A 115,343-nucleotide genomic window follows, 5' to 3' on the forward strand; every position below is an offset into this window, starting at 1 on the left:
GCATCGTAATAACCGGCCGACAGCGCATAGGTGCCGATCATGATGCGGCGTTTGACTTCATCACCAAAGCCCTCGCCGCGTGAGCGGGTGTAGAGATCCATCAGATCTTTGGGATCGTCAGCACGGTGACCGAACCGCACGCCATCCATGCGTGACAGGTTGGAAGAACATTCTGCCGGTGCCACCACATAATAAGTCGGCACCGCCAGGTGAGAGTTGGGCAGGGTGATTTCTTTCAGGGTAGCGCCCAGCGACTCATACGTCTTGATGGCGTTTTGCACGGTTTCAGCCACGCGCGAGTCCAGACCCTCGCCGAAATACTCTTTGGGGAGGCCGATGGTCAGGCCTTCCAGAGAGTCATTCAGTGTTGCTGTGTAGTCGGGCACTTCGCGATCGACGCTGGTGGAGTCACGCGGGTCAAAACCCGACATCACATTCATCAGCCAGGCGGCATCTTCAGCGCTGTTGGCCATGGGGCCAGCCTGATCCAGGCTGGAGGCGAAAGCAATCATGCCATAACGGGAAATACGGCCATAAGTGGGCTTGAGGCCGGTCAGATTACATAATGATGCCGGCTGACGAATGGAGCCGCCGGTATCAGTTCCTGTGGCAATCGGGGCCAGCCGGGCAGCCATCGCTGAAGCTGAACCACCGGATGAACCACCTGGTACGCGGTCAGTGTCCCAGGGGTTTTTCACCGGGCCGTAAAAACTGGTCTCATTGGAAGAGCCCATGGCGAACTCGTCCATATTGGTCTTACCCAGGGTGACCATGCCGGCAGCGTCGATTTTTTCCACCACGGTGGCATCGTAGGGTGAAATAAACTTGTCCAGCATCTTGGAGCCACAGCTGGTGCGAACACCCTTGGTGCAGAAAATGTCTTTGTGAGCCAGCGGGATACCGGTCAGCGGACCGGCGTTGTTTGCGGCCAGCAGTTTGTCTGCGGCTCTGGCCTGTTCCAGTGCCCGTTCATCGGTCACGCTAATAAAGGCATTGAGGTTGCCATTATGCTGATTGATACGGTCCAGGTAATGCTGGGTCAGTTCAACACTGCTGATTTCGCCGTTTTGCAGGGCTGTCGAGAGTTCTGGGAGTGATTTGTTATGCATGAATGAGCCTGTAACGCGGGTTATTCGATGACTTGAGGAACCAGATAGACACCGGCTTCAGTCTTGGGAGCAATAGCCTGAAAGGCTTCACGCTGATCAACTTCGGTCACGCTGTCGGGGCGCAGTCTCTGATGCGCATCAAGCGGGTGAGCCATGGGCGTGATGTTCTGGGTGTCGACCGCACTCATTTGTTCGACCAGATTGAGGATATTGTTCAGATCCCGTGCATAATCCGGGATGTCATTTTCCTGTATTGACAGGCGCGCCAGATGCGCAATTTTCTCTACGTCGCTCTTATCTAAACTCATCGACAGTTCCAAATGTTTAAGTATTTAACAAAGTCAGAATTCTAAACGAATAGTTGCTTGCCCAACAGCCTAAAGCGTTGCTAAAGTATTCATTTTGCCCTTTCAGGTGTGGTTTCTTCAATGTTTGAACGTTTACGTGGAGTCTTCTCCAACGATCTGTCGATCGATCTGGGAACAGCGAATACGCTGATTTATGTGCGCGGTGCTGGCATCGTGCTCGACGAGCCGTCAGTGGTGGCGATTCGTCAGGATAAAGGACCCGGTGGTCCCCGTTCGATTGCAGCAGTGGGTGTGGAAGCAAAGCGTATGCTGGGCCGGACACCAGGCAATATTACAGCGATCAGACCATTGAAAGACGGCGTTATTGCTGACTTCACCGTTACCGAAAAAATGCTTCAACACTTCATTCGTAAAGTGCATGAAGGGCGTTTTCTCAAGCCCAGCCCCCGGGTACTGGTCTGTGTGCCTTGTGGTTCCACCCAAGTGGAACGCCGTGCCATTCGTGAATCAGCGGCCGGTGCCGGTGCCCGTGATGTGTTCCTGATCGAAGAGCCGATGGCAGCGGCGATTGGTGCGGGTATGCCGGTCGATGAGGCCAGCGGTTCAATGGTGCTGGATATTGGTGGCGGTACCACCGAAGTGGCAGTGATTTCACTCAACGGTATTGTTTACTCTGCCTCGGTACGTATCGGCGGTGATCTGTTTGATGAGGCCATCGTCAACTATGTTCGTCGTAACTACGGTACCCTGATTGGTGAGTCCACCGCCGAGAAAATCAAGAAAGAAATTGGCTCGGCTTATCCCGGTAATGAAGTCAAGGAAATGGAAGTGCGCGGCCGTAACCTGGCTGAAGGCGTGCCCCGCAGCTTTACCCTCAACAGTAATGAAATCCTGGAAGCGCTGCAGGATCCCCTGTCAGGCATCGTGGCAGCAGTGAAAACCGCTTTGGAACAAACGCCGCCGGAACTGGGCGCCGACGTGGCTGAACGCGGTATCGTGCTGACCGGTGGTGGCGCATTGTTGCGGGATCTGGATCGCCTGTTGATTGAAGAAACCGGGCTGCCGGCGATTATCGCTGAGGATCCACTGACCTGTGTCGCCCGTGGCGGTGGCCGGGCGCTGGAAATGATCGACGAAAAAGGGACAGACGTTTTCACTTTCGAATAATCTGAATTGGCATTAACAGCAAGACCTTTGCGAGTGCCGGGCATTTGCAAGGGTCTTTTAGTTTTGGAACAGCGTTATTAAACCGTTATTTACTCACAATCCATCGATCAATACCCGCATGCTGCTGGCTGTGCTGGCCTCACTGGCGGTGTTTTTCCTGGATTCACGACTGGATTATTTCAAGCCGGTGCGTTCGGTCCTGTCCACCGTGGTCTATCCGCTGCAGGCGACGGCCTCAATGCCCAGTAATTTTGTTGACTGGGTGGGGGAGTTTTTCCAGGATCGCGAGCAGTTGCGTGAGCAAATTACTGTACTCAATGCCAGTAATAAACTGCAAAGCCTCAGGCTGCAGAAAATGCAGGCGCTGGAACGCGAAAACATGCGGCTGCGTGAACTGCTGGGCTCGTCTTTCCGACTGCAGGAGCGAGTACAGGTGGCAGAATTGCTGACCGTCGATCTGGATCCCTTCTCACAACAGGTCATTATCGATAAAGGTGAAAACTTTGGTGTCTATGTCGGCCAGCCCGTTCTGGATGCTCATGGCGTGATGGGACAGGTCACCGAAACCTCTTATCTGTCGAGCCGGGTGGTGTTACTCACTGATCCCAGTCACAGCATTCCGGTTCAGATTAATCGCAATGGCCTGCGAGCAGTAGTGACCGGCCGTGGTCTGGGAGAAACCTTGAAGATGGACTTCCTGCCGCATAATGCCGATGTGCGCGCCGGTGATCAGCTGGTGACCTCCGGATTGGGCGGGCGTTTTCCGGTTGGCTATCCGGTAGGCAAAGTGGTGTCAGTGGAATTTCCCCAGGGTAAAGCCTTTGCCGATATCAAGGTGGCGCCGGCTGCGAATCTCTCAACCAGTCGCGAACTGATGCTGGTTTTGCCGGGTGAAAAAATCAGAACTGAACCCACGGTAGACACGCCGGCGGCATCCGAAGCCACCGCTACGGTCAGCCCCGCTGCTTCTGAAGCCAGCTCAACCTTAAGTGATAGCAACGGCGAGGACAATGCCGGGGAGCCTGCCGATGGCAATGAGTGATATCCCCCGCAACGGCTTTATGATTGTACTGACCATCATTGCAGCGATGTTGCTGATGATGGTGCCCTTGCCGGAAGCAGCACGTTTTTTCCGGCCTGAATGGGTGGTGTTAACGCTGATGTACTGGGCGATGGCCTTGCCACACCGGGTAAGTATTGGCGTCGGCTGGCTCAGCGGTCTGATTATGGATGTGATGATGGGCGGCACATTGGGCGTGATGGCTTTCAGTTATGCCTTCGCCGTATATCTGATCGCACGTTTCCACCTGCAATTAAGGCAATATCCCTTATGGCAGCAGGCATTGACCATTTTTTCGGTGGTGTTGCTGGTGCATTTTGTCTCGGTGATGGCAGGCAGACCAGAGATGAGCTGGGTTGTGTGGATGCCAGTGGTGACAAGTACCCTGATGTGGCCGGTGATTTACCCGCTGTTGCGTAAAATCAGACGTACGTTCCAGGTCAGCTGAGTCTTTTTATGGCTTCCCGCTTTACGCTGAAAGATCATTTCCGTGAGAGCCGGCTGGTGAACGGCAGGCTGTTGTTTGCCGCCTTGCTGTCGGTGATTGTGTTCAGCGTGGTGATCGTCAGGCTGGTGGTGTTGCAGGTGTTTGAATACGAACACTTCGATTCGCTGTCGGACCGCAACCGGGTCGATATCGAGCCGCTGCCACCACAACGTGGGCTGATCTATGACCGTAATGGCGTGATGCTGGCGGAGAACATTCCCACGTTCAGTCTGGAAATGGTGCCGGAAAAAGTCAAAGATATGGACTACACCATTGATGCGCTGACTGAGTTAATGGCGCTGACTGATGAGGACGTGGCTGAGTTTCGTGATCGGCTCAAGCGCCATCGTCGTTTTCAGCAGGTGGTCATTCGCCAGCGCCTGACCGAAGCTGAAGTCGCTCGCTTTTCTGCTAACCGTCATCGTTTCCCAGGTGTGGATATTGAGGGGCGTTTGATCCGTCATTATCCCCAGGCCAACTTGTTTTCCCATGCTGTCGGCTATGTTGGCCGCATCAATGAGCGGGAAATGCAGATCATTGATCAGCAGAATTACAAAGGCACACTGCAGATTGGTAAAACCGGGGTAGAAAAATATTATGAAGATCAATTGCACGGTACAGTTGGTTACCGTCAGGTGGAAACCAATGTGCAGGGGCGGATCGTCAGGGAGTTGATGTCGGAACCCTCACACTCCGGCGACGATTTGTTATTGAATCTGGATATCAACCTGCAGCGTGCTGCTGCCGAGTCACTGACCGACTTCAATGGCTCGGTGGTGGCAATGGACCCCCGTAATGGTGGCGTACTGGCCCTGGTCAGCAAACCTGATTTTGATCCTAATCTGTTTGTTTCAGGGATCAGCAGTAAGGATTATTCTGCGCTCAGAGACTCACCCGAGAGGCCATTGTATGATCGTGCGCTGCGTGGCAGTTACCCGCCGGGATCAACACTTAAGCCGTTTGTAGCGCTGGCTGGGCTGGAATTGGGCGTGGTGACAGAACAATCCAGGGTCTATGATCCGGGCTGGTATTCATTGCCGGGACATCAGCATCGTTACCGTTGCTGGAAAAGCCACGGTCATGGCTGGGTGAACATGAAAGATGCCGTGGCCCAATCCTGTGATACCTACTTTTATGATTTAGCCCATACCCTGGGCATTGATCGTCTGCACCAGTTCCTGGATTTGTTCGGCTTTGGTCATCGAACGGGTATTGATATTCCCAGTGAAAGTGCGGGATTGTCCCCATCCAGGGAATGGAAGCGTGCCAGCCGCAATCAGGCCTGGTTTCCGGGGGAAACCCTGATCTCGGGTATCGGTCAGGGCTTTAACCAGACCACACCGCTGCAATTGGCGCATGCGACATCCACGCTGGCAATGCGCGGGGTGATGCAGGAACCCCGCGTGGTGCGAGCCAGCCGCAAAGCCGGGATGAGTGAAATGCAGCTTCGCAATACCGAGCGCGTCAACAGTCTGCCCATGCAAGACAGCCAGCACTGGGAAGCGGTGATAGACTCCATGGTTGAGGTCGTACATGGTCAACGAGGCACGGCCCGGCACATTGGCGAGGACATGCCTATTAATATCGCCGGCAAGACCGGTACTGCGCAGGTATTTGGTATTGCCCAGGATGAGGAGTATGACGCAGAAACCCTGGAACGCAAGCTCCATGACCACGCTTTATTTATTGCTTTTGCCCCCGCGGATAAACCCGAGTTCGTAGTGGCCGTGGTGGTAGAAAATGGTGGCAGTGGCAGTAAGATGGCAGCGCCGATTGCCCGCAAATTGATTATTGAACATTTCGGACTGGAATTGGATGAACCACAGCCTGATCAATGACAGACAACAGCGACCTAGCTGGCAACCGAGCCGCTTTGTCGAATGGCTGCATATTGACGCCATGCTGATGCTGGGGCTTTTGCTGTTGCTGGGCGTGGGGCTGATGATGCTGTTCAGTGCCGGTGGTCAGGATATGGGGCTGATCTACCGGCAACTGGTCCGTCTGGGCGTTGCGATTGGGGTGATGCTGCTGGTGGCGCAGATCCACCCGGACCGCATGCGAGACAGTGCCTACTGGTTATATGGACTGGGCCTGATGCTGCTGGTCGCGGTGCTGTTTTTCGGACACGAAGGCAAGGGCGCGCAGCGCTGGCTGGATTTGGGCTTTTTCCGTTTTCAGCCCTCGGAAATCATGAAGCTGGCGGTCCCCATCCTGGTGGCGGCATTTCTGGCTGAGCGGCCCTTACCGCCATCAGTGTGGCGCCTGATTGTGGGGTTGTTACTGATAGGCCTGCCGGCCTTTCTGATTGCCAAGCAGCCTGATTTGGGGACGGCGATTCTGATAGCCAGTTCCGGGCTTATCGTTATTTTCCTGGCGGGTATTCGTTGGAAGGTGATTTTTGCTTTTCTGGGGAGCTGCGCGGCGGCAGCGCCGGTGTTATGGTATTTCATGCACGACTACCAGCGGCGGCGGGTGCTGACCTTCCTCAATCCGGAAACCGATCCACTGGGCGCGGGTTATCATATTATCCAGTCAAAAATCGCCATCGGCTCGGGCGGACTTTTTGGTCAGGGCTGGTTGCGGGGCACTCAATCCCATCTGGAGTTTCTGCCGGAACGCTCGACGGATTTCATCTTTGCCGTGATCGCCGAAGAGTTCGGTCTGGCCGGTGCTGTCTTGTTGCTGTGTCTGTATCTTTTGATTGCCGGTCGCGGCCTGTTTATTGCCAGCCAGGCACAAAGCAGTTTTTCGCGTCTGCTGGCCGGCAGTATTTCCATTACTTTTCTTGTCTACGTGTTCGTTAACGTTGGAATGGTCACCGGTCTTTTACCTGTCGTCGGTGTACCTTTGCCACTGGTCAGCTATGGCGGCACCTCAATGGTGACCTTGCTGGCCGGCTTCGGTATCCTGATGTCAATTCATACCCATCGGAGGATGATGTCGCCGTGAAAAAAGTTGTGCTGAGTAGTGCCCTGTTGTGGCTGGCTTCAATGCCCGCTGTTGCTAACCCTGACTTACCCGAGCTGCCAAAGTTCATTGATAAAATGGTGACCGAACATGGTTTCGATCAGGCTGAGCTGGAACAGGTATTTGCTGATGTTGAGGTCAAAGACAGCATCCTCAAGGCGATATCCAGGCCGGCTGAGAAAAGTAAGCCCTGGCATGAGTACCGCGATATTTTTCTGACAGGTTCGCGTATTGAAGGCGGCGTCGAATTCTGGGAGCAGCACAAAGAGGCGCTGTCACAGGCAGAACAGACTTATGGTGTGCCTGCTGAATATATCGTGGCCATTCTCGGTGTCGAAACCCGCTATGGCGGCAATGTTGGTGGCTTTCGCGTGATCGATGCCTTATCAACGCTGGCTTTTCGCTACCCGCCGCGCAGCCCGTTTTTCACCAGTGAGCTGGAGCATTTCCTGATCCTGACCCGTGAAGAGCAGATGTCGCAACTGGATCCGGTTGGTTCTTATGCCGGTGCCATGGGATTGGGACAGTTTATGCCCAGTAGCTATCGGGCCTACGCCGTGGATTTTGATAAAGACGGTCAGCGCGATATTTGGACCAACCCCACCGATGCCATTGGCAGTATCGCCAATTACCTGGCCGTGCATGGCTGGCAGCCAGGCGAGTCGGTGGTGCACCGCACTCAGCTTGACAAAGCCTTGCCTGATGACATCAGCGGTAAAGATCTGAAACCAGCATTCAGTCGCGAACAGCTAGCTGTAGCCGGCTTTTCGCTGGATCAACTGCCGGCTGGAAAAGATAAGTTATCGGTGATTGCGCTGACCCAGAAAGAGGGTGAAGAATACTGGCTGGGTCGACAGAACTTTTATGCCATTACCCGCTATAATCACAGCCGAATGTATGCCATGGCCGTTTATCAACTGGCGCAGGCAATCCGTGAACAATTTGGTGAGTTGTAATGAAAATGGCGCAATATCTACGTGGTGTAGGGCTGGCCACAGCCTTTCTGCTGCTTATCTCCTGTGGCGGGGTGACTGAAAAAGACAGCGCCCCGGACAGGGTGCCGGATGTCAGCCAGATTCCGGATGCGGTGCCTAAAGTGGAGCCACGTAGTAAGTACGGCAATCCCAGTCAGTACGAGGTATTCGGCAAAAATTACTACACCATGAACAGCGCAGAAGGGTACCAGAAAAAGGGTATTGCCTCCTGGTATGGCACCAAGTTTCATGGCCGCCGGACTTCCAGCGGTGAAATCTATGATATGTATGCGATGACCGCCGCGCATAAGACGCTGCCACTTCCGACTTATGTCGAAGTGACCAACCTGGAAAACGGCCGTACCGTGGTGGTCAAGGTCAACGACCGAGGCCCGTTTCATGATAACCGCCTGATTGATTTATCCTATAGTGCAGCAACTAAGCTGGGCATCGTCGACAAAGGCACCGGTATGGTTGAGGTCAGGGCTATCACGCCGGGTAAATTGCAAAAAACGGCCACCAGACCACCCAGCGAGGCGGTGACACCGCCGGGAAAGTCCGTCGGCTCAGCCGCGATGTTTTTGCAGGTCGGGGCATTTAGCAGCCGCCATCGCGCTGAGCAGGTCAAAAGTCGCTTGCAGCAGGATATCGCTGGTACTGTGTTTATCGAAACCTTACCCCAACAACAGGGCACCCTGTATCGGGTACGGATCGGTCCGCTGGCCAGTGTCAGCGATGGTGACAGCCTTGCTGCCAGGCTCGCGGGACTGGGGTTTCGCGACAGCCATATCGTCATTGATTAAATATTCATCCTGAGAGTTCAACATGCTGAAACACACCCAAGTTGTTTTATTTCTAATGCTGCTGATGTCCTTTGTCAGCGTCCAGGCGGGGGGCGTCATTGCGCCGAAACCGTCGGCGCCCAATGTGGCAGCAAAGTCACATATCCTGATTGATTATGACAGCGGCCGGGTACTGGCTTCAGATAACCCGGATCAGAGACTGCCACCGGCCAGTATTACCAAGTTGATGACGTCCTATGTGGTTTCGCATGAACTGCACTCGGGTAATATCGCGCTGGATGATGAGGTGCTGATCAGCGAGAAAGCCTGGCGCATGATCGGCTCGCGCAGCTTCTTAAAAGTGGACACCAAAGTCTCGGTGGAAGCCTTGCTTCGCGGCATGATTGTGCAGTCTGGTAATGACGCCGCTGTGGCACTGGCAGAACATATTGCCGGTAGCGAAGAAGTGTTTGCGCAGATGATGAACCAGTATGCCCAGCAACTGGGCATGGTTGATACCAATTACATGAACTCCACCGGGCTGCCCGATCCCGAGCATTACACCACGGCAAGGGATATTGCGACCCTGTCGGCGGCGCTGATCCGTGATTTTCCCGCCCACTACGAGTGGTACAAAGAGAAAGAATACACCTACAACAATATTACCCAGCACAACCGCAACAAGCTGTTGTGGCGTGATAACAGTGTCGATGGCCTGAAAACCGGCCACACCGAAGAAGCTGGTTTTTGTCTGGCAGCCTCGGCGCAGCGGGGCGATATGCGCCTGATCTCCGTGGTACTGGGCACCCGCAGTGAAAATGCCCGTGCTCAGGAAACCCAGAAACTGTTCAACTATGGTTTTCGTTTCTTTGAGACCCATCAACTGTATCAGGCCAATGCCAATATTACTGACAGCAAAGTCTGGAAAGGCGCACAGGATCAGGTCTCTCTGGGCCTGGCCCAGAGCCTGGCGGTCACGGTACCGCGTGGTCAGTACGATGAACTGAGTGCCAATACCAATATCCAGCAGCCAGTGATTGCACCGATTGAAGTTGGTGCCGAGCTGGGTGAAGTGGAAATTCGCCTGGGCGAGGAAGTGGTTGCCAGACAAACCCTGGTTGCCCTGACAGCAGTGGAAGAGGGTAGCTGGTGGCGCCGTCTGATTGATGAAATTCTGCTCTGGATCTGGGGCTAAGCAGTGGCAACCGTATTTCTTAACGGCGAGTATCTCCCCGCCGAACAGGCCCGTGTTTCTGTGCTGGATCGGGGCTTTTTGCTGGGCGACGGCGTCTATGAAGTGATCCCGGTCTATAACGGCCTGCCTTTCAGACTGACGCCGCATCTAAACCGTCTGCAGCGCAGCCTGGATGGCGTGCGCATGGCCAATCCACATAGCATCGAAGGCTGGCAAAAAATTATCGAACGACTGGTCGCCGACAACGGCGGCGGCGATCAATCCGTGTATCTGCAGGTAACACGGGGTGTGGCGCCGCGTGACCATGTGTTTCCCGAAGGTGTGTCGCCCACGGCTTTTGTGATGAGCAATCCGCTTAAGGCTGTGCCTGAATCATTTAAAACAGCCGGTATCAAGGCGATTACCGTCGATGATATCCGCTGGGCCCAGTGTGATATCAAGGCTATTACCCTGTTGCCAAACAGTTTGCTGCGACAAAAAGCGCAGGATGTCGGCGCTCAGGAGTCGCTGTTAATCCGCGACGGCTATATGACCGAAGGCTCGGCCAGTAACAGCTACGCCGTTATTGATGGTGTGATTTTTACAGCGCCCAAAGATGAAAAGGTATTGCCGGGCATCACCCGCGATCTGGTACTGGAACTGGCGCAGTCAGCTGGCATCGCTTATCGTGAACAAGCAGTCTCATTGGCAGAGTTACAACAGGCCGATGAAATCTGGATCAGCAGTTCCACCCGCGAGTTACTGCCGGTCACCATGCTTGACGACAAGCCAGTCGGCAGCGGCAAACCCGGTCCGGTCTGGCAGCAGGTCGACAGGCTCTACCAGCGCTACAAGCAGGAGGGCAAGGTATGAGCGAACAGGATAAAGATCAGGACACGCTGCTGGAATTCCCCTGTGACTTTCCCATTAAAGCGATGGGCGAAACCAGTGATGATTTCGACCAGCTGGTGGTGGAAATCCTGCGCCGTCATGTTGATGATATTGCCGAAGGCGCCATCAGCCAGCGTCAAAGCTCCGGTGGTAAATTTACCTCTATCACCGTGACCATCCGCGCCACCAGTAAAGCACAACTTGATGCGATTTATCAGGATCTGAGCAGCCATCACCGCATTAAGTTTGCGCTCTAGCCTCCAATGAAAATCAGAGATTTAGGCCTGTCCGACTACCAGCCGGTGGTGGAGGCCATGCGTCAATTTACTCTGGACCGTGATAGCGACACCGAGGACGAAATCTGGTTGCTGGAACACCAGCCGGTGTTCACCCAGGGCGCTAACGGCCAGGCCGAGCATGTGCTCAATATCCACGATATTCCACTGGTGGAAACCGACCGTGGCGGCCAGGTGACCTATCACGGCCCCGGCCAGCTGATTGCCTACACCTTGATTGATTTGCGCCGCATCAAGTCCGGTGTCAGACAGATGGTCAGTCATCTGGAACAGACCGTTATCAGTATGCTCGCAGCCCATGATATTGAGGCCTGTGCCCGACGCGATGCGCCCGGTGTTTACGTCAATGATCGCAAGATTGCATCGCTGGGATTAAGGGTTAAGCGCGGTGCCTGTTATCATGGTGTCAGTTTCAACATTGATATGGACCTGACGCCATTCAGTTATATCAACCCCTGTGGTTATCCTGGCATGGAGGTTATCGACCTCGCATCGCTGGGTATTGAAATGGATATGGCCGAAGCCAAACAACAATTTGTGTCTGCATTTAAAGCGCAGACAGCGGATAAAAATTTATGACAGATACAGCAGACGGCAGACGCGATGTGCGCGCCCTCAAGGGCGAATCCAAAGTCGCGCGGATACCGATCAAAATAGAACCCAGCCAGCCTAAACGTAAACCGGAGTGGATCCGCGCCAAGTCGCACGGCCACCCGCGTGTGCAGCACATCAAAGATATGCTGCGTGAGCATAATCTGCACAGCGTTTGTGAAGAAGCGGCCTGCCCCAACTTGGGCGAGTGCTTTGCCCATGGCACGGCGACTTTCCTGATCATGGGCAATATCTGCACCCGCCGCTGCCCGTTCTGTGATGTGGCGCATGGCCGACCCGATCCGCTGGATCAGAATGAGCCGCAGCATCTGGCCAAGACCATTGCCGCCATGCAGCTCAAACACGTGGTGATTACCTCGGTGGATCGCGATGATCTGCGCGATGGTGGCGCGGGTCACTTTGTCGAATGCATTAACGAAGTGCGCCGCCAGTCGCCGCAAACCGATATCGAAGTACTGGTGCCGGATTTTCGTGGTCGCATGGATGTGGCGCTGGAGATTCTTACCCAGAGCCCGCCGGATATCTTCAATCACAACCTGGAAACGGTGCCGCGCCTCTATAAGGCAGCGCGACCCGGCTCGGATTATCAATGGTCCCTCAATCTGATTAAACGCTTCCAGGCTCTGCATCCGGAAGTACCGAGCAAGTCAGGCCTGATGCTGGGTCTGGGCGAGACCATCGATGAGGTCAAACAGGTGATGCAGGATTTACGCGATCATGGCTGTCGTATGCTCACCCTGGGCCAGTACCTGCAACCCAGCCGCCATCACCTGCCGGTGGATCGTTTTGTGACCCCTGAAGAGTTTGAAGAACTGGGCGCTGCCGGCAAAGCAATGGGTTTTGATCACGTGGCCAGCGGCCCCATGGTACGCTCGTCTTATCACGCTGACTTACAGGCACAGGGCGAAAGCGTGTCCTGATCACAGGAGGTAACATGGCAATTAACCGACGAAGGCTGATGCAAACGGCTGTTGCTGCCGGTTCTGCCGTCATGTTTCCTCAACTCAGCCTGAAAGCCAAGTCAGGCAAAAGAAAGCAACGGGTCGTCGTGGTCGGTGGTGGCTTTGCCGGGGCTACGGCAGCCAAATACCTTAAAATGTGGGCGCCGGAGCTTGATGTGGTCATGGTCGAGAAAAACGACCGCTTTGTATCCTGCCCGCAGAGTAACCTGGTGCTGAGCGGTCATCGCAGCCTGCAGCAACTGACTCATGATTATCAGTCATTATCGGCACAGCATGATGTAAAGACCGTGCAGGCGACGGTGACGGCGATTGATACCGACAACAAACGGGTCAGGCTCAGCGATAACAGCGACATCGCTTATGATCGCCTGATTCTGGCTCCGGGCATTGATTTCAGCTACGAAACCTTGCCGATGCTGACGCCGCAGGTGGTCGCAGAGCAGATCCCGCATGCCTGGAAAGCCGGACCGCAAACCCAGTTACTGGCCGACCAACTCAAAGCGATGCGACCCGGCGGCATTGTAGTGATGACGATACCGGCAGCGCCGTTTCGCTGTCCCCCCGGTCCTTATGAGCGGGCCTGCCAGATTGCCTTATTTCTCAAGCAACACAACCCCACTGGGAAGTTGATTATTCTTGATGCCAATGGCGGCATTGTTTCCAAAGCGGCCCTGTTTCAGGGCGCCTGGGAAAGCCACTATCCGGGACTGATTGATTATTACCCGAGCAATGCGCTGGAATCTGTGGATGTTGCCAGTTTGTCGGTGGAAAGCCTGTTCGATAGCTTCAAAGCCGATGTGCTTAATGTTATTCCGCCACAGAAGGCCGGTAAAGTCGCTGAACTGGCCGGGGTGATCAATGTGGACAGACGCTGGTGCGCAGTGGATTTTCGCAGTTATGAATCCACAGCTGTTAAAGACGTGCATGTGATTGGCGATGCTGTGGCGTCCAATATGCCCAAGTCCGGCCATATCGCCAATTCACAGGCCAAAGTCTGTGCTGCCGCCGTGATTGACCTGCTTAAACACCGTGAAATCGAGGCTAGCCCCAAGTTCGGTAATACCTGCTACAGCTTTGTTGATGCTGACAAAGCCGGTCATGTGGCAGCGGTGTTTGCCTTCGATGAGCAAGCCGGACAGATGACCGCGATGCCGGGCGGCGGGGTCTCGGCTTCGGCCAGCGAGCAGGAGGGGCGTTTTGCCGATGCCTGGGCGCATAATCTCTGGTCCGATATGCTGCGCTAAGTCAGCCCGCTGACCAAGCTGAAAAGACGGTCGGCACTGTCAATGCAGACAGTTTACAACTGACTGAAAATCAAGGCTTAACCATATCCGGGATGTCGCTGCATCGCCAATGCAGTATAATTCCTGACTTTCTGAATGTATCTCCACCATCAAGTTATTTATGAGGTTGTAGATGAGTGATTTTTTACCCGGCCTGGAAGGGGTCCCCGCAACAAAGTCAGCCATTTCAAATATTGATGGTGAGAAAGGCATACTAAGTTATCGCGGTTACCCGCTGGAAACCCTGGCTGAAAACAGCAGCTTTGAGGAAACGACACTGCTGTTGCTGAATGGTGAGTTGCCCAACCAGAAAGCGCTGGATGTGTTCAAACAGGAACTGCGCCAGAACTACCGCATCAAGTACCACATCCGTGAAATGATGCGCCACTTCCCGCATACCGGCCATCCCATGGATATGCTGCAGACCGCGGTCTCCAGCCTGGGCATGTTCTATCCCGGTACTGAATGCCTGACCGACGCGGCCAGCTGTGAAGACCTCGATTACGTGCGCAACATGACGGTCAATATCATTGCACAAATGGCGCCGCTGGTGGCGATGTGGGAGCATATCCGCAACGGCTGGGATCCGATTGAACCACGTTCTGACCTCTCAGTCGCGGAAAACCTGCTTTACATGTTTACCGGTAATGAACCGGATCCATTGATGGCCAAAATCATGGACGTGTGCCTGATTCTGCACGCCGAACATACCCTCAATGCCTCGACCTTTGCCGCACTGGTAGCCGGCTCCACTCTGGCGACGCCATACAGCGTGATTTCTGCAGCCATTGGCACACTGTCAGGCCCCTTACATGGTGGTGCCAACCAGCGCGTGGTGGGCATGCTGCAGGAAATCGGTTCGGCCAGCAAGGTGGAAGCCTGGGTCGACAGCAAGCTCAAAAACAAAGAAGTCATCTGGGGCATGGGTCACCGCGAATATAAAGTCAAAGATCCACGCGCCACCATCCTGCACAAATTGGTAGAAGAACTGGTCAACCAGCGTGGCGGTCATCTGGACGATATGTTCGATACCGCGCTTAAACTGGAAGAAGTCTGTGCTGACCGCCTGGGTCACAAGGGCGTCTATCCCAATGTCGATTTCTACTCGGGCATTCTCTACAGTGAAATGGGCATTCCCGAAGATGAGTTCACCGCCTTGTTTGCCGTTGCCCGCAGTGCCGGCTGGCTGGCGCACTGGCGTGAACAAATTGCCAATAACCGTATTTACCGTCCTACCCAGATTTATGTGGGCAGTGAAATGCGTGAATACGTGCCGATGTCGGAGCGCGGCTGAGGCGCATTAGCCGCTGTTGTGCCGGAGAGATCCTTCGGCAGGCTCAGGATGACGGCTTACTGAAACGCCCGACCATGTCATGCCGACCGCAGTGGAGGCATCTGGATTCGGAAAGATCCTTCGGCAAGCTCAGGATGACAGGGCGTTGAGAAGCCAAGATGTGTCATACCGACCGTAGTGGAGGCATCTGGGGTCGGAAAGATCCTTCGACAGGCTCAGGATGACGGGGGATGCGACTGAGTGATGGCTTATGACCGGCTATTTTCTCAGCGAATCAAGGTTTTACTGGGCTCACCCTGAATCTCCCGGACCAGCCGGGGCACGAGGTAACCAGGCAACTCAGCCCGGATAGCTTCAATCAAATCAATTGCCCGGCTTTCTTCCACATCAAAATGTTGGGCGCCGGCCACCTTGTCCAGCAGATGCAGGTAGTAGGGCAGTACATTCACCTCGCTGAGCCGCTCGCTCAAATCCACCAGGGCTTGCTTGCTATCATTAACCCCTTTTAGCAACACTGCCTGATTCAGTAACTGACAGCCGGCCTGCTGCAGCTGGTACAGTGCGGTGGCCGTCTCAGCGTCAATCTCATTGGCATGATTGGCATGAATCACCATGACCACTTTCAGTTTGCAATTGGCAATCCAGTCAAGCAGCGCGTTATCAACACGCTCGGGCAGAACCAGCGGCAAGCGGGTATGGATTCGTAAGCGCCTGAGATGGGGCAGTGTCTCCAGCTCAGACACCATCGTCGCCAGTTTTTTATCACTCAGTGACAGCGGATCGCCGCCACTCAGAATGACTTCGTTGATACTGGTATCCGCTTTCAGTTGCGTCAGCGTCTGCTGCCACTGACTGGCCAGCGGGTTACTGTCCGCATAGGGGAAATGGCGGCGGAAACAGTATCGGCAATGAATGGCACAGGCCCCCGTCGTGACCAGTAAGGCTCGACCCTGGTATTTCTGCAGCATGCCGGGAGAGGTGACAGCAAACTGATCGCCCACTGGATCACTGGCATAGCCTTCTGCATCAAAGCTTTCGTCAATCAGGGGAAACACCTGGCGTAGCAGAGGATCTTGCGGGTCACCATAGCGCATCTTATTGATGTAGCTCTGTGGCACGCGCAGGGGAAACTGGCGGATCTTGTCTTTGCTGATCGCCGGCAAGGCATTACTCAGCCCCAGTTGTGCCAGCAATACATCGGCATCGGAGACGGCCTGTGACAGTGCCGTTTGCCAGCCTTGTTTTTCCTTTAAGGGCGGGGATTGCGGTATCATAGTCTCTTTTATTCTCAAGCAGACGAAAGATCGTCCCCCAAAAGAGGTTAAGATGGCAAGTTATAGTACCAATGAGTTCAAGTCTGGTCTTAAATTCATGTTGGATGGTGATCCATGCAGCATCATCGAGAATGAATTCGTTAAACCCGGTAAGGGTCAGGCTTTCAACCGCGTTAAATTCCGTAACCTGAAAACCGGTCGTGTTAACGAACGGACTTTCAAATCCGGTGACAGCGTGGAAGGGGCTGACGTGCTTGAAATCGAACTGGAATATTCCTATAACGACAGCGAATTCTGGCATTTCATGGATCCCAATACCTTCGAACAGTATGCGGCTGATGAAAATGCGATTGCTGAAGCCAAGGACTGGCTCAAGGAACAATACTCTTACCTGGTTACGCTGTGGGACGGTGCACCACTGCTGGTTCAGCCACCCAACTTCGTCAACCTGGCTGTGACCGAAACCGATCCCGGCGTGCGTGGTGATACCTCCAGTGGCGGTGGCAAGCCGGCGACTTTGGAAACTGGTGCCGTGGTGCGTGTGCCGCTGTTTATTGAAGTCGGTGAAGTACTGAAAGTCGATACCCGCACCGCAACCTATGTCGAGCGCGCCAAGGATTAATCCCCTAAGCAGCCCGCATGAGCCGGAAGATGTCGGCAGATAACTGGCAACCTACAGCGACTATCGACACTTTGAAACGGCGGGCTCAGCTTCTGGCTGATGTCCGCCGTTTTTTTGCTGCGCGCCAAGTACTGGAGGTCGAAACCCCGGTTTTGTCGCAGGCTGCCCCCACAGCCACCTATCTCGACAGCTTCGAAGCTCAATACCTGCCACCCGGCAGTGAGCCTCAGAGCTATTACCTGCAAACGTCGCCTGAATTTCCGATGAAACGGCTACTGGCTGCCGGTAGTGGCGATATTTACCAGATTGCCCGGGTGTTTCGTAACGGCGAGCTTGGGCGTTTGCATAATCCCGAGTTCACCATGCTGGAGTGGTATCGGCCAGCGCTTGATTATCATGGCCTGATGGATGAAGTTGATGCGCTGCTGCAAGAAGTCGCGGGTCTGCCAGCAGCACTGAAATTCAGCTATCAAACGCTGTTTGAGCAATACCTGAAGCTGGATCCTTTGCAGGCAGAGGAGGACTCGTTGAAGCAGACGGCACTGGCATCCATTAAAGGTCTGCCGGACGACTGGCAAAGCGATCGCGATGGCTGGCTGGAAATGCTGATGAGCGAGGTGATAGAGCCGGCGCTGGCCAAGTTGAAGCAGCCCGTCATTGTGTATGATTTTCCGGCTTCACAGGCGCAACTTGCCCGGATTATGCAGAAAGAGTCTGGTGTCAGCGTGGCAGCGCGGTTTGAAGTCTTTGCCGGTGGCCTGGAACTGGCAAATGGCTATGATGAATGCCTGGATGCCGCCGAGTTAGAGCAACGCTTTGAGGCAGATAACAGGCAAAGACAACAACAGGGTAAAAGCGTGATGCCACTGGATGTTAGACTGCTGGCCGCGATTGAACACGGTTTACCACCTTGTACAGGGGTGGCAATCGGGCTGGACCGGCTCATGCTTTTGATCACAGGACTGAATCAACTTGAGGCGGTTCAAAGCTTTGGTTTTGAGCGCAGTTGAGTAATAATTAAACTGTGAAACACCTCACGGAATGACAGTCGCAGCAGGGAAGCCGGATATAAGGATGCTGATGACAATGCGCAATAAAACTGGCCTGGTTGAACCGGATAACGACGTTTATAAAACCCTGCTTGAATCAACTCGTGCCATTCCCTGGAAAATTGACTGGCAAACCCTTGAGTTCAGCTATATTGGCCCGCAGATCGAGGATTTACTGGGCTGGACCCCGGAAAGCTGGCAATCCGTCAACGACTGGGCCGAGCGTATGCACCCTGATGATCAGGCGTGGGTGGTCGACTTTTGTGTGTCTCAGTCAAAGGCCGGGTCTGATCATGAAGCCGATTACCGCGCTTTGACCCGTGATGGAAACTACGTTTGGATCCGTGATGTGGTGCATGTGGTCAGGGATGACAACGGTGAAGTTGAGGCTCTGGTCGGCTTCATGTTTGATATCAGCGAGCGTAAGGAAACTGAGCAGAAATTGCTGGATCTGCAAAAAGAACTGGAAGCTTTGTCTTATCAGGATGGTCTGACTGCAGTGCCCAACCGCCGTATGCTGGACAGTGTGCTGGAGCAGGAATGGTTAAAAGCGCGTCATAACCAGCAGCCATTGTCAGTACTGCTCATTGATATCGACTTTTTCAAGCAGTACAACGATTTATATGGTCACATTCAGGGCGATGACTGTCTAAAACAGGTCGCCGAAGTCCTGTCCGGAGCGGCTACCCGCTCGCGAGATTTCTTTGCCCGCTATGGCGGCGAAGAGTTTGTGATGGTGTTGCCGGAAACCGGAGCTGATGCGGCGATGAAGGTAGCGCAGCGCTGTCAACGCCGTATTCTGGCTGCGCAGATTCCGCATCAGCAGTCATCGGCGTCGCAGTTGCTGACTATCAGCATTGGCAGCGGCAGCATTGTACCCACACAGCAGGATCAGCTCAGAGATTTTATTGAACAGGTTGATCAAGCACTTTACCAGGCCAAACAGGCGGGAAGGAACCGGGTTCAGGCAGGCTAAAGCAAGGCTTGCCTGCCTGTTGTCAGAAAACTAACAGTATGCACAGGAAATGATTTTGCCTGTCGCATCCAGTAACATCGTGATTAAGCCATCACCCAGAGCCAAGCCAACAGATACCAATTTATGAAACTTTCTTTAGCACAGCCCAACGCCAGCCACTATGATGCTTTGTCTACCTGGATCAGTGATGCAGAGGCCTGCGTCCACTGGGCCGGGCCGGGCATCGACTATCCATTTTCCGGTGAGGCATTGCCGCAGCTGTTGCAAAAACAAGACAGCAAAAGCTTTTCGCTGACCGATGCCGAAGAGGGACTGATGGGCTTTGGTCAATACTGGCCAGGCAAGCCGGGCACGGTGCACCTGGGCCGGATTATTATCAATCCACTCTACCGTGGTCAGGGACTGGGCAAAGCTTTATTGCAGTTGCTGATTGCCGAGGCCAGCCATCGCCATCAGCCAGAGACAATTACCCTGAACGTGCTGCGCGATAATCCGCGGGCGACGTTCCTGTATCGCAAGATGGGCTTTGTCCCTCATGAAGATCATTCAACAGCGGACATGATCTTTATGCAACTGGATGCCGACTAGCCGGATTGCTATGCCTTCATGCCCCGGCAACAGCTTCATGCACTGATTTGATTGTCAGGCCGGTGCTGGCCAAGCTCAGCTTTGCATCAGCTCCGGTAGCCACAGGCTGATTTGCGGGAAAGCGATCATCAGGCCCAGCACCAGGATTTGCACCACCACGAAGGGTACGATGCCTTTGTAGATTGATTGCAGCTTGAGCGTTGGCGGGGCACTGGCTTTGAGATAAAACAGTGAGAAGCCGAACGGTGGTGTCAGGAACGAGGTCTGCAGGTTGAGCGCAATCAGCAGTGCAAACCACAAAGGATCCAGCCCCATATGAATGGCCACCGGGGCAATCACCGGTACGACGATAAAACAGATCTCGATAAAGTCGAGGAAAAAGCCGAGCAGGAAAATCAGCAACATGCTGAGGATCAGAAAGGTCCATTTGCCACCGGGCAGACTGCTGAAAATATCCAGAATCAAGCGGTCACCGCCCATGCCCACAAACACCAGACCAAAAGCAGTGGCACCGATGAAAATAATAAAGACCATGCTGGTCAGGCGGGTGGTTTTCTGCATCGCATCGCGCAGGTTATCCAGGTTTAGGCGCTGGTGAATAGCTGCCAGGACCATGGCGCCCAGCGCGCCAACAGCGGCAGACTCTGTAGGCGAAGCGAAGCCGAAGAAAATTGAACCCAGCACGGCGATAATCAGAAATAGCGGCGGTACCAGACTTTTCATGACAGCCAGCGCCAGATGACTGTCGAACTCTTCATCACCGTTCATGGCCGGTGCCAGTTCCGGTTTGCGCCAGGCGACCCAGAGAATGTAGAGAATATAGCCGCTAATCAGTAAAAAACCGGGCACGGTGGCGGCAACAAACAGTTCACCCACCGGTACCCCGATCACATCACCCAGCAGAATTAGAATAATGCTGGGCGGAATGATCTGACCCAATGTACCGGAAGCAGCAATAGTGCCACTGGCCAGAGACGGGGCATAGCCACGTTTTAGCATGCAGGGCAGGGCGATGACTGCCATGGTGACCACGGAAGCGCCAACCACGCCGGTGGTCGCGGCCAGCAAAGCGCCCACGACCACAACGGAGATAGCGAGACCGCCGCGCAGTTTGCCAAACAGACGACCCATGGTGTCGAGCAGTTCTTCAGCTATGCCCGACTTTTCCAGTAAGACCCCCATAAACACGAATAAGGGCACCGCCAGCAGTGTGAAATTGGTCATGATGCCCCAGATCCGTAGTGGTAGCAGATTGAAGAAATCCAGACCCAGAAAAATACTGCCAAAAGCAAAGGCAATTGCACCCAGGGTAAAAGCCACCGGAAAGCCTGCCAGCAACAGCAGGAACAACACGGCGAACATAGCCAGCGCCCAGTATTCCATCAGCGGCGCTCCTTATTACGCAGAACATTGATTTGTTTAAGCAAGTCGGACAATCCCTGCAGCATAATCATCACAAAAGCCAGTAAAATCGCCCCTTTCAGAATAAAGCGGTAGGGCAGACCACCGGGATCGGGCGAGCCTTCCATGTAATAAAAGGCGTTTTCAACAAAGGGCCAGCTGGTGACCAGGATCAGAATGCAAAATGGAAACAGGAATAACAGCGTGCCCGCGATGTTGATCCAGGCCCGACCACGGTCACTGACAAAACGACTGAGATAGAGAATATCCACCCGCACATGCTCATCATGCTTCTGGGTGTAGGCCCCGCCCAGCAGAAATACTAGGGCAAACAGATGCCATTCCAGTTCCTGCAAAGCGACCGAGCCCTGCTGGAACACATAGCGCATGGTGACGTCGTAGCTGATAAGCAGCACCATGCCCAGCACCAGCCAGGAGACAGCCCGCCCGGTGGTTTCGGTGAATTTGTCGATGCCCGTAATCAGGCTCTTCGCTGTCAGTTTCATTTTTAATTCATCGGAGTCGATTACAATCGAACAAGTGTCCCATAAACTGGCGTTGAGCTCTAGGTTATCAATTAGTGATAAAGTAATGGGTGGACTGAAATAGGGAGAAATATCATGGAACAAGAAGCCGTTAAGAAAAATATCAGTAATAAAAACCAGTGGTTGCGAATCCTGTACATGGTTTTGTTTGCCGTGATTCTTTACCTGGTGATGATGCTGGTCACGGTGGTGGTCATCGTGCAACTGCTGTTTTCCCTGTTTACCGGTAAACCCAACCAGGATATTGCCGATTTTGCTGCCGACCTTTCTCAGTATGTTTACCGCATTGTTGCCTTTCTGACCTATACCGAAAACCGGCGTCCGTTCCCCTTTAACAACTGGGATGAGGACGATGATAGCGATGACGAAGCTGATTATGCCCGTTCGGTAGAGGAAATGGGCGATGCGGGCCAGCCGGAAGGTGACCGGCCTAACAAGCCCGATAATCAATAACCTAATATAAGGACAGACCAAAGATGCTGATGGTGATTTCACCAGCCAAAACACTGGATTTTGATACCCCACCAGTTACTCAACAACACAGCCAGCCACGCTTTCTGGATGACTCAGCGAAGCTGATCAAACAGCTACGCAAATTGAGCAGTGCCGATATTGCCAGCCTGATGAAACTCAGCGATAAACTGGCTGGCCTCAATGTGGCCCGCTATGAGTCCTGGCAGACGCCTTTCGATCTGGATAATGCCAAGCAAGCGGTGCTGGCATTCAAGGGGGATGTCTACACCGGACTTGAGGCCGAGACGCTGACCAAAGCCGGTTTTGACTATGCTCAGCAGCATCTGCGTATTCTGTCCGGGCTCTATGGCGTTCTGAAACCACTGGATCTGATCCAGCCTTACCGACTGGAAATGGGCACCAAACTGGACAATCCGGCAGGCAAGGATTTGTATGCTTTCTGGGGCAGCAAGCTGCGTGAATCACTGGAGCAGGAACTGGAGGATGAGGTGTTGATCAACCTGGCCTCCAATGAGTATTTCAAAGCGATTGAAGCGAAAAAAATCAAAGCACGCATTATTACCCCGGTATTCAAGGACTGGAAGAATGGCCAGTACAAAATGATTAGCTTTTATGCCAAAAAGGCCAGAGGCCTGATGAGTCGCTACATCATTGATAAGAAACTCAAAGATGCCGAGAAAATCAAACAGTTTGACTACGATGGCTATCGTTTCAACGAGGCTATGTCTGAAGGTGATAACTGGGTTTTCACCCGGGATCAGCAATAAAGAGTATTGAGCTTTATGCGTTCAGGGAAGGACAACATTATTGTATTGACCTGGCTGCTGGGTCTTTGGCTGTTGATGAGTTCAGCGGCTGCTATCTCTGAGCCACGGCTGTCACTGACTGCTGAAGAGCAGCAATGGCTGAACTCGGTGGATGAGATTCGCCTGTGCAGTGATCCGGACTGGATGCCCTATGAAGGCATTAATGAACAGGGCCAGCACACCGGCATTATGTCCGACTTTCATCTATTGTGGTCACAAATGCTGGACAAACCGGTAGTGCTTCAAGTGACTGAAAGCTGGCAGCAGTCACTGCGCTTTATGCAGGATAAAAAGTGTGATGTTCTGTCCAGCGCCCAGGAACTACCCAGCCGCAGGCATTACCTGCGCGTCACCGAGCCTTTTATTGATTATCCCTTCGCGGTGGCGACACAACCGGATCAGCCGTTTATCATTAACCTGTCGCCGCTGATGACGGAGCAGTTTGCCATGGTTCGCGGGTATGCCGCTGTCGATATCATTCGTCAACGCTACCCCGAGATTCAACTTACACTCGTTGATTCGGCGCAACAGGGACTGAAACTGGTGGAAACAGGCAAGCTCTATGGCTTTATTGATACCGTGCCCAGTATCAACTACCAGACTTTGAAGCATGGTATTTCCCACATCACTATCAGTGGCGTGCTGGAAGATCAGTACAAAATGGCAGTGGGCATTCATAAAGATTTGCCGCAGCTTTTGTCGATATACAACAAGGCGATTGACGCCACCCAGGCCGTAGAACAACAGCGGATTCTTAACAACTGGTTGTCACTGAGCTTTGAGTACCAGTTTAATTACACCCTGATGTGGCAGATCCTGGCTGGGGTTATCGCGTTATTGGGGCTGTTCTTCTATCACTACTACACCGTTAACCGGCATAACCGTGAATTACAGCAGGTTAACCGGCAACTGCAGCACATCTCACACAGTGATCATCTCACCGGCCTGCCCAATCGCTATTATCTGCACCAGGCCTTTGAAACCGAGCTCAGTCGTTACCAACGCTATCAGCACGGTTTTTCTCTTTTGATCATCGATATCGACCATTTCAAAACGGTCAACGACCACTTCGGTCACGTGGTGGGTGATGAGATTATCAGGCAAATGGCCGGCCTGTTCAGCGAGCATATCCGCGACAACGATGTGGTCGGTCGCTGGGGTGGGGAAGAGTTTCTGATTTTGTGCCCTGATACAAACTTGCAGGGTGCTCGCACACTGGCCGAGCACCTGCGGGAACGGATTGCTCAGACCCACTTCGGGATTGATAACATGACAGTGACAGCCAGTTTTGGTGTGACTGACTACCGGGATGGAGAAATGATTAAAGACTGTATCCGCCGCGCTGATCAGGCGCTCTATCAGGCGAAACATAATGGACGCAATCAGACCGTAGTGTTCTGAAATAGCAGAATAATGAAACGATTGTTCTTTGCGCTATGGCCTGATACAGACATTCGCAGTGAGATTGATGCACTTAACCAGTCCATCGAGCAGCCGGGCCGCAAACTGGTCCCGGAAAATCTGCACATCACGTTGGTGTTTCTGGGCAATGTCAGCGATGAAATCGCAGAGGCCTTGCAACAACAGGCCGCTTTTATCAGTGCGCGTCCCTTCAGTCTCACTTTTGATGAAATCGATTACTGGCGGCGGCCGAGAGTGTTATGTATGACTTGCCAGCGCCAGCCAAAACCGCTTTACCAATTGGTTAATGCCTTAACCCGAATGGTGGAAGCTTTTCCGGTCAGGCTCGACAAACGCGCTTTCCGTGCTCACATCACCCTGATGCGTAAAGCTAAAAGCCGGCCCCGGTGTGATTTTGAACCCATTGCTATTGATGCTGACAACTTTGTGCTGGTGCAGTCCGTATCAACCGAAAATGGGGTGCGTTATGACGTGCTGGCGCGCTGGCCATTGACAGCAAAGGCCTAGGCCATTTGCTTCAGCGCTGAAGGCTCTGCTTCCCAGGTAGGCGAGACCGTGAACCAATAGGCCTGCTTGACGCCCAGCAGCCGATACAAACCTTCCGGCAGATCTTTGCGGATAGTATCGACATCAGGCTGCACATAGGCATAGCTCATTACACCGTGGATGTAGTGATACATAAGCCTAGCCTGTTGCTGCATATCGCCGCTGCGTTCAAGGTAATCACCGGCATCCAGTGCCTTGATCAGCGCCAGGTTATAGGTAATCGCCATCTGTGACAGATGCTGCAGCGCTTCGATGACTTGTTCATCATCGGTACCGATCTGAGCGCCGGCATTAAAAAACGGGCAGCCCCGCACTCGTTCATCACTGAGTTTGGATTTGAACAGGAACTGGATCAGATTTTCCAGTTGCTCAAGCGGGCTGTTGACGGGAGAAAAGATGGCATCGAGGTCCTGCTTAACCACTTGCCAGTAATAGGCCGTGGCCTCGCAGAAGAGGTTCGCTTTTGATTCAAAGTGATGATAAAACGCCCCCTTGGTGACGCCCGCCTGCTTGCAGATTTCATTCACGCCAACCACGCTGTAGTTGCTTTGCCAGATCAGCGCCAGTGCTGTCTCCAGCAGTTTTTCTCTTGTTTCGTTGACAGACATCTTTTCAGGGTATTGATTAAAACGTGACCAGTATAAATACCATCCGGTTTGTAAGGCAAGAAAAATGTCAGCGTTGTGACAGCTTTAAATATTGACTTGGTATGCCTGCAGACTTATAGACTAGCGTTGAAATCCATTGCAGTTATTGGCTATCTTATTCATATCGGGTTTAGATAATGAGTCACTGTATCAGTGACTTGACGATCATACCGATCGGTATGTATCCTATGGGTCTGCATTTCTGCAGTAACCATTCTCAGGGAAGTTCAGCGCTGCCACCAATGCAGCCGGAGATCATGCATGTCAAAGTCATCGTCCAAACAGAAACAAAGCGGATTTAAATGGATCCTGTTGCTGCTGGTGTGCGCGGTAGCGGCGTTCTTTTATATTAATCAGGCCAGCAGCGAGCAGAGTGAAGATCAGCAGGGCGCTGCCAGTCCGCCGCCGCCCGTCGCTGAGGTGACAGAAGTCAAGCCGCAACAAGTGCGGATTTGGACGCATTTCTCGGGCCGTCTGACTGCCGTGGACAGGGCCGAAATCAAACCCCTGGTGGGCGGTGAGCTGCAAAAAGTCGGTTTTGAAGATGGTCAGCAGGTGGAAAAAGGCGACCTGCTGTTCGTGATTGACCCACGTCCGTACCAGGCTGCCGTCAAGCAGGCCGAAGCGCAATTGGCGTCAGCCCGATCCCGAGCCCGTCTGGCTGAGGATGAACTGGCACGAAGTGAGCGGTTGGTGAAGAAAAAACTGGTTTCCGAGTCTATTTATGACGCCGCTAAAAGCGAATCTCAAATGGCGGCTGCAGCGATTGACGAAGCCAGCAGTGCTTTAGCTAAAGCCAAGTTGAATCTTGATTACTGCTATATCCGTGCGCCATTTAATGGGCAGATCAGCCGTGCTGAACTCACTGTGGGCAATATTATCGAAACCTCGCCCAATGCACCGGTTCTGACCACACTGGTCGCCAATGATCGCCTCTACGCCGAGTTTGATGTTGATGAACAGACTTACATTAAATCCGTGCGTCGCAGTCAGGGGGAGCAGGCCATGCCGGTGACAATGACACTGGCGGCCGATGACAGTGTCACTTACCAGGGCAACATTCATTCTTTCGATAACCAGCTTGATACCTCCAGCGGGACGATCCGTGCCCGTGCCATATTTGATAATACCGATGGGGCTTTGACGCCCGGTATGTATGCCAATGTCAGTTTAGGTGCAGCGGAAGAAAAATCCGTGATGCTGGTACCGGAACGGGCAGTGGGCACCAACCAGGACAAGAAGTTTGTGTTTGTGGTGAACGAGGAAGACATCGCCACTTACCGCGAAATCAAACTGGGCGCCCATCACCAGGGCAGCCGGATCGTGGAGTCTGGCCTAAATGGTGGTGAGCGCGTCATTGTTAATGGCCTGTCTCATATTCGTCCTGATACCCAGGTCACAGCCAAACCCATGGAAACCAGCGAGCAGATCGCCGGAGCAGAATAAAACCCAAGCTGCCTGGCAGCGTGTGAACGAAGGAACGCAATGAACATTTCCAAGTTTTTTGTGGACAGACCGATCTTTGCCGGCGTGTTGTCCATGCTGATTTTTATTGCCGGTCTGATCTCGATGTTCAAACTGCCTATTTCGGAATACCCCGAGGTGGCGCCGCCTTCCGTGGTGGTCAATGCTTCCTTCCCCGGTGCCAACCCCAAGGTCATTGCTGATACCGTCGCCAGGCCGCTGGAAGAACAGCTCAGCGGTGTAGAGAACATGCTGTATATGTTTTCCCAGGCGACGTCCGACGGCCGGATGACACTGACGGTGACCTTCAAGATCGGCACTGACCCTGACCTGGCGCAGCAAATGGTGCAGAACCGGGTCACACAAGCCACTCCGAGACTCCCCGAGATCACTCGCCAAACCGGCGTGACAGTGGTCAAGAGTGCACCCGATCTCACGATGGTGGTGCATTTGATCTCGCCCGATAAAAGCTATGACGAACTGTATCTGCGTAACTATGCATTGATGCACGTTAAAGACGAACTGGCCAAAGTCGAAGGGGTGGGGCAGGTTCGTCTGTTTGGCTCCGGTGACTATGCGATGCGGGTCTGGCTTAATCCGGAGAAGGTCGCCGAACGTGGGCTGACCGCCACCGATGTGGTCGCCGCTATTCGTGAGCAAAATGTGCAGGTTGCGGCCGGGGTGATCGGCGGTGCGCCGATGACCGATCCGGTGGATCTGCAACTGCCGATTAATGCCAAGGGCCGGCTGGAATCACCGGAAGAGTTTGGCAATATCATTATCCGCGCCGGTAGTGAGGGGCAGATCACCCGGCTCAAGGATGTGGCCAGGGTGGAACTGGAGGCTGCCGAGCACAGTTTGAACTCCATGCTCAACAATCAGCCAGCGGTGGCGATTCCTATCTTCCAGTCACCTGGTGCCAACGCCATTCAGATCTCTGACAATGTCCGTGCCATCATGGCTGACCTCAAACAGCGCTTTCCGCAGGGCGTGGATTATGAGGTCGTGTACGACCCCACGGTCTTTGTAAAGGAATCCATCAACGCGGTCATCAAAACCCTGCTGGAAGCGCTGGCGCTGGTGGTCATCGTGGTGGTGGTATTCCTGCAGACTTGGCGTGCTTCACTGATTCCCCTGCTGGCAGTGCCGGTATCGATTATCGGTACTTTTGCGCTGATGCACGTGTTTGGTTTTTCCATCAATACCCTGTCCTTATTCGGACTGGTTTTGTCGATAGGTATCGTGGTCGATGACGCGATCGTGGTGGTGGAAAACGTCGAGCGTAATATCGAGTCCGGTCTGTCACCGCTGGAAGCCAGTTACCAGGCCATGCGTGAGGTCAGTGGGCCGATTATTGCCATCTCGCTGACGTTGGTCGCGGTGTTTGTGCCGATTGCCTTTGTCAGTGGTCTGACCGGCCAGTTCTACCAGCAGTTTGCTTTAACCATTGCCATTTCCACCGTGATCTCGGCAATTAACTCGCTGACCCTGAGTCCGGCCTTATCAGCGCTGCTGCTTCGCAGTCATGATGCCCCCAAGGATCGACTGACCAGGATGATGGACTTTCTATTCGGCTGGTTCTTCCGCTGGTTTAACCGCAGCTTTAAAAACGCCTCGCATGCTTATTCCGGTTCAGTGACCGGGCTGCTTCGGCATAAAACCATTTCGGTGGTGATTTATGCCGTGCTGCTGGGCTTTACCGTCTATGGGCTTAATGCTTTGCCTAAGGGCTTTGTACCGGCGCAGGATAAGCAGTACCTGATCAGCTTTGCTCAACTGCCGGATGGTGCCTCATTGGCCCGTACTGAAGAGGTGATTCGCGAAATGGGCGAGATTGCACTGGCAGAACCCGGCGTAGCGAATGCCGTGCAGTTCCCAGGGCTGTCGGTTAATGGATTCACCAATAGTCCCAGTGCCGGTATCGTGTTTGTGCCACTGGATTCCTTCGAGGATCGTACCGATCCCAATCTCTCTGCCGGGGCGATAGCCGGTCGGTTGCAGGCTAGGTTTGCGCAGATAGAAGAAGCTTTTATCGCCATCTTCCCGCCGCCACCGGTTCGGGGGCTGGGCACTACCGGCGGTTTCAAACTGCAGATCGAAGATCGCGCCGATATGGGCTATGAAAGCCTGGCCCAGGTCGTCGATCAGACCGTGGCTGAGGCCCGTCAGAGTCCGGCTTTGACCAACGTCTATTCCAACTACAAGATCAATGTGCCGCAGCTCTATGCCGATCTGGACCGGACCAAGGCCAAGCAACTGGGGCTTAACGTCAAGGAAATCTTCGACACCATGCAGATTTACCTGGGCTCGCTGTATATCAATGACTTTAACCAGTTTGGCCGCACCTACCAGGTGATTGCCCAGGCCGATTCGCAGTACCGCAACAGCCCGGCTGATGCGCTCAATCTGAAAGTACGTAACAGCCAGGGTGAAATGGTGCCGCTGGGCAGCGTCATTGAAATGCAGGAAAGCTACGGTCCCGAGAGCGCTGCGCACTACAATGGTTATCTGGCTGCTGACTTGAACGGTAATGCTGCACCGGGTTATTCCAGTGGTCAGGCCCAGGATGCGATCAGTGAGATCCTAGAAGACACGCTGCCGCCGGGTATGGCTTTTGAATGGACCGATCTGACCTATCAGCAGGTGCTGAGTGGCAACACGGCAATGTATATCTTCCCGCTTTGTCTGCTTTTAGTGTTCCTGGTGCTGGCGGCGCAGTATGAGAGTCTGATCCTGCCGCTGGTGGTGATTACCATTGTGCCCTTATCAATCCTGGCCGCGGTATTCGGGGTCTGGGTGACCGATGGTGACAGTAATATCTTCACTCAGATAAGTTTCTTTGTGCTGGCCGGGCTGGCCAGTAAGAACGCCATCCTGATTGTTGAGTTTGCCCGTGAGCTGGAAATGAACGGCATGCAGACCGTCAAAGCGGCGATCAAGGCCAGTCGCATGCGTTTACGCCCCATCCTGATGACCTCGTTTGCCTTCATTATGGGCGTAGTGCCGATGGTACTCTCTACCGGTGCCGGGTCTGAAATGCGTAACGATATCGGTGTGACGGTCTTTTCCGGTATGCTGGGGGTGACCTTCTTCGGCTTGTTCTTCACCCCGATTTTCTATGTGCTGCTACGCAAGCTGGAAGGCCGCCGCCGTTATCATGGTCAGATAGCAGGCTAGGCTAGCGTCGGGCAGTGATAGATTGCCCGTCGCTGGTGGTCAGCAGCAGTGCGCCGCGCGGCGTGAAGTCGAGGCGTTTGATATCGCGTAACAAAGTCAGGAACAGCTCTTCCTGCTTCATCAACGCGGGGGCGCAGGCTTTGCGGGTGGTAATGGCGCCGTCAATATCCAGCCCCTCTCTGAACTCATAGGTGGTGGTGTACTGATTGCAGGAGGCCTGACCTGACAAGCGGCCCTTGTCATCAAACTTGAGGGTCACACGTGAGAAGTCGATCATGCCGCGGTTGTTGATGTCTTCGACCACCCACTCTTCACCGGTCAGCAGGGCATCACTGTCACCTCCACAGCCCCTGAGATGTTTATCATCGAAATGGATTTCCACATGCTGGGGGTAGGGCTTGCCCGACATGCTGTCGCGGCACAGGCTGTGTAATACATTGACCTTGAGCAGACGCTCATTGGCCTTGGAGTGCAAAACAAAACCACTGTGGGTCAGGTCAAGCTGTGGATTGGGCATCACCAGCCTCTGCCGGCCATAATTCCAGTTGAGCACTACTTCATTGACCTCTGCCGACAGGGCCCAGCCGGGTTCATTGCCATGAGCACTGAATGGGAAAAGCGCGAGGATGTTCTTACTGACCCGTGTGCATTGCGGCCAATCAAACGAGGCCATGGTCAGCATTGCCCGTTCGCCTTTATGCCAGAACACTACCTGACTATCAGCAGACTGATATTTGGCACCGGAAGCGGCTGATACCTGTTGCAGATGAAAAATGTCATCATCCAGATGAAGCTGCATTTTTTCCTTATCCAGCCGGGTTTTCACTGTTTTACTGCCACAGACAAACAGCCCGGTGTGATTCACCATCTCGCTGTCAAAAGCCTGGATAAGGTTAACATCGCCCAGCTCCAGCTCAGGCATGTCTCGGTTGATACTGTAGAGCTCGTCAGCAGTCCACAATCCACCTTCCGGGGTTTGCAGGAGAATGCGCAATGCATAGGGGGTATCGGCACGAATCTGGTCTCTGAAAACCCGCAACTCAAAGGGCAGGGGACGTTGCTGTTTGTTTAAAACGATGGTTTTTTCAGCAATGATCGCCTTGGTTTCTGGCAGGGCAGCGAGGTTTTCCAAGCGCAGAGTGAGGGTATTGCCATTGCTGGCAGGGAGTTTTGACGCCGCCGTTGCCTGACCACTAATCACTAGAGCGGTCTGCGCTTCTGCTTCAGACTGCGGTGAGTCACAGCCTGTCATCAACGCTAGTGCGAACAGATTCAACCAAACAGCAAACTTTCTCACAGAGGTCATGCCGGCAACCCTTCTTTAATTCATCCTTGTGACTGCTAATTTAGCAGTTATTGCTGTGGCTGTTGTGAATCCAGTTCACTGATTTTTGCCAGGAGCGAGCTGAGTGGCATCGGTTTGGAGAAGAAATACCCCTGAAAGCGATGGCAGTCCATGTCTTGAAGAATGTCGACGTGTTGCTGTGTTTCCACGCCTTCGGCAATGACCTTGAGTTCCAGAATTTCGCCGATTGAGATGATATTCCTGACCATTTTGCGCGCCGTGACATCATGAATCAGAGAGTCGACAAAGCTCTTATCAATTTTGAGTTCGTCAATCGGTAGCTGTCTCAACAGACTGAGCGAGGAGAAGCCGGTACCGAAGTCATCCAGTGAAATGATAGTGCCGCTCTCTCTGAGCTGGTCAATTTTGGGCCGGATCAAATCCAGATCTTCAACAAAAACATTTTCTGTCAGCTCCAGCACATACTGAATGTTGTCAGTCGAAGTCAGGCGACTGAGATCATTGAATTGCTCTACAAAATCCTCCTGCATGAATTGTGTGGCAGAAATGTTAATAGCCAGATCAATGGAGCTGCTCAGTTTGTCATTAATATGTTTCGCGTCAGCAAAAATCAGTGACATCAAGTGTCTGCCCAGACGTGGCATCAGACCTGAAGACTCGGCAACGCGGATAAATTTATCAGGAGGAACAAAACCCAGTGCCGGGTTTTCCCATCTGACCAGCGCTTCAAGGCCTGACAAGCTGCCGTCAGCACTGACCTGTGGTTGATAGAACATCACGAACTGTTCGCTGCCGATAGCTTGTTTCAGCTCCTGTTCAATCGTCAGTTTCTCGTGATAGAGCTGATAGATGGCTTCGTCATAAACTAAAAACTGATTTTTTTGCTTTTTAGCCTCGAACATAGCAATCTGCGCTGCTTTGATGGTTTCGCTCAGGTTAGCTCCCTGGTCAGGGTAGCGGGCAACACCAATACTGGCAGTCAGCAGGATACTGGCTTCATTTCTTGCGTAAGGCCTGGAGAGCTCAGCGAGTAATTCTTCTGCCATTTGCGTCATGCTTTGCGTGCCATTATCGGGTTTGCGAATGACGAACTCGTCACCACTGGTGTGAAAAACACAGTCGGTGTCCGGACAGAAAGTTCTGAGCCGGTGCGCCATTTCAACCAGGACTTCATCACCGAAAGCATTGCCATAAGCGTCATTGGCAGATTTGAAGTTATCCAGATCGACATAAAAAACGGCACAAGCGGCACCATCTTCATTCCAGTTTTTCAGCGAGAGCATTTTCAGCTTGGTGAGATTAGGCAGACTGGTCAGATCATCATGAAAGCTTTTGAATTCGAGCTCATTGAGGCGTTGTTTTTCTGTGTTAAGAAGACGCCGGAATAACCAGTAAATGGTTGCCATGAAGAAGAAAAATGCCAGCAGGTAAACCCAGAAAATATTGAAAAATTCTGAATAGATGGCTGACTTGGGTTTTTGTGAGACCACCCACAGAGAAAATTCAGGCAGATATTTCAAACTCATTATTTGCGCTTCATCGAAGCGATTGTTCAGCTCGAAATCATAAATGCCACTACTATGCATCAGGTCTGCTTTATCAAAGCCTTGTGTGGCTAGCATTTCCAGCGCGTTCTCGTAGACCTTCCGGGAAATGGGCATATCGTAGACATTGGGGCGGCGCAAAAGGTAGTTGGCTGAAACATACTGAGGATAGAGATCGGCTTCTCTGACCAGAAACAGGATATCGTCATCAGCGTTAACACCACTGCCCTCGAGAAAGGAATTAGCACCGGTAATTTTCAGGCCTGCTGTCATCACTGCAACGATTTCGCCACCGTCATCGCGCAGTGATTTACGGATGGGTAATACCCATTCTTCGAGGGCTGGCATGTAATAACTGCGGCCCAGCGTCATTTTGTGGGTATTGAGGGTAAGAGCAAAACTATCCGCTGTTTGAGGGTACGTTCTCAAATTAGGCAGCATGGAGAGGTTTTTCATGTCACTGGTGATCAGAAACTCACCAGTGGTATTGGTCAGTCCAAAGCCAGCCAGTGCCGGATTGTTGTCCATGAGCTGTGCCATGATGGCCCGGCTTTTTTGGGTATCTTTGTAGTTGTCATCATCGAGGAGGTGAATGCCAATCAGATCCAACTGATTTTCCTGGGCATTCAGTGATGATTTAGTTGATGTTGAAACGAGGGTGATGGCATGGCGATGCTTTTCAACTGCATCCTGGTAGATATTTTCCCAAGTGAGCGCGGACACGAAGTAGAGAATCACCGCGCCCGCCAGCAGCAAAACACAAAACGAGGTCCATATGTTTTTTTTGAGGAAGTCAGCCTGGCTTCCCGCCAACTCATAACTTAAAAACATCTGTATTTAGCAGTCCTTTTCAGTTTAGGTTGGCGTAGTGAAAAGTCAGACCAACTAGTTCTACATCGTTATCACACCTTGAATTGATTCACCAGCGTTTGCAGGTCGTTAGCAAGCTGAGCAAGTGACTGGCTGGTTTCAGTCGTTTGTGAGGTGCTGGAAGCATTTTCCTCGGCGATACCGGCAATCTGGTTGATGTTACGATTGATATCTTCAGCCACCGCCGACTGTTCTTCTGCCGCACTGGCAATATGGGTGTTCATATCCCGGATTGTCATGACCCGTTCCGAGATCACAGTCAGAGAATTACCTGCCGATTCGGCCTGGGTCACACTCTCTGATGCCTGGTCTTTACCCGACATCATGCCCTCAACACATTTATTGGCACCGCTTTGCAGACGTTCAATAATGGTTTTGATTTCTTCGGTCGATTGCTGACTTCTTTGGGCGAGAGTACGGACTTCATCCGCTACCACCGCAAAGCCCCGACCAGACTCACCGGCACGCGCCGCTTCAATGGCCGCGTTCAGGGCCAGCAGGTTGGTCTGTTCAGCAATTTCCTGGATCACGGTCAACACGGTGCCGATATTGTCACTCTCCACTTGCAGGTCACGAATGGACTGGGCGTTTTCCTCAACCAGACTGGCCAGTTGTTTAATACCCTGAACACTCATCGATACCACTTGTTTACCCTGCTCAGTCTCTTCGTCCGCTTCACGTGACGCGGTGGCTGCATCAGCCGCACTTCGAGCCACTTCCTGAACGGTAGCGGTCATCTCGTTCATCGCTGTGGCAACTTGTTCACTGCTGCTTTGCTGGCTCATGACCCCTTGGCTGGTCTGGCCGGTGATGACAGACAACTCTTCCGCTGCCGCACTGACAGTTTGTGCCGATGTGATCACTTCATTGATGAGCTTCTGAAAGGATTCAGTCATGGCATTGTAGGCTTTTGCCATGTGACCAATCTCATCGTCTGAATCAACGCTGGCACGAATACTTAAATCGCGCTGTTTGTTGGCCTCTATCATGGTGTCGTAAAGCGAAGACACGGAACGGCTGATACCGCGACCCAGCATCAGAATAAAGCCGACAATCACGATTGAGAGCACCACCGATAACACGATGGCCATAATTTCAATCCTCAAAACCTGTTTGGGAATAATGGCCTGAATATTATTCTGCATATCCGCCAATACGGTCTCTGACTGATGAATGGTCGCCCGCATTTCAGCGCGCTTGCCTTCACTGGAATCAAAGCCCAGCGCCTGCACACCACTCACCAGCGCCATAAAATCTTTTTCGTAGGCTGATAAAGCATTTCGCACAGCACTTTTCTGAGCAGGAGAGATAAAACTACTGTTCAAGCCGTCACGGAAAGCATCGACATTGCCCTGAAAACGGTCGACATATTTCATATCCAGACGCAACATGAAATCTTTTTCGTTCCGACGCAGGGTCAGCATGTCTTTTAATAGCGCGTCAGAAGCTTCCTGCTCCAGGATAGCTTCAACTTCGTGCACGGATTTCCTCAAGGATCCGTAAAGGCCACTCTCAGAATCCAGGCCAATCCGGGTTTGAAGTTCTACCAACTCATTAAATGTCCGCTGGTATTCGTTAATAACATCAATTAACTGCTGGTTCAGCTTTTGTTCTTCGGGCAGATCATTCAGCTGCGTTTCCAGCGCAAGCAGGTGAGCCAGCATACCCTGAACGTTTTCATTAAATTGATCCTGGTACTTGAGATCCAGACGCGCCATAAAATCCTTTTCATTGCGGCGCAGGGTCAGCATATCCACTTCCGCTTGGTAGGTTTGTATGGCGATTTTTTCCAGATTCTCGACTTTTTTGATACCCACACTCTGAACAACGAGCAGGATAAAAAGTGAAATACCCACCAGAATGGCAAGGAGTAAAAGTTTTTTCTTGATGGTTATATTGTTGAGCATGGCACAGACCTTACGCACTGAATTCTCTGTTTATATCGGCTACATTTCAGTAAAGCTTAGGGCTTTTTGTATGACAGAATTGTTACAGTCACCAGAGGAAAGCAGGGTTGAGGGTAAAAATCATTTAAAAGCCGTCTACCAACAGGCTTTAACCATCACTCATATGAGGGTGGATGCCAGGTTTTTACCAGGCCGACTGAGCTTAGAGGGCACTGCAGATTCCCTCGCCCAGAGCAGACAACAGAATTTAGCGAGTCATAACGCCCGACTCAAGCGCCGGCTTAGAGCCACCGAGTGTCGGAGAGTCGGTTATTATGCTGCCAATTGTTAAGGTTTTGCTATCAGATACGAGCCTGCTCCAACCATCAAACTACCCGCCGTAACCTTAAGTGCTCGTTCTGCTCTAGGGTTTCTTACAGATGACACAAGGCCCCTTGCGAAATAGGCATAACCCAGTTTGACACCGCCCACAGCGACTATTGTTATCACCGCAATGTGTACTATATCTAATGCCCCGATAGTGGCCAGATCAACAAAAGCAGGGAACAAACTCGCGTAGAAGAATATAGCTTTTACATCACCGAGGGTGAGGAACAACCCAGAGAAAAAGCTTGATGATAAATTCGATACTGACCGTTCAGAATTCTCCAACTGTAATGAAGCGCTTGATCTCATCAGGCTTACACCAAACCAGATAAGATATCCGCCCGCCAAATATCTCAGGATCAAAAAAAAGTTGCCTAACACTTCCGCCAGTGCGGCCATTCCTAAAACAGCTAGAAACACGAAGACAAGATCACCTAATACAATTCCCGCCGCAGCAGCACTCCCGTTCGCGAATCCGGCAGAGGTGGCGCGAACAACGACCAAAGCCACACTAGTGCTGGGAACTAGTGCCAAAGCTGCCATCGCTGCAAACAGACCTATTATTTCGACGAGACTCATGTTGATTCTTGGGTTTAACGACTAAGCTAAGGGGAGGCTCTAGCCAGAACCAGCGAGTGAATCGAGCGACTTTAGCGCCTTGTTAGGCATTGGTGTTTGGAGTGCTCAAAATGGAAATGGCAGATTCGAGATTTTCAGTGTTAGTTAACTCCCATTCGCGGATAGTAAGAAGTGCTTTTGCTGCTGCTTCAAGATGCGCAATGCTAGCTGGAGTTGTTACTAGGCTAAAGCCATTTCTACCTTTGATATTGCTCTTTACGCGAACCCACTTCCCTGGAAACTCGACAGCCCAAACCGAATGTACAATACGATTTCTAAACTCTTCGGCTGTATTTAAAGCTTTTTTTATTAGCTTTATTTCAACACCATATTCGTGCGTTTTCTTTCTAGGATATAGCTCAGCCATTAGATCAACTTTTTGGCGAAAGCTCATGGCCGATGAAATTATGTGCCTGTCTTCTAGCACTCTAAGTGAGAGTACACTGGTCAATGCCTCGGCAAGCCACAATTCAACTTGCTGGAAATTGACAACAATGTGTCCAATTGCAGCGAAAAGCTGATCCTGTTCTGCTGCGGTCAAGCGCTGTGTTTCAACTTCGTCTGATGTGCTCATAGATGCCTAACAGGATGTTAATGAAGCCATTGGCCTCATAATAATTATTAGCGTGAAAAGATCATAACTTTGAGAGAAGAAAGAGCATGACTCTAATTGATTGAAATTATTTGCTTTTTTCCGGGAAGATTCAGGCGCTTTCATTAATCGTGAATGATTCACGATTAATTTTTCAGAAAAGCCAGTGGCTGGCACTGCTGAATAAGAGTTAGTGGTGGCGTTGGCTTCCATGCTTGATAACCTCGGCTTTTACAGGCCTTTGAATTGGTTGAGCTGACTCAATTTTGGCAATCGATTCAATATTTCATAATGGCTTGTGGTGTGCAAGTGTTTGAGGGGGCTTTGTCGTTTTGCCTCTGTGGGAAGATAGCGACGGGTAGTTTTCATTCTAATCTGGTTTTGGGTGGTTAGTTCTGGGCCTGGATTGCTTCGTCGTGCCTCCTCGCAATGACATTGTGGGGAGTTGCTTTCATGCGGGGTGATAACAGCCTTGTATAACAGGGTTAGTAGAGTGTTTCTTCGCTGTTAATGTAGTCTTTCTTTAACAACGCTATTTGGTTTATTGCAGTTCGATCATCTGTTGCTTGGGGACTTTATCCAGCTCCCAGTGATTTAAGCCCCATGTCCAGAGATCGGGCAAAGATTCTTTCCGCAGGTATTTGGGTGGCGCCATCCCCAGAAACTGCATGGCTTGCCAGAGCATTTCGACGGCATTGTCGGCGGTGATCGGTTCGGCGTGGGTTTGTTTGCTGAGTTTGTCACCATCGGCGGTACCGGCCAGGGGCACATGCGCATAGCTGGGAGTGGCCAGTTTGAGACTGAATTGCAGCAGGATCTGACGGCTGGTGGAGTTAAGTAGGTCGGCACCTCTGACCACGTGGGTGATTCCTTGTTCGGCATCATCAACAACCACGGCCAGTTGATAGGCAAACAGGCCATCTGCGCGTTTGAGCACAAAGTCGCCAATATCTCTTTGGATGCGGTGATCAAACATGCCCTGAATTTCATCTTTAAATACCAGGTGGGCGACATCGGTTTTAAAGCGCCAGGCGCGGGTTTTGCGTTCGCGGCTCAGACCATGACGGCAAAGGCCCGGATAGACCGGTCCTTCCAGACCGGCATGGGCAATATCAGCCACTTCGCGGCGGCTGCAGTTGCAGGGATACACGAGGTCTTTCTCGATAAGGGTATCCAGGGTGGCCTGATAGGCTTCATCGCGTTGGCTTTGATAGAGCACCGGGCCATCCCATTCAAAGCCGTAGGCTTCGAGGGTACGTAGAATATCATCGGCTGCGCCGGGGACTTCGCGGGGTTTATCAAGGTCTTCCATGCGTATTAACCACTGGCCATGATGGCAACGGGCATCAAGGTAACTGGCCACCGCAGCAATCAAAGACCCGAAATGCAAAGGTCCGGTGGGAGAGGGCGCAAAACGGCCGACATAGGGGCGTGGATTCATGAATTGCCCGGCTTGTTCTGCTCGGCTGGCGCCACCGGGCTGAAGCGGTACTGATCCAGTTCAGCCTGATAAAGCTGGGACTGATTGCCCCCTGATTGCTTGGCCCGGTAGAGGGCCTGATCGGCCTGACGGAAGGCGGTTTGTTCACTGAGCTGGGATTCACTGCAATAGAGCGGACTGATCCCGGCACTGAGACTGGCCCTGAACTCGTCGCTTTCGCAGTCGAAGTGGGTATCGAACAACAACTGTCTGATCCGATCGACTTTTTCCAGTGCTTTGTCGGCGGCACTGGCCTGGAACAGGATCATGAACTCGTCGCCGCCCTGACGGATGCAGACATCTTCGGCGCGTGAGATTTTTTGCATCAGGTTGGCCAATGCTTTCAGCACGGCATCGCCTTTTTCATGGCCATGCTGATCGTTGATGTTTTTGAAGTCATCCAGATCCAGCAGCGCCAGGAATACGGGTTTACCGTTATGGACAAACGCGCTGTATAAAGCATCGGCGGCAGTCTGGATCACGCGTCGGTTACTGAGCCCGGTCAGTGCATCCTGATGTACCAGTTTTAATACCCGTTGCCGGTCCACTTCCCAGTGCTGCAGTTTATCGCCCAAAGCCATCAGCAGCATAAACGCCTCAATCACAGCCCCGGCCTGTGCATAAAACAGTGACTCCATGCCCCAGGGCAGCAAGCTGGTGGTGGCGGCCAATACGCTTAAAGTCAGGCCACAGCCGTAAACCACCCAGGCCATGGCATACCAGCGCGCGTAACGCAGGCCGGCTCGGTACGCCATCAGGCCCAGCACACTCAGCAATATCAGGCTGACAATGGACAGCATGGCGATATAAAGCACGCTGGTATAAAGCCCGGCAAAGCGCAGTCCTATCGCGGCTAACATTAGCACTGGCAGCCATTTGAACACTCTGTCCAACCTGGGAAATTGCAGGCGGGTCAGTAAAAACTGGCGTGAAAATACAAAGGCACTGGCGGCGACCAGCAGATAGATAATATGGAAGCCCTCGTTGTGCCAGAACACCGATGTTGGCCACAGGAACTGGTAGGCAAAGCCGTTGAGTAGCGCCCACATCAGGGTGCTACTGAGCAAGAAGAAGCTGTATAAAAGGTAACTCCACTGCCGTAGTAACAAGGCACCGATGAAGGAGATTAAAATCAGGATCAGCATGGCCCCGTAGAACAGGCCGTATAACAAATATTCACGATCCTGCTGGGCGGCAAACGCCTCGGCCTCACTGAGCTTGAAGTTAAGCGTAACGCTGTCGGGCTTGTCGAAATAGAGCTTGAGATAGAGCGTGGTGCTACCAGCAGCGACAGTGCGGTGTGCAAAGGCCAGGTTACGGTAATCTACTGGCCGTTGATGGTAGGGCGCCCGATCCGACAGGAACTGCTGGTCAATGGCGTCCTGATTGTCCTGCCAGTAAATCTCGATGTTGTCGATATAACTGGTTTCGTGATGTAAGACCCAGTCTACCGGCAGCGGTGAAGGGTTTTCGAGTTTGAGCCGCAGCCAAAATGCCTGGTCGGAGATGCCACGGTTGCTGTCTTTATCTGTCAGGGGCTGAAATTGTTCGATGGGCAGAGAGGTCAGGTCACTGTCTTTATCGCTGACCAGGAATTCGACCGGTGCACGCAGCAATTGCTGATCCAGCTTTTCAATATTGATAGCGGGCGGTGACACCAGTCTCTCCGCCTGCGCCAGCGGCGACAGACAGAGACACAACAGGGTGAATATAATCCGGCTCAAACTAGACTGCATGCGTGGTGCTTCTCTATAGGACCTCTTTAGTTTGCCAGACTCAGCCGGTTTGGTTAATTGGCAGTGGCGCCACTGTCAATTGTGATATTCACCAGCTTGCTGGCAATCTCAGGGTTGCCGTTGGACATCATAAGTACCAGGAAGTCACTGAACTTGAGCCCCTCGGGTTTGACCGAACTGACGGTGATATCAAGGCTGGGGTCGTCTGAGGTCAGGAATTGTTGCAGATGCGCCATCAATTCTTTTTCCAGCGGACTGACTTGACGCGTTTGCTCCTGCATGGACTGTTGCATGGCGGTCAGTAAGGTTTGTTTGAGGTTCTCGACAGTCGGCTCCAGCCCCTGGGCCTGCATTGTGGCAATCATCTCCGGGTCGGCTGCAGCGGTCTGATACAACTTGTCCATCAGCCCGCGATCACGATAGGCGAGTTGCAGGCGGGTCAGGCCGGCGTTGCTGAATAACTGCTTCATCATCTCGGCCTGACGTTGCTGCACGGCTTCGGCATCAAGTTGATCCAGAGGCTGATCGAGTTTCGGCAGGTTAACGATCTGCAGGGCAATATCCGAATCCAGCATGGTTTCAGAGCGATAGTGGCTGAAGGCATCAAGCGTTGAAGCGGTCGTGTCATAGTCATAACCCATTTCTGCATCGTAATGCAGGTAGAGGGTGTTATCGCGGATATCAAAGTTGTCCTCAATGAGTTTGAGTGACATCGCATCGGCTTCGGCCAGCATGGCGCTGATGGAATTGACGCGCATTTCCACATCATCCATCGCAATGCGAAGGTTGGTGGGGATTTGCTGCTGATTTTTCTCCAGACCGGTGATGGTGATGGTCTTTATGGAAAAGTCGGGCTGATCCGGCTCTGCAGCGATATAGCTGACCTGTTCCAGCGTGATGTCGTTACTGATTAACGACATCCGGGCATCGGCGTAATCGAACTGCCCCTGACCGGACTCGGCCAGTTGCTGGCGGGCCTGTTCCAGGGTGTCGCTGAGCTGACGGTCGGTCTGGTAATCAGCGTAGGCATAGGCGCCGGCAGAGGCGACCAGCAGGCCGGTAACAATCCATTTTATTGACATGATTCTTCCTTATTGTTGAGTTGCATTTTAAATATCAAAGTGGGCCACCAGAGGCGCATGATCGGAGAGTCGATTCCAGGACGAGTGGGGTGGCCGTTCACATAACACCGGCTCCATGCCCCGATAGTAAATCCGATCCATCTTCAGCACCGGCATCCATGAAGGCCAGGTCCGGGCATAGCGGTTATGCAGCGTCCGGTAAGCTTCTTTCAGTTCCAGGTGCTGGGACAGACGCTTTTCTGCCTGACCGGCCCAGTCGTTAAAGTCACCGGCAACAATCAGCGGCGCATCATGGGGCACATGTTCGTCGATACGTTCACACAAAGTCACGAATTGGCGGCGACGTTCAATCCCGATCAAACCCAGATGGATACAGATAATATGCAGCGTGTCATTGCGCCAGGGCAAGCGGATTTCGCCATGCAGCAGACTGCGGCTGGCCCAGGTAAAGGGTGACACGTTGATGTTTTCCCAACTAACCAGCGGGTACTTGCTTAGTATGGCATTACCGTGGTGGCCGACGCTGTAAACCGCATTTTTGGCATAGGCATAATGCGGCCAGACATCCTGAGCCAGAAACTCGAAGTGGGGTTCATCCGGCCACTGATGCTGGGTCAGACCATGTTCGCTGTGTTCACCCTGGATCTCCTGCAGCAGCATGATGTCGGCATTGGTTTCCATCAGGGCATCGCGCATCGGGTGCAGCGTGAATTGACGTCGGCTGGTGTTAAAGCCCTTGTGCAGGTTGTAGGTCAGAATGCGCAGCTGGTTTGAGGGCATGAAAAATGATGTCCGGTCTCGGTCGGCCAGTGAAGCTGGAAGATACGTCCCTATTATGGTGAGAAGGTGACAAAAATCCAAGTAACACAAAATCTGTCAGCGAGTCTTGATTTTGTTTCAGCCAGTCCCCATTTGCTTTGCATATCCAACCAACAGCCAAATGGAGGCATTATTTCAATGGGCGTTGATGCACATAAGGAAACGCTGGGTTTCCAGACTGAAGTCAAACAGTTATTGAATCTGATGATTCATTCCTTGTATTCCAACAAGGAAATCTTTCTGCGCGAACTGGTCTCTAACGCGGCCGATGCTGCTGACAAGTTGCGCTTTGAAGCTTTGTCAGACGATGCACTCTATGAAGACGAAGCCGATCTGAATATCCGCGTCGCTTTTGATGCCGAGGCCAACACGGTCACCATCAGCGATAACGGTATCGGCATGACCCGCGAGGAAGTCATCGACAACATCGGTACTATCGCCCGCAGTGGCACCCGCAAGTTCTTCGACAGCCTGACCGGCGACCAAAGCAAAGACTCGCAGTTGATCGGCCAGTTCGGTGTGGGTTTCTACTCGGCCTTTATCGTGGCCGATAAAGTCACGCTGAGATCGCGTCGTGCCGGTCTGGGCGCAGAACACGGTGTGCAGTGGGAGTCTGGCGGTGAAGGTGAATTCACCATTGAAACCATCGAAAAACCGCAGCGCGGTACCGAAATCACCCTGCACCTGCGTGAAGGCGAGGAAGAGTTCGCCAATGGCTGGCGTCTGCGCAACATCATCAGCAAGTACTCGGACCACATTAACCTGCCGATCCTGATGGCCAAAGAGCCGGTGCCGAACGAAGATGGCGAGATTGATGAAGCTGATCAGGGCGACGAGACCGTCAACAAGGCCACCGCGCTGTGGACCCTGTCCAAGAACGATATTTCCGACGAGGAATACAAAGAGTTTTACAAGCAGATCGCTCATGACTTCCAGGACCCGATGACCTGGAGCCATAACAAGGTTGAGGGTAATACCGAGTACACCTCACTGCTCTATATTCCGTCAAAAGCGCCGTTTGATCTGTGGGACCGTGACCGCATGCACGGTATCAAGCTGTATGTGAAACGTGTCTTTATCATGGAAGACAGCGACCAGCTGATGCCACGTTACCTGCGCTTTATCCGTGGCGTGATCGACACCAACGATCTGCCGTTGAACGTGTCACGTGAAATTCTGCAAAGCAGCAAGACTATCGACTCAATCCGCGCCGCTTCAGTCAAGAAAGTACTGAGCGAACTGAGCAAAATGGCCAAGAACGAGCCGGAACAATATGCCGAATTCTGGAAAGAGTTTGGTCAGGTGATCAAGGAAGGTCCGGGCGAAGACTTTGCCAATAAAGATACCCTGGCAAAACTGCTGCGCTTTGCCACCACCGAATCCGGCAGTGCTGAGCAGACCGTGTCGCTGCAGGATTATGTCGAGCGGATGAAAGACAAGCAGGACAAGATTTTTTACATCACCGCCGAAAACTATGCCGCGGCGAAAAACAGTCCGCACCTGGAAGTGTTCCGCAAGAAAGGCATCGAAGTCCTGCTGCTCACCGACCGCGTTGACGAGTGGCTGGTGAACTCGCTGACCGAATTTGACGGCAAGCACCTGCAATCCGTCGCCAAAGGTGATCTGGATCTGGGTGATCTGGAAGATGAAGAAGAGAAAAAAGCCCAGGAAGAAACCGATAAAAACTTCGAAGATCTGGTGGAACGGGTTAAGAAAAACCTCGAAGACAAGGTTAAGGACGTGCGCATTACCCATCGTCTGACTGATTCACCGGCTTGTCTGGTTGCTGACCATTACGATATGAGCCAGAACCTGGAACGTATGCTCAAAGCCGCTGGTCAGGATGTCGCTGGCAGCAAGCCGATCCTGGAACTGAACCCGGATCATCCGATGGTCGCCAAACTCAAAGATGAGTCTGACGACGAGCGTTTCGGTGACTGGACCTCCATTATCTTCGACCAGGCCTTGCTGGCAGAAGGCGGTCAGCTGGAAGATCCGGCGACTTACGTCAAACGCATTAACGAGATCTTGCTCAAGATCGCTTAAGTCTCCGGGCTTGGATGCGATAGAATGGGCCGGACATTGTTGTCCGGCCTTTTTTATTGCCCGGTCATTTTTATCCAGTGGGTTTTGATTGTGAGTTCAGATTTACTACAACGTTTTCTTTTCGATAACGCCGCCATCCGCGGTGAGTGGGTCAGCCTGCAGGAAAGCTGGCAGGAAGTGCTTAACCGCCGTGACTATCCGGCACCAATCCGCCGCGCCTTGGGCGAGATGATGGGGGCTGCTGCCTTGCTCACAGCCACGGTCAAAATCGATGGACGACTGGTGCTGCAGATCCGTTCGCAAGGGCCGGTCAGTCTGATGATGGTGGAGTGCACCAGTGATAATACCCTGCGCGCTTTTGCCCAGTGGGACGGCGAGTTGCCGGAGCAGGCGGGGCTCAGCAGCCTGACCGGTGAAGGCACGCTGGCGATTACCATTGAAGTGGCCGGCGCTAAGAATCCTTATCAGGGCGTGGTGAACGTGCAGGGCGACTCGATTGCTGAAACCCTAGAAAGTTACTTTGAACGTTCCGAGCAACTGGCGACCCGCATCTGGCTCTGTGCCAACGATCACAATGTCTCAGGCCTGTTTCTGCAACAACTGCCCAGCGATGAAGAAGGCAAGGAAAAGGCGGAAGAGGACTGGTCACGGATCAGCCAGCTGGCGGCCACCATTACCGATGAGGAGTTACTGACCCTGGAAGTGGAAACGCTTCTGCACCGTCTGTTTCACGAAGAAGAAGTCCGCTTGTTTGATCCCACAGCACTGGCCTTTGCCTGTACCTGCTCGCGAGAGCGGGTCGCCGAGACGATCAGCATGCTGGGGCAGGAAGAAGCCGAGGATATCATCGACGCCGAGGGTGGCATTGAGGTTGCCTGTGAGTTCTGCAACGAACATTACCACTTCGATAAGGTTGATGTGGCCGAAATATTCACTGATAACATTGCCAGCGAAGGTGACCCCGGCACCCTTCACTGAGCATGAAGGGCTAATGCGTCACTGAATATAATCGGCTGACAGGCTCAGCGGTTCCAGGGCATTTTTCTCAGTAACAGGGCCAGTCCGCACCAGCCTGTCAGGCCCGACAGCAACATACCTGCACCCAGTAAAGCCAGGACGGGCAGAGCCAGTGACATATCCATATAGCTGAGCAAACTCAATATCAGCACGGCCACACCAAAAACAATTTGCACCTGCCGCATTATCGGTAGGGTCGATGCGTTTTTGTCAGTCCCAATCACCTCAAAACCGGCGGCTTTCCAGCTATTGATGCCGCCATCAAGATTGCTGATGTTATCCAGCTTGTTGAGTTCAGCGGCAATCTGACAGGCCATCTCGCCGCGCGCCCCTTTCTGGCACTGAAATATCACCGTCTTGTTACCCTCCGCCTGCCAATGCCGAAGCGTGTCTTTCAGTCTGTCGAGCGGTATGGAACGGGCATGTTGAATGTGTTCCCGGGCAAATTCATCAGGTTCGCGGACGTCTATCAATATGGCCTGGTGGCGTTCAAGTAAGGTCTGGGCCTCACCGGGTGTGAGCGTTTTCATTTGTCTGTTCCTTAAAAGTCAGTGCTGTTGTCGGGCTGGCAGAAACTGCGATACATCACTTCCATAATTTCCAGTACTGCCGGGTGAGCAATGCGATAAAAAAGCACGCGATGTTCTCTGCGAAAATCCACCAGGCCCTCATCCTTGAGTTTTTTCAGGTGTTGCGACATTGATGTCTGGGCGATTTGAGTTGCCTCTATCAGTTCCGTGACACTTTTTTCGCCTTCACTGAGCTGGCACAAAATCACCAGGCGGTGAGGACTGGCAAGTCCTTTCAAAAAATCCGCTGCCTCAGTGGCTTTGCGCTGAATAATTTCTGATTCCATCATTTGGCCTGTTGACATATTTTAAATAAATAATATCATAAAAATGTAAATCAACAAAACGGAATACAAAAATGTCAAAAAATTATGTCGAGATGACAACGCAGATTGCAGCCCAGGCCGGTGAAATTAAAAAGCGGGTGCCGGATGCAATGAGTGGTTTTTACAGCATGTCCCGTGCCGCGACGGCAGATGGCGCGCTGGATAAAAAAACCAAAGAATTGTTAGCGCTGGCAATGGGGATTGTTCAACGCTGTGATGGTTGTATCGGTTTCCATGTGAAGGCACTGGTGAGTCTCGGCATGACAAAAGACGAGTTGGCAGAGGTGCTGGCGATGGCAGTGTACATGGGCGGCGGCCCCGCGCTGATGTACGCGGCCGATGCCATGACTGCCTATGAACAGTTCACGGCATAAAGCCGCTTTCAGCCTGGCTCAGTCCAGTGACCAGTCTTTTCTGACCCAGTGGCAGGTATAACCATTGGGATAGTGCTGCAGATAATCCTGATGTTCGGGTTCGGCTTCATAGAACGGACCGGCTTTGACGACCTCGGTCACGACAGGGCCGGGTAATTTGCCACTCGCATCAAACGCTTTAATGACTTCTGAGGCTATCTGGGCCTGCTCCTCATCCAAGCAGAAAATCGCCGAGCGGTAGCTGTCACCAATGTCATTACCCTGGCGGTTTTTGGTGGTGGGATCATGCATGGTGAAGAAGAATTCCAGCAGCTTTTTATAAGAGGTCTGCTGTGGATCAAAGATGATCTCAATCGCTTCGGCATGGCCGGTGGTGCCGGTTTTGACATCACTGTAGCTGACATCCGGCACGTGGCCGCCGGTAAAGCCGACCCGGGTGCGTAAAACGCCCGGTTGGTGGCGAAACAGCTCTTCCATACCCCAGTAACAGCCCCCGGCCAGGATGGCGGTCTGTTCGTCGCTGGCCTTTTTCTGCTCGAATAAAGGCAGGTACTCGCCATAGCCTTCATGCTCCAGCTGATCTTTGGGGATAAAGCGCAGGCTGGCCGAGTTGATACAATAACGCATACCGCCGCGGTCTGTAGGGCCATCAGGGAAAACATGCCCCAGGTGAGAGTCGCCATGGCGCGAGCGGACTTCCACCCGCTGCATGCCCAGACTGCCATCTTCATGGCTGGTGACATTGTCAGGTTCAATGGCCTGGGTGAAACTGGGCCAGCCGGTGCCGGAGTCAAACTTATCAGTCGACGAAAACAGTGGTTCGCCCGAGACCACATCCACATAAAGTCCGGACGCTTTGTTATCCCAGAAGGCATTGTTGAAAGGCGGTTCAGTCCCGCATTGCTGGGTAACCTGGTACTGCATATCATCCAGTTGCTGGATGGCGTTTTCATCTTTTTTAAAGGGTTGCTTCATAGCGATTTCCGACTTCGTTATAAGAGATACAATATTGATGCCTGAACAGGCCAAATGTTTCACTGTAGAATGCATCTGACCGCAAACATTTCATCAAACAGGGACTGAAGCGCACATGCTCAAGGTGGTGTACAGCAACAACACGGCATATCTGGCCGATTATCTGGCCCAGGTGCAGCGCGCTGAACCCTTATCACCTTTCCAGTCTGACACAATTATTGTTCAGAGTAATGAGCTGTCACGCTGGCTGTCCCTGCTGCTGGCAACCCGGCATGGTATCGCTGCCAATCTCGAGTTTCCGTTTCCCTCGGCCTATATCTGGCAATTGTTTCATGCGCTGTGGCCCGATGTGCCGCTGCAGTCACCCTATGCTAAAACGGCCACCAGCTGGCGGATTTATTCCTTGTTACCCGAATGTCTGGACGAGGCTGGTTTTGCACCGGTAGCAGCGTATCTCGGTGATGACAATGATGATCTCAAGCGCTACCAACTGGCTGAGCGACTGGCTGATACCTTTGACCAGTATCTGATGTACCGGCCTGACTGGATAGCCGACTGGGAGCAGGGCCGGGCAAGCAGTTGGCAGGGCAAACTCTGGCAGCGACTGACCCGGGATGATCCCGAGCCCAAACACCGCGCCCATCTGTTGCAGAAAATGCACACCCTGTTGAAAGCGTCCGATACGCCGCCACCGGGCCTGCCAGAACGCATCAGCATTTTCGGTATTTCCGCCTTACCACCGGTCTACCTGCAGACTTTTGAACTGCTGTCGCGTTTTGTGGATATCACTATTTATTACCTGTCACCCAGTGAACATTACTGGGGCGACCTGCGTGATGCCCGCCAGCTGCAACGCGATCAAATTGAGCTCAATCTGGATGACCAGGATGTCGAGCCGGGGCATCCGCTGCTGGCCAGCCTGGGCAAGCAGGGCATGGAGTTTTTCCGCCAGTTGCAGGACACCGAACATGATGCCGAGACCTGCTTTGTCGAGCCCGAGACCGGCACCATGCTGGCTGATATTCAGCATGATATGTTTTCCCTGAGCCTGCCCGATAAGACGCCGGTGAAAGAAGACGATAACTCGATCAGCATCCAGGTCTGTCACAGCCCGATGCGTGAGATTGAAATTCTCCACGATCAATTGCTGGCCCTGTTTGAGCAAGATCCCGACTTATCACCGACTCAGATCGTGGTGATGACCCCGGATATTGATATCTACGCGCCATGGATAGAAGCCGTGTTCGGCGCCAGTGGTGACAACCCGACTATTCCGTTCAGCATTGCCGATAGCAGCGGTCAGCAGGAAAGCCAGTTGCTCAACAGCTTTTATAGCCTGCTGCAACTGCCACAGTCCCGGTTTGAACTGGAATCGGTGCTGGCATTGCTGGAATGTCCGCCCTTGCAGGCCCGCTTCAATCTGGATGATGCGGCGCTGGCCTGGGTGCGCGACTGGTGCCGGCAGACCCGTACCCGCTGGGGACTGGATGAATCCGATAAAACGGCATTGGATTTGGCGCCCAGTGATGCCAATACCTGGCGCGCCGGACTGGATCGCTTGTTACTGGGCTTTGCCATGCCGCTCAATGAACCGGGTGAGCCCTGGCGTTTGTTTGATCAGCAACTGGCCATGGATGGCATCAGTGGTGAGCGGGCACGTATTGTCGCCAACCTTTGTGCGTTTATTGATGCGCTTGATCATTGGCGTCAGCTGTTTAAACGTCGTCTGACCCTGTCGCAGTGGCAGACCGAATTGAACCTGTGTCTGGATGCCTTTTTCCGCACTGACGGACTCGAAGACAGTGAGGCAGATACCGAGATAACTGGCATACGCCAGCAACTGGAGCGGCTGGTGGAAAGCGCCGAGCATGCGGCTTTTGAGCAGGAGGTGGGTATTGAGCTGGTGTTGAGCTGGCTGCAGTCCCACCTCGATGCGGCCGATCACAGTCACCGTTTTATGGGGCATGGTGTGACCTTCTGCGGCATGGTGCCGATGCGCAGTATTCCGTTTAACGTGGTGTGTCTGATTGGCATGAATGATGAAGTCTTCCCGCGCCGCCAGCCTTCGCTCAGTTTTGATTTACTGGCCAAAGATTACCGCGAAGGCGACCGTTCGCGTCGCGATGATGATCGCTACCTGTTCCTGGAAGCTTTACTGTCTGCCACGCAAACGCTCTATCTCAGCTATGTGGGCGCCAGTATCAATGATAACAGTGATATTCCGCCTTCCGTGTTGATCAGTGATCTGGAAGACTTGCTGGAGGCCCGTTTTCAGTCGGCAAGCGGCGGCTCCATCATTGAACAGATTAAAACCCGGCATCCCTTGCAGCCATTCAGCCAGCGTTATTTTGATGGTCAGGATCCCAAACTTTTCAGCTTCAATGCCGGCCAGTGTCCGGAGCAGACAACAGTTGAGCCTCAAGACTGGTTTGACAACCCGTTGCCCGAAGCCGACGCCAGTTGGCGGGAACTGACCGCTTCGCAACTGGCGCAATTTTTCGCCCATCCTGCCCGCTTCCTGTTGCGCGAGCGGTTGCGCGTCAGGCTGGAACTGGAAGAAGAGGAACTGGAAAGCCGCGAACCGTTTGCGCTGGACGGGCTCGAAAGCTGGCAATTACGCCAGGAGCTGCTGCAGGCGCGGCTCAGTCAATTTAGTGACGAGGGCATGAAACCACTGATCGAAGCCACCGGCATGTTGCCTCAGGGCCATCTGGGGGATGCCTGGTATCAGCAGGAATCAGCCCAGGTTGATGAGTTTATGCAAAAGCTGGCGCCCAATCTGCCGATGGGGGAACAGATAGATGTGCCCGTCGCTTTGCAGGTGGATAACTTTTATCTAAACGGTCAGTTACATGATGTCAGTGAACAGGGACTGCTTCGCTACCGGCTGGCGAAAAAGAAAGGCAAGGATCTGATTTCATCCTGGATTGATCACCTGTTGCTGAATATTCTCAGGCCGCAGGGCGTCACGCTGGAAACCCGACTGGTACTGCAGGACGCGGAAATCGTGTTTTTACCGGTGACCGGACCTACCCAGATCCTGTCTGATTTGCTCAAGCTCTACTGGCAGGGCTGCCATCAACCGCTGAAATTTTTCGATAAAACCAGTTTTGCTTTTGCCGCAGCCAGTCTCGGTGATAAACCGGAAAAAGCCTTTGAAAACGCGTCCAAAGCCTGGGCTCCCCAAGGTCAGTTTGTGATGGCCGAGCAGGACGATCCCTATTACCAGCTGCTTTATCCGCAAGCGCCGGTGGACAAGGAAATGGGCGAAATCGCCATGCAGGTTTATCACCCGATTCACCAGCATCTTGAAGGAGGCAAACTGTGAAACAGTTCGATGCCGATAAGGTGCTGCTGCAGGGCACCAACCTGATAGAGGCCAGTGCCGGTACCGGTAAAACCTATACGCTGGCCGAGTTGTACTGCCGGCTGGTGGTGGAGAAACAACTGGAAGTCAGCCAGATCCTGGTGGTGACCTATACCCGTGCCGCGACGGAGGAACTGCGTGGCCGTCTGCGCCAGCGTCTCGTTAATGAAAGGCAGAATTTATCTACCACAGACGATGCTGATCCGGCAGCATTAAAACGACTGAAGCTGGCCATCCAGAGCTTTGATGAAGCGGCTATTTTTACGATTCATGGTTTCTGTCAGCGGGCGCTGCAGGACTTCGCTTTTGAAAGCGGTCATTTCTTCGATATGGAAATGGTCAGCGATGAGGAAGACATCAAGCAGGCCGTGGTGGATGATTTCTGGCGCAAACAGGTCAATGCCGTGGATCCGGCCTTTGCCGAGTATTTACTGCATAAGAAACAGACACCGGACACGCTGCTCAGGGCGGTCGGCCATCTGCCCGGCAAACCCTACCTGAGGTACCTGGCCTTGCCGGAGAATGATCCGCATCTGGCCAGACAGCGGGCTGACTCGGACTTTGCCTCGCTCAAGCAATGCTGGCAAAACTACAATGCAGAAGTCATTGATATCATCACCGACAGCACCTTGCTCAACGGCAATAAATACCGCAAGAGTTCGGTGCAGAAGTGGCTGCATGAACTGGATCAGTTGTTAGCCGATTCGACAACACCGGTTGCCGTGTTCAAAGACCTGGATCGCTTTACCCGGCCCAGGCTGGAAGATGCGCTGAAAAAAGACAAAACCCTGCCTGATCACCCTTTCTGGGACCATGCCCAGCGGTTTCTTGAATCACATCAGAACCTGACCGCCAGCCGTGAACGCCAACTGCAGCAATTGCATAAAGATCTGGCGGCTTATCTTTGTGAAGAACTGCCACGTCGCAAGTTGCAGAGCAAAAAGCAGGCTTTTGACGACCTGCTGCTGAACTTGCAACAGGCCTTGCATGGAGAGCAGGGCAATAAGTTAGCCGCGCAAATCCGGCAACAGTTTCAGGCAGCGTTGATCGACGAATTTCAGGATACCGATCCGGTTCAGTACGACTGTTTTAACCAGATCTTCAGTGGCAGTGAGAATCCGGTGTTTTTCGTCGGTGACCCCAAGCAGGCGATTTACAGCTTTCGCGGCGCCGATATTTTCACTTATCTCAACGCCAAGGCGGCGGCAGAGCAAGAGTTCAACCTGGATACCAACCGACGTTCACATCCTTTGCTGGTTGAAGCCACCAATGCCCTGTTTGAGCGCAGGGACAACCCGTTTATTTACCAGGCTATTCCGTTTCAGCCGGTCAAAGCCTGGCGTGAAAACAAGCCCGCGCTGACCGTCTCCGGTAAAGCGCCGATGCCGTTGACCTTTACCTGGCTGGATGATGACGGTGATGTTATTAACAAAGGCGAAATGGAAAGCCTGGCAGCCAGCAGCACCGCCAGCCAGATTGCCTTGTTGATCCAACAGGCCGGGCAGGGCGAAGTAATGCTCACCGAAAAAGAGGGCGCGCAGCGTCAACTAAACGGTGGTGATGTGGCGGTGTTGGTACGCAGTCACAGTCAGGCCTCAGCCGTGCAGCAGGCGTTGCGCCAGCGTGGCATTAACAGCGTCCAGCAATCCCGTGACAATGTCTTTGACGCTGCCGAAGCGGTAATGCTGGAACGGGTATTAATGGCCGTCGCCAATCCCGGTAATGACAGCCTGATTGCTACGGCCCTGGCGACCCCGTTTTTTGCTCTCAATGCCTTGCAGATTTTTGAGTTGCAGCAGGACGATAACCAGTGGCTGGAACAGGTCGACCAGTTCATGATGTGGCACGAACAATGGCGCAGCGCCGGTTTCATTGTCATGCTGCGCGCCATGCTGCAAAGCCTGAACGTGCAGCGGCGCCTGCTGCAAAAGTCTGATGGTGAACGACAACTCACCAATCTGATGCACTTGGCTGAGTTGATTCAGGCTTATGCCAGCCGTCGGAACAGTACGATCGAGGCCATCATGGCCTGGTTTGCAGCCCAGCGCCAGTCGGCTGCCGCCACACCTGATGCGGCACAAATCCGGCTGGAAAGCGATGAGCAACTGGTGAAAGTCATCACCATCCACACCAGTAAAGGCCTGGAATATCCGGTAGTGTTCTGTCCGTTCCTCTGGCATCAGGGCAAGCCACGACAGCAACCGGCGGTCATGACTTTTCACCGGCCGGATGATAACCAGGCTTGTGCTGCCTTTGGCGAGCCCGGTTTTTCCGAAGCCGCGCCTATTGCCGAGCAGGAACAACAGGCAGAAGATCTGCGTTTGCTCTATGTTGCCCTGACCCGCGCCCGTGAGCGCTGCGTGATTCTCTGGGGTGCGGCCAAGGAGTCACAGAAAACGGCTTTGTTCAGCTTGCTCCATGGAGACTCGGAAAAACCCGATGCCGGGCGTATGTACCAGGATCTTAAAGATCTTGCTGCCCAATACCCGGACAGCATCAGTGTCGAGAATGGCGCTGATTTACCGGCACCGATGCCAGCAGAGGTAACAGATAATAAGCGTGATCTGGCCGCGCGCCCATTCAACGCCAGTATTGATACGCCCTGGCAGATTGGCAGCTTTAGCGGACTGAGCCGGGGCCACAGTATCGAAAGACCGGATTATGATGCCGATACGGTCAGCCTCGACTGGCCACAGCACCGGGAGGCCAGCACGGATCGCTTTGGCTTCCCACGCGGTGCCAATGCCGGTACCTGTCTGCACAGCCTTTTCGAACACTGGGACTTTGTTGATACCGGCAGTCACTGGCAGCAACTGGTGCACAAAACGCTGAACCAGTTCGGCATTGATACCCACTGGGCACCGGTGGTGGAACACTGGCTGGTGGATGTGGTGAACACGCCATTGACCGCCACGGGCAACTTGAGCCTGAGCCAGATTAAGCCGACACAGAGACTGGATGAAATGGCCTTTTATTTCCCGGTATCAGCCTTAACGGTCAGTCGTCTTAAAAACGCGCTGACGCCTTTTTCAGGGGAAATGCCGGTGCTGGAGCGTATTATTCCGCAACTGAATTTCCATGCCCTGAGCGGTTTTATGAAAGGTTTTATCGATCTCGTGTTTGAACACGAAGGCCGCTTTTATATAGCTGACTACAAATCCAACTGGCTGGGGGATAAATCCTCGGACTATAACAAGCAGTCGATGACCGATGCCATGGTGATGCACAGCTATCCCTTGCAATATCTGCTCTACAGTCTGGCGCTGCATCGCTACCTGAAAACCCGGCTGCCGGATTATGATCCGGATAGCCATTTCGGCGGGGTGTATTACCTGTTTATCCGTGGCATGCAGCCCGCCTGGGAGCAGGCCGGCGTCTATTTTGACCGACCTGGCAGCGATTTACTGGACGCCCTGGATCAATGCATGCAGGAGTCAGATCATGACTGAGTCACTGAACCTACTGCGCCAGCATGGTTTCAGCGAACTGGCCTGCCAGTTTGCCCGCTTTATCGAGCGCAAAGAACATCACCAACATCCGGTAGTCAGCCTGACAGCCGGTTTATTGACTGAAGCCATGGCACAGGGGCATGTCTGTCTGAATCTCAGACATTTGCCAGACACGCTGCATCAGCTGACAGACCTCATTCCAGACAGCGCTGATAGCTGGCAGCAACAACTGCGTGAGGGTCGCTCGGTGGGCCATCCCGGTGATTACACACCGCTGATTCTGACCAATGAGGGGTTGCTGTATTTATACCGTTACTGGCTGGATGAGCGTGATGTGGCGCAGGCTATCCGCCAGCGTCTGCAGGCCGTTGACGAGCTTAACCTGATTCAGCTCAATAATGACCTGGCCGGATGGCACAACCCCATAGCCGGTATCGACTGGCAGAAAGTTGCCGTGGCGATAGCCTTAAGCCGCCGTCTGGCCGTGATCTCCGGCGGCCCCGGCACCGGTAAAACCACCATTGTGCTTAAAATACTGCAATGCCTGGAAAGCCAATACGCCGATAACGTTAATCTGGAACAGCATGGTGGGGACAGGCTGCGTATCGGCCTGGCTGCGCCCACCGGTAAAGCCGCTGCCAGGTTGCAGCAATCCATCAGCCGTGAGCAGAACCGGGAAGTGAAAACCCTGCACCGCTTACTCGGCATTACTGAACACAATGATCAGGGCCGCTTTAATGCCGAGCGACCTTTGCCGCTGGATGTGCTGATTATCGACGAAGCCTCGATGATTGATATCAGCCTGATGGCTAAATTGATGCGGGCGATGCCGGAAAAGGCCAGGTTGATCCTGCTGGGCGATAGCCAGCAACTGGCCTCGGTTGAATCTGGTGCGGTGTTGGCTAACCTGAGCGAAGGTCAGCAGGGCCATTTTTCCGATGACTTTATTGAGCAATTCCCCGTGCTGGAACTCGACCCCCTGTCATTGCGAACAAACGTGAAGCAATCCAGCCCCCAAGCGCAAGAAAGCGAGGAAATCTCTATATCGGAACAAAGCTCAACACAAGCCGTGCTCACCGACAGCTTTGTGCGCCTTCAGCACAGTTACCGCTTTGCCAAAGACAGCCTGATCGGACAACTGGCGAATACCGTGAACCTGGGCCAGTCCGATGCCGCGATTAACTTGTTGCAGTCACAGCCTGACTCTACCTGGCTGCTGCCCGATGAGAGCAGTCTGCTCAATACGTTGGCAAGCGGTTACCAGGGTTTTATTGAAGCGGTAGAAAAGCGCCAATCAGCCCAACAGATTATCGAAGCGTTTGACCAGTTCCGGGTGCTGGCAGCACTCAAACAGGGGCCACAGTCAGTCACGGCAGTCAACCGGATGATGAGCCGCTATCTGGCACAGCGCGGCTGGCGCACCACCCAGACCTATTACACCGGTCGCCCGATCATGATTACCCAGAATGACTATCGCCAGCAGCTGTTTAACGGTGATATCGGTGTGATCCTCAGAGATGAACAGGGCCAGCTCAAAGCCTGCTTTTATTTTGGCGAGGGCCTGCGCTGGGTCGGCCTTAACCGCCTGCCCAGTCACGAAACCGTGTTCGCCATGACCGTGCATAAAAGCCAGGGCTCCGAGTTCGATGCCATCAGCATTTTACTGCCCGATGAAATCAGCCCGATTCTGAACCGGGAGTTACTCTACACCGCGATTACCCGAGCCAGGAAAAACCTCAGTCTTTTGGCGACAGAACAAGTTCTGAGACACACCATTCACAGCCGTCATCAGCGGGAGAGTGGGTTGCAGCAACATCTCCACTCTTTTCCTGAAATTTAACCAAAGCAATTTGGTGCGCTGAGTATGGTGAACAAAAAGTATAAGAACGAACTCAGCCCATGGCAGGCTTAGTCGACGGTCTGCGGTAGATATGCATAAAGCGATGGTCATACCGTCAGTCGTGTTGCAGCACCGACAATACAATGTGGCCCAACCATTTCTCTGAGGCATTCATTTCGCTGTCATCGTTTGGCAAGAGCGCCGTTCATTCACTTTTCGCTGCTTTGGTTTTTATGTTTATGCCCAGTCTCACGCGTCAGCGTCTCTCGCAACAATGATGCGTGATGGACGGAAATGCCAGAACAACGAGGTTGCCAGGATAAATGTCAGCCACTCGGTCAGCGGCATCGCGATCAAGAACAGCGGCGAGGCCAGCATGCTGCTGAGCAGAAACAACAGGCCAACGGGCAAAACCAGCCCACGGGACATCGCAATCAGCATCGACGGTTTGGGTTTTTGCATCGCTGTCAGGTAGATAGACAGAATCACGTTGACGCCGTTAATCAGAAATAATGGCCAGACCAGGCCGATAAACTGCGAAGACAAGTCACGAGTGGCAGCCGAGGTCTCATCCAGAAACAGGCTGGTCAGCCATTGCGGTGAGAACAGCAGCATCAAAGTCAGACCCAGGCTGATTAAAAGCACCATGGCGATGCCGGTGAACACAAACTGCAGAATACGCTGGGCATTGCCCGCACCGTGGTTATGGCTGACCAGCAGATGCAGGGCATCAGCAATGCCGTAATAAAGCATCAGGCTGACGAAAATCAGGTAGTTGATGACGGCAAAGGCGGCAATGCCATCGACGTCCATCTGGGTTACCAGCAGCCAGTTCAACACCAGAATCACTACACCGCCGGAGATTTCATTGATGCATTCCGATAGCCCGTTAACACTGATGTGTTTGAATTCAGCCCATTGCCGAGGCCAGGACCAGTGTAATTGGCGCTGAGAGCGGGCGAAGAAACTCATCAGGATCACCAGTTGCAGGCCCTGCGCAATGGCCGTGGCCCAGGCCGCGCCTACCAGTCCCCAGTCCAGCACGATGATAAACCAGGCATCCAGCAGGATATTCAGCAAAGCACCGGTGACCAAAGCCGTTGTCGCCAGTCGCTGACCATGATCCTGGCGCACGAAGTAGTACAGCACCATGGTAAAAATCTGCACCACCAAAACGGCGCTGAGGATATGGAAATAGGGCATAATCAAGGGCACCAGACTGTCCGGTGTGCCCAGCAAGCCCAGGATCTGTTGGTCCAGCCACCATGCCAGCAGCATAAAAAACAGACCCACGACCAGCACCGCTACCAGACATTTACTCAGCACGGCGGAGGCCGCTTCTTTCATTCCCTGCCCCAGAAAGTGCCCGCAGCGCACGGCACCGCCGATGGCAATCATTAAAGCCAGGCCGAAAATCAGCGTCAGGTAGGGCAGCAGCAGGTTGATGGCAGCCAGCCCGTCACTGCTGACAAAGTGGCCGACAAACATGCCATCGACAATGCTGGCGGTAGTAATAGCCAGCAGTCCCAGGATCGATGGCAGGGCAAAACGCAGGAAGGTGCTGATAACCGGACCTGTCAGGATCGGATTATCTAGGGTTTGTTCGGACATGTTCATAGTGCCTGAGATTGGCTAAAAGCCCAAAATGCTAATGATGCTTATTTTACTGAGCAAGCTGCTTACCTCTGTGACAGCAGCAGGCCATAGACAGAAGATCGTGTTAGCGCGGTTAAGTGCGTATAATACCTGCTCATTTGCTGAAGCTGCGACGTGATAGCCAATCTGTGCTTCGCTGCCGATACCAATTGCTTCCAGAAACCGGACGCACCGGTCAGCGCCCTGCGTTGCTAATCACCATAAAAAATGTAACTGAATGAATAATATACGTAACTTTTCTATCATCGCGCATATCGACCACGGCAAGTCCACCATCGCCGACCGTTTTATCCAGGTATGCGGCGGTCTGAGCGACCGTGAAATGCAACAACAAGTGCTGGATTCGATGGATCTTGAGCGGGAGCGGGGGATTACCATCAAGGCACAGACCGTGTCGCTGGAATACAAAGCCCGCAACGGTGAAACCTATCTGCTTAACTTTATCGACACGCCCGGCCACGTTGACTTCTCTTATGAAGTCTCGCGCTCTCTGGCAGCCTGTGAAGGTGCCTTGCTGGTGGTGGATGCCGCCCAGGGCGTGGAAGCACAGAGTGTGGCCAACTGCTACACGGCCATTGATCTGGGGCTGGAAGTACTGCCGGTACTGAATAAAATCGACCTGCCTTCGGCTGATCCTGACCGAGTGGCACAGGAAGTTGAGGATATTATCGGCGTTGATGCGATGGAAGCGGTGCGCTGTAGCGCCAAAACTGGTCTCGGTATCGAGGATGTTTTGGAAGAACTGGTCGCCAAAGTGCCCGCCCCCAGTGGTAATCCCGATGCGCCTTTGAAAGCGCTGATTATCGACTCCTGGTTCGACAGCTATGTCGGTGTTATCTCGCTGGTGCGTATTGTTGATGGCTCGCTGAGCACCAAGGATAAAATCAAGGTGATGTCGACCGGCCAGGAATATCAGGTTGATGAAGTCGGCACCTTTACGCCCAAACGCGCCCCCTGTAAAACACTGGACTGCGGTGATGTCGGTTACGTGATTTCTGGGGTCAAGAACATTGATGGCGCGCCGGTCGGCGATACATTGACCCTCGCTCATCATGGCGCCGACACCATGCTGCCTGGCTTTAAGGAGATCACACCGCAGGTTTATGCCGGTATTTTCCCGGTCAGCAGTGATGATTACGAAAACTTCCGTGAGGCACTGGCCAAACTGCGTCTGAATGACGCCTCGCTGTTTTATGAGCCGGAAACCTCACAGGCGCTGGGCTTTGGTTTCCGCTGTGGTTTCCTGGGCCTCTTGCATATGGAAATCATCCAGGAACGACTGGAGCGGGAATATGATCTGGATTTGATCACGACCGCACCCACGGTGGTTTTTGAAGTGGTCAAGCGCAGCGGCGAACTGATCAAGGTCGAAAACCCAGCCTCTCTGCCTGATGTCGGCAGTATCGATGAAATCCGCGAACCCATTGTGGTGGCCGATATTCTGGTGCCGCAGGAACACCTGGGTGCAGTGATTACCCTGTGTGCGGAAAAGCGTGGTGTACAGAAAACCATGCAGTACATGGGTAAGCAGGTTTCTCTGACTTATGAACTGCCGATGAATGAAGTGGTCATTGATTTCTTCGACCGCATCAAGTCAGTCAGCCGCGGTTATGCCTCGCTGGATTATCACTTTGTGCGTTTCCAGCCCGCTGATCTGGTCAAACTCGATATTCTGATCAATGGTGAACGGGTCGATGCGCTGTCGCTGATCGTGCATAAAGAGAGCAGTGTCAGCCGTGGCCGTCTGCTGGTGGAAAAGATGAAAGAGTTGATTCCACGGCAGATGTTTGATGTGGCGATTCAGGCAGCGATTGGCGGCCATATTATTGCCCGTTCCACGGTTAAGGCGATGCGTAAAAACGTGCTGGCGAAATGTTACGGCGGTGACGTGTCGCGTAAGCGCAAGTTGCTTGAGAAACAAAAGGCGGGTAAAAAACGGATGAAATCCGTGGGCAAGGTGGATGTGCCCCAGGAAGCCTTCCTGGCAGTATTACAGCTGTCCAAGAATTCATAGAAGGAGCGAAACTAGGTGACTTTTCCGGCGTTAATGGTGTTACTGGTGGCCGTGACCGGCCTGATATGGCTGATCGACAGGCTTTTCTGGTACCCGAAAAGGAACAAGGATGAAGATGAGCCGGTGGTGGTCGAGTACGCCCGCTCCTTTTTCCCCATCATTCTGCTGGTGCTGGTGATCCGTTCTTTTATTGCCGAGCCGTTTCGCATTCCGTCATCATCAATGGTGCCCACGCTGCACATCGGTGACTTCATTCTGGTCAACAAATTCTCCTACGGTGTGCGTTTGCCGGTATTGCATACCAAGCTGTTCAACACCGGTGAGCCTGAGCGCGGTGATGTCGCTGTGTTCCGTTTCCCCAAAAAAGCGGAAGACAAAGACAAGCCGGATGTGGATTACATCAAGCGCGTGGTAGGCCTGCCGGGTGACCGGATAGGCTATTTCAACAAAACGATCTATATTAATGGTGAGCCGGTCGGTCAGGAAAAGTTTGAGCCTGAAGATATGATCCTGCCGGCTTACACCGAACAGCGCTTCGAACATATGGGCGAAAACGGCCATATGATTTGGGTAGATACCGACAAACGGCCGCTGGAAGGCGAAATGGTAGTGCCGGAAGGCCATTATTTTATGATGGGTGATAACCGCGACAACAGTAACGACAGCCGTTACTGGGGCACGGTACCTGATGACAATCTGGTGGGTAAAGCGTTTCTGATCTGGATGAGTTGGGACTGGGATAACGGTGGTATTATCTGGAACCGTATCGGCCAGTCTATTGATTAAGGGGATAATCATGAAAAATCAACGCGGAATGACTTTGATTGGCTGGGTGATTGTGCTCGCCCTGATTGGCTTTTTTGCCACGCTGGCAATGCGACTGGTGCCGATGTACCAGGAGTATTACGGCGTGTTGCAGATCATGAATGACATGGAAATCGAACTCAGAAACAACAACCTGAGCAAAGGTGAAGTAGAAAAGCTGCTGATGAGACGCTTCAACATCGGTTACATCAGCAGTGTTGAAAAGGATGATATCGAGATTCTGCGTGGTAAAAACTCAGCTTATATCACCAAAATCATTATTGATTACGAAGTCAGAAAGCCGTTTATGGCGCATATTGACTTGGTTGGTAGCTTCAGAAAAGAAATAGATACAGAGCCACAGACAAGATGATCACTCAGCGGCAAAAAGCCCTGTGCAAGCAGTTAGACATTACCTTTATCGACACCGGCCTGTTACAGCAGGCATTAACCCATCGCAGCGCCGATCCCAAAAATAACGAACGTCTGGAATACCTGGGTGATGCCATTCTCAGCTTTGTGATTGCCGAGGAACTGTTCAACCGCTTTCCCCAGGTCAAGGAAGGCAAGCTGAGTCGTTTGCGTGCTTCCCTGGTGAAAGGGGAAACGCTGGCCGAAATTGCCCGCGAGCTGAAAATCGGTGAAGTGCTGATCCTGGGGCCGGGTGAACTGAAAAGCGGCGGCTTTCGCCGTGAATCAATCCTGGCCGATGCGGTGGAAGCCATTATTGGCAGTCTGTACCTGGACCAAGGGCTGGAGCCGGTCAAAGCGCTGATCCTTCGCCTGTTTCTGGAAAGGCTCGATAGCATTGATGTGACCGAGACGGTCAAAGACCCCAAAACCCGCCTGCAGGAACTGCTGCAAAGTCGCAAACAGCCCTTGCCGATTTACAGCGTCAAGGAAATCAAAACCGATAAAAAACAGCCGGTTTTTGAGGCCTCCTGCCAGGTTTCTCTGCTGAATAAAGTCGTGCTGGCGCAGGGCAGCAGCCACCGTAAAGCTGAAAAGAAAGCTGCCGAGCGTGCCTTGACCATGATTGAAGAAACCTTATGAACGAAACTGCATTCCGCTCCGGCTATGTCGCCATCATCGGCCGTCCCAATGTCGGCAAATCGACGCTGATCAACCGCGTTCTGGGGCAGAAGCTGTGCATCACCTCGCGGCGACCACAAACCACCCGCCACCGGATTCTCGGTATCAAAACCACGGAGCAGGGCCAGTTTATTTACGTCGATACGCCGGGGCTGCACAGCGATAACAAAAAGGCGATGAACCGCTACATGAACCGCGCGGCCTCCTCGTCGATAGAAGATGTCGATGTCATTCTGTTTGTGGTGGAAGGGCTGAAGTGGACTGATGAGGACAAAAAAGTCCTAAAGCGCTTGCAGGAAGACGCCAGAGCGCCGGTGATCCTGGTGCTCAACAAAGCCGACAAACTTAGTGACAAGGGCGCCTTACTACCGCAGATCCAGGAATTGTCATCGCAGTACGAGTTTGCTGCCGTAGTGCCGATCTCGGCACGTAAAGGCATGAATACCGATGTACTGGAGCAGGAAATCGCCAAGCTGATGCCGACAGGCGAGATGATTTTTGATGAAGATCAACTCACTGACCGCAGCTCGCGCTTTCTTGCTGCTGAAATCGTGCGCGAAAAACTGTTCCGCTACTTGGGTAAGGAGCTACCTTATTCCATTACCGTTGAAGTAGAGCTGTTTGAGGAAGAAGACGGCATGTTCCGTATCAGTGCCGTGGTCTATGTCGAGCGTAGTGGTCAGAAGTCCATCGTCATTGGCAAAAAAGGCGAACAACTCAAACGCATCGGCCAGGATGCCCGCGAAGAGATGGAACAGTTATTCGGTTGCAAGGTCTTTCTACAAGTCTGGGTTAAGGTTCGCGAAGGCTGGTCGGATAATGAACGCATGCTCAAAAACCTCGGTTACAAAGACGATCTCTGATAGTCAACTGCTGTGGAACTGACCGCCGCTTTTGTTTTACACCACCGGCCTTATCGCGAAACCAGTCTGCTGGTGGATGTACTGAGTCGTGATTATGGTCGGGTCAGCCTCGTAGCCCGTGGCCAGCGTCAATCGAAAAAACGTAAACAGTCGGTGATGCAGCCGTTTCAGCCATTGTGGCTGAATTGGTTTGGCTATGGTGAACTGGTCACGCTGCAGCAGGTGGAAGCCGCTGAAGCCGGCTATCGGCTGCTGGGCAATGCCAGTCTCTGTGGTCTGTATCTGAATGAACTGCTGGTTAAACTGCTGCCTTTGCATGAAGCAGAACCGGAACTGTTTGATAGCTATCGCCAGACACTGCGGGCGCTGCAGGGCCAGGATGATCCGCAACTGATATTGCGCTTGTTTGAAAAACAACTGCTGGCGCAACTGGGCTATGGCCTGCAACTGGATGTGGATGCCGGCAGCGGTCAGCCGCTGAATGATGCGCTGAATTATCGTTATCAGCCTGACAGCGGCCCATACCAGGCGGATGCTGAGGCGACGATGACCATTTCCGGCCGTAGCCTGCGCCACCTCCGTGAAGAGCAGGGCTTTGATGAACAGAGTCTGAAGCAGATTAAAACCCTGATGCGGACAGTGATAAATTATTATCTGGGGGGCCGGCCTTTGCACAGCCGTCAATTGTTTGCCGGTCTTAACCAGTACAAACCAAAAAGTTAACGGGAGACTCATGTCCATTTACCTTGGTGTTAATATCGACCATATCGCCACTTTGAGACAGGCGCGCGGTACACGTTATCCGGACCCGATCCAGGCCGCGATCGAAGCCGAACAGGCCGGGGCTGACAGCATCACCTTGCATCTGCGTGAAGATCGTCGTCATATCCAGGAACGTGATGTGGCGATGCTGGCCGATATTCTGCAAACCAAGATGAACCTGGAAATGGCAGTCACCGAGGAAATGCTGACGATGGCGGAAAAATACCGGCCTGCCGATGCCTGCCTGGTGCCGGAAAAGCGCGAGGAACTGACCACCGAAGGCGGGTTGGAAGTGGCTGGTCAACTAGATAAAATCAAACAGGCCTGTCAGCGACTGGCGGCGGCCAATGTCCGGGTTTCATTGTTTATTGACCCGGAAATCAGCCAGATAGAAGCCGCGCTGGCTTGCGGCGCACCGGTGGTGGAATTGCATACCGGGCGCTATGCCGATGCCGAAACCGACGAACAGGCAGCGCGTGAGCTGGCGATCATTACCGAAGCCGCCGAACAGGCGCATGCCCGCGGTTTGCAGGTGAATGCCGGCCACGGCCTGCATTATCACAACACCCAGGCTATCGCTGCCATCCCGCAGTTGGTAGAGCTGAATATCGGCCATGCTATTGTCGCGCGCTCGGTATTCAGTGGTTTCCAGGCGGCGGTGAAAGACATGAAACAGCTGATGCAGGAAGCCCGTCGCGGATGATTTTTGGTATCGGCACTGATTTGGTTCATATCCCGCGCATGCAAAGCCTGCTGGATAAGCATGGTGATCGTATTGCAGAGCGGATCCTGAGTGAAGGCGAGTTTGCCGAGTTTAAGCTGCAAATCAAACCGGCAGCATTTCTGGCCAAGCGCTTTGCCGCCAAGGAAGCGGCTGCCAAGGCTTTGGGCACCGGTTTCCGTGACGGGCTGAGCCTGCGCCATATCGTGGTCAAAAACAATCAGCTGGGTAAGCCGGAATTAAGCTTTGAAGCGGTCGGTCAGAATTTATTAGAGACACTGAATATCGACCGCTGCCTGCTCAGTCTCAGCGATGATCAGGACTATGCCAGTGCCTACGTGATATTGGAATCTGCCTGATGAAGCCTGACGCCGTTAAAGCCTATCCCACTATCGAAAACTGCATCGGTAATACACCGCTGGTGCGGCTGCAGCGGCTGCCGGGGGAAACCAGCAATACCATTCTGGTCAAGCTGGAAGGTGATAATCCGGCGGGTTCAGTGAAAGACAGACCGGTAGCGAGCATGATCCGCAAAGCCCAGCAACGTGGCGATATCAAAGCCGGCGATACGCTGATTGAGGCGACCAGTGGTAATACCGGCATTGCGCTGGCGATGGTGGCGGCGATTCTCGGTTACCGGATGATTCTGATCATGCCGGAAAACAGCAGTGCTGAACGCCGAGCCACCATGCGTGCCTATGGCGCCGAAATTATTCTGACTGATGGCATGGAGTCGGCACGTGACCGGGCACTGGAGATGCAACAGCAGGGCAAAGGCAAAGTATTAAACCAGTTTGCCAACTTTGATAATCCGCTGGCCCATTATGAAGGCACCGGCCCTGAAATCTGGCGGGACACGGACGGACACATCACCCACTTTGTCAGTTCAATGGGCACCACCGGCACCATCATGGGGGTGTCGCGCTATCTCAAAGAGCAAAACCCGGATGTGCAGATTGTCGGTGTGCAGCCAACTGAGGGCGCCAGTATTCCGGGTATCCGCCGCTGGCCGGAGGCTTATCTGCCATCGATTTTCGAGCCACAGCGGGTGGATATGACTCTGGATGTCACCCAGAAGGAAGCCGAAGAAACCATGCGTCTTCTGGCTAGCCGTGAAGGCATTTTTGCCGGCGTTTCCTCAGGTGGTGCGTTGGCCGCGGCATTACGCCTGTCACAGCAGGTAGAAAATGCGGTGATCGTCAGCATCGTCTGTGATCGCGGTGATCGTTACCTGTCGACCGGGGTTTTCCCAGCCTGAGGGCCCGACTATGGCAAGGATAGCCACGGGCGCCCTGGTTTGTCTGATACTGCTGTGGCTGACACCCGCCCAGGCCATAGACAAAATTCACATTCAGTCAGACAACTGGCTCTATCAGGGCTTTGCCGCTGGCCAGTTTGAACTGGGCGTCAGTCTGACAGCATCTGGCTTGCAACTGGATGCCACTGCCCGGCAATTAGATTTGCCCGCCCCCTGGGGCCAACTGGAACAGGTTCATCTTCACTGCGATGAACTACGCCTGGCAGCCGCGACCTGGCAATGTGACAAAGGCCAACTACAGTTTACGCATCCCCGGCTGGGGCCGCAGCAACTTGGCTTTGCCGGTCAGGCCAATGCTGACAGGCAGCAATATCAACTTGAGCTTACCGGACTCAAGCTCGCACAGGGGCAGATGCAACTTAAAGCTGACTATCAGGCAGAGGCCTGGACCGTCGACTTAACAGCTCGTGACACTGTTTTGGCAGCATTGAATCAATGGCTGCCTCTTTTCCTGAGTGAATCACAGCGTGCCTTACTGGCTGAATGGGACTACCAGGGCAAGGTGTCGTTGAATGCCAACGTCTCTGGCAGAGCTTCGCAGCTCGCTGAGCTGACTTTGGACTGGCAACTGGATGCGCTCAGCTTCAGCAACCAGAGCGCCACCCAAATTGCTGAAGATCTGTCCGTAACAGGACAGCTTGATGCCCGCATGAAGCAAAACCAATGGCAATGGCAGGCCAATCTCAAAAGCGATAGCGGTCAGGCTTACAGCGAGCCGATATTTCTGGATTTAATGCAGCATCCTGTGTCGCTGTCAGGCAAAGGCGAGATCTCAGCCGACTTTGATGCACTGAGAGTGGTTGAGCTGCAGTTTGATCAGCAGTCGGTGTTATCGGGCAATCTGAGTCTGAACTGGCAGCAGGGCGGCTTGACCGACTTCAAACTGGCAAGCGAAGCGATTGATTTAAGCAAGCTTTACCCGGTCTGGCTGCAACCCTTTGCCCTGGGCACGGCGGCCGCAAAAATGCAGCTTGAGGGGCAGGCTGCAGTGAACATTGACTGGCAGCAGGGTGATTACCAGTTACAACTGGCGGTGGATGAGCTGTCGCTTAAAGACGAGACAGAGAAGTTCAGCCTGCAAAACCTCAATGGCAAATTGGCCTGGACTAACACCGACAATGCCATGTCCAGCAAGCTGAACTGGTCCCGGGCAAAACTTTATGCGTTGGATCTGGGGGCGGCGGGCATTGCTGCTGAGAGTCGCAATAACGGTCTGACATTGACTGAGGGCCTGGACCTGCCGGTGCTGGACGGTTCGCTGCAGGTCAATGCCTTTGAGCTGCAGCGAAAAGCGGATGGGCATGTCGACTGGCAGTTTGATGGTCTGCTGACGCCGATTTCAATGGAGAGCCTCAGTGCGGCGCTGGAGTGGCCGCCATTACACGGCAAACTGTCGGGCATCATTCCCAGGGTCAGTTACAGCGGTCAACAGCTGACCATCGATGGGGCTTTGCAGATGAAGATCTTTGATGGCACCACGGTGATTCGTGATCTGCGTTTGACCTCACCGCTGGGTAGATTGCCACAGCTTTATGCCAATATTGATATCAGCGACCTGGATCTGGGGCTGTTAACCCGGACTTTTGATTTTGGCTTGATCAGCGGCCGCCTTGAGGGCTATGTGCATGGGCTGCGATTATCCAATTGGCGGCCGGTGCAGTTTGATGCCCGCCTGCAGACGCCTGAGGACAATCCGGGTAAAAGACGCATCAGTCAGAGAGCTGTCGATAACCTGACTGAAATTGGCGGTGGTGCCAGCGGTATGCTGTCACGCAGTTTTCTGGGTTTTTTTGAGGACTTTTCCTACCAGAAACTGGGCCTTGCCTGCCGTCTGCAAAATGAGATGTGTCTGATGTCCGGCGTTGGCGAAGCAGAACAGGGCTATTATATTGTCAAAGGAGGAGGTGGTCTGCCGCCCTGGATCAATGTAATCGGCTATACTCAACGCGTTGACTGGGCGGATCTGATTGCCAGGTTATTGGCGGTGCGTGACAGTTCAGGGCCGGTGATTGAATAAAAGGAGACAACAATGAAGTTATTAAAATGGCTGACAGGTTCGGTATCAGGGTTGATGCTGGTGTCCTGCGTGACGATTAATATTTATTTCCCGGCAGCGGCCGCGGAAAAAGCCGCCGACCGGATTATCGAGGATGTCTGGGGGCCGGAAACACAGCCACAATCAGACCCTGAAGCCACGCCCGAGCCACAGGAGTCTTCCGCCTCACCGTCAGCTTCAGGTCTGGCGCTGCAGGTGCTGGACTGGCTGGTGCCACAGGCTGCAGCCGCCGAGGCCAACATTAATATCAACTCGCCGGCCATTAATGCACTGAAATCGGCCATGAAGTCACGTCATAACCAGCTTGAAGCCTTCTATAACAGTGGCGCGGTGGGGCTGACTGATGACGGTCTGATTACCGTGCGTGATGCCAAGGCGATTGGCCTGAAAGACCGCAACAAGGTGAATGGACTGGTGGCGGAGGAAAACAAGGATCGTAAAGCGCTTTATGCCGAAATCGCCCGCGCCAATGGTCATCCCGAATGGGAAAATGATATCCGTGATACCTTTGCCAAACGCTGGATCAGCAACGCGGCCAAGGGCTGGTGGTATCAGCAGGGCGGCAGCTGGAAACAAAAATAAGCCCGTCTTTCATTTATAATATTGAAGTCCAGTGGCGCTTTTGCGTCACTGGACTTTTTCGTTTCAGAGTTTAAGAGCACAACATGGCAAGACGCAGGCGCAGACAGAAGCTGCCACCGGAACCGGTGAGAGCAACAATCGAATCTTTATCTCACGATGGCCGGGGCATTGCCCGGATTGACGGCAAAACCGTCTTTGTTGACGGCGCGCTGGCCGGTGAAGAGGTTTCCTTCCAGTACTCGCGCCTGCATAAAAGCTATGATGAAGGTCGCACTACGCAAGTCCATCAATCTGCCGCAGACCGGGTCGATCCTAAATGTCAGCACTTTGGCGTCTGCGGTGGCTGCAGCCTGATGCATATGGCGCCAGAGGCCCAGCTTGCCCATAAGCAGGCTACACTGGCAGAGCATTTCACGCATTTTGGCAGCCTGACACCACAAACCTGGCTGCCGCCTCTGACCGGGCCATTGTGGGGCTATCGGCGTAAAGCGCGGCTGGGCGTGAAGTATGTCACTAAAAAAGAGCAGGTGCTGGTAGGCTTTCGCGAAAAAGCCTCACCCTTTATCGCTTTGCTCAATCAGTGTGAGGTGCTGGATCCGCGGGTTGGTATGCGGCTGGGAGAACTGGGCGAGATGATTGCCGGGCTCGATGCCTATAACCGCATCGCCCAGATCGAGGTGGCGATGGATGATGAGCACGTGGCACTGGTGTTTCGTAACCTCGATCCTTTGTCCGATGCCGATAAACAACAGCTGATTGACTATGGTCAGCAACATAATCTGTGGATGTATCAGCAGCCCGGCGGTCCCGATACGGTGTCACCATTATGGCCGCAACGACCACAGCTGTCTTATGCACCGGAAGATGGACTGACGCTGAATTTTGATCCCAGTGACTTTACCCAGGTGAATGCCGGGATTAATGAAAAAATGATTCAGCGGGCGCTGGCGCTACTCGATGTTCAGCCTGAAGACCGCATTCTGGATCTGTTCTGCGGGCTGGGTAATTTCACTTTGCCGCTGGCAAGGCGGGTAGCCGAAGTAGTCGGGGTTGAAGGCGACCAGGCACTGGTCAGACATGCCAATAATAATGCCGCACTGAACCAGCTCAACAATGCCGAATTTGAGCAGGCCGACCTGACCCAGACTGAACTCAAGGACTACCCCTGGGCGCAAAAAGGCTTTAACAAAATTCTGCTGGATCCGCCTCGCAGTGGCGCTTTTGAAGTCTTGCACCAGCTTGCCGAACTGGGTGCGGAGAGACTGGTTTATGTGTCCTGTAATCCGGCAACGCTGGCGCGGGATGCCGGCGAACTGGTCAATCAGCACGGCTACACCATGGAAGCGGCCGGTATTATGGATATGTTCCCGCATACCACCCATGTCGAATCGATTGCGGTATTCACTAAACAGCGCTGATGGCTGATAACCCTTTACTTAAGGATCAGCTGGGACCGGCTGCGGTCAGGCAACTGGCAGCGCGGCTGCAAACAGCCTGGCCGGTCTTTGAACAGCAGGGGTTTATCAATCAGGCCTGTCATCAGTTAGAGTCACTGGAACTCAAGGCCAGGGTGAGCCATATCATCAATACACTGGCAGTGTTTCTGCCTGCCGGCTTTTGTGAAACGGCGCGAATTCTGGATCGGGTGGCCAGCGACTGGCCCTGTGATCCCGAGCGCAACTGGAGCAGTTTTACCGCCTGGCCTTTGATTGATTATGTCAGTGTTTACGGACTGGACTATCCCCAGCGTTCCTTTGACTTACTGGAAAAGATGACGTCGCTGTTTACCGCCGAGTTCGCCATTCGGCCCTTTCTCGACAGGCACTTCGCCCTCACCCATCAGCAATTACTGCACTGGACGCAACATGACAGTGAGCATGTGCGGCGATTGGCAACAGAGGGCATACGTCCGCGTTTGCCCTGGGCCCGGCAGATTAAGACGTTGCGTGATGACCCTGCAGCCATCTGGCCGATTGTGGAGCCATTGAAGGCTGACCCCAGCCTCTATGTAAGGCATTCAGTGGCCAATAATCTGAACGATATCAGTAAAGATCATCCGCAGGCGGTACTGACAATCTGCCGCCAGTGGCAACAGGGCAGTGATGAAAAAACCGACTGGGTGATGCGCCACGGTCTCAGAACGCTGGTCAAAAGCGGTCATCCTGAGGTGTATGCCTTATTGGGGTTCACCGAGCAGCCGATACTGAAAAAGGCGGATTTTCGCCTTGCTGATTCAGTGATAAAAGTCGGTGAGAAGCTGAGCCTGACGATGGCGATTGAGACTCAAGACCAAGCCCGCCTGGTGCTGGACTACCGCATCGGTTTTGTCCGCGCCAACGGCAAACCGGGCTGGAAAGTATTCAAGTGGAAAAATATTGACACGCAGGGCGGACAGACACTGACCATACAGAAAAGTCATGCCTTTATGCCGCTGGCAACACGGCAATATTACCCCGGCCGTCACCAAATTGAATGTCTGATCAACGGCCGGGTAGTGGCCAAAGCGGCGTTTTTTCTTGAGCTAGCCTGAACGCTTACGACATGACCATGCCGTAGACGACCAGCAGAATAAACGCGACTGATAAAACACAGATGATTTCAGCAAAGTGTTCGCTGAAGAGTTCTTCCAATTTATCCATCATGCACCTCCTGTTTGGTGATTGAACGATAAGCAACAAAGCTGTGTTGATTATCGAGCTTGTCCCGGTGGTGAGCATTGATTTGGATCAATTTGTTGTTGTTAATTAAAAAATTACGCCCATAAAAAAAGCCAGTCAAGTGACTGGCTTTTTGATGTAGTGTGTCAGTGGATTCAATCAGGCGTTGTAAAGGCCGAAAGCGACCAGTGCCAGCCAGAAAGCCACAAAACTGAGGATAATGTGGGGAAATTTTTCCACCAACAGTGCATCAATTTTTTTCAACATGTTTCTATCTCGTAGTTAACAGGTTAAACAATTATTTTTATTCTGGCGGCAGAAGATAGCAGGTCTTGATTATTTACGCCAGCTTGTCGTCAGCCACATGATATTGCGGATCTTCCATCACATTGACTTCGATCAGGTCGGCAGCATTATCCAGCAACTCTTTGCACTCTTTACTGAGGTGTCTCAGATGCAGCGTTTTACCTGCCTTGATATAACGTTCGGCCAGGCTGTCGATGGCTTCGATCGCGGAATGGTCGTAAACCCGAGAGTTCTGGAAATCGAGAATAATATCGTCAGCCTCATCATTTTTAGGGTCGAACATTTCACTGAAATTGCGCACTGAACTGAAAAACAACGGGCCGTTCAGCTCGTGGACAATCGAACCTTCTTTATTACGATAGCTGTTGATGTAGATGTGTTTGGCATGCTGCCAAGCAAATACCAAGGCTGACAAAACGATACCCACCATCACCGCAATGGCCAGATCGGTAAAGACGGTGATCACCGCTACCGAAATGCCGATAATGGTGTCGGGCAGGGGAATACGACCCAGCAGGCGGAAGCTGGCCCATTCAAAGGTACCCAGTACGACCATGAACATGACACCGGTCAGCGCTGCAATCGGAATGATCTCGATCAGCGGAGAGGCAAACAGGATAAAACAGAGCAGGAATAAGGCGGCTGACAGGCCTGATAAACGGCCGCGGCCACCGGAGTTGATATTGATCATGCTCTGACCAATCATGGCGCAGCCACCCATACCGCCAAAAAAGCCGGTCACGGTGTTGGCGACGCCCTGACCCACGCATTCCTTGTTGGGACGACCGGTAGTTTCGGTAATTTCATCAATCAGGGTTAATGTCAGCAAGGACTCGATCAGGCCGATAAACGCCAGTACAAACGCATAAGGCGCGATAATAGTCAGCGTTTCCCAGTTCAGCGGCACCATGGGAATGCTGAATTCGGGGAAGCCACCGGCAATGGATGCGACATCACCGACCGTGCGGCTGTCCAGCCCCAGGAAGATGACCAGCAGCGTCACGACAATAATGGCCGCCAGTGACGATGGAATTGCCTTGGTCAGCTTAGGCAGGAAGTGACTGATAAACATGGTCAATGCCACCAGACCCAGCATCCACCACAGCGCACTACCGCTCAACCACTGTTCTTCACCGTTACTGCCGGTGACCTTGAATGACTCCAGCTGTGCCAGAAAAATCACCATGGCCAGGCCGTTAACAAAGCCCAGCATCACCGGCAACGGCACCATGCGGATAAACTTACCCAGGTGGAATACCCCGGCGAGGATCTGCAATATCCCCATCAACACCACGGTCGCAAACAGGTACTCCACACCATGCTGGGCGACCAAAGCCACCATGACCACGGCGAGAGCCCCGGTAGCGCCGGAAATCATGCCTGGCCGCCCCCCGATAGCAGCTGTGATCAGGCCCACCAGAAAAGCGGCATACAGCCCGACCAACGGTTCAACGCCGGCTACAAAAGCAAAAGCCACGGCTTCCGGTACCAGCGCCAGGGCCACGGTCAGGCCGGACAAGACATCGTTTTTAATATTCTGTGGTCGTTTCAATAACAGATTGAACATGCAATACCTTTTTCACGGGACAGCGGTGCCGGTGGCAGCTGCCGATATGATTAGCGTTTTGAAGGAGGAGTCAGGCCGCCGCGAGGGAGTCGCCAGCGTCCGTAAAAAGACGCTGATTATCCACGAAAGCCGGCTTCAAGTCCAGTCTGAATAAGAAATAGTGCCTTAATAACAAAGACTTATTTTTGTGTTTGGGATAAGTGAGCAGCGATTGGAAAATTCGCTTGTTTAATGGTGAAAAGTTCTCTATATTTTCTCTTCTCACTATTTTCTCAGACAAGGAATGGGATCATGCTGACTGAACGTGAACAACACACATTGGATTTTATTCGTCATTACATTGATGAACACGGACGTTCACCACTGGTCTCGGAAATTGCCGACGGGCTGGGGATCAGCTCGCAGGGCACCACCCACCGCTATATTCAGGCGCTGGTCGATGCCGGTTTGCTGGAGCGACATGTTGGACGCACCCGCGGGCTCCGCCTGACCGAACAGGCTCAGCCCGAAGCTTTGGGTCCGCTGACTTTGCCGGTCATGGGCAAGATTGCTGCCGGGCGGCTGATTGAAGCGGTCGCCGATGAGTCGGAAATTGATCTGGGCGATATGTTCACCGGCAAAGATCGCTTTGTGCTGAAGGTGAATGGCGACTCCATGATCGACAAAGCCATTATGTCGGGCGATTACGTGGTGGTGCAGTCACAGTCGACCGCCCGCCACGGTGATATTGTGGTGGCGCTGGTCGATGGCTTTGATGCCACCCTGAAAACCCTGCTGCTCAATGATGATGGCACCATCACTCTGATGCCGGCCAATATCGATTATGAGCCGGTGACGCTGCCTGCCGACCGGATCCGGATTCAGGGCGTCGTCGTGGGTCAGTTGAGAACCTACCCGTAAACCGTGAAACCGGATCGGCAACAACCCTGGGAGCGGCTGATTGCGTTGGTTGATATGAACTGCTTTTTTGCCCAGATCGAGCAGCAGGATTATCCATTCTGGCGCAACCGGCCGGTGGCGGTGACCAACGGCAAGCTGGGCAGCACCATTATTACCGCTTCCTACGAGGCCAGAAGTGTCGGTATTCATACCGGCATGCATTTGAAGGAAGCACGCCAGCTGTGTCCGGCGCTGATTCAGGCACCGAGTCGGCCTTATCGTTATGCTGCGGTGTCGTCCAGGATCATGGCTGCACTGCAGCACATCACACCGGATGTAGAAGTTTATTCAGTTGACGAGGCCTTTCTGGATGTCACCGCTTGTCAGCAGCTACATGGCAGTCCGCTGCAGATTGGTCAGTTGATTAAAAGCACGGTCAGTGAGGCTTCAGGGCTGACCTGCAGCGTAGGCCTGAGCGGTGACAAGACCACCGCCAAATTTGCTGCCAAGCTGGAAAAGCCGGATGGTCTGACCCTGATCGCGCCGTGGCAGGCAGAGGCGCGTCTGGCCAATGAGCCGGTGACGGCATTGAGTGGCATCAGTGAGGGAATCAGCCGGTTTCTATCACGCTATGGCATTGAGCGCTGTGGGGATATGAAAAAAGTGCCGATGAGTCTGATCGCCAAACGATTCGGTCATCCGGGACGGCGTATCTGGCTGATGGCACAGGGACGTGACCCGGAGCCGGTGATTATTAATGTTAAAGATCCCAAAACGATAGGCCACGGCAAGGTCATGCCACCGGGGACCGCTGACAAGCAGACGGTGTTGACCTATTTTCAGCATATGTCGGAAAAAGTCGGTAGCCGACTGCGTAAGCATGGATTCCAGTCAGACCGTTTTTTTATTGGTATCAAAACCCGGCGTCAGGGCTGGCTGGCCACCAAAATCAAACTGGCTCAGGCTACTGATGACGGTGGCCTGATTTATGATTTGTGCCGCCGTTTTGTCAATGACTGCTTTGCCGGTGAAGACAGTCGCCAGGTTCAGGTGACCGCATTAAACCCGACCCTGGGACGTCAGGCGGATTTATTTATTGATAACCATGAACAGCACAAACGTCATGCACTGAATAATACCGTGGATCAGATTAACGAGCGTTTCGGTGAGTTCACCGTCGCGCCCAGCCGGGTGATAGGACGCAGTGAAATGCCCAATGTGATTGCCCCGGCCTGGAAACCGAGTGGACACAGGAAGACGATTTAAATGTGTGGCGGTGTTTATTTCAAACACGGCGACGCGGTGATGCGGATGTTTTTTCCCAATCCCAAGGCTGTGCTGCCGATATTACTGCAGGATGGCAATATCCAGTTGCTTGCCTGGGGCCGACGTCAGAAACAACAGGGCCGCCTGCCGGCCACTGGCTGGGCGCAACTGGATGCGATTTACTCGGGCCGCTGGGACAAATTTTTTCCTATCCCGGTCAAGATTCCGGTGCTGAGCTTTATGGAAAAGGATCTGGAAGGCCAAACCCACTGGTATGACCTGCAGAAAGGGCAGTTCATTCAGGGGCTGATTGCCCGTGATCACAATGAAAGACGGGTTTATGTGGTGACGATTCAGCCGGAACTGGAAGATGCTCAGATCCACAGTCGCTGGCCGCGTGTGGTGCAGGCCGGAGAGAAAACCTTCGATCCCCAGGGTTAACTGCTCAGTACCCGGCTGTGAAGGCGGGTCTGGGTACAGTTGCCACCGTCTTTTTTTGCTTGCACAACGTGACGCTGGGCGGTGGCCAGCATGTCGAGTACGCCGTAGTTGTCGTTTTTCACCGGTGAATAAGTGGTATGTCCGATGCTGACAGTGGCGTAACGTCCGGTGGGTGAGTGGGGATGAAAAATTTCCAGGGCGGCGACGGCTTTTTGCAGCCGGGTAGCCAGTTGTTTGCTCTGGCGGAATGTCATCTGCGACGTGATAGCCATGATCTGCTTGCGATTGAAGCGTGCAATGTAGTCGGTTTCGCGGTGAAACTGTTGCCCGATGGTATTGAGAATTTTCTCAAAGCAGACCGATTTGTTTTCCAGCAGGGAGAACTTGTCGACATCGATAATAAACATGGATACCGAAAATTCACCGGTCACGGCATGCCGCCAGTGATCGATGAGATGCTCCAGCAGTCCGGTCTGATCAATCAGAATGTCATCAGTTGCTGCTGCTTCTTGGCTTTGAGTATCCATGGTTCATCATAGTTTGTCCCTACCAGTTCCATCATAGCAGGACTGGAACCGGCAGGGCTCAGGTCAGGATTACTTGTGGTCGCGCTGATAATAATAATTGGTCGCTTCCACAAAACCGTCGATGCTGCCGCAATCAAAGCGATGGCCTTTGAATTTGAGTGCCAGCACCCGCTTTTCCTGGGCCATAGCGCGGATAGCATCGGTGATCTGCACTTCGCCATTGGTGCCCGGCGGCGTATTGCGGATGTAATCGAAAATATCCGGCGTCAGCACGTAACGGCCAATGATGCCCATGCTGCTGGGGGCGTCTTCGGGTTTGGGTTTTTCCACCATATCGTCCACTTCAAACACGCCGTCTTCGATTTCACGGCCGGAAATCACCCCGTAGCTGCTGATGTTGTCGCCCGGCACCTCTTCAATGGCGATAACACTGCAGTTGTATTTTTCGTACAACTCAACCAGCTGACCCAGCGCACGCTTACCTTCCGTGCCTTCCGGGTGGGCGCACAGGTCATCGGCAAGAATAACGGCAAAAGGCTCATCACCGATAATCGGTTCACCGGTCAGAATCGCATGACCCAGACCCAGCATGGCGCGCTGGCGGATAAAGATGAAGTCAGAGTTATCCATCACATTGCGGATATCTTCCAGATAGGATTCCTTGCTGGAGCCTTTGATCTCCTGTTCCAGCTCGTAGCTGGTATCGAAATGATCGGCAATGGCGCGTTTACCTCGGCCGGTAATAAAGCCGCATTCGGTGGCGCCGGCTTCAACGGCTTCTTCCACACCGTATTGAATCAGGGGCTTATTGACGATGGGCAACATTTCCTTGGGCATGGCCTTGGTGGCCGGCAGGAAGCGGGTGCCGTAACCGGCAACCGGAAACAGGCATTTGCGAATTGGTTTAACTTCAGACATGCAATTTTCCTTTTTGAAGCATCAGGAGCTTAATAAAACTGTAACAGTTGATTGTGAATGTACCATGACAATCCTAGCCGTTGGTGATCCACAACACCTGATAGGGGGCGAGGGTGAAGACTTCGGTGCTTTCATCAAAAATATGACCACTGATCAAATCCCACCAGCGGTCAGTCACAATCAGGTTGAGTTCGGCAATCCGCAGTGGCTGCGGCGTGTCGCTGACATTAAAAATACAAAAAATACTTTGCCTTCTGTCCATACTCTGCCGCCAGAAGCCGAACAATTGTTCGCCCATATGCAAAGTGAACTGGGTGGCATTGGGGTGAAAAGCGCGCTGTTGCTGGCGCAGATGTACCAGTTTTTTGAGCAGACCGGAGACCTTGGCATGCTGTGACTCGGGATTGGCAAGCTCACTCTGTAGCTGCTCATAGTCCCACTCGTGGCGATTGATACCGCGGTTTTGTCCGCTGCGTTCGAGTTTTTCCATATCGTTACTGGTCGCCAGCAGACTGTGGATATAAATACCGGGAATGCCTTCCAGTGCCAGCATAATCGCATGAGCGCAGATAAAACGGTCAATATTCCATTCATCCTTGCCCTGAGTCGTGCCCTGCAAGGCATCAAATAGTGAGATATTGATTTCATAGGGCTTTTTCACACCATTGTCGCCGGCGCGCCAGGAAATCTGGCCGCCAAACTGCTGCATCGTGCTGATCAGTGAGGCGATTTCTGAATCTGACAGCAGGCCTTCAGCGGGTCTCAGACCAATGCCGTCATGCGAGGCAATAAAGTTGAAATAAGCGGTGCCGTTCTGCGCCGGCGGCATGCTCATCAGCCATTGTTTGAGATAAAAACAGTTGCCGGTGACCAGCGTGTTCACCAGCAGTGGCGGAAGGGAGAAATTGTAAATGCAGTGGGCTTCGTTGGCATTACCGAAATAACTGAGGTTTTCACGGTTGGGAATATTGGTTTCAGTAATGATCACGGCATCGGGCTGCGCATGCTGGATCAGGCTGCGCATTAGCCTCACCACTTCATGCGTTTCTGCCAGATTGAGGCAGCTGGTCCCCGGTTTTTTCCATAGAAAGGCCACCGCATCAAGACGGAAAATACGTATGCCCTTATCCAGGTAAAAGCGCACAATTTGGATAAATTCTTTCAGCACTTCAAGATTGCGGAAATCAAAATCCACCTGGGTATGGCTGAAGGTGCACCAGACATACTTTGTGCCATCAGCAGTTTCGGTCTCGCGCAGCAGCGGGCTGGTACGTGGCCGCACCACCTGGCTGACCGGGGTATCGGGTGCGGTGGTGTAGAAATAATCATGACCCGGTCCTTCGCCCTTGATGAAGTTATCAAACCACTCACCGCTGCTGGAACCATGGTTAATGACCAGATCGGCCATCAGCCGGTAGTCGCCGGCAATGGCTTCAATATCGTCCCAGTCACCCAGTTTGTCATTGACCTGGTAATAATCCATGACGGCAAACCCGTCATCGGAGCAGAACGGGAAGAAAGGCAGGATATGTACACCGTTGATAAAACCTTTGACCTCGGCATCAAGGAAGCGATGCAGGGTTTTCAACGGCGCTTCGTCTTGCTGTTGCACGCTGTTGCCATAGGTGATCAGCACCATATCCTGCTGATCCCAGTTGTTCTTGTGCGGGACGGTGTCGTGAAACTCCTCGTCCAGTCGCATAAGCGTGATGATTTCCTTGCACAAAGCATCGACCGAAAGCTGCGGTGCAACCTCATGGTAAATCGCCCGCAGGTGGTAACTGACGGTTTGTTTCAGTAAATGCAGTTGTTCTTCACTGGCTGTCATTAATCTCAGATCCTCAGGCAGAAAATTCCTGGTAGTCGGCTTCTACGGCTTCATACAGGCGTTCAAAGATATCCGGCAATGCGCTCTGGACACGGCTCCAGCTTGGCGTGAACGGGGTTTCCATCGGGTTTTCCAGAAACATCTGACCGGCATCCATAATGTTCTTGGCAAACATTTCCACCGATTCTTCTTCCTGGTGAATATCAAAGTTGAGCCCGTTCATCACCGCATCATTGCGATAGGTTTCCACGAAATCGAGCGCAATCCGGTAGTAGGTTGCCTTGAGGCTGCGGAAGGCTTCCGGTGAGAACACCACGCCCTTGGTGGCCAGTTTGCGGAACAGAGATTTGGCAATATCGATCGACATTTTTGACAGGCCGCCACGCTGGTCATCCAGCGATAAGTCCTGGTGTTTATGATCATAGGCATCGGCTACATCGACCTGACACAGTCGGTTATTGGCGTAGTTGCGGTGCATTTCCGACAATACGCCGATTTCCAGCCCCCAGTCGCTGGGAATACGGATATCGGTCAGCACATCACGACGGAAGGAAAACTCACCGGCCAACGGGTAACGGTAGCTATCCATATATTCCAGGTAAGGGTGGGAGCCGATAACCGATTTCAGTGAACGGATTAACGGTGTCACCAGTAGCCGGTTCACGCGGCCATTAAGTTTGCCACCAGCCACGCGGGCGTAATAGCCCTTGCAGAACTCGTAGTTGAACATCGGGTTGGCCACCGGGTAAATCAGCCGAGCCAGCAGTTCGCTGGTGTAGGTGACGATATCGCAGTCATGCAGGGCAATCGATTCGGTCTTGCCTGAAGCCAGTATGTAGCCCATGCAATACCAGACATTGCGGCCTTTGCCCATTTCCTTGGGGGCCAGTCCCAGAGATTGCAGTTCGGCATCGATGGCTTTCAGTCTGGGGCCGTCATTCCACAGAATCCGGTGGTGCTGGGGCAGAGTATTAAAAAATTGAATGGCATGGCGATACTGGTTTTCATCCGCCCGATCCAGGCCAATGACGATTTCCGACAGATAAGGCACATTTTTCAATTGCTGCACGATATTGGGCAGCGCTTCCCCTTCCAGTTCAGAGAACAGGGAGGGCAGCAGCAGGCCCATCGGCCGTTGTTTGCTGAACTGCAGCAGGTCACTCTCCAGATCGGCGAGATGACGGTGAGTCAGGTTATGTAAGGTGGTAATAATCCCATTCTGGTAGAAATCAGCCATGATTGCCTCGGGGTTGCGTGGATGAATCGGGATGCAGCGTTGCATCGAGTATCTGATTAACACCTTCGGCCCAGCCTTTGGGCCCGGTGTGGGTGGAGATGGTCAGGTTCTGTTCGCGGTTGACGGTGGGCAGCGGATGGACCGGTGAGCGGATTAGCAGGGCATAGTCTGCCTGCTCCAGCATGGCCTGATCATTCTGACTGTCACCGATGGCCAGCGACAGCATGGTTTTATCGAGCTCGGCGGCCTGGAAAATCTGGGTCAGCCATCGTAAGGCCCGGCCTTTGTTACAGTCACCGGAGACATGCATGAACCGACCACCTTCGAGGATGTGGGCACCAGCCTGTTGCAGCTCTTCGATAAACTGTTGTTTGAGATTGCCGTTGCCCTGCCAGGCTATTGGCTCACCGAACTGTCGGCGTGCAGCCCGGGCCGCGGCGTGGACATTGAGTCCTGTCATCGCAATAATGCCGTCAATACCGGCATCGGTAAAAGTTTTGAATTCACCGGCATAACGGGGACGCAATTGCTCGATAAGCTGCTGCCACTTTTTACGTGGTTCAACAAAGGCTTTAATCCAGTAACCGTCTTTTTCTACCGTGTCTTCGGGTTGCTTTTCAAAGTAGCCGACTGGAATAAATACCGCCGCGCCGTTTTCAACAATGAACGGGTGGGCGTTGTTCAGACTGTCTCGCAGCAGTTCGACCTCGGCCTGGGTTTTACTGGTTACCGGCATGACCGGGATGTGTACAGAGGCCAGTGCCTTGAGCGTGGGAACGGCATCATCAAAATGATAGTTGTGATGATCAAGCAGGCTGCCGTCCATATCGGTAAAGATCAGCCATTGCTTGTCTTTCATGGCTGAGAGCTTAGGTGGTCTGGATGTCAGTTTGGTGATTTGCCGGGAGGCATTGAGTTCAAAAAGGTAGTGAACACGTTCGGGCAGAGTATTGAGGGTATTTTCTGTGATTCGCTGGTAAAACTTGATAAAGCGGGACAGTTGCAGTTCATCCATCACCTGGCTTTGCTGCTGCGCGTTTTGACGTAGCTTGTTTTCCTGTTCCAGCCGCCAGTTATAGATGCAGTCAAACGACGGGGCTTTCAGCATGATCCAGATATCAATCAGGTCAAACAAAGCGGGGTAGAAGCGGGCGAGCTGCTCATTAACGTAGCGGCGCCAGTGTCCGTCGCTGTCTTCATTGGCTTCCAGATCGTTAACCGCCTGTGAGAGTGCCGCCTCATCTTCGGCTGTGGCACCCAGGCACCAACCTTCCAGTAGTATGATGTCTACCGGTTCATTAATACATGATGCAAACTCGGGTGGAGACCGATCGTCGGTGGCTTTATTGAAACGTGGTACAAACACCGGCAGGTGTCGGTGCAGTAAATCACTCAAGGTTTTTCTTGCCAGGGCAATGTCATGGGTGCCGGGCACGCCACGCGTGGCCAGCAGCGGATGAATGCCCGAAGCCAGCGTTTGTCGCTCGTTGCGGGTGAAGTAAAAGTCATCCAGTGACAGGGTGACAGCGCGCAGGCCCTGTTGCTCGAGTAAAAACTGCAAACACGCCGCGAGGGTGCTTTTACCCGAGCCCTGAGCGCCGTTAATACCGACGATTAAGGGGCGCTTTGCACTATTATGGTGCGATTTTATCGTCTCTGACAGAGGGGCAAACCATTCCTTGATCAGTCCCCGGTAGCTGTCCGGTAACTGTTGCTGTCTGAGAAAGCCGGTAATATCAGTGTCCAGCATATCCGTGTCTCTTGCTCTGTTTTGAAAAGGTTAAAGCAGTCAACGCAATATTCGTACCGCGTGATACATTGACAGCTTTATTCAAGCTTAAAGACTGATAGAGCGGTTGTTTCAGACTTGCTGCTGGCAATGACCATCTTCGCACTGATGCACTTCAATTGTGATGTGTGACAGCCGGTCAAAGTCTTCCAGCAGGGCTTTGTAATATGCCGTGGGTCGTGGCCGGTCAGTAATAATGGTAATAATGGCAGCATAATGATGGGCGCTGAGGTGCCAGATATGAAAATCAGCAATGCGGTTATCAGCGTCCTCCTCTATGCGCTGGCGGATGGCGTCTCGATATTGTTCATCAATGCTGCCATCGAGCAGGATAGGGCTGGTTTCCCGAATCAGGCTGACCGCCCAGGCACTGATAATTAGTGCCCCGACAACGCCCATTACCGGATCCAGCCAGAACAGACCGGCCAGTTTGGCGGCGATCAGCGCTACGATAGCCAGGACCGAGGTCAATGCATCAGCTAATACGTGGATGTAGGCTGCTTTGAGGTTGTGATCATGATTTGGCGAATGCGCATGGCCATGATGGCCTTTCAGTAACAAAGCACTCACCAGATTGACACAGAGGCCGATAAAAGCCACCACGATAGCGGCGTTCAGTTGGATGTTATGCGGGTCAAACAGTCTTTCCACTGACTCCAGCAGCATCAATACTGCAACAACACCCAAGGCCACGGCACTGCTAAAACCGCCGAGCACACTGACTTTACCGGTACCAAACGCAAAAGCCGGGTTATCGGCATGTTTACTGGCGTAGTGATAAGCAAACAGGGTGATCAGAAAGGCGGCGACGTGGGTCGCCATATGCCAACCATCGGCGAGCAATGCCATTGAGCCGTATACAAGTCCGGCGATAATTTCCACCAGCATGGTGACAGCAGTCAGTAGCAAGACATAGCGAGTGCGGCGTGCGCCCTGCTGATTATCAATCACGAAGTCGTGATCCTGCTGCCATTGTTCAATACTGTGCTGGTGCATAATGCTTTGAATGCTGTCTGATCGCTCTGCTTCTATGCTATCAGAGTCAAGCTGGTATATTGCAGGCAAAAAAAAGGGGTGAACATTTGTTCACCCCAAGGCTCAGCACGTAGACAAGAGAGAAATTACAAACAACATGCAGCTGAAAGATTGTTTGTAGTTTTAATGTTGCATCAGCCGTGCCAAAAATAAATTTTATATATAAAACATATGGTTAACATTTTTGTCGCAGATTTATCTTATTATTTTGCTCAGTCTGAGTGCGTGTGGACTTAGCACTGCACCAAGATAAATCGGCAAGTAGGATGTTTATTTATAAGTCACTGCAATAAATATAAAAACACGTGTTTATTCATCCAGGCGCTGAGCAGATCCCAATTTAATAAATAGGATCATACAATCATATTTTTATCTCCATTCTTCTGTGCTAAGTTCCGATTAAAGTATAAAAATAACAAACAAATATGCATTTATTTGCATAAATAGGATGGAGAGAGTAAATATGAGTTCTGCTACAGAATGGACAGCCACGTCCATTCAGTCGATTATCGACCGACTAAAACACAAACCCGGGGCGATGCTGCCCATCCTGCATGCGATTCAGGATGAAGTGGGCTACATCCCTGAACAGGCGGTCAGCCAGATAGCTGACTCATTGTTGCAGACCCGTGCCGAAGTACATGGTGTGATTAGTTTTTATCATCATTTCAGAACCACGCCGCCGGGCCGTCATACCATCGAGATTTGCCGGGCTGAGGCCTGTCAGGCAATGGGCTGCCGCAGTCTTGAGCAGCATGCCAAAACGACGCTGGGTATTGATTACCATCAGACTACCGCCGATCGCCGCTTTTCAATGGAAGCGGTGTATTGTCTGGGCAACTGCGCCACAGCGCCGTCGATCCGTATTGATGATGATATCCATGGCCGTGTCAGTGTGGACAAATTTGATGCCCTGCTTGCCGATTATCAAAAGCAGATGCAGGAGGCCGGCTGATGACTGCACGTATTTATGTCCCCTGTGACACCACCGCCCTGTCACTGGGTGCGGATAGAGTGGCAGAGGCTATCCAGCTGGAAGCGGAAAAGCGCGATATCCCGATAGAAATCATTCGTAACGGCTCGCGCGGCATGCTGTGGCTGGAACCGCTGGTGGAAGTGCAAACAACCAGGGGAAGGATTGGCTATGCCGCGGTTGAGGCGACTCAGGTTGAGGCACTGTTTGATGCTGATTTTGTCAGTGGCGATGAGCAACACCCGGCTTGTATCGGCCTGGTTGAGGCCATGCCCTATCTGAAAAAACAGCAGCGGCTGACCTTTGCTCGTGCCGGTATTACTGATCCAGTGTCGCTGAATGATTATGAAAGTCTGGACGGTTACCGCGGGCTGAAAAATGCGCTCAAGCTGGAACCCCAGCAGATTGTGGATGAAGTTAAAGATTCCGGCCTGCGCGGCCGCGGCGGCGCGGCTTTCCCCACCGGTATTAAATGGCAGACCGTTCTTGATACCCCGTCCGAACAGAAGTACATCGTCTGTAATGCCGATGAGGGGGATTCCGGCACCTTTGCTGACCGACTGGTGATGGAATGTGACCCGTTCATGCTGATCGAAGGCATGACCATCGCCGGGCTCGCGGTGCATGCCACCCAGGGCTATATCTACCTGCGCTCGGAATACCCGGTTGCTCACAAGCTGCTTAACGAAGCTATTGAAAAGGCTTATCAGGCCGGTTATCTGGGCGACGATATTCTGGGCTCAGGCAAACATTTTGACCTGGAAGTACGCCTCGGTGCCGGCGCCTATATCTGCGGTGAGGAAACCTCATTACTCGACAGTCTGGAAGGCAAACGCGGACTGGTACGGGCCAAACCACCGTTACCGGCGATTATTGGTCTGTTCGGTCAGCCCACGGTGGTCAATAACGTGCTATCGCTGGCAGCGATTCCTTTTATTCTGGACAAAGGCGGTCAGGCCTACGCTGATTACGGTATGGGGCGCTCGCGCGGTACTTTGCCGTTGCAACTCGCCGGTAACGTCAAGCAGGGCGGCATGGTGGAACTGGCTTTCGGCATCACGCTGCGGGAACTGATGGAAGATTTCGGTGGCGGCACCCTGAGTGGGCGACCGTTGAAAGCGGTGCAGGTCGGCGGTCCACTCGGCGCCTATATGCCAGCAAGCCAGTGGGACACGCCGGTCGACTACGAGGAATTTTCCGCCGTTGATGCTGTGCTCGGCCACGGTGGTGTGGTGATGTTTGATGACACGGTTGATATGGGCGAACAGGCACGTTTCTCAATGGAGTTCTGCAAGATCGAATCCTGTGGTAAATGCACCCCCTGCCGGATTGGTTCCACCCGCGGGGTGGAAGTGATTGAGCGCATTCGCGACGGCAATAATGCTGACAAGAACTGGACCCTGCTGGAAGATCTCTGCGACACCATGATTGATGGGTCTTTATGCGCCATGGGCGGCATGACGCCATTTCCTGTTCAGAGCGTAATGAAATATTTCCCCGATGAGCTTAGAGCTCAAGGAGGCAAAGCATGAGAGTAGAAACCTTTAATCCTGACAAAGATTACGGCACGCCGGCCAGTGTTTCTGAGACGCTGGTGACGATCGAAGTTGATGGCGTTGAAGTCACTGTGCCTGATGGTACTTCGGTGATGCGCGCCGCCGCCCAGGCTGATATCAATATTCCCAAACTCTGCGCCACCGACAGCCTGGAATCATTCGGTTCCTGCCGCCTGTGTGCGGTACAGATTGAAGGCCATCGTGGTTATCCGGCCTCCTGTACCACCACCGTTTATGACGGGATGAAAGTCACCACTCAGAATGAAAAGCTGGGCAAACTCCGACGTAATGTGATGGAACTGTATATTTCCGATCATCCGCTGGATTGTCTGACCTGTCCGGCCAACGGTAACTGCGAGCTGCAGGATATGGCGGGTGATGTCGGACTGCGCGAAGTCCGCTACGGCTACAGTGGTGAAAATCATCTGGACAGCGAAAAAGACGAGTCCAACCCGTATTTCAGTTTTGACCCCAGCAAATGCATTGTCTGTTCACGCTGTGTGCGTGCCTGCGAGGAAACCCAGGGCACGTTTGCGTTGACCATCGATGGCCGTGGTTTCGACTCCAAGGTTTCAGCCGGTCAGAACGAAGCCTTTATGGATTCCGAGTGTGTATCCTGCGGTGCCTGTGTGCAGGCCTGCCCGACCTCGACGCTGATGGAAAAAAGCATTATCGATATGGGCCAGCCCGAACACAGCGTGATTACCACCTGCGCCTATTGCGGCGTGGGCTGTTCTTTCAAGGCGGAAATGAAAGGTGACAAGGTCGTCAACATGGTGCCTTACAAGGGCGGTGACGCCAATCACGGCCACTCCTGCGTGAAAGGCCGTTTTGCCTTCGGCTATGCCACCCACAAGGACCGCATTAAATCGCCGATGATCCGCAATGCGATTAATGAACCCTGGCAGGAAGTGAGCTGGGAAGAAGCCTATGCCTTTGCTGCCGAGAAACTGAAAGGCATTCAGGCCAAATACGGGCGTGACAGTGTCGGCGGCATTACCTCGTCACGCTGCACCAATGAAGAAGCCTACCTGGTGCAGAAACTGGTGCGCACGGCATTTGGCAACAACAACACTGATACCTGCGCCCGTGTCTGTCATTCACCCACCGGTTACGGTCTGAAAGTGACCATGGGCGAGTCGGCCGGTACCCAGAACTTTGACTCGGTAATGAAATCCGATGTCATTGTGGTGATCGGTGCCAACCCGACCGATGCCCACCCGGTATTTGGTTCGATGATGCGCCGCCGTCTGCGTGAGGGCGCGGAGTTGATTGTCGCAGACCCACGTCATATCGATTTGCTGAAAAGCCCGCACTTGAAGAAAGCCCAGCATCTGGCGCTGAAACCGGGCACCAATGTGGCGCTGATCAATGCCATAGCGCATGTTGTCGTGACCGAAGGCCTGGAAGATCAGGCCTTTGTGGAAAAACGATGCGACATGGACAGCTACAACGCCTGGCGTGAGTTCATCAAACAGGATCGGCACTCACCGGAAAGCGTCGAGGCGGTCACCGGTGTGGCGGCTGAGGCTATTCGCCGCGCCGCGATTACCTATGCCAAAGCCGAAAATGGCGCCATCTATTATGGCCTGGGCGTGACTGAACACAGTCAGGGTTCCACCATGGTGATGGGGATTGCCAACCTGGCGATGGCGACCGGCAATATTGGCCGCGAAGGCGTCGGTGTCAACCCGCTGCGCGGTCAGAACAATGTCCAGGGTTCCTGTGATATGGGCTCATTCCCGCATGAACTGCCGGGCTATCAGCACGTGTCCAATGCCGAGGCACGGGCCCATTTCGAACAGGTCTGGGGCGTACCGATTGATGATGAACCGGGTCTGCGAATCCCCAACATGTTCGATTCGGCGATTGCTGGTAGTTTCAAGGCACTCTACGTTCAGGGCGAGGATATTGCCCAGTCCGATCCGGGCACCCAGCATGTGGAAACGGCGCTACGCGCACTGGAATGCCTGATTGTGCAGGATTTGTTTCTCAACGAAACCGCCAAGTTTGCCCATGTGCTGTTACCGGGGTCCTCCTTCCTGGAGAAAAACGGCACTTTTACCAATGCCGAGCGCCGCATCAACCGGGTTCGCAAGGTGATGCCCGCCGTTGCCGGGAAAGAGGACTGGGAGATCACGATGGACTTGTCCAATGCATTAGGCTATCCGATGCATTATAATCATCCCTCTGAAATCATGGATGAAATTGCCAGTCTGACGCCCACCTTTACCGGTGTGAATTACCAGCGTCTGGATGAGCTGGGCAGTATCCAGTGGCCCTGTAACGATGACAACCCGGTCGGTATGCCCACCATGCACGTGGATGATTTTCCGATTGGCAAGGGCCGTTTCAGCGTGACCGAGTACGTGGCAACCGATGAGAAGACCAACAGTCGCTTCCCGCTGCTGCTGACCACCGGTCGCATCCTGTCCCAGTATAATGTCGGTGCTCAGACCCGGCGCACCAACAATCAGGTCTGGCACGATGAGGATCGGCTGGATCTGCATCCGCATGACGCGGAAGTCCGGGGCATCAAAGAAGATGACTGGGTGGGCATTACCAGCCGCGCCGGCCAGACCGTGTTGCGGGCCCGGATCACCGATAAAGTGCTGCCGGGTGTGGTCTACACCACTTTCCATCATCCGGGCAGTGGCGCCAATGTGATTACCACCGACAGCTCCGACTGGGCCACCAACTGTCCTGAATACAAGGTCACCGCGGTGCAGGTCGAGCGTGTCAGTCAGCCATCGGAATGGCAGCAGAACTTCAGGTCATTCGAGGCCCTGCAGTTGAAGCTGTTGCAGGGTAAAACGCAAACACAGACAGAGGCAGAAGCGAAGTAAATGCAAAACAAAGACGACACCGCCATTAATCTTGCGGTCACCGTGCATGAAGATGACACGGCAAGCCGCTGGAAGCACGACGACATCGCCGTCGAAGTGCCGGTGTCGCTCGTCTATAACTACATCTCGCATGCGGTAATGATGGCCACACCCAATGATTTGCAGGATTTTGCACTGGGTTTCAGCCTGACCGAAGACATTATTGCTGATGTCAGTGAAGTCAGTCATATCCATGTGCATTCGGGCAAAAACGGGATTACCGTTCGCATGCAGATTAGCGATGAGCGCTTTGAGGCTTTGCGTGAACGGCGCCGCAGCATGGTCGGACGCACGGGCTGTGGCCTGTGTGGCGTTGAGAGCCTCAAGCAGGCGATTCGGCCTGTCGAGCCGGTGCAGCCAGTGTCGGTTAGCGATGATGCCATACAGACGGCGCTGGCCAACATCAAGCAACACCAGCCACTGCAACAGACAACCGGTGCCACGCATGCTGCCGCCTGGTGTGATCTGGATGGCAACATTCTTCATGTCAGGGAGGATGTGGGACGCCACAATGCACTGGATAAGCTCATTGGTGCTTTCAAAAAAACTGAACTATCAATGCGGGATGGTTTTGTCCTGGTCACCAGCCGTGCCAGTTATGAAATGGTTCAGAAAAGCGCCAGTGCCGGTTTTGGCTGTCTGGTGGCGGTATCAGCGCCGACTTCGCTGGCCATTGAGCAGGCCCGGGAAGCCGGGCTAAAACTGGTTGGTTTTGCCCGCGATGGCCGCCATACCATCTACCATGACCCTGATATCGGTAACGGGCATGACAGCGCCCGACATGCAGTCTGAGGAACAATCGTAATGAGCCACAATCAACTGGACAGCCTTATCCGTATGGTTAACCAGATAGCCGCCAACAACGGCGCTTACCAGACCGAGGAAGCGGCTCAGCGTGTCGCCAGTCATATTCAGCGTTTCTGGGCACGCAGCATGAAAACGCTGATCATGGATTACTACCATGAAGGCGGCGAGGATCTCAGCCCAATAGCCAGACTGGCGGTAGCACAACTGGCACAGCCCAAAGAAGCTATTAGCTAGGCGGTATCAGGAATAAGCGTGACGGCGATCCCCATCCTGTCGCTGTTCCTGATGCTGGAACTGGGCATGCATCGCGCTGCTTGCATGGCGACGATCTTCGCCACTGCGGCGATCAGCGTAATGTTTGTAGGTACATTGACAGCGTGATGCATCACAGCCCGCCACCGGCAGGCTGCTGACCTCACGGGCCAGAAAACGTTGCCCCTCAAAGACTTTGACTGCACTACAAGCGTGAGTGCAGGGCACTATGGTTACCGCATGAAAGCGGTTGTCAGTCTTGCTGGCGTGTTTATCGCTGGTTCTGCGTAAGGGGGAGCGACTGCCTCGGGTTTCGGGCCAGAACCAGATGAGGCAGAGCAGGGCGGGAATGAGTAGCAAAAATAGCCAGTCGTTCATCACACGATCCTCCTGTCAGGGGCGGCTATGCCATCTCAGGAATGCTTATACACTGACTATATCACATCTAAATTGATGTTAGATCAATATCTTGCATGGGTTTAGCAAGAAGCTCAGTCCTGCTTTATCGGGGTGGGTTCGCGGTCATCGTTGATATGCACATAAGTGATCTCGGCACTGGCCACTTTGAGGATATGCTCGCGACCGGCTTGGCGTCGTTCAGCATAAACCTCAATGGTCAGGGTGAGCGAGGTCGTGCCGATTTTAATGTCCTCAGCGTAGATGCTGACGATGTCGCTGACCAGTACCGGTGCCAGAAAGCGGAAATCTCTTACCGCAACAGTGACCACCCGGCCTCCGGCACGGCGGCTGGCCACAATGCCGCCGGCGATATCACATTGCGACATCAGCCAGCCACCGAAAATATCTCCCGCCACATTGACATCATTGGGCCGCGCCATGATCCGTAAAATGGCGTGCTCCTCGGGTAATCTGGTCATTTAAAGTCCTTACTGGAGTGAGTCGTTATCATGGTGTGTAGGCATAATAAACGAGTGAATTTTAATATTGCCAGCCGATTTCGTGTCAGTTTCATCTTTCTGGTTTTAGCCATGCACAGATATATACAAGCATTTTTTTATCAGCAGGCCACTGACAGCTTTTCCTTAACGCCAGCATTGGGTATTTTCAGATAAATCACAATTATTGCCCAAACTTTGTTGGCGTGAACATGCCCTTGAACTAAGATGGTACCCGCAGTGTTAAACGCCTTAGAATGGCACCTGAGTAATTCATAAAAGGAATGTATCAACGCTGCAAAGATGAGCAGTCAGAGTAAAGCAATAGACAGGTACAACATAGATTGGCTTGGTGCAACGCAGAACATTGCCAACTGCGCCAGGGAATTTAAATGGGTATAAACAAAACATCAAAGCTTATTGAAAAGCGGTGACTTTTTTTCACAGGAAATTGCTGGATCAGCAGATTTAATTACTATGTCTGTTGTCATAAAAAGTCAGTCACAACGGAGAGAGATATGCGGATAAGGCACATACTGGGCGGTTTGAGCTGCCTGATGTTGATCACAGCTTGCTCAGTAGAAACCGATGAGGAATGGCCGCTTTTTGGTGGTAATGAACTACACCAGCGTCACAGCACGTTGACGGCTGTCACCCCTGCCAATGTGGATGCGCTCACTCCCTCCTGGGAGTTCAATACTGGTATCGAGGCGACTTTTCAGGCCACACCTATCGTTAAAAAAGGCGTGATGTATGTTTCTCTGCCATTTAACGACGTGGTGGCGCTGGATGCCGCCAGTGGCAAGAAGATCTGGCGTTACCGCCACGACTGGAACAAATCGCGTGAGATGTGCTGCGGCCCTGCTAACCGTGGTGTGGCTGTCGCTAATGGCCGCGTTTTCATGGGCACGGTAGATGGTCGTCTCATCGCGCTTGATGCCGGCAATGGGAAGAAAGTCTGGGACCAAGATGTCACCAAAGGACAAAGCGGTATCCGAGAGGATATCAACAGCCTGGCTGATGACACCGAAGGTCAGGTCTCGGGCACGTCCGGTGCCGGGCTCAATATGGCGCCGATGGTCTACCAGGATAAGGTGATTATCGGTATCACTGGGGTCGGTTACGGGCTGCATCTGGACTCTCCCGACCCTGATGCGCCATTGGGTGCAGTGGTCGGTATTGCCGGTAAATACGGGCGCCGAGGTTTTCTGGCGGCTTTTGACGTCGATAGTGGTGAGCCGTTATGGCAATTTGATACTGTCCCGGAACAGGGATGGGAAGGTAACTTTGTCGCCACTACGCCCGATGGTGAACCCCTGCCGCGTGATCTGGAAGCAGAAAAAGCCGCAGCAGCAGATTATGCTGATGCCTGGCGTTATGGCGGGGGCTCGGCCTGGAGTACACCGGCTATAGACCACGAGACCGAAACCCTGTTCTTCGGCACCGGCAACCCCTCACCGCAAATGGAGGGATCTTCCCGTCCCGGCGATAATCTCTATACCTCATCGCTGGTCGCGCTGGATGCCAACACCGGTAAGATAAAATGGTACTTCCAGCAGGTGCCGCATGATATGTGGGGCTATGATGTAGCCAGTCCGCCGGTGTTATTCGATGTGCAGCGAGACGGTGAGCGTATCCCGGCAGTGGGTCAGGCAGGGAAAACCGGCTGGTTTTATGTACTCAACCGCAACACTGGCAAACTGTTGTTCAAAAGTGATGCCTATGTCCCGCAGCAGAATATGTTCCAGTCGCCATCCAGTGACGGCACAGTGATTTATCCCGGCGTGCTGGGTGGCTCCAACTGGTCACCGGTGTCTGTCGACGCTGAGCGCCGCCTGGTATTCATTGCCGGTATTCACTGGCCGGTGAATTACAGTCTTCACAAACTGGAGAGCAAGCAGGGCGAAGAAGATCTGCAGTACTCCTCGATGTCGCCGCTAGATACCGATGAGCGATACGGTCTGCTCAGTGCCATCAACATCGATACCGGTAAACTGGTTTGGCAGCACAAAACTGATAACCCGCTGCTGGGCGGTGTGCTGAGCACGGCAAGTGGTCTGGTATTCAGTGGTGAGGGCAGTGGAGAACTATTTGCATTGGATGCCGAGAACGGCGAAAAACTTTGGTCAGGGGAGACTACAGCGGGTGTCAATGCACCGCCAATCAGTTACCAGATCGACGGTAAGCAATATATTGCCGTTACCGCTGGTGGTAATAAGCTGTTCGGTTATAAATCCGGTGACAGCATCAAGACATGGACGCTGCCCTGAGCAGCAAGCGGTGGATTCAACTGAAACAAGGCATCAGGAGAGTGGTGCCTTTTTCTTTTGGAAGAGGGGAACATCCCTGTCCTGAACGCCTGCAGCCAGATTGCATCGTCCCGTGTCCCTTAAAGACAGAGTGAGCTTATCTGATACAGCAGATAACCCCTAGAATGCGGGGGCGGGACTCAACGAGGCCAGCATTAAATCCACATGCGGGCGCGCATGATGAGGCAGGCGGCGGTGGCAAGGCTTACGCCTGATAGAAAGGCAAAGACGTTATCCAGCGCTATAGGGATGGAAAAACCTGAACCCAGGTAAAAGAAAGGCATGATGTTGTAGAGCGGCGCAGGCAGCATGATTAACGATCCTTGTTAATTTTGAGAACTGCTTCACACTATAGCGTTGTTAAACCTGCCAGTGCAATAGGGCATTATGCCTTTATCAACATGGGTTAAATCTGCCAGAGCAGACTGCAATCGGGTGTTATTCAGATAGAGACTGGCATCCCTGCCCGGAACGCCGCCGTCCGGTTGGCAGCGCTCCTTTTCCGTTATCGATAGCATCGCTTATCAGCAGGCCTATAACGACCCCTTATTTGAGGGGGCGGGGGGGAATTTCAGGCAAAAAAAAGCCCTGCAAAAAATTGCAGGGCTTTTTGATATTTTGTTTGGCTCCCCGAGCTGGACTCGAACCAGCGACCCAATGATTAACAGTCATTTGCTCTACCAACTGAGCTATCGGGGAACAGAAAGATGCGTATGATAGAGGCTTGCACAGGGCGGGTCAAGCCTTGTCATACATAAATTTGCTAGCCAATAAATTCCGCCAGTCGTTTCAGTGCGTTACGCAGGTTGTCTTCGCTGGTGGCAATCGACAGGCGCACATGATTCTTAAGGCCAAATGCGCTGCCCGGCACCACGGCGACACCCTTATCAACCAGCAGAGCTTCGGCAAAATCCATATCGTCCTTCAACTCGGGTTTGCTTTCCAGCACACCGGCGATGTTGGGAAAGACATAAAAGGTGCCGTGCGTTTGCAGGCAGTCGATGCCGGGCATTGCATTGAGGCTTTCAACCACAAAGTCATGGCGTTTTTTGAATTCGCTCAGCATGCTGTCGATGCAAGACTGATCGCCGTCCAGGGCTTCCACCGCTGCCGCCTGTGAAATCGAGGCCGGGTTGGAGGTGCTTTGTGACTGCACTTTCTTCATTGCGGCAATCAAGTTAGCCGGACCGGCCGCATAACCGATGCGCCAGCCGGTCATTGAATAGGCCTTGGAGACGCCGTTCATGACCAGGGTGCGGTCATAGAAATCGGGGTTGGCATTGACGATATTGCAGAACGGTTCATCCGCCCAGTAAATATGCTCGTACATATCATCAGTGGCAATGAAAATATCCGGGTGCTTGCGCAGCACTTCACCCAGCGCTTTGAGCTCAGCATCGGTATAGGCCATGCCTGTTGGGTTGGACGGGCTGTTAATTACAAACAGGCGAGTTTTGTCTGTAATCGCTGCTTCCAGTTGTTCTGGGGTGATCTTGAACTGGTTGTCCTGACCGGCTTCGATAATGACGGGCTTGGCACCGGCCAGCAGGGTCATATCCGGATAAGACACCCAGTAAGGCGCCGGTATAATAACCTCATCGCCTTCCTGCAGATAAGCCTGAGCCAGGTTGAAAAAGCTCTGCTTGCCCCCCACTGAAACCAGGATCTGATTGGCTTCGTAATTGAGTTGCTGATCACGGGCGAACTTTTTGATGATAGCCTGTTTCAAATCTGGCGTACCATCAACCGGCGTATACTTGGTTTTACCGCTGTTGATCGCTTCGATAGCAGCCTGTTTGATGTGGTCGGGGGTATCAAAGTCGGGTTCACCCGCACCCAGACCAATCACGTCTTTCCCTTCGGCTCTGAGTGCCGCGGCTCGGGCAGTAATCGCCAGGGTGGGAGAGGGTTTGATGTTTTGAACGCGTTGGGAGAGCTTGATAGTCAAAATCTTTCCTTCAGTAATACAAACACTACTTAATAATAACCACCAGTAATATACGCCAAACCTAATCGATGCTAAAGATGTATGAATAAAGAATTACAGTTAGTCAGCGAATTTTCACCGGCCGGCGATCAGCCCAAAGCCATCAGCACCTTGATCGAAGGTCTGGAAAACGGCGAGATGTGGCAAACCCTGCTCGGGGTGACCGGTTCCGGCAAGACCTTTACCATCGCCAATGTCGCGCAGGCAGTGCAGCGGCCGGTGATGGTTCTGGCCCCCAACAAGACACTGGCGGCCCAGCTCTACAGTGAAATGAAAGAGTTTTTTCCGCATAACGCGGTGGAATATTTCGTTTCCTATTATGACTACTATCAGCCTGAAGCCTATGTGCCGTCGTCGGATACCTTTATCGACAAGGACGCCTCGGTCAACGAGCAGATTGAACAAATGCGGCTGTCGGCAACCAAGGCGATTCTGGAGCGGCGCGATGCGATTATTGTCTCCAGTGTGTCCTGCATTTATGGTCTGGGTGAAAAGGATGCCTACCTGGAAATGGTCTTGCACCTGGTTCAGGGCGATGTCATCAGCCAGCGCGATATTCTGCGCCGACTGACCGAACTGCAATATACCCGCAACGATATTGAACTGCATCGCGGCACCTACCGCGTGCGGGGAGAAGTCATTGATATTTTCCCGGCCGAATCCGAGCGTGATGCAGTGCGGGTAGAGTTGTTCGATGATGAAATCGAGCAAATCAGTTATTTCGATCCGCTGACGGGTGAATTGCTACAACGCCTGAGCCGGATCACGATTTATCCCAAAACACACTACGTCACACCGCGTGACAGCCTGCTGAAAGCCGTCGATGCTATCAAGGAAGAGTTGCGCGAACGTCTGAAAGATTTGAATGACCAGAACAAGCTGGTGGAAGCCCAGCGGCTGGAACAGCGCACCCGTTTTGATATCGAAATGCTGCTGGAACTGGGTTACTGCAACGGGATTGAAAACTACTCCCGTCATCTGTCGGGGCGCAATGGGGGGGAAGCACCGCCTACCTTGTTTGACTACCTGCCGGATGATGCGGTGCTGGTCATCGACGAGAGTCACGTGATGGTGCCGCAGATCGGTGCTATGTACAAAGGCGACCGCTCACGCAAGCAAACGCTGGTGGACTATGGTTTCCGTCTGCCCTCGGCCATGGATAACCGCCCCCTGCGCTTCGAAGAATGGGAACAGCTGGCACCCCAAACGATTTTTGTCTCGGCAACCCCCGGCAAATACGAAGAAGCACATTCCAGCACCGTGGTCGAGCAGGTCGTGCGGCCTACCGGTCTGGTCGATCCGCAGGTGGAAATCCGTCCGGTCAGTACCCAGGTCGATGATTTGCTGTCCGAGGTCAACAAGCGCAGCAAAGTCAATGAACGGGTGCTGGTGACCACCTTAACCAAGCGTATGGCTGAAGATCTCACCGAATACCTGCGCGAACACAACGTCAAGGTGCGCTACCTGCATTCGGATATTGATACCGTCGAGCGGGTGGAGATCATCCGTGATCTGCGTCTGGGTGAGTTCGATGTGCTGGTCGGGATTAACTTGCTTAGGGAAGGGCTGGATATACCGGAAGTCTCACTGGTGGCGATTCTCGATGCTGACAAGGAAGGCTTCCTGCGCAGTGACCGTTCATTGATCCAGACCATTGGCCGCGCCGCCCGTAACCTTAACGGCAGGGCCATTCTCTATGCTGATGAAATCACCGGCTCGATGAAGCGGGCAATGGATGAAACCGAGCGTCGCCGTGAAAAACAGGTCGCCTTTAATGAAGAACACGGCATTACCCCGCAGGGGATCAAAAAGGCCATCCGTACCGGCATGGACGATATGCCTGAGAAGAGCGGCAAGAAGCAGTTTGCCAAGGTCGCCGAAGAGCAGGCCGAGTATGCCTCTTTGACGCCGCAGCAACTGGCCAAGCGGATCAATAAAATCGAACAGGCCATGTACAAGCATGCGCAAAACCTGGAGTTTGAAGATGCTGCCAAGCTGCGCGATGAACTGGAACATTTGCGTAAAGTGGCGCTGGGGCCGGTTGCGGTGTAAAAGGCTTGCAATATGAGTCAGGCTGCGTATAATTTCGCAGCTTCCACGGCAGGCACGTAGCTCAGTTGGTTAGAGCACCACCTTGACATGGTGGGGGTCGGTGGTTCGAATCCACTCGTGCCTACCAGATTTTCAAAAGCACCCCAGGGTGCTTTTTTGGTTTTTAAGGCCCCTCGTATAGGCCACAACCAAGGATAAGACAATGATCTCAGTCACCCTTCCTGATGGCAGTCAACGCCAATTCGATAATCCCGTTACCGTTCATGATGTCGCCAAATCTATCGGCGATGGTCTGGCCCGTGCCACTGTAGCCGGCAAAATCAATGGTGAGTTGGTTGATGCCTGCACGCTGATTGAACAGGATGCCGAAGTCGCTATTGTGACGCCCCGGGACGAGGAAGGCATTGATATCATTCGTCATTCCACCGCGCACTTGTTTGGCCATGCGGTCAAGCAGCTTTATCCCGAGACCAAAATGGTGATCGGACCGGTGATTGATGAAGGCTTCTACTACGACGTGGATGGTGATCAGCGTTTCAGTCCGGAAGAGATGGACAGCATCCAGAAGCGCATGGAAGAGCTGGCCAAAACCGGCTATGACGTGATCAAGAAAATGACCCCCAAAGACGAAGCGCGGGCCATTTTTGAAGCGCGTGGTGAAATCTACAAAATGCGCATCATCGACGATATGGATGATGACGTAAAAGAAGTCGGCCTCTATTACCACGAAGAATATGTCGATATGTGCCGTGGTCCCCACGTGCCTAATATGTCGTTCTGCAAAGCCTTTAAACTGACCAAACTGGCCGGTGCCTACTGGCGCGGTGATGCCAATAATGAAATGCTGCAGCGCGTCTACGGTACCGCCTGGCCGGATAAAAAAGCGCTGAAAGCCTATCTGCAACGTCTGGAAGAAGCGCAGAAGCGCGACCACCGCAAGATTGCCAAGAACCTGGATTTATTCCACCTGCAGGAAGAAGCCGCGGGCATGATTTTCTGGCACGACAATGGCTGGCAGATTTACCGGGTGGTGGAAAACCATATCCGTGATGTCTTGCGTGATAATGGCTATCAGGAAGTGCGCACCCCGCAAGTGGTGGACCGCACCCTGTGGGAGAAATCCGGTCACTGGGACAAGTTCGGTGACATGATTTTCAGTACCCATTCGGAAAGCCGTGATTACGCGGTCAAGCCGATGAACTGTCCCTGCCACGTGCAGATCTTCAACCAGGGCCTAAAAAGCTATCGTGAGCTGCCGCTGCGCATGGCGGAATTCGGTTCCTGTCACCGTAATGAGCCTTCCGGCACCTTGCACGGCCTGATGCGTTTGCGCGGTTTTACCCAGGATGATGCGCATATCTTCTGTACTGAAGACCAGATCCAGTCAGAAGTGGCGCAGTTTATCGAACTGCTGCATGAAGTTTATGCCGACTTCGGTTTCAACGAGATCATTGTCAAACTCTCCACCCGTCCGGAAAACCGGGTAGGCAGTGATGAAGTCTGGGACAAGGCCGAGCAGGCACTGGAACAGGCACTCAATGCCGCGGATCTTGAGTGGGATCTGCAACCGGGCGAGGGCGCATTCTACGGGCCTAAGATCGAATTTTCGCTGAAAGACTGCCTGGGCCGGGTCTGGCAGTGCGGCACTATCCAGGTCGACTTCTCCATGCCGGGCCGTCTTGATGCCAGCTATGTCGCTGATGACGGCAGCAAACAGGTGCCGGTCATGCTGCACCGTGCGATTCTGGGCTCACTGGAACGCTTTATCGGTATTCTCATTGAAGAGTATGCCGGCGCCTTCCCGACCTGGCTCGCACCCAAGCAGGCTATGGTGATGGGAATCAGTGATAAACAGAGCGAATACGCACAAAAAGTTGCTCAAGATTTGCAGAAACAAGGCTTTAGAGTCGATACAGACTTGAGAAACGAAAAAATTGGCTTTAAAATACGCGAGCATACACTTCGTCGCGTTCCGTATTTGCTGGTCGTTGGTGAACGCGAAGAACAAAATCACGCCGTGGCGGTACGTACTCGCAAGGGTGAAGATCTTGGGGCGATGCCCATTGAAGACTTCGTCAGCTTGCTAAAAGAAGACGTCGCTCGCCGCGGCCGAATTATTTTAGAGGATTAGAACATCGCTAAAGATCAAAAACGGCTGAATGGTGAAATCACAGCCAAAGAAGTTCGACTGACTGATTCTAATGGTGAGCAGCTCGGTATTGTTTCTCTTCGGGAAGCAGTGCAGAAAGCTGAGGACGCCGAATTGGACTTGGTGGAAATTGCCCCACAGGCAAAACCACCGGTATGCCGTATCATGGATTACGGCAAGTTTTTGTTTGAAGAGAACAAGAAAAAAGCTGAAGCTCGGAAAAAACAAAAACAAATTCAGGTCAAGGAAGTGAAGTTCCGACCTGGCACAGAAGAAGGGGATTATCAGGTAAAACTACGCAACCTGATACGTTTCCTTGAAAGCGGGAACAAAACCAAAGTCAGCCTCCGCTTCCGCGGACGTGAAATGGCGCATCAGGAACTGGGTCTGCAATTGCTGCAACGTGTGGCAGAAGACCTGAATGAGATTTCCAGCGTCGAGCAGCGTCCCAAGAAGGAAGGACGGCAAATGATTATGGTTCTGGCTCCTATCAGTAAAAAATAACTACATAAATCAATGCGGAGTTGTTAAATACAATGCCTAAGTTAAAAAACCATAGTGGTGCTGCGAAGCGTTTCAGACGTACCGGCAGCGGAAAATTCAAGCGTTCACAGGCTTTCACCAGTCACATCCTGACCAAGAAAAGCACCAAACGTAAACGCCAGTTGCGTTCTACCCTGACCATCTGCAAAGCAGATCACCTGTCAGTGCGTAAAATGCTGCCGAACCTGTAATTAAGGAGTTTTCCGATGTCTAGAGTAAAACGCGGCGTTACAGCCCACGCACGCCACAAAAAAGTTCTTGCCCAAGCCAAAGGTTATTACGGTCGTCGTAGAAACGTCTATCGTGTTGCCGTCCAGGCGGTAACCAAAGCGGGTCAATATGCCTACCGTGACCGTCGTCAGAAGAAACGTACTTTCCGTACCCTGTGGATTGCCCGTATCAACGCGGCAGCCCGTGATTGCGGTTTGTCCTATAGCCGACTGATCGATGGCCTGAAAAAAGCCTCAATCGAAATCGATCGTAAAGTACTGGCCGATATCGCCGTGCATGACGAAGCGGCATTCGCAGCGATTGCGGAAAAAGCAAAAGCAGCGCTGGCTAAGTAAGACGCGACAAAGCGCGTTATAGCCATTGTGCTGTAGTTAAGTCGAAAAAGGGCCGCAACCACGGCCCTTTTTTGTTTCTGATGAGGGGGAAATATGGCTGAGCTGTCTTCACAGTTACAGGCTTTGGAAGAAATCACGGCAGCGGCCAGACAGGCTGTGGCTGACGCCCGGGATAACCGTGCGCTGGACGATGTGCGGGTCGAGTATCTGGGCAAAAAGGGCAAAATCACCGCCTACCTGAAACAACTGGGCAATGTCAGTGTGGAAGACCGGCCGGTGATCGGTAAATCGGTCAATCAGGCCAAGCAGGAAGTGACCGGCCTGGTGGAAGAGCAAAAGCAGGCTCTGGCCGCCGCGGCGATGGAAGCGGCGTTAAAAGCCGAAACCGTCGATGTCAGCCTGCCCGGTCGTAACAGTGAAGTCGGTGGCCTGCATCCGGTGACCCGCACGTTGCAGCGCATTGAACGCTACTTCCGTAACATCGGTTTCGAAGTCGCCGAAGGCCCGGAAATTGAAGACAGCCATCATAACTTTACCGCATTGAACATTCCGGAAACCCACCCGGCGCGGGCAATGCACGATACCTTTTATTTTGATGCCGACAAACTGCTGCGCACCCATACCTCACCCGTACAAATCCGGGTAATGGAAGAGCAGCAACCACCGCTGCGCCTGATTGCGCCGGGCCGTGTTTACCGCTGTGATTCGGACCTGACCCACACCCCGATGTTCCACCAGGTGGAAGGCCTGATGGTCGATGAGGAGATCAGCTTTACAGATCTGAAAGGCGTGTTGTCCGACTTTCTGCAGGCCTTTTTTGAAAAGCCCTTGAAAGTGCGTTTCCGTCCGTCTTATTTCCCGTTTACCGAACCCTCAGCGGAAGCGGATATCGAATGCGTGATCTGTGGCGGTGAAGGCTGCCGGGTCTGCAGCCATACCGGCTGGATTGAAATTCTCGGTTGCGGCATGGTGCATCCCAATGTGTTTGAGCACGTCAATATCGACAGTGAAAAATACCTGGGCTTTGCTTTTGGCCTCGGTGTCGAGCGGATGGCGATGCTGCGTTATGGCGTCAACGATTTGCGCCTGTTTTTTGATAACGATCTGCGTTTTCTCAGTCAGTTCAAATAATCGGCGGGTATAACAACAATGAAGTTTAGTGAGAAATGGTTACGCGAGTGGGTCAATCCAGCCCTGGATACGGACGCACTGGTAGAGAAACTGACCAATGCCGGTCTGGAAGTCGATGCCGTCGAGCCGGTTGCCGGTGAATTCAGCGGCGTGAAAGTCGGCCAGGTGACTGCGGTCGAGCCGCACCCCGATGCCGACAAACTGCGTTTGACCAAAGTTGATGTTGGCGAAGCAGAGTTTCTCGACATTGTTTGTGGCGCCAGCAATGTGCGCGAAGGCCTGAAAGTGCCGGTTGCCGTGGTGGGTGCAGTGTTGCCCGGTAATTTCAAAATCAAGAAAGCCAAGCTGCGCGGTGTTCCATCCTTCGGCATGCTTTGCAGCGCCAAGGAACTGGGCCTGGCCGAATCGGCCGACGGCTTGCAGGAACTTGCCGATGATGCCCCGGTAGGAGAAGACTTCCGTGATTATCTGGGTCTGGATGATGTCGCCATTGATATCGATCTGACGCCCAACCGCAGTGACTGCCTGGGTATTGCCGGCGTCGCCCGTGAGGTCGGTGTGCTGACTTCAACGGATTTGTGCTCGGTGGATACGGCTGACGTTAATGCCAGCTCGGACAAAACCTTCCCGGTTACTGTCAGTGACGAAGCTGCCTGCCCACGCTACCTGGGGCGGGTGATCGAAAATATTGATCCCAAGGCCGACACGCCGGTATGGATGCAGGAAAAACTGCGCCGCAGCGGTTTGCGAAGTCTGGGCCCGGTCGTTGATGTCACCAACTACGTGATGCTGGAACTGGGTCAGCCGATGCATGCCTTTGACATGGATAAGCTGAGTGGCCAGATTGATGTGCGTATGGCCAAAGCCGGTGAAAAACTGACTTTGCTTGATGGGCAGGAGATTGAATTACAGCCTGAATCGCTGCTGATTACTGATAACAATGGTCCACTGGCTCTTGCTGGCGTTATGGGTGGTGAAGGCTCAGGTGTGACCGATAGCACGCAAAACCTGTTCCTGGAAGCGGCCTTTTTTGCCCCCGCTACTATTGCCGGTAAGGCCCGTAGCTATGGCTTGCATACCGATTCTTCACATCGTTTCGAGCGTGGCGTTGATCCAGAACTGGCCAGTCAGGCTATGCAACGCGCCACCGCCTTATTGCTGGAGATAGTCGGCGGTCAGGCTGGTCCGGTCACGGAAGTGACCAGTGATAAAGACTTGCCGCAGGCGGCCTCAATTTATCTGCGGGAAGAACGTATCAAGCGGGTGTTGGGGATTGCACTGGATCGCCAGGAAGTCACTGAACAGCTGACGCGTCTGGGCCTGACTTTGCAACAAGAAGATGATGGTTGGCAGGTCAGTGTGCCCAGCTTCCGTTTTGATCTGGCAATTGAAGTGGATCTGATTGAAGAGCTGGGCCGGCTCTATGGTTATGACAAACTGCCGGACACCCGTCCGCACGGCACTGTGCTGACGACCAACATTACCGAAACTGAAACCCAGCTGGAACGCCTGCAACATCTGCTGGTCGATCGCGGCTATTTCGAGGCGGTCACCTACAGCTTTGTTGAACCCAAGATCCAGGCTTTGCTGGCAGAAGATGAGCAAGCGCCGATTGAACTGGCGAACCCAATTTCGGCCGATTTATCAGTGATGCGTACATCACAATGGCCGGGCCTGGTTCAGGCCTTGGTCTATAATGCCAACCGCCAACACGATCGTATTCGTTTGTTTGAAGTCGGCCGTGTATTCAAGGGTGATTTGGCGAATATTGAGCAGCAGCGTCAAATCAGCGGCCTGATTTATGGCAACCGCTATGCCGAGCAGTGGGCTGAAAAAAATCGCGAAGTCGATTTCTTTGATGCCAAGGCCGATGTTGAGGCATTGCTGGCTGTCGGTGGCGGCGATATTCGTTTTGAAGCCGACACGCATCCGGCACTGCACCCCGGTCAGTCTGCCCGTGTCTACAAAAACGGCGAAGCGATTGGCTGGCTGGGGGCTCTGCACCCCAAGCTGAACAAACCGCTTGATATTAACGGCCGCGTGTATCTTTTCGAACTTAATCTCAGCGCTGTGTTACAGTCGCAAGTGCCTGAGTTTGAAGCATTATCGAAATTCCCGGCCAACCGTCGAGATTTGGCTTTACTGGTTGATGAGGCGGTGACAGCAGGACAAATTGAAGATTGCCTGAGCACAATTGATTCTGATATTCTTAAGGCATTTCAACTATTTGACGTTTATACCGGAGATGGAGTCGAGGTCGGTAAGAAAAGCCTGGCTGTCGCTTTCCAACTTCAACACGCTGAGCGCACCTTAACAGATGAAGAGGTGGACAGCCTGATTCAAACTGTGACCGAGACCCTGGAACAGTCTCTGGGCGCTACGATAAGATCCTGATCATTAATATAAAAAAGAACAATTACAGAGGTATACATGGCACTGACTAAGGCCGATATGACGGAACAACTCTACGATGAACTGGGTTTCAACAAACGGGAAGCCAAGGAACTGGTAGAAATGTTTTTTGAGGAAATTCGTGTTGCTTTGGAAAACGGTGAGCAAGTGAAATTATCCGGTTTTGGCAACTTCGAACTCAGAGACAAGAGTGAACGGCCTGGTCGTAACCCCAAAACCGGTGAAGAAATCCCAATCTCGGCCCGCCGCGTGGTGACTTTCAGACCCGGACAAAAACTGAAAGCGAGGGTGGATGGTTATGCTGGAAGCAAGTAATAACAACGAATTACCGCCTATTCCAGGGAAGCGCTACTTTACTATCGGTGAAGTCAGTGAATTGTGTGGCGTTAAACCACATGTTTTGCGTTACTGGGAGCAGGAATTTTCTCAACTCAAGCCGGTCAAACGTCGTGGTAATCGTCGCTACTATCAGCGTCATGATGTGATTCTGATTCGTGAAATACGAGGGCTGCTTTACGAGCAGGGCTTCACGATTGGCGGCGCAAGACAGCAACTTGGCCCTTCTGGAGAAGTCAAAAATCCCGCGGTCAATACGGGTAACCAGAAAGAACTGGTTCGTGAACTGCTGAAAGAATTGGAAGATTTAAAAACCTTGTTGAACTAGGTTTTGCCTCTGACAATTTCAATGCTCAGCCACGCAGTCCGATGATTGCGTGGCTTTGTTGTAACTGAAACAAGCAAATGTGTAGTTTTAGCCAGGGATAGAGGCGGAAATCTTTACTTTTCACAGGGTCTTGCTTGCATCAATGCGAATTTGCATCTGCAGCCTGGTCTCCCTAGTATGAGGGGGGCAGAGTAATGCATGACTACTGGAAATAAGCTATATGACATTTTTATCTGCTCTAACGCGCTCACTGTGGCTGAGCTTTTTTATCTTCATGAGCTCCGCCACCGCCGGTGAGTTCGATTTCTTTGTTACAAATGAGCGGGGTGAAGCATTGGAAGCGGCTGTTATCGAACCGATATCAGAGTCGCCGGTCATTGCCGATTCTCAGCCGGTTGCGGTGATTGACCAGGTCAATAAACGTTTTAAGCCGGCGCAACTACTGATCACCACCGGTCAGGACGTAGATTTTCCCAACAGTGACAATATCCGCCATCACGTTTATTCATTTTCCCGGGCCAAGACCTTCGAGCTGAAGCTCTATGCCGATACCCCAGAACAGCCGGTCAATTTCCCCGAGCATGGGGTCGTTGTGCTGGGCTGTAATATCCACGACACCATGATTGGCTATATTTTTGTATCCAATCACCCTGATACCGTTACCACCAATGAAAAAGGACAAGCCAAGCTGAATACTGAGGCGAATATGACTTCAGTCAGAGTCTGGCACAAACACCAGTCACAGGGACCCGAAAAGCTGAAACAAGTGGCACTGGATACCTTAAGCAGGGATGAGATGGGGCGTTATCAGATCCGCGTTGCAACTACTGCGCCTGAGCCCACTAACAGCTTTGAGGATACCTTCCGTGGAATTTCTACGGCGGATTAAGTTACGTAACAAAATCTTCCTGCTGTGTACCGCACTGGTTATGCTCACCACACTGGTGATTCAGGCGAGTTCTTGGTGGAGCAGCAACCAGTTCAACTTGCGCCAGCTTGAAGCTGAAGTCGGCAAAGCCAGGGCGGTATTGACCCAGTATCTTGATGCCCAGGCGTCGCTTTTGGTGACGGCGTCCAAAGTGCTGACCGCTGATTTTGGCTTTGTCAGGGCGGTAGCGACCTCGGATGCCGCCACTATCGAGAGCGTGTTGTTAAACCATGCGGCGCGTATTGATGCTGATGTGATGGTGTTGACAGATATGTCAGGTCATGTGTTGTCATCAACTACCGATGATATGACGGCGGCCAACGAACTGACACCTTCTGAAGTGATGACGTTGATTGATAATCCCAATCAGTCACATATCGTGACGCTGGGGAAGAGCGTTTACCAGGTGATTTTGTCTCCGGTCAAAGCGCCACATATTATCGCTTACAACATTGTCGGTTTTGAGATTGATGAGCAGGCTGCTGCCCACCTTAAATCGCTGACCGGTTTTGATATCAGTTTTTTTCAGGGCGACAGTCACTTACTCAGTACCAGCTTCAGGCTGTCCAGTTTTGATGCTTTCAGACAGTTGCTTAATCGTCAGGAATCAAACTGGCTGTTGTTTGAACGGCCCGCTTACCTGACCGAAGAAGTCACGCTGAAATCGGCGTCAAATATGCCAGTCAAAGTGATGCTGGTTAGCAGCCTGGCACCGTTGTATCAACAATATGACCGCTCATTGCTGCATAACTTTTTACTGGCGCTGCTGATTGCCCTCTCGGCGACGTTGTTAAGCATTCCTTTCGCACGAAGTCTGACCGGCCCTTTGCATCAGTTGGAAGAAGTCGCCAAAGCCTACGCTCAGGGCTTTTATCAGAAAAAAGTCAACATTCATGGCGGGGAGGAAATCCAGAGTCTGCACCAAAACTTTATGGATATGGGCCGTGAAATCAAAACCCGGGAAGATAAAATTCGCTACCAGGCTTCCCATGATGTGCTGACTGGACTGCCTAATTTCTACACCATTGAAGAGCGGCTGGACGAGGCTCTAACTAGAAACCGCCAGCTGATTCTCATCAATATCAGCATTCGAAATTTCCGCCAGATCAATGATCGCCTGGGCGTGGATATGGCCGATGCCTGTCTCAAGTCGCTGGCGACACTGCTCAACAAGCTGCCTATGGACACGGTGTTCTCTGGTCGAATGGAGGGCGCCGAGTTTATCACTGTGATGCGCCTCAGCGATGATATGTCTGCGATTGAGCTGGTAGAAAACTATCTGCATCAGTTGGAAAATGCGCTTTATGTGGCCGAGCTTCATATCAAGCTGGATCTGTCTGCCGGCGTGGCTTTGTATCCTGAAAATGGTCAGGAGGCACGCACTCTGATACGCCGCACTATGATTTCGTTGGATTCGGCACTTAAACAAAAGCAGCGTGTGCATTGCTATGAAGAGGGTGAGGATGAGTTGCATATGCAGCGCCTGGTCATGGTGGAAGCGCTGCGTAAAGTGATTCTGGCGGGTGGTGACAATCAGCTTTTCATGGTCTATCAGCCAAAAATAAACCTTGATGGCAGAGCCTTTATCAAAACTGAGGCCTTGATCCGCTGGCGCCGCGAAAATCAGAACATGGTGTCTCCGGAAGTGTTCGTCAACCTGGCTGAAGAGGCCTCATTGATTGTCGATCTGACCCGCTGGGTGGTTGATAATGTGCTGCAGCAACTGCGCGACTGGCACCAGCAGGGGCAGATGATAGGGGTGGCGGTGAATGTATCGGCACAGGATCTGGCGCAATCCGAGTTTGAAAGTATCATGCTGCGCTGTTGTGACCAATACCAGGTCTCGCCCGAATATATTACTATCGAAATCACTGAGCGCGACATCATGCATGATGAAGCTTCGGTCGTGGTGGCTCTGCGTTCGCTTAAGCAAAAAGGCTTTATCATTGCCATTGATGATTACGGCATTGGTCAGTCCTCTTTGTCAAAGCTCAAGGGCCTGCCGGTTGATGAAATCAAGCTGGATAAAAGCTTTATCATGCAACTTGATCAGTCGCCCAAAGATCAATTGATCGTGCGTTCGACTATTGAACTGGCTCATGGTCTGGGTTACCAGGTCGTGGCCGAAGGCGTGGAGAATGAGGCCAGCCTCGCGCTGCTTAAGACCTTTGGCTGTGACCAGATTCAGGGCTATTACCTGAGCAAACCCCTGACCGCAGAGACGGTCGCAGATTGGCAGAAGGATTATGTGGAAAAAACTGTGCATTCTATTACCGCTGCTGGCTCCGCTTAGCATTGAGGCGGCTGACGGCAAACTGATAGCGACGCCCGGTGTGTCGCAGATTGAGGGAGCGGCGGGTGGCGGCCTGGTGCCCTGGGCGCAACTGGCCGGCTATGCCAGTCGTGACGAAATTGCGGTCAATGCTTTTGCCAGCCGTGGCAGTGTTGATGATTACAGCCTGGATGTTTTCGGTGCCCAGCTTAATTTATATGACCGCTTGGAGCTTTCCATTGCGGAACAGGAGTTCAAGGTTGACGCACTCAATCTCAATATCCGTCAGCGGGTACTGGGCAGCAAACTGCGACTTTATGGTGATATTGTCTACAGCCGCTGGCCACAGTTGAGCGTCGGCCTGCAGTACAAGCAACTCGATGATGCCCTGGTCGCTAACCTGCTGGGCGCGGAGGATGACTCAGGCACCGATTATTATATTGCCGCCTCAAAACTGCATTTGGGGGCGATTGGCGGTTTGAACTGGTTATGGAATGTGACCGGCCGCTATACCGAGGCTAACCAGATTGGCCTGCTGGGTTTTGGTGCTGACGGTGAAGGCTATGAGTGGATGCTGGAAGCATCGACAGCCGTGCTGTTTGGCCGCCACCTGGCCGTGGGGGTAGAGTACCGACAAAAGCCTGATAATCTGGGGCCCAAAGAACAGGACTGGAAAAGTGCCTTCGTGGCCTGGATGCCCAATAAATACGTCAACCTGACAGCAGGCTATATTGACTTGGGTGAAATTGCCGGCAGCGATGATCAGGACGGACTTTACTTCTCAATAATGGGTACTTTCTGATGCGCTTATTGTTTACAGTCATTCTCGCCGCCAGTCTCAGCTTATCCGGCTGTGCCGGCACCCAGCAAAAAACCTTGTATGACAAACTGGGCGGTGAGGCCGGCGTCGATAAAATCGTCACCCATCTGGTGCAGAACATCGGCCGAGACCAACAGGTTTTCCATTATTTCGCCGAGGCCAACGTCAAGCGTTTCAAAAAACATCTGGCGTGGCACCTGTGTGATATCAGTGATGGTCCCTGTGATTACACCGGGGACAGCATGAAGCAGATTCACGACGGCATGCAGATCAATGAGCGTGACTTTAATCATCTGGTCGATCTGCTGATTGATGCCATGTATAAAGCGGACGTCAGTCACCGGGTTCAAAACCAGTTGCTGGCAAGGCTAGTCCCGCTACGACAAGATATTATTTATCGTTAATCTAGCGTTTCCATCTGCATACCAGCCGACTGACAGTGGTGGATGACCACCCGATCACGGCCCTCGGACTTGGCTTTATAAAGCGCCTGATCGGCCCACTCGATGAGTCTCTGTAGCGTGACCTCACCGGAGAAGTCAGCAAAGTCGATAAAACAGGCGCCGATGCTAAGTGTCATATCTATGCGTTTGTCCTTGTAGCTGAAAAGCTCACCGGAAATCACGTCCTTAATTCTTAACAGGTTGTGACGGCAGTCGTTGGCTGACAACTGGCCGGCAATAATAAATTCTTCGCCACCATAGCGGCCCAGAACATCATAGTTTCGCAAGCTGCTTTTGAGTCTTTGTGCGACTTCTGAGAGCACCATATCACCGGCTGTGTGGCCATGACTGTCATTGACGGCCTTGAAATGATCCAAATCCAGCAGAGCAATAAAGAAGGGTTTTTCCGCGCGTTGTGATTCAGCCAGACTGCGCTGGCACAGCTCGGAAACGGTGAGCCGGTTATGAATACCGGTTAAATGATCGAAACTGGCCCGATGAAGCAGCTTTTTCTGCAGGTTTTCAAACGGCATCACCATGCGTCTTGAAACCAGCAAGCTGGCAATGGTGATCAAAGTCACCAGTAGGAAGGTAACGATCAGCATATTAATGCTGAAACGATCGAACTGCCGGTGAAAGTCCGATAAATCAGCAGTCATATAGAGTTTGATATCCCCCCGGGGCAAATCATTGATGTTAATTTGACGGCTGATGAACCGCTGCCTCTCCCAGGGCGAGGGAACCAATGTGTCATGCTCGCCATTTTCAATAAACCGGGCGACCTGAGGACTGGTATTGAGAGCATAGCCCATCATGTTTGAGTAGATCGACAAATCGACACCGGTGAGCGACTGGATATGATTGAGCTTGTCGATGTCCACTGCGGTGCCGGCGATGGCATAACCTACTATATGCGGCGCCTTGATCGACGACAGATATAACCAGTAAAAACCATTCTGTAAGGCGATAAGATGCGGGCGATCCGGGGTGTCTTTCAGCAGTTGGTAGACCCTGCCATCACTGTCATCATCAATCAGGCTGCCATAGCTGGACAGGAACTGCCCGTCGCGATCGGTAATTAACAGCAGGTCAAGCCCGACCCGCTGGGCATGGTTATCAAGCATGCTGGCGATGGTATCGGGATCACCATCAGCGACGGTACGGCGAAAGCCGAAATCAGTAATGACGCCTTTAACCGCAGTCGTGTGCAGCGCCTGTTCCGATTCCAGAAAGCCCTGCAGGAAATAATCGGCCCGGTTGATCTGTTGTTCAGCCACCGCCTCACTGTATCGCTGACCAATCCACCAGCCACTAAGTAGAATCGCACAGGTCGTTACACTGATCAGGGCGATACAAAGCCAGTAGATAAGACGGGAAAACGACGTCACGCTAAATATGTAATGTTTTGATAGCCACTCGCTGATGCTAATACGCGGCGGCGGGTGTGGCAATACAATTCGCGCGTGGGTGGGTTATATCACCAGCAGGTCGACAAACTGATGCACCGGCATCGATGACAGATCTTGCCTGTCATTACAGACAGCCAGAATGGTTTTTTGCTGACGGTCGGGGAAACGCCGGGCAAGGTTGGTTTTAAACTTCCTGACCAGCTCAGGGATACCCTCAGCGCGGCGACGACGGTGACCAAGCGGATATTCCACAGCCACTTGTTCCGACTGGCTGCCATCGTTAAAAAAGACCTGGATGGCATTGGCAATGGAGCGTTTGTCCGGATCAAGATAATCGCGGGTATAGGCCTCACTTTCGACACAGACCATTTTGTCGCGCAAGGCGTCAATGCGGGGATCGGCGGCCACATCATCCTCATAATCGGCGGCAGTCAGGCTGCCTTTGAGCAGGCCGACAGCGGTCATATACTGAATGCAGTGATCCCTATCAGCCGGGTTACTCAGCGGTCCTTGTTTATCGATAATGCGGATGGCTGATTCGTGGGTGGTAATGACGATTTTATCGATCTCATCGATAGCTTTGAGCGTATCCACACGATCAGTAAGCTCGGCATGCAACTGAAAAGCACACTCGACCGCTGTCTGCGCATGAAACTCGGCCGGAAACGCGATTTTGAACAAGACGTTTTCCATCACGTAACTGCCATACTGGCGCTGAAACTTGAATGGCTGCCCATGCATATAAACATCGTAAAAGCCCCAGGTATTGGCAGAGAGGGCGGTGGGATAACCCATTTCGCCTTTCAGTGTCATCCAGGCCAGCCTGACTGCCCGGCTGCAGGCATCGCCTGCGGCCCAGGATTTACGTGAACCGGTGTTAGGGCTGTGGCGATAGGTACGCAGGCTCTGGCCATCAACCCAGGCATTGGAGACGGCATTGATAATATCGTCCTTGCTACCACCCAGCATGCCGGTGACGACTGCGGTGGAGGCCACCTTGACCAGTACCACATGATCCAGGCCTACCCGATTAAAACTGTTTTCCAGTGCCAGCACGCCCTGTATTTCATGGGCTTTGACCATAGCGACCAGCACATCGTGCATGGTGAGTGTCGGCTTATCGTCAGTGTGCTCAGCATGACGCGACAGATAGTCTGCGACAGCCAGAATACTGCCCAGATTATCTGATGGATGGCCCCATTCGGCTGCCAGCCAGGTATCGTTGAAATCTAGCCAGCGCACCATGGCACCGATATTAAACGCCGCCTGCACCGGATCCAGTTGGAACTGGGTGCCCGGTACTTTACTTCCACCCGGCACAATCGTTCCTGGCACGATCGGGCCCAGCAGCTTGGTGCAGGCCGGGTAGGACAGAGCTTCCAGCCCGCAGCCCAGGGTATCCATCAGGCAATAGCGGGCGGTATCCAGTGCTTCTTTGCTGGTGACTTGATAATCCATCACGTAGTCGGCGATATCAACCAGCACCTTGTCCGGCGCCGGTCGCGTCTGGGTCATAGCAGCAGTCATGAATGGGGTTCCTCAAAAATCATAGGGATCAGCCGCGCTGATCGAGCGGCAGGTAAGGCCGGTTTTCCGGGCCGGTGTATTCGGCATTGGGACGGATAATCTTGTTATCGATGCGCTGCTCGATAATGTGTGCCGCCCAACCGGTCACCCGTGAGATAACAAAAATCGGGGTAAAGAAGGCGGTGGGAATGCCCAGCATGTGGTAACTGGAGGCACTGTACCAGTCCAGGTTGGGGAACATGTTTTTCTCCCGCCACATGACCTGCTCGATGCGTTCGGAGATATTGAACAGATTGCTATTGTTGCCATCCTCACACAGCCGTCTTGCCACTGCCTTGATTGCCACATTACGGGGATCGGAAATGGTATAGACCGGGTGGCCGAAACCGATAATAATTTCCTTATTGGCAATGCGTTGCATGATATCGGCCTCGGCTTCATCCGGGCTCGCATAGCGCTGGATAATGGCCATTGCCGCCTCGTTGGCACCGCCATGTTTGGGGCCGCTGAGTGCACCTATGGCACCGGTAATGGAAGAGTAGAAGTCGGCCAGCGTGCCGGCAATGACCCGTGCCGTGAAAGTCGAGGCATTAAACTCATGTTCGGCGTAGAGCACCAGAGATTGATTCATCGCTGCGATATGCAGATCAGAAGGCTTTTTGCCATGCAGTAAATGCAGAAAATGACTGGCAATCGAATCCTCATCACTATCCACATCAATGCGTTTGCCATGCAGGCTGAAGTGATGCCAGTAGAGCAGGGCACTGCCTAGGCAGGCGATCAGCCGATCGGCTAAGGCTCTGGCGCCATCAGCCGAGTGGTCAGGCGCTTCCGGCTCTAACGTACCCAGCATGGACGTTGCCGTGCGCATCACATCCATCGGGTGAGCCGTGGCGGGTAATTGTTCCAGCACCACTTTCAGCGCATCAGGAATATCACGCAATTGGCGCAGCCTGGCATGATAAGCATTCAGCTCTGACTGATTAGGCAAGTGGCCGTGAATCAGCAGAAACGCCACTTCTTCAAACGTGCTGTTGGCAGCAAGTTCCAGAATATCGTAGCCGCGGTAATGCAGATCATTGCCACTGTGGCCAACAGTGCAGACGGCCGTGGTGCCAGCCGATACGCCGGCAAGGGCAACGCCTTTTTTCTTTTTCTGAACCTGGGTCATGGTGAGCTCCTGAGCAGCGTTGCTGCTGGCTAGGGACGAGGTTTAGCTTTTATCGTCACTGTTAAAAAGGGCATCCAGCTTTTGTTCATAAGCGTGGTAGTCAAGGAAGTCGTAAAGCTCGCTGCGGGTCTGCATGAGATCAACCACATGTTGCTGGGTGCCATGCTCACGCACCGACTGATAAACCTGCAGGGCGGCGGCATTCATAGCGCGGAATGCAGACAACGGATACAACACCAGGCTGACCTCATGCGCAGCCAGCTCCTCGACTGTGTAAAGCGGGGTACTGCCGAACTCGGTAATATTGGCCAGCACCGGGACTTTGACGGCTTCGGCAAATTGTTGATACATGGCGAGATCGGTCATCGCCTCCGGGAAAATCATATCGGCGCCGGCCTCGACACAAGCGCAGGCGCGGTCAATCGCTGATTCGAGACCTTCCACCGCCAACGCATCGGTGCGGGCCATGATCACAAAGTCGTCATCGGTTTTGGCATCGACGGCGGCCTTGATGCGATCGACCATTTCCTGCTGGCTGACAATCGCCTTGTTGGGGCGATGACCACAGCGTTTGTTCTGCACCTGATCTTCAATATGCACCGCACCGGCGCCGGCCTGAATCATTTTTTTTATCGTGCGGGCGATATTAAACGCGCCGCCAAAACCGGTATCGATATCGACCAGTACCGGCAACTCAGTGATCGCGGTAATACGCTCGACATCGGTGACCACATCATCCAGCGTGGAAATACCCAGATCAGGCAGGCCGAGAGAAGCGGCAGCGACGCCACCGCCTGACACATAGAGCGCGCGGTAACCGACTTTTTCCGCCATGCGGGCGTGATAGGCGTTAATCGCCCCCATCACCTGCAAAGGATGTTCTTCTCTGACGGCCTGACGGAAGCGGGCGCCTGCTGAAGGTAAAGTCATAAGCAATCCTTTAGAAAAATGCTTTATCTGCGTCTGCCGGCACTTCGACGCCAGTCTGTTTGGCGCGCTGCAGCAGTTCCCAGAAATAACGGTAGGTGGCGCGATCGTGCAGCTCACCCTCAAACTGGATCGGGCCCCAGTCAGCCTGCTGGGCGGCCAGCAAAATGCTGGCGGCGCTGATGACTTCGCTGTAATCGGGTTTCATGGCATTCACAATCGCGGTGATTTGAGTCGGATAAATACTCCACATCCGCAAAAAGCCGAACTCATTGCGGGCACGGGAGGCATCGCTGTGGGTGACTTCCTCGTTTTTCAAATCAAGGGTCACGTTATGAGCCGGCACCACGCCGTTGGCAAGGGCAGCAGCCACCACTTCGGCTTTGGCCCGGGCCAGCAGGCGATGATCGAACTGACCGGGACTGCGCATCGCGGTGGCAGAAATGGCGCCGTGATGAGCGCTGACAAAATCCATCAGGCCAAAGTCCAGCACCTGCACCCAATCCAGTGCGGCGATCTGATGTACGTCTTTCAGTGCACCGTGGGTTTCTATCAACACATGAATTGGAATTTCGCGCTGAATATCATTGTGCTGGGCGACTTTCTGGATGTAGCCGATCATCTCCGCCACCTGATCCACGCTGGTGGCCTTGGGAATAGTGATATACGTCAGTAACTCGCCGGCACCAGCCACCAGGATATCGACATCCTGCTGCCAGCTGTTATGGGTGTAATCGTGAATACGGGCCCCGGCCATCTTGTGTTTGTTGAGGTCGCTGTTGAGCACGCGCACGATCATCTCGGCATGTTCTTTTTCGGTACCGGCGGCGGCGCCATCTTCGCAGTCACAGGTAATATCAAATACCGGGCCGACTGTGTCCTGAAGGCCCAGCGCTTTGCTGATCAGTTTTTCACTACCAGCGAAGTGTTCACAGCTGGGAATGATCGGAAACGCCTGTTCACCCTCGAACAGGGCCTGACTGGGATGAGTGAGATTGGTCATGTTCATGGCTTTCCTCTTTTAAGCCTGGCGCGGCATTAAAACGGTGTAATCAAGATCGAGCACTACATTGGGGTGGTACTGGCGTTTGCCGTCGATATCGACATGGGTGGACGCGAGACTGTCAGCGCTCTGATTCTTGAGGCCAACCATTCGCAGACGAAGCGCTCCCAGATCATCGCGACCGGGCATGGGCCATTTTTCCAACACTTCGCTCCAGCTATAAAACGTATCGCCACCAAAGCTGGGATTGGCATGGGTCCCGGCGTTAATTGCGGCGATAAACAGGGCATTCTCCAGGCCGTCGTAACTCAGGGCACGACAAATCGATATGACATGGCCGCCATACATCAGCCGTCTGCCGAAGGCCGTATCCTGCATGGCCAGATCATCGAAATGCAGTCTGGCATTGTTCTGATAAAGCTTGGTGGCCAGGGTGTGGTCACTGTCATCGACGGTCATACCGGCAGGATGGTTAAGTCGTTCACCGACTTCAAAATCTTCCCACAGGCGGCCTGACCCCGTGACCGCGGTATCAAAATCCCGGGTATCCAAATCTTCGCTGATCATCAAATCTTCCACAGCCACAACTTGATCAAGTTCCGGTATCACGGTCTCAGGGGCCGGCGCCGACATATTGTTTTTATGCACCATCACCCAGCGCACCCAGGACAAGACTGGCTTGCGGTTATGGTTGAAACTGGTC

Annotated in this window: 102 protein-coding genes and 2 tRNA genes (2 of these 104 running past the window's edge); 66 read left to right on the plus strand and 38 right to left on the minus strand. The window is 53.0% G+C overall.

Annotated elements, in window-relative coordinates:
- Both gatA and gatC read right to left on the minus strand, forming a co-directional pair.
- Window positions 1-1,109 carry the 5' portion of an Asp-tRNA(Asn)/Glu-tRNA(Gln) amidotransferase subunit GatA gene (gatA, locus tag Q0X64_RS02285; RefSeq protein ID WP_297808493.1) on the minus strand. 346 nt of this gene lie to the left of the window's left edge, so 1,109 of the gene's 1,455 nt are visible here — the first part of the coding sequence; the start codon lies at window positions 1,107-1,109; the stop codon falls past the left edge of the window.
- Between the two features lie 20 nt (window positions 1,110-1,129).
- Window positions 1,130-1,417: an Asp-tRNA(Asn)/Glu-tRNA(Gln) amidotransferase subunit GatC gene (gene gatC, locus Q0X64_RS02290; protein WP_297808496.1), complete on the minus strand. Its 288-nt coding sequence runs from the start codon at window positions 1,415-1,417 to the stop codon at window positions 1,130-1,132.
- A gap of 120 nt (window positions 1,418-1,537) precedes the next feature.
- Between gatC and Q0X64_RS02295 the strand changes: the two genes are divergently transcribed.
- The 14 genes from Q0X64_RS02295 to Q0X64_RS02360 all read left to right on the plus strand — a co-directional run bounded on the left by Q0X64_RS02295 (window position 1,538) and on the right by Q0X64_RS02360 (window position 15,366).
- Window positions 1,538-2,584 (plus strand): rod shape-determining protein, encoded by a 1,047-nt coding sequence (locus Q0X64_RS02295; RefSeq protein ID WP_297808498.1) that lies wholly within the window; start codon window positions 1,538-1,540, stop codon window positions 2,582-2,584.
- Between the two features lie 76 nt (window positions 2,585-2,660).
- Window positions 2,661-3,626, plus strand: a complete 966-nt coding sequence (mreC, locus tag Q0X64_RS02300; protein ID WP_297808810.1) for a rod shape-determining protein MreC — start codon at window positions 2,661-2,663, stop codon at window positions 3,624-3,626.
- Window positions 3,613-4,092: a rod shape-determining protein MreD gene (mreD, locus tag Q0X64_RS02305; protein ID WP_297808499.1), complete on the plus strand. Its 480-nt coding sequence runs from the start codon at window positions 3,613-3,615 to the stop codon at window positions 4,090-4,092. The genes mreC and mreD overlap by 14 nt, the downstream gene beginning before the upstream one ends.
- A gap of 8 nt (window positions 4,093-4,100) precedes the next feature.
- Window positions 4,101-5,969, plus strand: a complete 1,869-nt coding sequence (mrdA, locus tag Q0X64_RS02310; RefSeq protein ID WP_297808502.1) for a penicillin-binding protein 2 — start codon at window positions 4,101-4,103, stop codon at window positions 5,967-5,969.
- Window positions 5,947-7,080, plus strand: coding sequence for a rod shape-determining protein RodA (gene rodA / locus Q0X64_RS02315; RefSeq protein WP_297808505.1), 1,134 nt, complete (start codon window positions 5,947-5,949; stop codon window positions 7,078-7,080). The genes mrdA and rodA overlap by 23 nt, the downstream gene beginning before the upstream one ends.
- Window positions 7,077-8,054: a lytic murein transglycosylase B gene (gene mltB, locus Q0X64_RS02320; protein ID WP_297808507.1), complete on the plus strand. Its 978-nt coding sequence runs from the start codon at window positions 7,077-7,079 to the stop codon at window positions 8,052-8,054. Before rodA ends, mltB begins: the two co-directional genes overlap by 4 nt.
- Window positions 8,054-8,875: a septal ring lytic transglycosylase RlpA family protein gene (locus Q0X64_RS02325; RefSeq protein ID WP_297808510.1), complete on the plus strand. Its 822-nt coding sequence runs from the start codon at window positions 8,054-8,056 to the stop codon at window positions 8,873-8,875. The genes mltB and Q0X64_RS02325 overlap by 1 nt, the downstream gene beginning before the upstream one ends.
- A 22-nt stretch (window positions 8,876-8,897) precedes the next feature.
- Window positions 8,898-10,049: a D-alanyl-D-alanine carboxypeptidase family protein gene (locus Q0X64_RS02330; protein ID WP_297808513.1), complete on the plus strand. Its 1,152-nt coding sequence runs from the start codon at window positions 8,898-8,900 to the stop codon at window positions 10,047-10,049.
- A gap of 3 nt (window positions 10,050-10,052) precedes the next feature.
- On the plus strand, window positions 10,053-10,901 hold the full coding sequence (locus Q0X64_RS02335; protein ID WP_297808516.1) for a D-amino acid aminotransferase: 849 nt from the start codon (window positions 10,053-10,055) through the stop codon (window positions 10,899-10,901).
- Entirely contained in the window at window positions 10,898-11,176 is a 279-nt protein-coding gene (locus tag Q0X64_RS02340; protein WP_297808519.1) for a DUF493 domain-containing protein, read from the plus strand. The genes Q0X64_RS02335 and Q0X64_RS02340 overlap by 4 nt, the downstream gene beginning before the upstream one ends.
- Before the next feature lie 6 nt (window positions 11,177-11,182).
- Entirely contained in the window at window positions 11,183-11,794 is a 612-nt protein-coding gene (gene lipB, locus Q0X64_RS02345) for a lipoyl(octanoyl) transferase LipB (RefSeq protein WP_297808522.1), read from the plus strand.
- Complete coding sequence (lipA, locus tag Q0X64_RS02350) at window positions 11,791-12,747, plus strand: lipoyl synthase (RefSeq protein ID WP_297808525.1); 957 nt, start codon at window positions 11,791-11,793, stop codon at window positions 12,745-12,747. Before lipB ends, lipA begins: the two co-directional genes overlap by 4 nt.
- A 14-nt stretch (window positions 12,748-12,761) precedes the next feature.
- Entirely contained in the window at window positions 12,762-14,033 is a 1,272-nt protein-coding gene (locus tag Q0X64_RS02355; protein WP_297808527.1) for an NAD(P)/FAD-dependent oxidoreductase, read from the plus strand.
- A gap of 172 nt (window positions 14,034-14,205) precedes the next feature.
- A complete protein-coding gene (locus Q0X64_RS02360; protein ID WP_297808529.1) occupies window positions 14,206-15,366 on the plus strand; it encodes a citrate synthase in 1,161 nt (386 codons plus the stop codon).
- A 266-nt stretch (window positions 15,367-15,632) separates the two neighbouring features.
- On the opposite strand, the gene epmB is transcribed toward Q0X64_RS02360, so the two are convergent.
- Window positions 15,633-16,640: an EF-P beta-lysylation protein EpmB gene (gene epmB / locus Q0X64_RS02365; protein ID WP_297808531.1), complete on the minus strand. Its 1,008-nt coding sequence runs from the start codon at window positions 16,638-16,640 to the stop codon at window positions 15,633-15,635.
- Between the two features lie 52 nt (window positions 16,641-16,692).
- On the opposite strand from epmB, the gene efp reads away from it, so the two are divergent.
- The 4 genes from efp (at window position 16,693) to Q0X64_RS02385 (ending at window position 19,875) form a co-directional block, all read left to right on the plus strand.
- Window positions 16,693-17,262, plus strand: coding sequence for an elongation factor P (gene efp, locus Q0X64_RS02370; RefSeq protein ID WP_297808533.1), 570 nt, complete (start codon window positions 16,693-16,695; stop codon window positions 17,260-17,262).
- 17 nt (window positions 17,263-17,279) lie between these two features.
- The gene (gene epmA, locus Q0X64_RS02375) at window positions 17,280-18,272 is read left to right on the plus strand and encodes an EF-P lysine aminoacylase EpmA (protein WP_297808536.1); all 993 of its coding nucleotides are present in this window, start codon (window positions 17,280-17,282) and stop codon (window positions 18,270-18,272) included.
- Window positions 18,273-18,348: 76 nt separating this feature from the next.
- The gene (locus Q0X64_RS02380; protein ID WP_297808539.1) at window positions 18,349-19,287 is read left to right on the plus strand and encodes a sensor domain-containing diguanylate cyclase; all 939 of its coding nucleotides are present in this window, start codon (window positions 18,349-18,351) and stop codon (window positions 19,285-19,287) included.
- A 123-nt stretch (window positions 19,288-19,410) separates the two neighbouring features.
- The gene (locus Q0X64_RS02385) at window positions 19,411-19,875 is read left to right on the plus strand and encodes a GNAT family N-acetyltransferase (protein WP_297808541.1); all 465 of its coding nucleotides are present in this window, start codon (window positions 19,411-19,413) and stop codon (window positions 19,873-19,875) included.
- A gap of 75 nt (window positions 19,876-19,950) precedes the next feature.
- On the opposite strand, the gene Q0X64_RS02390 is transcribed toward Q0X64_RS02385, so the two are convergent.
- On the minus strand, window positions 19,951-21,258 hold the full coding sequence (locus Q0X64_RS02390) for a TRAP transporter large permease subunit (protein ID WP_297808544.1): 1,308 nt from the start codon (window positions 21,256-21,258) through the stop codon (window positions 19,951-19,953).
- Window positions 21,258-21,782 carry a TRAP transporter small permease subunit gene (locus Q0X64_RS02395; RefSeq protein ID WP_297808547.1) on the minus strand — a complete coding sequence of 175 codons (525 nt, stop codon included), beginning with the start codon at window positions 21,780-21,782 and terminating at the stop codon, window positions 21,258-21,260. The genes Q0X64_RS02390 and Q0X64_RS02395 overlap by 1 nt, the downstream gene beginning before the upstream one ends.
- Before the next feature lie 114 nt (window positions 21,783-21,896).
- Here Q0X64_RS02395 and Q0X64_RS02400 point away from each other — a divergent pair, with 114 nt between their 5' ends.
- The 4 genes from Q0X64_RS02400 to thpR are packed head-to-tail and all read left to right on the plus strand — an operon-like array spanning window position 21,897 to window position 25,030.
- Complete coding sequence (locus Q0X64_RS02400; RefSeq protein ID WP_297808564.1) at window positions 21,897-22,274, plus strand: DUF4389 domain-containing protein; 378 nt, start codon at window positions 21,897-21,899, stop codon at window positions 22,272-22,274.
- 23 nt (window positions 22,275-22,297) lie between these two features.
- Complete coding sequence (gene yaaA / locus Q0X64_RS02405) at window positions 22,298-23,062, plus strand: peroxide stress protein YaaA (RefSeq protein ID WP_297808567.1); 765 nt, start codon at window positions 22,298-22,300, stop codon at window positions 23,060-23,062.
- 15 nt (window positions 23,063-23,077) lie between these two features.
- Window positions 23,078-24,502 (plus strand): diguanylate cyclase, encoded by a 1,425-nt coding sequence (locus Q0X64_RS02410; protein ID WP_297808569.1) that lies wholly within the window; start codon window positions 23,078-23,080, stop codon window positions 24,500-24,502.
- 12 nt (window positions 24,503-24,514) lie between these two features.
- Window positions 24,515-25,030 carry an RNA 2',3'-cyclic phosphodiesterase gene (gene thpR, locus Q0X64_RS02415; RefSeq protein ID WP_297808572.1) on the plus strand — a complete coding sequence of 172 codons (516 nt, stop codon included), beginning with the start codon at window positions 24,515-24,517 and terminating at the stop codon, window positions 25,028-25,030.
- On the opposite strand, the gene Q0X64_RS02420 is transcribed toward thpR, so the two are convergent.
- The gene (locus Q0X64_RS02420; RefSeq protein WP_297808574.1) at window positions 25,027-25,677 is read right to left on the minus strand and encodes a TetR/AcrR family transcriptional regulator; all 651 of its coding nucleotides are present in this window, start codon (window positions 25,675-25,677) and stop codon (window positions 25,027-25,029) included. The two genes, thpR and Q0X64_RS02420, sit on opposite strands and share 4 nt — an antisense overlap.
- Window positions 25,678-25,977: 300 nt before the next feature.
- Between Q0X64_RS02420 and Q0X64_RS02425 the strand changes: the two genes are divergently transcribed.
- Both Q0X64_RS02425 and Q0X64_RS02430 read left to right on the plus strand, forming a co-directional pair.
- Window positions 25,978-27,162: an efflux RND transporter periplasmic adaptor subunit gene (locus Q0X64_RS02425; protein ID WP_297808577.1), complete on the plus strand. Its 1,185-nt coding sequence runs from the start codon at window positions 25,978-25,980 to the stop codon at window positions 27,160-27,162.
- 39 nt (window positions 27,163-27,201) lie between these two features.
- The gene (locus tag Q0X64_RS02430) at window positions 27,202-30,357 is read left to right on the plus strand and encodes a multidrug efflux RND transporter permease subunit (protein ID WP_297808580.1); all 3,156 of its coding nucleotides are present in this window, start codon (window positions 27,202-27,204) and stop codon (window positions 30,355-30,357) included.
- A gap of 1 nt (window position 30,358) precedes the next feature.
- Here Q0X64_RS02430 and Q0X64_RS02435 read toward each other — a convergent pair whose 3' ends face one another.
- The 10 genes from Q0X64_RS02435 to Q0X64_RS02480 form a co-directional block, all read right to left on the minus strand.
- Window positions 30,359-31,663, minus strand: a complete 1,305-nt coding sequence (locus tag Q0X64_RS02435) for an META domain-containing protein (RefSeq protein WP_297808583.1) — start codon at window positions 31,661-31,663, stop codon at window positions 30,359-30,361.
- 47 nt (window positions 31,664-31,710) lie between these two features.
- A complete protein-coding gene (locus Q0X64_RS02440; protein WP_297808586.1) occupies window positions 31,711-34,038 on the minus strand; it encodes an EAL domain-containing protein in 2,328 nt (775 codons plus the stop codon).
- Window positions 34,039-34,109: 71 nt separating this feature from the next.
- Window positions 34,110-35,984, minus strand: a complete 1,875-nt coding sequence (locus tag Q0X64_RS02445; RefSeq protein ID WP_297808589.1) for a methyl-accepting chemotaxis protein — start codon at window positions 35,982-35,984, stop codon at window positions 34,110-34,112.
- Between the two features lie 327 nt (window positions 35,985-36,311).
- Window positions 36,312-36,929, minus strand: a complete 618-nt coding sequence (locus Q0X64_RS02450) for a LysE family translocator (RefSeq protein ID WP_297808592.1) — start codon at window positions 36,927-36,929, stop codon at window positions 36,312-36,314.
- Between the two features lie 82 nt (window positions 36,930-37,011).
- The gene (locus tag Q0X64_RS02455) at window positions 37,012-37,542 is read right to left on the minus strand and encodes a hypothetical protein (RefSeq protein ID WP_297808595.1); all 531 of its coding nucleotides are present in this window, start codon (window positions 37,540-37,542) and stop codon (window positions 37,012-37,014) included.
- Between the two features lie 6 nt (window positions 37,543-37,548).
- Complete coding sequence (locus Q0X64_RS02460) at window positions 37,549-37,773, minus strand: hypothetical protein (RefSeq protein ID WP_297808606.1); 225 nt, start codon at window positions 37,771-37,773, stop codon at window positions 37,549-37,551.
- A gap of 328 nt (window positions 37,774-38,101) precedes the next feature.
- Window positions 38,102-39,001: a tRNA glutamyl-Q(34) synthetase GluQRS gene (gene gluQRS, locus Q0X64_RS02465; RefSeq protein ID WP_297808609.1), complete on the minus strand. Its 900-nt coding sequence runs from the start codon at window positions 38,999-39,001 to the stop codon at window positions 38,102-38,104.
- Entirely contained in the window at window positions 38,998-40,776 is a 1,779-nt protein-coding gene (locus tag Q0X64_RS02470) for a diguanylate cyclase (protein ID WP_297808612.1), read from the minus strand. The genes gluQRS and Q0X64_RS02470 overlap by 4 nt, the downstream gene beginning before the upstream one ends.
- Before the next feature lie 53 nt (window positions 40,777-40,829).
- Window positions 40,830-41,858 carry a hypothetical protein gene (locus Q0X64_RS02475; RefSeq protein WP_297808615.1) on the minus strand — a complete coding sequence of 343 codons (1,029 nt, stop codon included), beginning with the start codon at window positions 41,856-41,858 and terminating at the stop codon, window positions 40,830-40,832.
- A gap of 27 nt (window positions 41,859-41,885) precedes the next feature.
- Window positions 41,886-42,638 (minus strand): endonuclease/exonuclease/phosphatase family protein, encoded by a 753-nt coding sequence (locus Q0X64_RS02480; protein ID WP_297808617.1) that lies wholly within the window; start codon window positions 42,636-42,638, stop codon window positions 41,886-41,888.
- Between the two features lie 177 nt (window positions 42,639-42,815).
- On the opposite strand from Q0X64_RS02480, the gene htpG reads away from it, so the two are divergent.
- Window positions 42,816-44,723 carry a molecular chaperone HtpG gene (htpG, locus tag Q0X64_RS02485; protein WP_297808620.1) on the plus strand — a complete coding sequence of 636 codons (1,908 nt, stop codon included), beginning with the start codon at window positions 42,816-42,818 and terminating at the stop codon, window positions 44,721-44,723.
- 90 nt (window positions 44,724-44,813) lie between these two features.
- Window positions 44,814-45,701, plus strand: a complete 888-nt coding sequence (gene hslO, locus Q0X64_RS02490; RefSeq protein WP_297808623.1) for an Hsp33 family molecular chaperone HslO — start codon at window positions 44,814-44,816, stop codon at window positions 45,699-45,701.
- A gap of 44 nt (window positions 45,702-45,745) precedes the next feature.
- On the opposite strand, the gene Q0X64_RS02495 is transcribed toward hslO, so the two are convergent.
- Both Q0X64_RS02495 and Q0X64_RS02500 read right to left on the minus strand, forming a co-directional pair.
- Window positions 45,746-46,270, minus strand: coding sequence for a rhodanese-like domain-containing protein (locus Q0X64_RS02495; protein ID WP_297808626.1), 525 nt, complete (start codon window positions 46,268-46,270; stop codon window positions 45,746-45,748).
- An 11-nt stretch (window positions 46,271-46,281) separates the two neighbouring features.
- The gene (locus tag Q0X64_RS02500; RefSeq protein ID WP_297808628.1) at window positions 46,282-46,599 is read right to left on the minus strand and encodes a metalloregulator ArsR/SmtB family transcription factor; all 318 of its coding nucleotides are present in this window, start codon (window positions 46,597-46,599) and stop codon (window positions 46,282-46,284) included.
- Window positions 46,600-46,667: 68 nt separating this feature from the next.
- Here Q0X64_RS02500 and Q0X64_RS02505 point away from each other — a divergent pair, with 68 nt between their 5' ends.
- Entirely contained in the window at window positions 46,668-47,009 is a 342-nt protein-coding gene (locus Q0X64_RS02505) for a carboxymuconolactone decarboxylase family protein (protein WP_297808630.1), read from the plus strand.
- Window positions 47,010-47,027: 18 nt separating this feature from the next.
- On the opposite strand, the gene Q0X64_RS02510 is transcribed toward Q0X64_RS02505, so the two are convergent.
- On the minus strand, window positions 47,028-47,984 hold the full coding sequence (locus Q0X64_RS02510; protein ID WP_297808633.1) for a bifunctional methionine sulfoxide reductase B/A protein: 957 nt from the start codon (window positions 47,982-47,984) through the stop codon (window positions 47,028-47,030).
- A 115-nt stretch (window positions 47,985-48,099) separates the two neighbouring features.
- On the opposite strand from Q0X64_RS02510, the gene recC reads away from it, so the two are divergent.
- The 3 genes from recC to recD are packed head-to-tail and all read left to right on the plus strand — an operon-like array spanning window position 48,100 to window position 56,640.
- A complete protein-coding gene (gene recC, locus Q0X64_RS02515) occupies window positions 48,100-51,312 on the plus strand; it encodes an exodeoxyribonuclease V subunit gamma (RefSeq protein ID WP_297808635.1) in 3,213 nt (1,070 codons plus the stop codon).
- The gene (gene recB / locus Q0X64_RS02520; protein WP_297808637.1) at window positions 51,309-54,800 is read left to right on the plus strand and encodes an exodeoxyribonuclease V subunit beta; all 3,492 of its coding nucleotides are present in this window, start codon (window positions 51,309-51,311) and stop codon (window positions 54,798-54,800) included. Before recC ends, recB begins: the two co-directional genes overlap by 4 nt.
- Window positions 54,793-56,640 carry an exodeoxyribonuclease V subunit alpha gene (gene recD / locus Q0X64_RS02525; protein WP_297808640.1) on the plus strand — a complete coding sequence of 616 codons (1,848 nt, stop codon included), beginning with the start codon at window positions 54,793-54,795 and terminating at the stop codon, window positions 56,638-56,640. Before recB ends, recD begins: the two co-directional genes overlap by 8 nt.
- A 249-nt stretch (window positions 56,641-56,889) precedes the next feature.
- Here the strand turns inward: recD and Q0X64_RS02530 are convergent, their stop codons facing one another.
- A complete protein-coding gene (locus Q0X64_RS02530) occupies window positions 56,890-58,251 on the minus strand; it encodes an MATE family efflux transporter (protein WP_297808643.1) in 1,362 nt (453 codons plus the stop codon).
- A gap of 262 nt (window positions 58,252-58,513) precedes the next feature.
- Here Q0X64_RS02530 and lepA point away from each other — a divergent pair, with 262 nt between their 5' ends.
- The 13 genes from lepA to Q0X64_RS02595 all read left to right on the plus strand — a co-directional run bounded on the left by lepA (window position 58,514) and on the right by Q0X64_RS02595 (window position 71,038).
- Window positions 58,514-60,310: a translation elongation factor 4 gene (gene lepA, locus Q0X64_RS02535; RefSeq protein ID WP_297808646.1), complete on the plus strand. Its 1,797-nt coding sequence runs from the start codon at window positions 58,514-58,516 to the stop codon at window positions 60,308-60,310.
- A gap of 15 nt (window positions 60,311-60,325) precedes the next feature.
- Window positions 60,326-61,096: a signal peptidase I gene (gene lepB, locus Q0X64_RS02540; RefSeq protein ID WP_297808649.1), complete on the plus strand. Its 771-nt coding sequence runs from the start codon at window positions 60,326-60,328 to the stop codon at window positions 61,094-61,096.
- Between the two features lie 10 nt (window positions 61,097-61,106).
- A complete protein-coding gene (locus tag Q0X64_RS02545; RefSeq protein ID WP_297808651.1) occupies window positions 61,107-61,487 on the plus strand; it encodes a DUF4845 domain-containing protein in 381 nt (126 codons plus the stop codon).
- Complete coding sequence (gene rnc / locus Q0X64_RS02550) at window positions 61,484-62,167, plus strand: ribonuclease III (RefSeq protein WP_297808653.1); 684 nt, start codon at window positions 61,484-61,486, stop codon at window positions 62,165-62,167. The genes Q0X64_RS02545 and rnc overlap by 4 nt, the downstream gene beginning before the upstream one ends.
- On the plus strand, window positions 62,164-63,069 hold the full coding sequence (era, locus tag Q0X64_RS02555; protein WP_297808655.1) for a GTPase Era: 906 nt from the start codon (window positions 62,164-62,166) through the stop codon (window positions 63,067-63,069). Before rnc ends, era begins: the two co-directional genes overlap by 4 nt.
- Before the next feature lie 12 nt (window positions 63,070-63,081).
- Window positions 63,082-63,792 (plus strand): DNA repair protein RecO, encoded by a 711-nt coding sequence (recO, locus tag Q0X64_RS02560; protein WP_297808657.1) that lies wholly within the window; start codon window positions 63,082-63,084, stop codon window positions 63,790-63,792.
- A gap of 10 nt (window positions 63,793-63,802) precedes the next feature.
- Entirely contained in the window at window positions 63,803-64,534 is a 732-nt protein-coding gene (gene pdxJ, locus Q0X64_RS02565) for a pyridoxine 5'-phosphate synthase (protein WP_297808660.1), read from the plus strand.
- Entirely contained in the window at window positions 64,531-64,911 is a 381-nt protein-coding gene (gene acpS, locus Q0X64_RS02570) for a holo-ACP synthase (RefSeq protein ID WP_297808662.1), read from the plus strand. The genes pdxJ and acpS overlap by 4 nt, the downstream gene beginning before the upstream one ends.
- Window positions 64,911-65,810 carry a cysteine synthase CysM gene (gene cysM, locus Q0X64_RS02575; protein WP_297808665.1) on the plus strand — a complete coding sequence of 300 codons (900 nt, stop codon included), beginning with the start codon at window positions 64,911-64,913 and terminating at the stop codon, window positions 65,808-65,810. The genes acpS and cysM overlap by 1 nt, the downstream gene beginning before the upstream one ends.
- A gap of 10 nt (window positions 65,811-65,820) precedes the next feature.
- Window positions 65,821-67,887 carry a hypothetical protein gene (locus tag Q0X64_RS02580; RefSeq protein WP_297808668.1) on the plus strand — a complete coding sequence of 689 codons (2,067 nt, stop codon included), beginning with the start codon at window positions 65,821-65,823 and terminating at the stop codon, window positions 67,885-67,887.
- A gap of 12 nt (window positions 67,888-67,899) precedes the next feature.
- The gene (locus Q0X64_RS02585) at window positions 67,900-68,508 is read left to right on the plus strand and encodes a YdbL family protein (protein ID WP_297808669.1); all 609 of its coding nucleotides are present in this window, start codon (window positions 67,900-67,902) and stop codon (window positions 68,506-68,508) included.
- Between the two features lie 83 nt (window positions 68,509-68,591).
- Window positions 68,592-69,926 carry a 23S rRNA (uracil(1939)-C(5))-methyltransferase RlmD gene (rlmD, locus tag Q0X64_RS02590; RefSeq protein ID WP_297808672.1) on the plus strand — a complete coding sequence of 445 codons (1,335 nt, stop codon included), beginning with the start codon at window positions 68,592-68,594 and terminating at the stop codon, window positions 69,924-69,926.
- Complete coding sequence (locus tag Q0X64_RS02595) at window positions 69,926-71,038, plus strand: DNA alkylation repair protein (RefSeq protein WP_297808675.1); 1,113 nt, start codon at window positions 69,926-69,928, stop codon at window positions 71,036-71,038. Before rlmD ends, Q0X64_RS02595 begins: the two co-directional genes overlap by 1 nt.
- A 467-nt stretch (window positions 71,039-71,505) precedes the next feature.
- Here the strand turns inward: Q0X64_RS02595 and Q0X64_RS02600 are convergent, their stop codons facing one another.
- On the minus strand, window positions 71,506-73,038 hold the full coding sequence (locus Q0X64_RS02600; protein WP_297808678.1) for a SulP family inorganic anion transporter: 1,533 nt from the start codon (window positions 73,036-73,038) through the stop codon (window positions 71,506-71,508).
- 291 nt (window positions 73,039-73,329) lie between these two features.
- On the opposite strand from Q0X64_RS02600, the gene lexA reads away from it, so the two are divergent.
- From lexA to Q0X64_RS02615, 3 genes are read left to right on the plus strand one after another with little or no spacing between them, the layout of a single operon-like run.
- Window positions 73,330-73,938: a transcriptional repressor LexA gene (lexA, locus tag Q0X64_RS02605; RefSeq protein ID WP_297808680.1), complete on the plus strand. Its 609-nt coding sequence runs from the start codon at window positions 73,330-73,332 to the stop codon at window positions 73,936-73,938.
- Window positions 73,939-73,941: 3 nt separating this feature from the next.
- Window positions 73,942-75,183: a DNA polymerase IV gene (locus Q0X64_RS02610; protein ID WP_297808683.1), complete on the plus strand. Its 1,242-nt coding sequence runs from the start codon at window positions 73,942-73,944 to the stop codon at window positions 75,181-75,183.
- Window positions 75,184-75,624, plus strand: a complete 441-nt coding sequence (locus Q0X64_RS02615; RefSeq protein ID WP_297808687.1) for a hypothetical protein — start codon at window positions 75,184-75,186, stop codon at window positions 75,622-75,624. It begins immediately after the preceding gene.
- Here the strand turns inward: Q0X64_RS02615 and Q0X64_RS02620 are convergent.
- The 6 genes from Q0X64_RS02620 to dmeF all read right to left on the minus strand — a co-directional run bounded on the left by Q0X64_RS02620 (window position 75,621) and on the right by dmeF (window position 82,919).
- Window positions 75,621-76,151, minus strand: coding sequence for a diguanylate cyclase (locus Q0X64_RS02620; protein ID WP_297808689.1), 531 nt, complete (start codon window positions 76,149-76,151; stop codon window positions 75,621-75,623). The genes Q0X64_RS02615 and Q0X64_RS02620 overlap by 4 nt on opposite strands.
- A 69-nt stretch (window positions 76,152-76,220) precedes the next feature.
- Window positions 76,221-77,069 (minus strand): UTP--glucose-1-phosphate uridylyltransferase GalU, encoded by an 849-nt coding sequence (gene galU, locus Q0X64_RS02625; RefSeq protein ID WP_297808691.1) that lies wholly within the window; start codon window positions 77,067-77,069, stop codon window positions 76,221-76,223.
- Between the two features lie 73 nt (window positions 77,070-77,142).
- On the minus strand, window positions 77,143-78,897 hold the full coding sequence (locus Q0X64_RS02630; RefSeq protein ID WP_297808693.1) for a sugar phosphorylase: 1,755 nt from the start codon (window positions 78,895-78,897) through the stop codon (window positions 77,143-77,145).
- A 13-nt stretch (window positions 78,898-78,910) separates the two neighbouring features.
- Window positions 78,911-80,134: a glycosyl transferase gene (locus Q0X64_RS02635; RefSeq protein WP_297808812.1), complete on the minus strand. Its 1,224-nt coding sequence runs from the start codon at window positions 80,132-80,134 to the stop codon at window positions 78,911-78,913.
- The gene (locus tag Q0X64_RS02640) at window positions 80,127-81,884 is read right to left on the minus strand and encodes an HAD-IIB family hydrolase (protein ID WP_297808695.1); all 1,758 of its coding nucleotides are present in this window, start codon (window positions 81,882-81,884) and stop codon (window positions 80,127-80,129) included. The genes Q0X64_RS02635 and Q0X64_RS02640 overlap by 8 nt, the downstream gene beginning before the upstream one ends.
- Window positions 81,885-81,995: 111 nt before the next feature.
- Window positions 81,996-82,919 carry a CDF family Co(II)/Ni(II) efflux transporter DmeF gene (dmeF, locus tag Q0X64_RS02645; RefSeq protein ID WP_297808698.1) on the minus strand — a complete coding sequence of 308 codons (924 nt, stop codon included), beginning with the start codon at window positions 82,917-82,919 and terminating at the stop codon, window positions 81,996-81,998.
- Between the two features lie 502 nt (window positions 82,920-83,421).
- Here dmeF and Q0X64_RS02650 point away from each other — a divergent pair.
- From Q0X64_RS02650 to Q0X64_RS02670, 5 genes are read left to right on the plus strand one after another with little or no spacing between them, the layout of a single operon-like run.
- Window positions 83,422-83,913, plus strand: a complete 492-nt coding sequence (locus Q0X64_RS02650; RefSeq protein ID WP_297808700.1) for a formate dehydrogenase subunit gamma — start codon at window positions 83,422-83,424, stop codon at window positions 83,911-83,913.
- Window positions 83,913-85,463 (plus strand): NADH-quinone oxidoreductase subunit NuoF, encoded by a 1,551-nt coding sequence (locus tag Q0X64_RS02655; protein WP_297808702.1) that lies wholly within the window; start codon window positions 83,913-83,915, stop codon window positions 85,461-85,463. The genes Q0X64_RS02650 and Q0X64_RS02655 overlap by 1 nt, the downstream gene beginning before the upstream one ends.
- Complete coding sequence (fdhF, locus tag Q0X64_RS02660) at window positions 85,460-88,333, plus strand: formate dehydrogenase subunit alpha (protein ID WP_297808705.1); 2,874 nt, start codon at window positions 85,460-85,462, stop codon at window positions 88,331-88,333. The genes Q0X64_RS02655 and fdhF overlap by 4 nt, the downstream gene beginning before the upstream one ends.
- Window positions 88,334-89,164: a formate dehydrogenase accessory sulfurtransferase FdhD gene (fdhD, locus tag Q0X64_RS02665; protein WP_297808708.1), complete on the plus strand. Its 831-nt coding sequence runs from the start codon at window positions 88,334-88,336 to the stop codon at window positions 89,162-89,164.
- A gap of 12 nt (window positions 89,165-89,176) precedes the next feature.
- Window positions 89,177-89,413, plus strand: coding sequence for a formate dehydrogenase subunit delta (locus Q0X64_RS02670; protein ID WP_297808712.1), 237 nt, complete (start codon window positions 89,177-89,179; stop codon window positions 89,411-89,413).
- A 6-nt stretch (window positions 89,414-89,419) separates the two neighbouring features.
- Here Q0X64_RS02670 and Q0X64_RS02675 read toward each other — a convergent pair whose 3' ends face one another.
- On the minus strand, window positions 89,420-89,809 hold the full coding sequence (locus Q0X64_RS02675; protein ID WP_297808715.1) for a hypothetical protein: 390 nt from the start codon (window positions 89,807-89,809) through the stop codon (window positions 89,420-89,422).
- 113 nt (window positions 89,810-89,922) lie between these two features.
- Complete coding sequence (locus Q0X64_RS02680; RefSeq protein WP_297808717.1) at window positions 89,923-90,309, minus strand: acyl-CoA thioesterase; 387 nt, start codon at window positions 90,307-90,309, stop codon at window positions 89,923-89,925.
- A 575-nt stretch (window positions 90,310-90,884) separates the two neighbouring features.
- On the opposite strand from Q0X64_RS02680, the gene Q0X64_RS02685 reads away from it, so the two are divergent.
- On the plus strand, window positions 90,885-92,597 hold the full coding sequence (locus tag Q0X64_RS02685; RefSeq protein ID WP_297808719.1) for a PQQ-binding-like beta-propeller repeat protein: 1,713 nt from the start codon (window positions 90,885-90,887) through the stop codon (window positions 92,595-92,597).
- 194 nt (window positions 92,598-92,791) lie between these two features.
- Here Q0X64_RS02685 and Q0X64_RS02690 read toward each other — a convergent pair whose 3' ends face one another.
- The 3 genes from Q0X64_RS02690 to Q0X64_RS02700 all read right to left on the minus strand — a co-directional run bounded on the left by Q0X64_RS02690 (window position 92,792) and on the right by Q0X64_RS02700 (window position 94,584).
- Entirely contained in the window at window positions 92,792-92,947 is a 156-nt protein-coding gene (locus Q0X64_RS02690; RefSeq protein WP_297808722.1) for a hypothetical protein, read from the minus strand.
- Between the two features lie 312 nt (window positions 92,948-93,259).
- Window positions 93,260-93,335, minus strand: a tRNA-Asn gene (locus Q0X64_RS02695).
- 64 nt (window positions 93,336-93,399) lie between these two features.
- Complete coding sequence (locus tag Q0X64_RS02700) at window positions 93,400-94,584, minus strand: pyridoxal phosphate-dependent aminotransferase (RefSeq protein ID WP_297808725.1); 1,185 nt, start codon at window positions 94,582-94,584, stop codon at window positions 93,400-93,402.
- Window positions 94,585-94,665: 81 nt separating this feature from the next.
- Here Q0X64_RS02700 and uvrB point away from each other — a divergent pair, with 81 nt between their 5' ends.
- The 14 genes from uvrB (at window position 94,666) to Q0X64_RS02770 (ending at window position 108,564) form a co-directional block, all read left to right on the plus strand.
- Window positions 94,666-96,675, plus strand: coding sequence for an excinuclease ABC subunit UvrB (uvrB, locus tag Q0X64_RS02705; protein ID WP_297808727.1), 2,010 nt, complete (start codon window positions 94,666-94,668; stop codon window positions 96,673-96,675).
- Between the two features lie 50 nt (window positions 96,676-96,725).
- A tRNA-Val gene (locus Q0X64_RS02710) sits at window positions 96,726-96,802 on the plus strand.
- A gap of 75 nt (window positions 96,803-96,877) precedes the next feature.
- The gene (gene thrS, locus Q0X64_RS02715; RefSeq protein ID WP_297808730.1) at window positions 96,878-98,806 is read left to right on the plus strand and encodes a threonine--tRNA ligase; all 1,929 of its coding nucleotides are present in this window, start codon (window positions 96,878-96,880) and stop codon (window positions 98,804-98,806) included.
- 3 nt (window positions 98,807-98,809) lie between these two features.
- Window positions 98,810-99,328, plus strand: coding sequence for a translation initiation factor IF-3 (gene infC, locus Q0X64_RS02720; protein WP_297808815.1), 519 nt, complete (start codon window positions 98,810-98,812; stop codon window positions 99,326-99,328).
- 32 nt (window positions 99,329-99,360) lie between these two features.
- A complete protein-coding gene (gene rpmI / locus Q0X64_RS02725) occupies window positions 99,361-99,558 on the plus strand; it encodes a 50S ribosomal protein L35 (RefSeq protein WP_297808734.1) in 198 nt (65 codons plus the stop codon).
- A gap of 15 nt (window positions 99,559-99,573) precedes the next feature.
- On the plus strand, window positions 99,574-99,933 hold the full coding sequence (gene rplT / locus Q0X64_RS02730; protein ID WP_297808737.1) for a 50S ribosomal protein L20: 360 nt from the start codon (window positions 99,574-99,576) through the stop codon (window positions 99,931-99,933).
- 93 nt (window positions 99,934-100,026) lie between these two features.
- On the plus strand, window positions 100,027-101,064 hold the full coding sequence (gene pheS / locus Q0X64_RS02735) for a phenylalanine--tRNA ligase subunit alpha (RefSeq protein ID WP_297808740.1): 1,038 nt from the start codon (window positions 100,027-100,029) through the stop codon (window positions 101,062-101,064).
- A gap of 18 nt (window positions 101,065-101,082) precedes the next feature.
- Entirely contained in the window at window positions 101,083-103,458 is a 2,376-nt protein-coding gene (gene pheT / locus Q0X64_RS02740) for a phenylalanine--tRNA ligase subunit beta (RefSeq protein WP_297808743.1), read from the plus strand.
- Between the two features lie 36 nt (window positions 103,459-103,494).
- Complete coding sequence (gene ihfA / locus Q0X64_RS02745; RefSeq protein ID WP_297808745.1) at window positions 103,495-103,791, plus strand: integration host factor subunit alpha; 297 nt, start codon at window positions 103,495-103,497, stop codon at window positions 103,789-103,791.
- Entirely contained in the window at window positions 103,775-104,140 is a 366-nt protein-coding gene (locus Q0X64_RS02750; protein WP_297808748.1) for a MerR family transcriptional regulator, read from the plus strand. The genes ihfA and Q0X64_RS02750 overlap by 17 nt, the downstream gene beginning before the upstream one ends.
- Before the next feature lie 274 nt (window positions 104,141-104,414).
- Window positions 104,415-105,029 carry a methylamine utilization protein gene (locus tag Q0X64_RS02755; RefSeq protein WP_297808751.1) on the plus strand — a complete coding sequence of 205 codons (615 nt, stop codon included), beginning with the start codon at window positions 104,415-104,417 and terminating at the stop codon, window positions 105,027-105,029.
- Entirely contained in the window at window positions 105,007-107,361 is a 2,355-nt protein-coding gene (locus Q0X64_RS02760) for a GGDEF domain-containing protein (RefSeq protein WP_297808753.1), read from the plus strand. The genes Q0X64_RS02755 and Q0X64_RS02760 overlap by 23 nt, the downstream gene beginning before the upstream one ends.
- Window positions 107,315-108,142 (plus strand): DUF3034 family protein, encoded by an 828-nt coding sequence (locus Q0X64_RS02765; protein ID WP_297808755.1) that lies wholly within the window; start codon window positions 107,315-107,317, stop codon window positions 108,140-108,142. Before Q0X64_RS02760 ends, Q0X64_RS02765 begins: the two co-directional genes overlap by 47 nt.
- Complete coding sequence (locus Q0X64_RS02770; RefSeq protein WP_297808758.1) at window positions 108,142-108,564, plus strand: group 1 truncated hemoglobin; 423 nt, start codon at window positions 108,142-108,144, stop codon at window positions 108,562-108,564. The genes Q0X64_RS02765 and Q0X64_RS02770 overlap by 1 nt, the downstream gene beginning before the upstream one ends.
- Here the strand turns inward: Q0X64_RS02770 and Q0X64_RS02775 are convergent.
- The 6 genes from Q0X64_RS02775 to Q0X64_RS02800 form a co-directional block, all read right to left on the minus strand.
- Entirely contained in the window at window positions 108,561-109,991 is a 1,431-nt protein-coding gene (locus Q0X64_RS02775; protein WP_297808761.1) for a diguanylate cyclase, read from the minus strand. The two genes, Q0X64_RS02770 and Q0X64_RS02775, sit on opposite strands and share 4 nt — an antisense overlap.
- An 84-nt stretch (window positions 109,992-110,075) precedes the next feature.
- A complete protein-coding gene (locus Q0X64_RS02780) occupies window positions 110,076-111,539 on the minus strand; it encodes a bifunctional 2-methylcitrate dehydratase/aconitate hydratase (RefSeq protein ID WP_297808763.1) in 1,464 nt (487 codons plus the stop codon).
- A 28-nt stretch (window positions 111,540-111,567) separates the two neighbouring features.
- Window positions 111,568-112,710 (minus strand): 2-methylcitrate synthase, encoded by a 1,143-nt coding sequence (gene prpC, locus Q0X64_RS02785; protein ID WP_297808765.1) that lies wholly within the window; start codon window positions 112,708-112,710, stop codon window positions 111,568-111,570.
- A gap of 42 nt (window positions 112,711-112,752) precedes the next feature.
- Window positions 112,753-113,640, minus strand: a complete 888-nt coding sequence (gene prpB, locus Q0X64_RS02790) for a methylisocitrate lyase (RefSeq protein WP_297808767.1) — start codon at window positions 113,638-113,640, stop codon at window positions 112,753-112,755.
- 10 nt (window positions 113,641-113,650) lie between these two features.
- The gene (locus tag Q0X64_RS02795) at window positions 113,651-114,646 is read right to left on the minus strand and encodes an aldolase/citrate lyase family protein (RefSeq protein ID WP_297808769.1); all 996 of its coding nucleotides are present in this window, start codon (window positions 114,644-114,646) and stop codon (window positions 113,651-113,653) included.
- 12 nt (window positions 114,647-114,658) lie between these two features.
- Window positions 114,659-115,343, minus strand: partial view of a MaoC family dehydratase gene (locus Q0X64_RS02800; RefSeq protein ID WP_297808772.1) — the 3' portion only. It continues 389 nt past the right edge of the window; 685 of the gene's 1,074 nt are visible here — the last part of the coding sequence; the start codon falls outside the window, past its right edge; it ends in the stop codon at window positions 114,659-114,661.

This window comes from uncultured Methylophaga sp. (assembly GCF_947259025.1).
Lineage (GTDB): Bacteria > Pseudomonadota > Gammaproteobacteria > Nitrosococcales > Methylophagaceae > Methylophaga.

What these genes read in the sequence shown, in the direction of transcription:
- gatC (WP_297808496.1), bottom strand. Translation starts at nt 1,417, where the DNA reads ATGAGTTTAGATAAGAGCGACGTAGAGAAAATTGCGCATCTGGCGCGC.
- Q0X64_RS02295 (WP_297808498.1), top strand. Translation starts at nt 1,538, where the DNA reads ATGTTTGAACGTTTACGTGGAGTCTTCTCCAACGATCTGTCGATCGAT.
- mreD (WP_297808499.1), top strand. Translation starts at nt 3,613, where the DNA reads ATGGCAATGAGTGATATCCCCCGCAACGGCTTTATGATTGTACTGACC.
- mrdA (WP_297808502.1), top strand. Translation starts at nt 4,101, where the DNA reads ATGGCTTCCCGCTTTACGCTGAAAGATCATTTCCGTGAGAGCCGGCTG.
- rodA (WP_297808505.1), top strand. Translation starts at nt 5,947, where the DNA reads ATGAACCACAGCCTGATCAATGACAGACAACAGCGACCTAGCTGGCAA.
- Q0X64_RS02325 (WP_297808510.1), top strand. Translation starts at nt 8,054, where the DNA reads ATGAAAATGGCGCAATATCTACGTGGTGTAGGGCTGGCCACAGCCTTT.
- Q0X64_RS02330 (WP_297808513.1), top strand. Translation starts at nt 8,898, where the DNA reads ATGCTGAAACACACCCAAGTTGTTTTATTTCTAATGCTGCTGATGTCC.
- Q0X64_RS02340 (WP_297808519.1), top strand. Translation starts at nt 10,898, where the DNA reads ATGAGCGAACAGGATAAAGATCAGGACACGCTGCTGGAATTCCCCTGT.
- lipB (WP_297808522.1), top strand. Translation starts at nt 11,183, where the DNA reads ATGAAAATCAGAGATTTAGGCCTGTCCGACTACCAGCCGGTGGTGGAG.
- lipA (WP_297808525.1), top strand. Translation starts at nt 11,791, where the DNA reads ATGACAGATACAGCAGACGGCAGACGCGATGTGCGCGCCCTCAAGGGC.
- Q0X64_RS02355 (WP_297808527.1), top strand. Translation starts at nt 12,762, where the DNA reads ATGGCAATTAACCGACGAAGGCTGATGCAAACGGCTGTTGCTGCCGGT.
- Q0X64_RS02360 (WP_297808529.1), top strand. Translation starts at nt 14,206, where the DNA reads ATGAGTGATTTTTTACCCGGCCTGGAAGGGGTCCCCGCAACAAAGTCA.
- epmB (WP_297808531.1), bottom strand. Translation starts at nt 16,640, where the DNA reads ATGATACCGCAATCCCCGCCCTTAAAGGAAAAACAAGGCTGGCAAACG.
- efp (WP_297808533.1), top strand. Translation starts at nt 16,693, where the DNA reads ATGGCAAGTTATAGTACCAATGAGTTCAAGTCTGGTCTTAAATTCATG.
- epmA (WP_297808536.1), top strand. Translation starts at nt 17,280, where the DNA reads ATGAGCCGGAAGATGTCGGCAGATAACTGGCAACCTACAGCGACTATC.
- Q0X64_RS02380 (WP_297808539.1), top strand. Translation starts at nt 18,349, where the DNA reads ATGCGCAATAAAACTGGCCTGGTTGAACCGGATAACGACGTTTATAAA.
- Q0X64_RS02385 (WP_297808541.1), top strand. Translation starts at nt 19,411, where the DNA reads ATGAAACTTTCTTTAGCACAGCCCAACGCCAGCCACTATGATGCTTTG.
- Q0X64_RS02390 (WP_297808544.1), bottom strand. Translation starts at nt 21,258, where the DNA reads ATGGAATACTGGGCGCTGGCTATGTTCGCCGTGTTGTTCCTGCTGTTG.
- Q0X64_RS02395 (WP_297808547.1), bottom strand. Translation starts at nt 21,782, where the DNA reads ATGAAACTGACAGCGAAGAGCCTGATTACGGGCATCGACAAATTCACC.
- Q0X64_RS02400 (WP_297808564.1), top strand. Translation starts at nt 21,897, where the DNA reads ATGGAACAAGAAGCCGTTAAGAAAAATATCAGTAATAAAAACCAGTGG.
- yaaA (WP_297808567.1), top strand. Translation starts at nt 22,298, where the DNA reads ATGCTGATGGTGATTTCACCAGCCAAAACACTGGATTTTGATACCCCA.
- Q0X64_RS02410 (WP_297808569.1), top strand. Translation starts at nt 23,078, where the DNA reads ATGCGTTCAGGGAAGGACAACATTATTGTATTGACCTGGCTGCTGGGT.
- thpR (WP_297808572.1), top strand. Translation starts at nt 24,515, where the DNA reads ATGAAACGATTGTTCTTTGCGCTATGGCCTGATACAGACATTCGCAGT.
- Q0X64_RS02420 (WP_297808574.1), bottom strand. Translation starts at nt 25,677, where the DNA reads ATGTCTGTCAACGAAACAAGAGAAAAACTGCTGGAGACAGCACTGGCG.
- Q0X64_RS02425 (WP_297808577.1), top strand. Translation starts at nt 25,978, where the DNA reads ATGTCAAAGTCATCGTCCAAACAGAAACAAAGCGGATTTAAATGGATC.
- Q0X64_RS02430 (WP_297808580.1), top strand. Translation starts at nt 27,202, where the DNA reads ATGAACATTTCCAAGTTTTTTGTGGACAGACCGATCTTTGCCGGCGTG.
- Q0X64_RS02435 (WP_297808583.1), bottom strand. Translation starts at nt 31,663, where the DNA reads ATGACCTCTGTGAGAAAGTTTGCTGTTTGGTTGAATCTGTTCGCACTA.
- Q0X64_RS02440 (WP_297808586.1), bottom strand. Translation starts at nt 34,038, where the DNA reads ATGTTTTTAAGTTATGAGTTGGCGGGAAGCCAGGCTGACTTCCTCAAA.
- Q0X64_RS02445 (WP_297808589.1), bottom strand. Translation starts at nt 35,984, where the DNA reads ATGCTCAACAATATAACCATCAAGAAAAAACTTTTACTCCTTGCCATT.
- Q0X64_RS02450 (WP_297808592.1), bottom strand. Translation starts at nt 36,929, where the DNA reads ATGAGTCTCGTCGAAATAATAGGTCTGTTTGCAGCGATGGCAGCTTTG.
- Q0X64_RS02455 (WP_297808595.1), bottom strand. Translation starts at nt 37,542, where the DNA reads ATGAGCACATCAGACGAAGTTGAAACACAGCGCTTGACCGCAGCAGAA.
- Q0X64_RS02460 (WP_297808606.1), bottom strand. Translation starts at nt 37,773, where the DNA reads ATGGAAGCCAACGCCACCACTAACTCTTATTCAGCAGTGCCAGCCACT.
- gluQRS (WP_297808609.1), bottom strand. Translation starts at nt 39,001, where the DNA reads ATGAATCCACGCCCCTATGTCGGCCGTTTTGCGCCCTCTCCCACCGGA.
- Q0X64_RS02470 (WP_297808612.1), bottom strand. Translation starts at nt 40,776, where the DNA reads ATGCAGTCTAGTTTGAGCCGGATTATATTCACCCTGTTGTGTCTCTGT.
- Q0X64_RS02475 (WP_297808615.1), bottom strand. Translation starts at nt 41,858, where the DNA reads ATGTCAATAAAATGGATTGTTACCGGCCTGCTGGTCGCCTCTGCCGGC.
- Q0X64_RS02480 (WP_297808617.1), bottom strand. Translation starts at nt 42,638, where the DNA reads ATGCCCTCAAACCAGCTGCGCATTCTGACCTACAACCTGCACAAGGGC.
- htpG (WP_297808620.1), top strand. Translation starts at nt 42,816, where the DNA reads ATGGGCGTTGATGCACATAAGGAAACGCTGGGTTTCCAGACTGAAGTC.
- Q0X64_RS02495 (WP_297808626.1), bottom strand. Translation starts at nt 46,270, where the DNA reads ATGAAAACGCTCACACCCGGTGAGGCCCAGACCTTACTTGAACGCCAC.
- Q0X64_RS02500 (WP_297808628.1), bottom strand. Translation starts at nt 46,599, where the DNA reads ATGATGGAATCAGAAATTATTCAGCGCAAAGCCACTGAGGCAGCGGAT.
- Q0X64_RS02505 (WP_297808630.1), top strand. Translation starts at nt 46,668, where the DNA reads ATGTCAAAAAATTATGTCGAGATGACAACGCAGATTGCAGCCCAGGCC.
- Q0X64_RS02510 (WP_297808633.1), bottom strand. Translation starts at nt 47,984, where the DNA reads ATGAAGCAACCCTTTAAAAAAGATGAAAACGCCATCCAGCAACTGGAT.
- recC (WP_297808635.1), top strand. Translation starts at nt 48,100, where the DNA reads ATGCTCAAGGTGGTGTACAGCAACAACACGGCATATCTGGCCGATTAT.
- recD (WP_297808640.1), top strand. Translation starts at nt 54,793, where the DNA reads ATGACTGAGTCACTGAACCTACTGCGCCAGCATGGTTTCAGCGAACTG.
- Q0X64_RS02530 (WP_297808643.1), bottom strand. Translation starts at nt 58,251, where the DNA reads ATGTCCGAACAAACCCTAGATAATCCGATCCTGACAGGTCCGGTTATC.
- lepA (WP_297808646.1), top strand. Translation starts at nt 58,514, where the DNA reads ATGAATAATATACGTAACTTTTCTATCATCGCGCATATCGACCACGGC.
- Q0X64_RS02545 (WP_297808651.1), top strand. Translation starts at nt 61,107, where the DNA reads ATGAAAAATCAACGCGGAATGACTTTGATTGGCTGGGTGATTGTGCTC.
- rnc (WP_297808653.1), top strand. Translation starts at nt 61,484, where the DNA reads ATGATCACTCAGCGGCAAAAAGCCCTGTGCAAGCAGTTAGACATTACC.
- era (WP_297808655.1), top strand. Translation starts at nt 62,164, where the DNA reads ATGAACGAAACTGCATTCCGCTCCGGCTATGTCGCCATCATCGGCCGT.
- pdxJ (WP_297808660.1), top strand. Translation starts at nt 63,803, where the DNA reads ATGTCCATTTACCTTGGTGTTAATATCGACCATATCGCCACTTTGAGA.
- acpS (WP_297808662.1), top strand. Translation starts at nt 64,531, where the DNA reads ATGATTTTTGGTATCGGCACTGATTTGGTTCATATCCCGCGCATGCAA.
- cysM (WP_297808665.1), top strand. Translation starts at nt 64,911, where the DNA reads ATGAAGCCTGACGCCGTTAAAGCCTATCCCACTATCGAAAACTGCATC.
- Q0X64_RS02580 (WP_297808668.1), top strand. Translation starts at nt 65,821, where the DNA reads ATGGCAAGGATAGCCACGGGCGCCCTGGTTTGTCTGATACTGCTGTGG.
- Q0X64_RS02585 (WP_297808669.1), top strand. Translation starts at nt 67,900, where the DNA reads ATGAAGTTATTAAAATGGCTGACAGGTTCGGTATCAGGGTTGATGCTG.
- rlmD (WP_297808672.1), top strand. Translation starts at nt 68,592, where the DNA reads ATGGCAAGACGCAGGCGCAGACAGAAGCTGCCACCGGAACCGGTGAGA.
- Q0X64_RS02595 (WP_297808675.1), top strand. Translation starts at nt 69,926, where the DNA reads ATGGCTGATAACCCTTTACTTAAGGATCAGCTGGGACCGGCTGCGGTC.
- Q0X64_RS02600 (WP_297808678.1), bottom strand. Translation starts at nt 73,038, where the DNA reads ATGTTCAATCTGTTATTGAAACGACCACAGAATATTAAAAACGATGTC.
- lexA (WP_297808680.1), top strand. Translation starts at nt 73,330, where the DNA reads ATGCTGACTGAACGTGAACAACACACATTGGATTTTATTCGTCATTAC.
- Q0X64_RS02615 (WP_297808687.1), top strand. Translation starts at nt 75,184, where the DNA reads ATGTGTGGCGGTGTTTATTTCAAACACGGCGACGCGGTGATGCGGATG.
- Q0X64_RS02620 (WP_297808689.1), bottom strand. Translation starts at nt 76,151, where the DNA reads ATGGATACTCAAAGCCAAGAAGCAGCAGCAACTGATGACATTCTGATT.
- galU (WP_297808691.1), bottom strand. Translation starts at nt 77,069, where the DNA reads ATGTCTGAAGTTAAACCAATTCGCAAATGCCTGTTTCCGGTTGCCGGT.
- Q0X64_RS02630 (WP_297808693.1), bottom strand. Translation starts at nt 78,897, where the DNA reads ATGACAGCCAGTGAAGAACAACTGCATTTACTGAAACAAACCGTCAGT.
- Q0X64_RS02635 (WP_297808812.1), bottom strand. Translation starts at nt 80,134, where the DNA reads ATGGCTGATTTCTACCAGAATGGGATTATTACCACCTTACATAACCTG.
- Q0X64_RS02640 (WP_297808695.1), bottom strand. Translation starts at nt 81,884, where the DNA reads ATGCTGGACACTGATATTACCGGCTTTCTCAGACAGCAACAGTTACCG.
- dmeF (WP_297808698.1), bottom strand. Translation starts at nt 82,919, where the DNA reads ATGCACCAGCACAGTATTGAACAATGGCAGCAGGATCACGACTTCGTG.
- Q0X64_RS02650 (WP_297808700.1), top strand. Translation starts at nt 83,422, where the DNA reads ATGAGTTCTGCTACAGAATGGACAGCCACGTCCATTCAGTCGATTATC.
- Q0X64_RS02655 (WP_297808702.1), top strand. Translation starts at nt 83,913, where the DNA reads ATGACTGCACGTATTTATGTCCCCTGTGACACCACCGCCCTGTCACTG.
- fdhF (WP_297808705.1), top strand. Translation starts at nt 85,460, where the DNA reads ATGAGAGTAGAAACCTTTAATCCTGACAAAGATTACGGCACGCCGGCC.
- fdhD (WP_297808708.1), top strand. Translation starts at nt 88,334, where the DNA reads ATGCAAAACAAAGACGACACCGCCATTAATCTTGCGGTCACCGTGCAT.
- Q0X64_RS02670 (WP_297808712.1), top strand. Translation starts at nt 89,177, where the DNA reads ATGAGCCACAATCAACTGGACAGCCTTATCCGTATGGTTAACCAGATA.
- Q0X64_RS02675 (WP_297808715.1), bottom strand. Translation starts at nt 89,809, where the DNA reads ATGAACGACTGGCTATTTTTGCTACTCATTCCCGCCCTGCTCTGCCTC.
- Q0X64_RS02680 (WP_297808717.1), bottom strand. Translation starts at nt 90,309, where the DNA reads ATGACCAGATTACCCGAGGAGCACGCCATTTTACGGATCATGGCGCGG.
- Q0X64_RS02685 (WP_297808719.1), top strand. Translation starts at nt 90,885, where the DNA reads ATGTTGATCACAGCTTGCTCAGTAGAAACCGATGAGGAATGGCCGCTT.
- Q0X64_RS02690 (WP_297808722.1), bottom strand. Translation starts at nt 92,947, where the DNA reads ATGCTGCCTGCGCCGCTCTACAACATCATGCCTTTCTTTTACCTGGGT.
- uvrB (WP_297808727.1), top strand. Translation starts at nt 94,666, where the DNA reads ATGAATAAAGAATTACAGTTAGTCAGCGAATTTTCACCGGCCGGCGAT.
- thrS (WP_297808730.1), top strand. Translation starts at nt 96,878, where the DNA reads ATGATCTCAGTCACCCTTCCTGATGGCAGTCAACGCCAATTCGATAAT.
- rpmI (WP_297808734.1), top strand. Translation starts at nt 99,361, where the DNA reads ATGCCTAAGTTAAAAAACCATAGTGGTGCTGCGAAGCGTTTCAGACGT.
- rplT (WP_297808737.1), top strand. Translation starts at nt 99,574, where the DNA reads ATGTCTAGAGTAAAACGCGGCGTTACAGCCCACGCACGCCACAAAAAA.
- pheS (WP_297808740.1), top strand. Translation starts at nt 100,027, where the DNA reads ATGGCTGAGCTGTCTTCACAGTTACAGGCTTTGGAAGAAATCACGGCA.
- pheT (WP_297808743.1), top strand. Translation starts at nt 101,083, where the DNA reads ATGAAGTTTAGTGAGAAATGGTTACGCGAGTGGGTCAATCCAGCCCTG.
- ihfA (WP_297808745.1), top strand. Translation starts at nt 103,495, where the DNA reads ATGGCACTGACTAAGGCCGATATGACGGAACAACTCTACGATGAACTG.
- Q0X64_RS02750 (WP_297808748.1), top strand. Translation starts at nt 103,775, where the DNA reads ATGCTGGAAGCAAGTAATAACAACGAATTACCGCCTATTCCAGGGAAG.
- Q0X64_RS02755 (WP_297808751.1), top strand. Translation starts at nt 104,415, where the DNA reads ATGAGCTCCGCCACCGCCGGTGAGTTCGATTTCTTTGTTACAAATGAG.
- Q0X64_RS02765 (WP_297808755.1), top strand. Translation starts at nt 107,315, where the DNA reads ATGTGGAAAAAACTGTGCATTCTATTACCGCTGCTGGCTCCGCTTAGC.
- Q0X64_RS02770 (WP_297808758.1), top strand. Translation starts at nt 108,142, where the DNA reads ATGCGCTTATTGTTTACAGTCATTCTCGCCGCCAGTCTCAGCTTATCC.
- Q0X64_RS02780 (WP_297808763.1), bottom strand. Translation starts at nt 111,539, where the DNA reads ATGACTGCTGCTATGACCCAGACGCGACCGGCGCCGGACAAGGTGCTG.
- prpC (WP_297808765.1), bottom strand. Translation starts at nt 112,710, where the DNA reads ATGACCCAGGTTCAGAAAAAGAAAAAAGGCGTTGCCCTTGCCGGCGTA.
- prpB (WP_297808767.1), bottom strand. Translation starts at nt 113,640, where the DNA reads ATGACTTTACCTTCAGCAGGCGCCCGCTTCCGTCAGGCCGTCAGAGAA.
- Q0X64_RS02795 (WP_297808769.1), bottom strand. Translation starts at nt 114,646, where the DNA reads ATGAACATGACCAATCTCACTCATCCCAGTCAGGCCCTGTTCGAGGGT.